Origin of the sequence: Lysinibacillus sp. FSL M8-0337 (assembly GCF_038593855.1) — a bacterium.
Classification (GTDB): Bacteria; Bacillota; Bacilli; order Bacillales_A; family Planococcaceae; genus Lysinibacillus; species Lysinibacillus sphaericus_D.
The window spans coordinates 3,170,695-3,286,037 of the sequence record NZ_CP151996.1; the positions used below are offsets into that span (position 1 = coordinate 3,170,695).

General features: G+C 36.2%; 122 protein-coding genes, 1 tRNA gene, 1 riboswitch and 1 other annotated feature (1 of these 125 running past the window's edge). Of the genes, 25 read left to right on the plus strand and 98 right to left on the minus strand.

Translation table 11 applies throughout. From position 1 onward, the window contains the following. The 29 genes from MKY08_RS15305 to MKY08_RS15445 all read right to left on the minus strand — a co-directional run. Positions 1-1,405: the 5' portion of a terminase TerL endonuclease subunit gene (locus tag MKY08_RS15305; RefSeq protein ID WP_069508554.1), read on the minus strand. 314 nt of this gene lie to the left of the window's left edge; only the first 1,405 of its 1,719 coding nucleotides appear in the window; its start codon is at positions 1,403-1,405; its stop codon lies beyond the left edge, outside the window. Beyond that, complete coding sequence (locus MKY08_RS15310) at positions 1,402-1,935, minus strand: phage terminase small subunit-related protein (protein ID WP_081327848.1); 534 nt, start codon at positions 1,933-1,935, stop codon at positions 1,402-1,404. Before MKY08_RS15310 ends, MKY08_RS15305 begins: the two co-directional genes overlap by 4 nt. Before the next feature lie 121 nt (positions 1,936-2,056). Further along, a complete protein-coding gene (locus MKY08_RS15315) occupies positions 2,057-2,404 on the minus strand; it encodes an HNH endonuclease (protein WP_025218454.1) in 348 nt (115 codons plus the stop codon). Next, complete coding sequence (locus tag MKY08_RS15320; protein WP_069508556.1) at positions 2,401-2,703, minus strand: hypothetical protein; 303 nt, start codon at positions 2,701-2,703, stop codon at positions 2,401-2,403. Before MKY08_RS15320 ends, MKY08_RS15315 begins: the two co-directional genes overlap by 4 nt. A 380-nt stretch (positions 2,704-3,083) precedes the next feature. Further along, entirely contained in the window at positions 3,084-3,524 is a 441-nt protein-coding gene (locus tag MKY08_RS15325) for an ArpU family phage packaging/lysis transcriptional regulator (protein WP_069508558.1), read from the minus strand. A 59-nt stretch (positions 3,525-3,583) separates the two neighbouring features. After that, positions 3,584-4,024: a hypothetical protein gene (locus tag MKY08_RS15330; protein WP_069508560.1), complete on the minus strand. Its 441-nt coding sequence runs from the start codon at positions 4,022-4,024 to the stop codon at positions 3,584-3,586. Beyond that, the gene (locus MKY08_RS15335; RefSeq protein WP_069508562.1) at positions 4,017-4,595 is read right to left on the minus strand and encodes a hypothetical protein; all 579 of its coding nucleotides are present in this window, start codon (positions 4,593-4,595) and stop codon (positions 4,017-4,019) included. The genes MKY08_RS15330 and MKY08_RS15335 overlap by 8 nt, the downstream gene beginning before the upstream one ends. Before the next feature lie 49 nt (positions 4,596-4,644). Next, on the minus strand, positions 4,645-5,547 hold the full coding sequence (locus tag MKY08_RS15340; RefSeq protein WP_081327850.1) for a phosphoadenosine phosphosulfate reductase family protein: 903 nt from the start codon (positions 5,545-5,547) through the stop codon (positions 4,645-4,647). Between the two features lie 50 nt (positions 5,548-5,597). Next, complete coding sequence (locus tag MKY08_RS15345; RefSeq protein ID WP_069508564.1) at positions 5,598-6,104, minus strand: hypothetical protein; 507 nt, start codon at positions 6,102-6,104, stop codon at positions 5,598-5,600. Between the two features lie 15 nt (positions 6,105-6,119). Further along, positions 6,120-7,403, minus strand: coding sequence for a DnaB-like helicase C-terminal domain-containing protein (locus MKY08_RS15350; RefSeq protein ID WP_069508566.1), 1,284 nt, complete (start codon positions 7,401-7,403; stop codon positions 6,120-6,122). Beyond that, complete coding sequence (locus MKY08_RS15355) at positions 7,381-8,157, minus strand: replication protein (RefSeq protein ID WP_081327851.1); 777 nt, start codon at positions 8,155-8,157, stop codon at positions 7,381-7,383. The genes MKY08_RS15350 and MKY08_RS15355 overlap by 23 nt, the downstream gene beginning before the upstream one ends. Positions 8,158-8,172: 15 nt before the next feature. After that, positions 8,173-8,397 (minus strand): hypothetical protein, encoded by a 225-nt coding sequence (locus MKY08_RS15360; RefSeq protein WP_069508568.1) that lies wholly within the window; start codon positions 8,395-8,397, stop codon positions 8,173-8,175. After that, complete coding sequence (locus tag MKY08_RS15365) at positions 8,397-9,140, minus strand: MBL fold metallo-hydrolase (RefSeq protein ID WP_069508570.1); 744 nt, start codon at positions 9,138-9,140, stop codon at positions 8,397-8,399. Before MKY08_RS15365 ends, MKY08_RS15360 begins: the two co-directional genes overlap by 1 nt. After that, on the minus strand, positions 9,137-9,568 hold the full coding sequence (locus tag MKY08_RS15370) for a YopX family protein (protein WP_069508571.1): 432 nt from the start codon (positions 9,566-9,568) through the stop codon (positions 9,137-9,139). The genes MKY08_RS15365 and MKY08_RS15370 overlap by 4 nt, the downstream gene beginning before the upstream one ends. Next, positions 9,565-10,044: a YopX family protein gene (locus MKY08_RS15375; RefSeq protein WP_069508573.1), complete on the minus strand. Its 480-nt coding sequence runs from the start codon at positions 10,042-10,044 to the stop codon at positions 9,565-9,567. Before MKY08_RS15375 ends, MKY08_RS15370 begins: the two co-directional genes overlap by 4 nt. A gap of 142 nt (positions 10,045-10,186) precedes the next feature. Beyond that, entirely contained in the window at positions 10,187-11,065 is an 879-nt protein-coding gene (locus tag MKY08_RS15380) for a RecT family recombinase (RefSeq protein ID WP_069508575.1), read from the minus strand. A gap of 2 nt (positions 11,066-11,067) precedes the next feature. Further along, positions 11,068-11,262 carry a hypothetical protein gene (locus MKY08_RS15385; RefSeq protein WP_069508577.1) on the minus strand — a complete coding sequence of 65 codons (195 nt, stop codon included), beginning with the start codon at positions 11,260-11,262 and terminating at the stop codon, positions 11,068-11,070. 20 nt (positions 11,263-11,282) lie between these two features. Beyond that, on the minus strand, positions 11,283-11,618 hold the full coding sequence (locus MKY08_RS15390) for a hypothetical protein (protein WP_069508578.1): 336 nt from the start codon (positions 11,616-11,618) through the stop codon (positions 11,283-11,285). Further along, the gene (locus tag MKY08_RS15395) at positions 11,619-13,133 is read right to left on the minus strand and encodes an ATPase (protein ID WP_069508580.1); all 1,515 of its coding nucleotides are present in this window, start codon (positions 13,131-13,133) and stop codon (positions 11,619-11,621) included. 84 nt (positions 13,134-13,217) lie between these two features. Further along, the gene (locus MKY08_RS15400) at positions 13,218-13,376 is read right to left on the minus strand and encodes a hypothetical protein (protein WP_141705562.1); all 159 of its coding nucleotides are present in this window, start codon (positions 13,374-13,376) and stop codon (positions 13,218-13,220) included. A gap of 9 nt (positions 13,377-13,385) precedes the next feature. After that, positions 13,386-13,637 carry a hypothetical protein gene (locus MKY08_RS15405; RefSeq protein WP_069508582.1) on the minus strand — a complete coding sequence of 84 codons (252 nt, stop codon included), beginning with the start codon at positions 13,635-13,637 and terminating at the stop codon, positions 13,386-13,388. Between the two features lie 15 nt (positions 13,638-13,652). After that, complete coding sequence (locus MKY08_RS15410; protein ID WP_069508585.1) at positions 13,653-13,859, minus strand: IDEAL domain-containing protein; 207 nt, start codon at positions 13,857-13,859, stop codon at positions 13,653-13,655. Between the two features lie 11 nt (positions 13,860-13,870). Beyond that, positions 13,871-14,131, minus strand: coding sequence for a hypothetical protein (locus MKY08_RS15415; protein WP_069508586.1), 261 nt, complete (start codon positions 14,129-14,131; stop codon positions 13,871-13,873). After that, positions 14,128-14,286 carry a hypothetical protein gene (locus MKY08_RS15420; protein WP_176723126.1) on the minus strand — a complete coding sequence of 53 codons (159 nt, stop codon included), beginning with the start codon at positions 14,284-14,286 and terminating at the stop codon, positions 14,128-14,130. The genes MKY08_RS15415 and MKY08_RS15420 overlap by 4 nt, the downstream gene beginning before the upstream one ends. After that, positions 14,287-14,493 (minus strand): helix-turn-helix transcriptional regulator, encoded by a 207-nt coding sequence (locus MKY08_RS15425; protein WP_069508588.1) that lies wholly within the window; start codon positions 14,491-14,493, stop codon positions 14,287-14,289. Then, complete coding sequence (locus MKY08_RS15430) at positions 14,483-14,791, minus strand: hypothetical protein (protein ID WP_069508590.1); 309 nt, start codon at positions 14,789-14,791, stop codon at positions 14,483-14,485. The genes MKY08_RS15425 and MKY08_RS15430 overlap by 11 nt, the downstream gene beginning before the upstream one ends. Then, on the minus strand, positions 14,788-15,024 hold the full coding sequence (locus tag MKY08_RS15435) for a DUF6877 family protein (RefSeq protein ID WP_069508592.1): 237 nt from the start codon (positions 15,022-15,024) through the stop codon (positions 14,788-14,790). The genes MKY08_RS15430 and MKY08_RS15435 overlap by 4 nt, the downstream gene beginning before the upstream one ends. An 84-nt stretch (positions 15,025-15,108) precedes the next feature. Continuing rightward, on the minus strand, positions 15,109-15,312 hold the full coding sequence (locus MKY08_RS15440) for a helix-turn-helix transcriptional regulator (RefSeq protein WP_069508594.1): 204 nt from the start codon (positions 15,310-15,312) through the stop codon (positions 15,109-15,111). 230 nt (positions 15,313-15,542) lie between these two features. Next, positions 15,543-15,761, minus strand: coding sequence for a helix-turn-helix transcriptional regulator (locus MKY08_RS15445; protein WP_025220176.1), 219 nt, complete (start codon positions 15,759-15,761; stop codon positions 15,543-15,545). A 220-nt stretch (positions 15,762-15,981) separates the two neighbouring features. On the opposite strand from MKY08_RS15445, the gene MKY08_RS15450 reads away from it, so the two are divergent. Beyond that, the gene (locus tag MKY08_RS15450; protein WP_081327852.1) at positions 15,982-16,620 is read left to right on the plus strand and encodes a S24 family peptidase; all 639 of its coding nucleotides are present in this window, start codon (positions 15,982-15,984) and stop codon (positions 16,618-16,620) included. Positions 16,621-16,708: 88 nt separating this feature from the next. Then, positions 16,709-17,794 carry a site-specific integrase gene (locus tag MKY08_RS15455; RefSeq protein ID WP_069508597.1) on the plus strand — a complete coding sequence of 362 codons (1,086 nt, stop codon included), beginning with the start codon at positions 16,709-16,711 and terminating at the stop codon, positions 17,792-17,794. 327 nt (positions 17,795-18,121) lie between these two features. Here MKY08_RS15455 and MKY08_RS15460 read toward each other — a convergent pair whose 3' ends face one another. The 21 genes from MKY08_RS15460 to MKY08_RS15560 form a co-directional block, all read right to left on the minus strand. Next, the gene (locus MKY08_RS15460; protein ID WP_069508599.1) at positions 18,122-19,384 is read right to left on the minus strand and encodes a folylpolyglutamate synthase/dihydrofolate synthase family protein; all 1,263 of its coding nucleotides are present in this window, start codon (positions 19,382-19,384) and stop codon (positions 18,122-18,124) included. Then, entirely contained in the window at positions 19,381-20,673 is a 1,293-nt protein-coding gene (locus tag MKY08_RS15465) for a folylpolyglutamate synthase/dihydrofolate synthase family protein (RefSeq protein WP_069508601.1), read from the minus strand. Before MKY08_RS15465 ends, MKY08_RS15460 begins: the two co-directional genes overlap by 4 nt. A gap of 141 nt (positions 20,674-20,814) precedes the next feature. Further along, entirely contained in the window at positions 20,815-21,216 is a 402-nt protein-coding gene (locus MKY08_RS15470) for a hypothetical protein (RefSeq protein ID WP_069508603.1), read from the minus strand. An 87-nt stretch (positions 21,217-21,303) separates the two neighbouring features. Further along, a riboswitch (cyclic di-GMP riboswitch) is annotated at positions 21,304-21,405 on the minus strand. A 124-nt stretch (positions 21,406-21,529) separates the two neighbouring features. Further along, positions 21,530-24,175: a valine--tRNA ligase gene (locus tag MKY08_RS15475; protein WP_069508605.1), complete on the minus strand. Its 2,646-nt coding sequence runs from the start codon at positions 24,173-24,175 to the stop codon at positions 21,530-21,532. Positions 24,176-24,354: 179 nt separating this feature from the next. Beyond that, positions 24,355-24,678, minus strand: a binding site (T-box leader). 282 nt (positions 24,679-24,960) lie between these two features. After that, positions 24,961-25,644, minus strand: a complete 684-nt coding sequence (locus MKY08_RS15480) for a valyl-tRNA synthetase (protein ID WP_069508606.1) — start codon at positions 25,642-25,644, stop codon at positions 24,961-24,963. Between the two features lie 141 nt (positions 25,645-25,785). Further along, positions 25,786-26,232: an SRPBCC family protein gene (locus tag MKY08_RS15485; protein WP_069508608.1), complete on the minus strand. Its 447-nt coding sequence runs from the start codon at positions 26,230-26,232 to the stop codon at positions 25,786-25,788. 123 nt (positions 26,233-26,355) lie between these two features. Then, on the minus strand, positions 26,356-27,648 hold the full coding sequence (hemL, locus tag MKY08_RS15490) for a glutamate-1-semialdehyde 2,1-aminomutase (RefSeq protein ID WP_069508610.1): 1,293 nt from the start codon (positions 27,646-27,648) through the stop codon (positions 26,356-26,358). Next, positions 27,648-28,628 (minus strand): porphobilinogen synthase, encoded by a 981-nt coding sequence (gene hemB / locus MKY08_RS15495; RefSeq protein WP_069508612.1) that lies wholly within the window; start codon positions 28,626-28,628, stop codon positions 27,648-27,650. Before hemB ends, hemL begins: the two co-directional genes overlap by 1 nt. Continuing rightward, positions 28,625-29,386: a uroporphyrinogen-III synthase gene (locus tag MKY08_RS15500; protein WP_069508614.1), complete on the minus strand. Its 762-nt coding sequence runs from the start codon at positions 29,384-29,386 to the stop codon at positions 28,625-28,627. The genes hemB and MKY08_RS15500 overlap by 4 nt, the downstream gene beginning before the upstream one ends. After that, positions 29,376-30,308, minus strand: a complete 933-nt coding sequence (gene hemC / locus MKY08_RS15505; RefSeq protein ID WP_069508616.1) for a hydroxymethylbilane synthase — start codon at positions 30,306-30,308, stop codon at positions 29,376-29,378. Before hemC ends, MKY08_RS15500 begins: the two co-directional genes overlap by 11 nt. Before the next feature lie 18 nt (positions 30,309-30,326). Then, positions 30,327-31,154: a cytochrome c biogenesis protein CcsA gene (gene ccsA, locus MKY08_RS15510; RefSeq protein ID WP_024363203.1), complete on the minus strand. Its 828-nt coding sequence runs from the start codon at positions 31,152-31,154 to the stop codon at positions 30,327-30,329. Positions 31,155-31,376: 222 nt separating this feature from the next. Next, entirely contained in the window at positions 31,377-32,741 is a 1,365-nt protein-coding gene (gene hemA, locus MKY08_RS15515; protein ID WP_069508618.1) for a glutamyl-tRNA reductase, read from the minus strand. 339 nt (positions 32,742-33,080) lie between these two features. After that, positions 33,081-36,011 carry a VWA domain-containing protein gene (locus tag MKY08_RS15520; protein ID WP_069508620.1) on the minus strand — a complete coding sequence of 977 codons (2,931 nt, stop codon included), beginning with the start codon at positions 36,009-36,011 and terminating at the stop codon, positions 33,081-33,083. Positions 36,012-36,028: 17 nt separating this feature from the next. Next, positions 36,029-37,477, minus strand: coding sequence for an S-layer homology domain-containing protein (locus MKY08_RS15525; protein ID WP_069508622.1), 1,449 nt, complete (start codon positions 37,475-37,477; stop codon positions 36,029-36,031). Positions 37,478-37,554: 77 nt separating this feature from the next. Next, on the minus strand, positions 37,555-39,207 hold the full coding sequence (locus MKY08_RS15530) for a hypothetical protein (protein WP_069508624.1): 1,653 nt from the start codon (positions 39,205-39,207) through the stop codon (positions 37,555-37,557). 165 nt (positions 39,208-39,372) lie between these two features. Then, positions 39,373-39,546 (minus strand): YjfB family protein, encoded by a 174-nt coding sequence (locus MKY08_RS15535; protein WP_080653334.1) that lies wholly within the window; start codon positions 39,544-39,546, stop codon positions 39,373-39,375. Positions 39,547-39,744: 198 nt separating this feature from the next. Next, positions 39,745-40,326, minus strand: a complete 582-nt coding sequence (yihA, locus tag MKY08_RS15540; protein WP_024363208.1) for a ribosome biogenesis GTP-binding protein YihA/YsxC — start codon at positions 40,324-40,326, stop codon at positions 39,745-39,747. Positions 40,327-40,330: 4 nt separating this feature from the next. Next, entirely contained in the window at positions 40,331-42,655 is a 2,325-nt protein-coding gene (lon, locus tag MKY08_RS15545; protein ID WP_024363209.1) for an endopeptidase La, read from the minus strand. 233 nt (positions 42,656-42,888) lie between these two features. Next, positions 42,889-44,160, minus strand: coding sequence for an ATP-dependent protease ATP-binding subunit ClpX (gene clpX / locus MKY08_RS15550; protein ID WP_024363210.1), 1,272 nt, complete (start codon positions 44,158-44,160; stop codon positions 42,889-42,891). 602 nt (positions 44,161-44,762) lie between these two features. Then, positions 44,763-46,052 (minus strand): trigger factor, encoded by a 1,290-nt coding sequence (tig, locus tag MKY08_RS15555; protein WP_069508626.1) that lies wholly within the window; start codon positions 46,050-46,052, stop codon positions 44,763-44,765. 275 nt (positions 46,053-46,327) lie between these two features. Further along, entirely contained in the window at positions 46,328-47,317 is a 990-nt protein-coding gene (locus tag MKY08_RS15560; RefSeq protein WP_069508628.1) for a DUF3196 family protein, read from the minus strand. A 182-nt stretch (positions 47,318-47,499) separates the two neighbouring features. On the opposite strand from MKY08_RS15560, the gene MKY08_RS15565 reads away from it, so the two are divergent. The 6 genes from MKY08_RS15565 (at position 47,500) to qoxD (ending at position 53,612) form a co-directional block, all read left to right on the plus strand. Beyond that, positions 47,500-47,967 (plus strand): hypothetical protein, encoded by a 468-nt coding sequence (locus tag MKY08_RS15565; RefSeq protein ID WP_069508631.1) that lies wholly within the window; start codon positions 47,500-47,502, stop codon positions 47,965-47,967. 243 nt (positions 47,968-48,210) lie between these two features. After that, a complete protein-coding gene (locus tag MKY08_RS15570) occupies positions 48,211-49,053 on the plus strand; it encodes a DUF2785 domain-containing protein (protein ID WP_069508633.1) in 843 nt (280 codons plus the stop codon). A gap of 767 nt (positions 49,054-49,820) precedes the next feature. Next, positions 49,821-50,759 (plus strand): cytochrome aa3 quinol oxidase subunit II, encoded by a 939-nt coding sequence (gene qoxA / locus MKY08_RS15575; RefSeq protein ID WP_069508635.1) that lies wholly within the window; start codon positions 49,821-49,823, stop codon positions 50,757-50,759. Between the two features lie 27 nt (positions 50,760-50,786). Then, complete coding sequence (gene qoxB, locus MKY08_RS15580) at positions 50,787-52,730, plus strand: cytochrome aa3 quinol oxidase subunit I (RefSeq protein WP_069508637.1); 1,944 nt, start codon at positions 50,787-50,789, stop codon at positions 52,728-52,730. Between the two features lies 1 nt (position 52,731). Continuing rightward, a complete protein-coding gene (qoxC, locus tag MKY08_RS15585) occupies positions 52,732-53,331 on the plus strand; it encodes a cytochrome aa3 quinol oxidase subunit III (protein ID WP_069508638.1) in 600 nt (199 codons plus the stop codon). After that, on the plus strand, positions 53,331-53,612 hold the full coding sequence (qoxD, locus tag MKY08_RS15590) for a cytochrome aa3 quinol oxidase subunit IV (RefSeq protein WP_069508640.1): 282 nt from the start codon (positions 53,331-53,333) through the stop codon (positions 53,610-53,612). Before qoxC ends, qoxD begins: the two co-directional genes overlap by 1 nt. Before the next feature lie 143 nt (positions 53,613-53,755). Here the strand turns inward: qoxD and MKY08_RS15595 are convergent, their stop codons facing one another. Beyond that, positions 53,756-54,178 carry a universal stress protein gene (locus MKY08_RS15595; RefSeq protein WP_069508642.1) on the minus strand — a complete coding sequence of 141 codons (423 nt, stop codon included), beginning with the start codon at positions 54,176-54,178 and terminating at the stop codon, positions 53,756-53,758. A gap of 242 nt (positions 54,179-54,420) precedes the next feature. Between MKY08_RS15595 and MKY08_RS15600 the strand changes: the two genes are divergently transcribed. After that, positions 54,421-54,834 carry an NUDIX hydrolase gene (locus MKY08_RS15600; protein ID WP_069508644.1) on the plus strand — a complete coding sequence of 138 codons (414 nt, stop codon included), beginning with the start codon at positions 54,421-54,423 and terminating at the stop codon, positions 54,832-54,834. A 125-nt stretch (positions 54,835-54,959) separates the two neighbouring features. Here MKY08_RS15600 and MKY08_RS15605 read toward each other — a convergent pair whose 3' ends face one another. From MKY08_RS15605 to MKY08_RS15655, 11 genes are all read right to left on the minus strand, one after another. After that, positions 54,960-55,373, minus strand: a complete 414-nt coding sequence (locus MKY08_RS15605; protein ID WP_069508646.1) for a YugN family protein — start codon at positions 55,371-55,373, stop codon at positions 54,960-54,962. Between the two features lie 380 nt (positions 55,374-55,753). Next, positions 55,754-55,957, minus strand: coding sequence for a cold-shock protein (locus MKY08_RS15610; protein ID WP_024363221.1), 204 nt, complete (start codon positions 55,955-55,957; stop codon positions 55,754-55,756). Positions 55,958-56,525: 568 nt separating this feature from the next. After that, a complete protein-coding gene (locus MKY08_RS15615) occupies positions 56,526-56,903 on the minus strand; it encodes an SET domain-containing protein (protein ID WP_069508648.1) in 378 nt (125 codons plus the stop codon). Between the two features lie 466 nt (positions 56,904-57,369). Next, entirely contained in the window at positions 57,370-58,575 is a 1,206-nt protein-coding gene (locus tag MKY08_RS15620) for a hypothetical protein (RefSeq protein ID WP_069508650.1), read from the minus strand. Positions 58,576-58,730: 155 nt separating this feature from the next. Next, on the minus strand, positions 58,731-61,121 hold the full coding sequence (locus MKY08_RS15625; protein ID WP_069508652.1) for an EAL domain-containing protein: 2,391 nt from the start codon (positions 61,119-61,121) through the stop codon (positions 58,731-58,733). Between the two features lie 12 nt (positions 61,122-61,133). Next, the gene (locus MKY08_RS15630; protein WP_069508654.1) at positions 61,134-62,312 is read right to left on the minus strand and encodes a beta-ketoacyl synthase N-terminal-like domain-containing protein; all 1,179 of its coding nucleotides are present in this window, start codon (positions 62,310-62,312) and stop codon (positions 61,134-61,136) included. 208 nt (positions 62,313-62,520) lie between these two features. Then, positions 62,521-62,721 carry a hypothetical protein gene (locus MKY08_RS15635; protein ID WP_080653336.1) on the minus strand — a complete coding sequence of 67 codons (201 nt, stop codon included), beginning with the start codon at positions 62,719-62,721 and terminating at the stop codon, positions 62,521-62,523. A 195-nt stretch (positions 62,722-62,916) separates the two neighbouring features. Further along, a complete protein-coding gene (locus tag MKY08_RS15640) occupies positions 62,917-63,255 on the minus strand; it encodes a hypothetical protein (protein WP_069508656.1) in 339 nt (112 codons plus the stop codon). Positions 63,256-63,406: 151 nt separating this feature from the next. Continuing rightward, positions 63,407-65,218: an ABC transporter substrate-binding protein gene (locus tag MKY08_RS15645; protein WP_069508658.1), complete on the minus strand. Its 1,812-nt coding sequence runs from the start codon at positions 65,216-65,218 to the stop codon at positions 63,407-63,409. A 25-nt stretch (positions 65,219-65,243) separates the two neighbouring features. Beyond that, entirely contained in the window at positions 65,244-66,740 is a 1,497-nt protein-coding gene (locus MKY08_RS15650; protein ID WP_069508660.1) for an ABC transporter permease, read from the minus strand. Positions 66,741-66,756: 16 nt separating this feature from the next. Then, entirely contained in the window at positions 66,757-68,187 is a 1,431-nt protein-coding gene (locus MKY08_RS15655; protein WP_069508662.1) for an ABC transporter permease, read from the minus strand. Positions 68,188-68,355: 168 nt separating this feature from the next. On the opposite strand from MKY08_RS15655, the gene MKY08_RS15660 reads away from it, so the two are divergent. After that, the gene (locus MKY08_RS15660; RefSeq protein ID WP_069508664.1) at positions 68,356-70,092 is read left to right on the plus strand and encodes an ABC transporter ATP-binding protein; all 1,737 of its coding nucleotides are present in this window, start codon (positions 68,356-68,358) and stop codon (positions 70,090-70,092) included. A gap of 127 nt (positions 70,093-70,219) precedes the next feature. After that, positions 70,220-70,390 (plus strand): YjcZ family sporulation protein, encoded by a 171-nt coding sequence (locus tag MKY08_RS15665; protein WP_081327855.1) that lies wholly within the window; start codon positions 70,220-70,222, stop codon positions 70,388-70,390. A gap of 363 nt (positions 70,391-70,753) precedes the next feature. Here MKY08_RS15665 and MKY08_RS15670 read toward each other — a convergent pair whose 3' ends face one another. The 6 genes from MKY08_RS15670 to MKY08_RS15695 all read right to left on the minus strand — a co-directional run bounded on the left by MKY08_RS15670 (position 70,754) and on the right by MKY08_RS15695 (position 75,948). Continuing rightward, a complete protein-coding gene (locus MKY08_RS15670; protein WP_081327856.1) occupies positions 70,754-71,407 on the minus strand; it encodes an NUDIX domain-containing protein in 654 nt (217 codons plus the stop codon). Then, positions 71,370-71,936, minus strand: coding sequence for a DUF4256 domain-containing protein (locus MKY08_RS15675; RefSeq protein WP_069508667.1), 567 nt, complete (start codon positions 71,934-71,936; stop codon positions 71,370-71,372). The genes MKY08_RS15670 and MKY08_RS15675 overlap by 38 nt, the downstream gene beginning before the upstream one ends. 58 nt (positions 71,937-71,994) lie before the next feature. Further along, positions 71,995-72,819 carry a hypothetical protein gene (locus MKY08_RS15680; protein ID WP_069508669.1) on the minus strand — a complete coding sequence of 275 codons (825 nt, stop codon included), beginning with the start codon at positions 72,817-72,819 and terminating at the stop codon, positions 71,995-71,997. Beyond that, positions 72,816-74,105 carry a DNA methyltransferase gene (locus MKY08_RS15685; RefSeq protein ID WP_069508673.1) on the minus strand — a complete coding sequence of 430 codons (1,290 nt, stop codon included), beginning with the start codon at positions 74,103-74,105 and terminating at the stop codon, positions 72,816-72,818. The genes MKY08_RS15680 and MKY08_RS15685 overlap by 4 nt, the downstream gene beginning before the upstream one ends. A 688-nt stretch (positions 74,106-74,793) precedes the next feature. Next, on the minus strand, positions 74,794-75,234 hold the full coding sequence (locus MKY08_RS15690; protein ID WP_069508675.1) for a YfmQ family protein: 441 nt from the start codon (positions 75,232-75,234) through the stop codon (positions 74,794-74,796). A 339-nt stretch (positions 75,235-75,573) separates the two neighbouring features. Next, complete coding sequence (locus MKY08_RS15695; RefSeq protein ID WP_069508677.1) at positions 75,574-75,948, minus strand: HsmA family protein; 375 nt, start codon at positions 75,946-75,948, stop codon at positions 75,574-75,576. A 200-nt stretch (positions 75,949-76,148) separates the two neighbouring features. Here MKY08_RS15695 and MKY08_RS15700 point away from each other — a divergent pair, with 200 nt between their 5' ends. After that, positions 76,149-76,373, plus strand: a complete 225-nt coding sequence (locus tag MKY08_RS15700; RefSeq protein ID WP_069508680.1) for a phosphoglycerate mutase — start codon at positions 76,149-76,151, stop codon at positions 76,371-76,373. A gap of 129 nt (positions 76,374-76,502) precedes the next feature. Here the strand turns inward: MKY08_RS15700 and MKY08_RS15705 are convergent, their stop codons facing one another. After that, positions 76,503-77,687, minus strand: coding sequence for an MFS transporter (locus MKY08_RS15705; RefSeq protein ID WP_069508682.1), 1,185 nt, complete (start codon positions 77,685-77,687; stop codon positions 76,503-76,505). Between the two features lie 108 nt (positions 77,688-77,795). Here MKY08_RS15705 and MKY08_RS15710 point away from each other — a divergent pair, with 108 nt between their 5' ends. Beyond that, positions 77,796-78,179 (plus strand): helix-turn-helix domain-containing protein, encoded by a 384-nt coding sequence (locus MKY08_RS15710; RefSeq protein ID WP_069508689.1) that lies wholly within the window; start codon positions 77,796-77,798, stop codon positions 78,177-78,179. Between the two features lie 54 nt (positions 78,180-78,233). Here the strand turns inward: MKY08_RS15710 and MKY08_RS15715 are convergent, their stop codons facing one another. The 4 genes from MKY08_RS15715 to MKY08_RS15730 form a co-directional block, all read right to left on the minus strand. After that, positions 78,234-79,079 carry an aldo/keto reductase gene (locus MKY08_RS15715; protein WP_069508691.1) on the minus strand — a complete coding sequence of 282 codons (846 nt, stop codon included), beginning with the start codon at positions 79,077-79,079 and terminating at the stop codon, positions 78,234-78,236. Positions 79,080-79,369: 290 nt separating this feature from the next. Beyond that, a complete protein-coding gene (locus MKY08_RS15720; protein WP_069508693.1) occupies positions 79,370-80,737 on the minus strand; it encodes a nuclease-related domain-containing protein in 1,368 nt (455 codons plus the stop codon). A gap of 115 nt (positions 80,738-80,852) precedes the next feature. Beyond that, complete coding sequence (locus MKY08_RS15725; RefSeq protein ID WP_069508694.1) at positions 80,853-81,080, minus strand: hypothetical protein; 228 nt, start codon at positions 81,078-81,080, stop codon at positions 80,853-80,855. Positions 81,081-81,343: 263 nt separating this feature from the next. After that, entirely contained in the window at positions 81,344-81,916 is a 573-nt protein-coding gene (locus tag MKY08_RS15730; RefSeq protein WP_069508696.1) for a hypothetical protein, read from the minus strand. A 266-nt stretch (positions 81,917-82,182) separates the two neighbouring features. Here MKY08_RS15730 and MKY08_RS15735 point away from each other — a divergent pair, with 266 nt between their 5' ends. Next, a complete protein-coding gene (locus tag MKY08_RS15735; RefSeq protein ID WP_069508698.1) occupies positions 82,183-83,565 on the plus strand; it encodes an SMI1/KNR4 family protein in 1,383 nt (460 codons plus the stop codon). Between the two features lie 41 nt (positions 83,566-83,606). On the opposite strand, the gene MKY08_RS15740 is transcribed toward MKY08_RS15735, so the two are convergent. From MKY08_RS15740 to MKY08_RS15765, 6 genes are all read right to left on the minus strand, one after another. Next, positions 83,607-83,933 carry a DUF4274 domain-containing protein gene (locus tag MKY08_RS15740; protein ID WP_256093110.1) on the minus strand — a complete coding sequence of 109 codons (327 nt, stop codon included), beginning with the start codon at positions 83,931-83,933 and terminating at the stop codon, positions 83,607-83,609. After that, the gene (locus MKY08_RS15745; RefSeq protein WP_256093107.1) at positions 83,911-84,315 is read right to left on the minus strand and encodes an ankyrin repeat domain-containing protein; all 405 of its coding nucleotides are present in this window, start codon (positions 84,313-84,315) and stop codon (positions 83,911-83,913) included. Before MKY08_RS15745 ends, MKY08_RS15740 begins: the two co-directional genes overlap by 23 nt. A 31-nt stretch (positions 84,316-84,346) precedes the next feature. Continuing rightward, positions 84,347-84,709, minus strand: a complete 363-nt coding sequence (locus MKY08_RS15750) for a hypothetical protein (RefSeq protein ID WP_342533816.1) — start codon at positions 84,707-84,709, stop codon at positions 84,347-84,349. Positions 84,710-84,747: 38 nt separating this feature from the next. Further along, positions 84,748-85,632 carry a hypothetical protein gene (locus MKY08_RS15755; protein WP_256093109.1) on the minus strand — a complete coding sequence of 295 codons (885 nt, stop codon included), beginning with the start codon at positions 85,630-85,632 and terminating at the stop codon, positions 84,748-84,750. A 39-nt stretch (positions 85,633-85,671) separates the two neighbouring features. Next, positions 85,672-86,700 (minus strand): DUF4303 domain-containing protein, encoded by a 1,029-nt coding sequence (locus MKY08_RS15760; RefSeq protein WP_069508700.1) that lies wholly within the window; start codon positions 86,698-86,700, stop codon positions 85,672-85,674. A 142-nt stretch (positions 86,701-86,842) separates the two neighbouring features. Further along, complete coding sequence (locus tag MKY08_RS15765) at positions 86,843-87,898, minus strand: ankyrin repeat domain-containing protein (RefSeq protein ID WP_069508702.1); 1,056 nt, start codon at positions 87,896-87,898, stop codon at positions 86,843-86,845. A gap of 196 nt (positions 87,899-88,094) precedes the next feature. Here MKY08_RS15765 and MKY08_RS15770 point away from each other — a divergent pair, with 196 nt between their 5' ends. Beyond that, positions 88,095-88,499, plus strand: a complete 405-nt coding sequence (locus tag MKY08_RS15770) for a hypothetical protein (RefSeq protein ID WP_069508704.1) — start codon at positions 88,095-88,097, stop codon at positions 88,497-88,499. Positions 88,500-88,840: 341 nt separating this feature from the next. Here MKY08_RS15770 and MKY08_RS15775 read toward each other — a convergent pair whose 3' ends face one another. Further along, positions 88,841-91,708: a tetratricopeptide repeat protein gene (locus MKY08_RS15775; protein WP_342533820.1), complete on the minus strand. Its 2,868-nt coding sequence runs from the start codon at positions 91,706-91,708 to the stop codon at positions 88,841-88,843. 567 nt (positions 91,709-92,275) lie between these two features. Between MKY08_RS15775 and MKY08_RS15780 the strand changes: the two genes are divergently transcribed. The 4 genes from MKY08_RS15780 to MKY08_RS15795 all read left to right on the plus strand — a co-directional run bounded on the left by MKY08_RS15780 (position 92,276) and on the right by MKY08_RS15795 (position 95,460). Then, positions 92,276-92,440, plus strand: a complete 165-nt coding sequence (locus MKY08_RS15780; protein WP_176723179.1) for a hypothetical protein — start codon at positions 92,276-92,278, stop codon at positions 92,438-92,440. 430 nt (positions 92,441-92,870) lie between these two features. After that, positions 92,871-93,455, plus strand: coding sequence for a hypothetical protein (locus MKY08_RS15785; protein WP_069511249.1), 585 nt, complete (start codon positions 92,871-92,873; stop codon positions 93,453-93,455). Beyond that, positions 93,452-94,036 carry a hypothetical protein gene (locus MKY08_RS15790; protein WP_069511251.1) on the plus strand — a complete coding sequence of 195 codons (585 nt, stop codon included), beginning with the start codon at positions 93,452-93,454 and terminating at the stop codon, positions 94,034-94,036. Before MKY08_RS15785 ends, MKY08_RS15790 begins: the two co-directional genes overlap by 4 nt. A gap of 329 nt (positions 94,037-94,365) precedes the next feature. Beyond that, positions 94,366-95,460, plus strand: coding sequence for an NADH-dependent flavin oxidoreductase (locus MKY08_RS15795; RefSeq protein ID WP_069511253.1), 1,095 nt, complete (start codon positions 94,366-94,368; stop codon positions 95,458-95,460). A gap of 296 nt (positions 95,461-95,756) precedes the next feature. On the opposite strand, the gene MKY08_RS15800 is transcribed toward MKY08_RS15795, so the two are convergent. The 5 genes from MKY08_RS15800 to MKY08_RS15820 form a co-directional block, all read right to left on the minus strand. Continuing rightward, positions 95,757-96,353, minus strand: a complete 597-nt coding sequence (locus MKY08_RS15800) for a hypothetical protein (RefSeq protein ID WP_069511255.1) — start codon at positions 96,351-96,353, stop codon at positions 95,757-95,759. 366 nt (positions 96,354-96,719) lie between these two features. Beyond that, positions 96,720-97,031: a DUF2834 domain-containing protein gene (locus MKY08_RS15805; RefSeq protein WP_024363249.1), complete on the minus strand. Its 312-nt coding sequence runs from the start codon at positions 97,029-97,031 to the stop codon at positions 96,720-96,722. Between the two features lie 465 nt (positions 97,032-97,496). Further along, positions 97,497-97,652 carry a hypothetical protein gene (locus tag MKY08_RS15810; RefSeq protein ID WP_176723180.1) on the minus strand — a complete coding sequence of 52 codons (156 nt, stop codon included), beginning with the start codon at positions 97,650-97,652 and terminating at the stop codon, positions 97,497-97,499. 249 nt (positions 97,653-97,901) lie between these two features. Then, on the minus strand, positions 97,902-98,828 hold the full coding sequence (locus MKY08_RS15815; RefSeq protein ID WP_069511258.1) for an alpha/beta hydrolase: 927 nt from the start codon (positions 98,826-98,828) through the stop codon (positions 97,902-97,904). A gap of 1,005 nt (positions 98,829-99,833) precedes the next feature. Next, a complete protein-coding gene (locus MKY08_RS15820; protein WP_256093262.1) occupies positions 99,834-100,658 on the minus strand; it encodes a sulfite exporter TauE/SafE family protein in 825 nt (274 codons plus the stop codon). A 106-nt stretch (positions 100,659-100,764) separates the two neighbouring features. Here MKY08_RS15820 and MKY08_RS15825 point away from each other — a divergent pair, with 106 nt between their 5' ends. After that, positions 100,765-101,649, plus strand: a complete 885-nt coding sequence (locus tag MKY08_RS15825; protein WP_069513641.1) for a LysR family transcriptional regulator — start codon at positions 100,765-100,767, stop codon at positions 101,647-101,649. A 277-nt stretch (positions 101,650-101,926) separates the two neighbouring features. Here the strand turns inward: MKY08_RS15825 and MKY08_RS15830 are convergent, their stop codons facing one another. Beyond that, positions 101,927-102,307: a DUF1801 domain-containing protein gene (locus MKY08_RS15830; protein WP_069513643.1), complete on the minus strand. Its 381-nt coding sequence runs from the start codon at positions 102,305-102,307 to the stop codon at positions 101,927-101,929. Positions 102,308-102,618: 311 nt separating this feature from the next. After that, positions 102,619-102,855 (minus strand): hypothetical protein, encoded by a 237-nt coding sequence (locus MKY08_RS15835; RefSeq protein WP_025220224.1) that lies wholly within the window; start codon positions 102,853-102,855, stop codon positions 102,619-102,621. Between the two features lie 188 nt (positions 102,856-103,043). Between MKY08_RS15835 and MKY08_RS15840 the strand changes: the two genes are divergently transcribed. Further along, a complete protein-coding gene (locus MKY08_RS15840; protein WP_069513646.1) occupies positions 103,044-104,006 on the plus strand; it encodes a S8 family peptidase in 963 nt (320 codons plus the stop codon). Further along, a complete protein-coding gene (locus MKY08_RS15845) occupies positions 104,006-104,815 on the plus strand; it encodes an endonuclease (protein ID WP_069513647.1) in 810 nt (269 codons plus the stop codon). Before MKY08_RS15840 ends, MKY08_RS15845 begins: the two co-directional genes overlap by 1 nt. Positions 104,816-105,243: 428 nt before the next feature. On the opposite strand, the gene MKY08_RS15850 is transcribed toward MKY08_RS15845, so the two are convergent. The 3 genes from MKY08_RS15850 to MKY08_RS15860 form a co-directional block, all read right to left on the minus strand. After that, positions 105,244-105,741, minus strand: coding sequence for an ATP-binding protein (locus tag MKY08_RS15850; RefSeq protein WP_069513648.1), 498 nt, complete (start codon positions 105,739-105,741; stop codon positions 105,244-105,246). A 240-nt stretch (positions 105,742-105,981) separates the two neighbouring features. After that, positions 105,982-106,473, minus strand: a complete 492-nt coding sequence (locus MKY08_RS15855) for a hypothetical protein (RefSeq protein ID WP_069513652.1) — start codon at positions 106,471-106,473, stop codon at positions 105,982-105,984. A gap of 603 nt (positions 106,474-107,076) precedes the next feature. After that, a tRNA-Arg gene (locus tag MKY08_RS15860) sits at positions 107,077-107,150 on the minus strand. Between the two features lie 218 nt (positions 107,151-107,368). Between MKY08_RS15860 and MKY08_RS15865 the strand changes: the two genes are divergently transcribed. Together MKY08_RS15865 and MKY08_RS15870 are read left to right on the plus strand one after the other, a co-directional pair. Beyond that, entirely contained in the window at positions 107,369-108,115 is a 747-nt protein-coding gene (locus MKY08_RS15865; protein ID WP_069513654.1) for a glucose 1-dehydrogenase, read from the plus strand. Positions 108,116-108,200: 85 nt separating this feature from the next. Next, entirely contained in the window at positions 108,201-108,869 is a 669-nt protein-coding gene (locus tag MKY08_RS15870) for a hypothetical protein (protein ID WP_069513656.1), read from the plus strand. Between the two features lie 72 nt (positions 108,870-108,941). Here MKY08_RS15870 and MKY08_RS15875 read toward each other — a convergent pair whose 3' ends face one another. The 5 genes from MKY08_RS15875 to rph all read right to left on the minus strand — a co-directional run bounded on the left by MKY08_RS15875 (position 108,942) and on the right by rph (position 112,707). Continuing rightward, positions 108,942-109,106 carry a DUF2639 domain-containing protein gene (locus MKY08_RS15875; protein WP_081328050.1) on the minus strand — a complete coding sequence of 55 codons (165 nt, stop codon included), beginning with the start codon at positions 109,104-109,106 and terminating at the stop codon, positions 108,942-108,944. Between the two features lie 127 nt (positions 109,107-109,233). Further along, on the minus strand, positions 109,234-110,700 hold the full coding sequence (locus MKY08_RS15880; protein ID WP_069513657.1) for a YdiU family protein: 1,467 nt from the start codon (positions 110,698-110,700) through the stop codon (positions 109,234-109,236). Between the two features lie 146 nt (positions 110,701-110,846). Then, on the minus strand, positions 110,847-111,350 hold the full coding sequence (locus tag MKY08_RS15885; RefSeq protein ID WP_069513658.1) for a metallophosphoesterase: 504 nt from the start codon (positions 111,348-111,350) through the stop codon (positions 110,847-110,849). A gap of 12 nt (positions 111,351-111,362) precedes the next feature. After that, complete coding sequence (locus tag MKY08_RS15890) at positions 111,363-111,956, minus strand: XTP/dITP diphosphatase (protein ID WP_069513659.1); 594 nt, start codon at positions 111,954-111,956, stop codon at positions 111,363-111,365. Position 111,957: 1 nt separating this feature from the next. Next, positions 111,958-112,707, minus strand: coding sequence for a ribonuclease PH (gene rph / locus MKY08_RS15895; protein ID WP_069513962.1), 750 nt, complete (start codon positions 112,705-112,707; stop codon positions 111,958-111,960). A gap of 175 nt (positions 112,708-112,882) precedes the next feature. Between rph and MKY08_RS15900 the strand changes: the two genes are divergently transcribed. Beyond that, positions 112,883-113,524, plus strand: coding sequence for a hemolysin III family protein (locus MKY08_RS15900; RefSeq protein WP_069513660.1), 642 nt, complete (start codon positions 112,883-112,885; stop codon positions 113,522-113,524). Between the two features lie 63 nt (positions 113,525-113,587). On the opposite strand, the gene racE is transcribed toward MKY08_RS15900, so the two are convergent. From racE to MKY08_RS15915, 3 genes are all read right to left on the minus strand, one after another. After that, complete coding sequence (gene racE / locus MKY08_RS15905; protein ID WP_024363268.1) at positions 113,588-114,385, minus strand: glutamate racemase; 798 nt, start codon at positions 114,383-114,385, stop codon at positions 113,588-113,590. A gap of 10 nt (positions 114,386-114,395) precedes the next feature. After that, entirely contained in the window at positions 114,396-114,848 is a 453-nt protein-coding gene (locus MKY08_RS15910; RefSeq protein ID WP_024363269.1) for a MarR family transcriptional regulator, read from the minus strand. Between the two features lie 74 nt (positions 114,849-114,922). After that, entirely contained in the window at positions 114,923-115,144 is a 222-nt protein-coding gene (locus MKY08_RS15915; RefSeq protein WP_004226437.1) for a LuxR C-terminal-related transcriptional regulator, read from the minus strand. Positions 115,145-115,343 lie beyond the last annotated feature (199 nt).

Sequence of the window (115,343 nt, forward strand, 5' to 3'; positions counted from 1 at the left end):
CAACAAGTTTTTCAGCCAACGCTGGATCATAATTTATTTGTCGTAAATCAAAGTTTTCAAATACCCATTCAACATATTCATTTACAATTTCTTCATCAACTGTTTTTCCTGGACATAATGTAACAAATCCTTTTTCTGCAAGCTCTTTATAGGGAACATTTCGCTGCAGCTCTTTTTCCTCTATCCCAAATTCAGGAATGAAGTACCTCTGTTTTACTTTTAATATTGATTCTCCATCATCAGTAGATGTAGGGACGTTTATACTCACGCATGTTAAATCAGTGCGTCTCGATAAGTCGACACCAACAACACATGTTAAACCTTCAATCTCTCCAAGATCTTCAACAAGCATTTTTTCTAATTGCTCAAGATCGAAATATGTCTCTGCATAGTTTACGAATACATTGAGGTGCTTAGATAAAAATTCAGCACGATTGAAGCTATTATTTTGAGCTTCTTTAAATGCATTCTCTAAAAACTCCATGCTCACTGATACACCGATATTCGGATTTACCATTCGCCACACTTCGCGGTCTTCCCAATCATAGCCCTTGTTTGGTTCATAAATCATTACAAACCAAGAATCATCATTGTCATTCTTCATTGCTTCTTTGGCATAAGCATGAATTTGAGCACCTAATGCTCCTGTTTGTTTACCAGCTGTTGTTGTGATGATGTTTAAAGGTTCTTCCTGGGCAATTTGAGCAGAACGCAAGTTATCATATTGCTCACGATCCATTTGGGCGTGGACTTCATCGAAATAGTTACAATATGGATTTTTACCCTCGTTCCCTGCATTATCCTTCGTTAAAACTTTTAACGTGTTGGCGTATTTTATACCGTCTTCTACAAAGGTGTACTTGATAGAACGGACTGAATCCTCTTTACCCTTGTAAATTCGTGTTCCTGGACGCAAATCCGGACTATTTTCAATCGTTAGGCCGATAGGAATAGCAGCGTTTTGGCATTGTTCAAATGTATTTGCTGATATATAGAAATCAGCGCCTTTAACACCCTCGCCATACATACCATAAATTACAGGACTACCACCCATAATTGTTTTACCGTTTTTCTTTGGCACCTGCAGGTATGCATTTCGAACAACTCGCACAGCTTTTCCAAATTCATTTTCTCGCTGCCAGCCGTAAATGTTAGCAAAGTAAAACTTCTGCCATGATTCTAAGATTAATGGTTGGCCAGCCCATTTCCCTTTTGCATGTTTCAAGAATGTTTCGGTGAAATATAACATGTCATTGGCTTTATCATTATCAAACCAAATGTCTTTACGCTTCTTCCATCGTTTATATCGCTTCACCATTAATTTAATACTGTGTGGATAAGCTTTTGGATTAGAATCGAACTCTTTTACAAATTCATCAGCATAATTTACATCAAAATCTATCATGGTCGCATTTTCCTCTGCCTAAATTGAACAAGCTTACTACTTTCATTCACATCAGGATCCGGTTCTTTTTTCTTTTCCTCGTCTCCTTTAGCAAGTAATGTTCCTGATTTTTTAATGAGGTCTTTGTTTTTGCCATCTAATCCAAGTTGGCCAAGTAATCTAGCTAATTCTTTTCTTAGCTTCTCAGTATTTTCACCAACGTCTTTTGCTTGTTCATATTCTTCGAAACAATCCAGGTACACTTCAATTAACAAATCCAAAGCAGGTGAATAGGTTCCGGCCTCCACCAATGAATCAATTATTCGTTTATGCTGCAGTTCACGATTAGAAGGTTTACTTTTCGTCACACTTTCTTTTTCCTCAACTGTGACATTCTGAACTACGCCCAATTGTTCAAGCCATTTATAGCGACTTTTCCACTTTCTAACTGTAGACTCTGCAGCACCAACAGACGTTGCTATTTCTGCATTTGAAAGACTTCCTTCGCTCTCTTTAAAAAGCTCAAATGCCTGTTCATGTTTTTTGGTCAATACCTATTCACCTGCCTTTGTCACACTTAAATTTTTTCAAAAAATCAATTTGAGGCGCGCGTTTCCATGCTCATACGGTCTACCGTAAAATGGCCAAAATATTAATTTGGTAGGGGGGCTATCACCATTTGAAATTATGTTTTGGCTTCGGCTTTGTCTCATGTTCAACTATCATGTGACACGTTGGACATAAGGTTGTGACGTTGCCTGGATCAAGCTTTAAGTCTGGCCTCTTATTGATTGGTATGATGTGATGATGCTGTGCTGTCTTACCAAAGACAAACTTATTACATCGTGTACATCTTCCTTTATCTCGCCGATAACAATCAGCCTTTAAATCCCTCCATGCCTCCGTGCTATAGAACGGCTTATTGCTGGCACCTACATTCCTTTTCTTTCTTCTATGATTATCACAATACCGACCTTTACTAACTAACTGTCGGCATCCTTGTTCACTACAATATTTCATTCTGCATCAACTGCTAATTGTTCCTCAATGTACTCACGTATTGTATCAGGCTTCTTTAAATTACCTGGTACATCGATATTGTTTTCTTCGGCATACTCTCTCAGTTGTGTAGCAGTCATGCCCTGTAAATTAATTACTGGTGCTTCTGTTAATGGTTTAACTTCTACATATATCATTGACTCAGGATTATCGGTTACTTCAAAAGATGGTCTCATACCTGCAGGTGCAAATAATATCTTCTTTGCTTCACTATCCCAATACTCAGTGCCATTAGCTGTTGTTCTAATTGGTACTTTCATTTATTGATTGCTCCTTTCAATTTTAAATAGATTTCTTCCTAGCAAAATGTATTTGCTAGTTAGTTTTCTTTATTGTTTTCTTTATTGTTTTCTTTAGAGATTTTGCATTATATGAAGGAACTCGTTTCACTAGACGCTAATTAGCGACATTACTAGACGCTAATCCGCGACATAAGTGACGCTAATTAGCGACATTATAGGTGACGCTAATCCGCGACAGTTAATACCTATGAAAATGAAAAAGGAATTAACTAAGGTCTCCCTTAATCAATTCCCGATGATATTAATTTAACATGTATAAAAGCAAATGCTTCATTTTAAATTGCTAATATTTTCATTTTATTTTTCTACTTTTTTTCTATTATTTTTCTACTTTTTTTCTACATAGTGCGAGCTATATTTAAATCCAAGGCTAGTTTGTAGAAAGCTTTCCAACGAATTTTATCGTAAGTAGTTGCAGAAATAGGCGGTTGAAATTTGAAACAATAGACTTTCATATCTGTTAAGTATTCGGCATCATCAGCCATGTATCTTGTTTCGATCAAGAATCTTTCCATTGGTGGCAGCCTCTTAACTGCACGTTCTACACGCTCGCAATATTTACGTCTTATACTCTTTTCATCAACGTTGTATATAGCTATTGAGCCTGTTTGGTCACTCGTCAAGTTAGCCTTTCCTCCACCAATGTCATTAATATGTGATGTGGTAGCAGCCTCCCTTTCTTCAAAGGTTAAATGTTTAAAAATGCGGTATTTCTCTAATTCTCGCTCGACAGCTGCTTGTGTGGCTTTTCTATCTAATTCGGGCAATTCAAAGTCCAAGTTTGTTTCCTCCTTCTATAACAAGAAAGATACCCTGGCATCAACCAGGGCAATTGGTATCAATCTAGTAAATCATCATTATCTAGTTTATCGACTTCATCCATACTCATCTGACCAGGTGGTACCGACACACTTCCATCCCCATCAACCTTATACTCAACGCCCTCGTGCCCTTCCTCAAATTCTTCAATGCTCATTTGGCTTTGTTCAAGCGTTAATTTGATGTTAAAGCCTGCTTTTGGATAAAGTTGAATAGTTTTTTCTTCACTATCGCCTTTAGCTTCAAATTTGAGTACAACTTTCTTGCTATCGCGCTGAATAGATTTCATCTCTGCAGATAATTTAACATCTGCAATTTCAACAATTACAATGCTGCCTGCCATACCGATTAATTCTGATTTATACTTAACATCGTCACCAAGGATATGAAACTCTAAAACTTCTTTTTTATCATCTTTTTGTATCTTTTTAAAAAGAACATCTACTTCAACTTTAGCCATTCTTCACACTCTCCATTTCAATACTTTTATTTCCTAAGATTGATTTAACTACTTCCGCTTGATAGACAGGACAACCAATAAAATCAGGTCTATAAAACTGGTACATGATTCTCGCAATTTGAGCTAAAATATATGCATCAACAACGTTGTCACTTTTATGTGAAAATCTATAATGATCTTTTACTGCTTTCATAACTTCTTTTTTCTTTTCTGCACCAGCAAGACGCTTTTTGTTTCCAACTTCACCAGTAAAGCCAGTAACATTTACGAACTTCTTAACAGCATTAGGAGCAACTTCGTAGTATTTAAACCCCCGTCTAGTTAGAGACATTCGCATACCCCAACCGATTCCGCCAAGCTGTATACCTTGCTGTGTTGCAAATCCAAATCCCTCAATTGTAATTATGTCGCCCTTTTGCATGTGGGCCATAACTTCGTCAATAAGGGTAATCATTCGATAAGGATCTTTATCACCTATGCCAGTTAATTCTTTGGCTCTAAGTACTTGGCCACTTTCATCAAGTGCGACAAATCCTGTTTTAGTTGATGGATCTATACCAATGAATCTCATAATGATCCTCCAAATCTTTTATTGTATTTATTTCTCAAATTGTTCAGTATCACTCACATAACCCATACTGGCTTGAACACATAGGTACTTCCTCCATCAGTTTTAAAAGGTCGTATTGTACTCCGCCATAAGTTGTTTTTGACCATTCAACTACATCATGGATTCCGTGTCCTCTGTCATCACTAGTAAAGAATGTTGATGATCCACGTTTAGAGGCTTTTGACACAATTTCTTCCCAGCATGCAACTCTCTCAATTTCTTCCGGGAATCGTCTAGCAATCTCGTACAATTCTTCTTTTTTGCTATTAATACATGGCATACAACCGACACGCCCCATACCTTGCTTATACAGTGGGTTTGGTTTTATTCCGTGCTTATCATGTTGCTTAAAAACGTCGTAGACATCCCAATTTAGTATTGGTCGATAGATTGTATAACCTTCTGGCGTTTCTTCCGTTTCGGTCATCTTCGAACGTTTTAAACTTTCGTTTGCTCTGATTCCTTGCCAGCTAACAACATGGTTGCCCGCCTCAAAGATTGGTACGTATATTTGGTCAAACATCGGTCTAACTTTTAATTCAACAGTGCAAAACCGGGACATTGTTGAAGGGAAACGACCTTTCCATATACATAAATCTAAAAATGGATTACCTGTAGGATGCAGCACTTCTAAAGCTTGCTTAATAATCGTTTCTGATACGCCTTCTTTGCGCCATTTAGTGTCTACTACTTCACGTTTACGCATGATCTGTTGGCTAAAGTCAGGTTTAATTCTTGTAATAGGTCCTAACTCTTTTTCAAGATAATCAATATATTTATAGGTTTCTGGATGTTCATGTCCAACATCACTAAAAACCACTTTTAAGTTTGGTGTATCTCGTTCGAGTGCCAGGAGCCACATTGCTGTACTGTCTTTGCCACCGCTGATTGATATTACGTTTATTTGTTTCAAGTCCTCACTCCCTCCTGTACAATATCTTTCATATATTCATCACGGTTATCTCAAAATAAGCTCAACTGCTCATATTCTTGTTTTTTCAAAGGTGTGTTCACCATTACTGTCATATCGTGCGCCGTTTCCACCTTTTTCTGCACCATTTTGGGTGTTTCGTTCACCAAATTTACTTCTATATCCTCAAAAGTTTCAATGATTTCAAAGCAACGATTATTTTTAAACGATCCAACAGGTGCAACACTAGGTCGATTTTTTGAAAATACACTGTAATAGCCATTTGCTCCTGGTTCAGTGATAATGTATTCCTCGCCAATCAAGTAAGAATGTGATGGAGGTTTTACAACGCGAGCTAGATATTTTTTTGGTGCTTTCACAGTCTCATCACTAGCAACGTCTACAAGCTCAAATCTACTCTTTTGATAGGTACCAAAATGAGCACCTGGATGCGGAAATCTGCTTACGTTATAAGCTAATCCCCCATGTGGAAACAGATAGTATATTTCACCTTCCACAAGGTTTGATTTATCTGGAGCTTGTATACAGCGTCCTCGCATTATCGCACCTTCTTTCTACTGATTGTCTAGCTCAACAAATTTCTGTTTCCATCCCATAAATAACAACTTAAACTCATTCATCCCAACGTCTCGTCCTTTTGCAAAGAACTGTTGAATGACCTTGCCGTGTTGCGCTTTATCAGCTGGATCATGCCATAAAAATTCCACAACGTCAGCGTCTTGCTCAATGGATGATGATTCTTTTAAATGTGATAACTGCGGCTTTTTAACATTGTCGCTTTCTCTGGTCATTTGCGATAACATCATAAAGCAACAATTCATGTCACGGGCTATTTGCTTGGCAGTAGTTGTTACATTACCTATAGCCTGTGCCCTTGTTTCATTTTTTCGCTGTGGAATCTTCATAATTTGTAGATAGTCGACGGCAATCATTGCAATTTGTCCGTATCGCTTCTTAAAACGCCTTGCTGTAGCCCTTACTTCCTCGATTGTTACACCTGATGAATCCTGGACAAAGATTGGTAACTTTTCTAGCTCTTTATAGGCAAATTCAATGACTCCTAATTCCTCAGGCTTTAAGTCCTTATTTTTAATGCGGCCATATTGAATGCCTGTTGAATTTGAAATCATCCGATCAAACAATTGGTACTTGTCCATTTCTTGTGACCAAATTAATACAGGTCCACTTTTGGCCACACCCATAATTCTTTGAAGCAGCATTGCTGTTTTACCAACACTAGGACGTCCAGCACTAACGAACAGCCAACCTCTCCAAAGACCATGCGCCCATTTGTCATAGTGTTTAAATCCAGTAGGTATAAATTCAGCTCGTTTTAAAAGATGTTCGAAATAACCTTGCCGTGAATCTCTCAAACTTTGCATCTTTCCATCATCTTCTGGTCGTACTTCTGATGCTAATTTTTCAATTTCAGCAAAATAATCATCGTCTGTTTCAAAATCCTCATGTAAGAGATTCATGATTTTTTGTCCTATTTCTGTGCCACGTCTTCTTATCGCCCTAGAACGAACGATATTGGCATAGGATACAATATTTGAAGCAGTAGGACAGGAAACGGCTAATTCTGCTAAATAAGAAATACTTAATTCATCCATTTTGTTATGTTGCATGTACAGTTCTGTAACGGTTGTAATGTCAATCGGTTGATTCTTAGCATCCAGCCATTTCATTACTCTATATATTTGCTGATGTCTTGGACTAATGAAGTCTCGTGCTTCAAGAAATATAATGTCATCAATCACACTTGGTTCAAGAAATATTGCACCTAACACCGATTGCTCGGCTTCAATTTCATATTCAGTTGCTCCAATCAAAGCCATTTGGATCATTCCCATCTTGTACCCATCGCTGGAACGCTATTTCTTTATCTCTTGGATCATATTGCGGCTTTTGCTTTGGTTGAACAGGTTTCTTTTCAGCATTCATCTTTATTGCTAGTTCCATAAACTTATCTCTAAGTTTTTTCGCTGATAAAATATTGGTGCACCAAAATGAATCCTGTGTTACCCAATCCATAACTTGTTTGGCCAAGTGCTTATCAACTTTGTCTATTTCAATTAGCTTTCGCATATCATCAGCCCAAGTTTGCATGTTGGATTTCTTAATTAAGTGAGATATTCCAGCCTCGTTTGCAACTGCAGCAACTTTTTCATGAAAATAGACTGCCATTTTGTAATAAGTATTTTCTTCATCATATTTTAATTTTTTTGCTTGTTTAGTTGGAGCAGGGATTTCAGAATCTATCTCATTAGACGGCAACTGTTCATCCCACTCTTTATAATTTTTATTAAATCCCATGATTTTCGCTCCTTTTGCACCAATCCCAATAACCGAGATTATGTTTCTATCAATCAATGTTGTTAGTTCTCTGTTTACTTGAGTTCTGTTGGCGTTAATAGCTTTTGTTAAAAAGCTTGTGGACATTTCATTTGTTTTTCGCTGAAAACCATACGTGTATCTCCAAATGGCCAATACCAAACGGAATTGTGTGCCATTGAGATTGGTCTTCATGATATGATCGAAGATTTCATTGGCAATCCGTGTATGCCCATTTTTGAGTTGTGGACTTGCCATGATCACTCACCCTATTCATGCTTTCAATTGGCTGCTCATGTATTCAATGAGTTCCTCTGAAAATTCCTCAATATCTTTGCGACTACTACCTGTGTATGGTCTGTTTAACCAATCATCAATGCGATCCGCAACTGATCCAGTAATGCTTTTAGATTGAATGGACTCTAATTGCCTTTTAAGCTCTATGTTTTCAATTTGTAATTTCAACATAGCAGTTAAAATTAATTCATAAGGATGCATTAAATGACCTTCAATTCGTAGTGATTGCCTGCTTGGTATCCCTTTTTTAATAACTCCCTTTTAACGGTCATTTCCGCAAGCGTAGGGAGGTTGTTCTTGCTACTTAAATGTGTAAGATAGATCCGTTCACCTTTGCCTATTACAAGCTCTCTGAGGGCTTGTGCCGTTTGTTCATTTGATAAGTGGCCAACGTGACTCAATATCCTTGCCTTAACGCTGTTAGGGTAATCAGATGCTTCAACCATTCGTGGTTCATGGTTGGCTTCGATGATGTAAATGTCACTATGCCTCATGGCGTTCAACATGCTTTTATCAACCAGGCCAGTGTCTAAACAAATAGATACTTTAAAATTATCTAAAGTCCATACAACGTATCCCCTCGGATCGATTGCGTCGTGATGAACATTAAAATGGCTTACTATAAAGTGGTCACAACCGAAAATACCTCCAACGCCAATCGGCCTAATTAATTCATCTTCAACTGTAGTGATGTTTTTCCATTCACGCTCACCAGCATAAACAGGAATTTTATATTTATTGGCCAGTGGCAGACCTTTAATATGGTCACTATGAGCGTGTGTGACAAAGATTGCTTTTACGCTATTTGGTGTAATGCCCACTTCCAATAGCCGTTTCTCTATTTTGGTTTTAGCAATACCTGCATCGATTAGGATGGTAGATTCATTGGTTGTTAATGCTATGCAGTTTCCACTTGAACCACTTGCTAGGATGTCAACTTTCATAAGTATTCCTCCAGTAGTTCGGGGTTTTCGTAAATGTTTCCAACAATAAAAGGTATATTGATTTCCGACCATAAAGGAATTGCGACTTCGTTATCGTCTACCCAGAAAGCACCTTCGTAGAATTTCACCGTACCAAAAAAGTCAGTGACTTCTGAACCGATTATTGGAATATGAATATGAACAAAATCACCTTCATAAATTTCATTGCCATTCTTGTCCTTTAAGCCTGTGTATTCCAACAATTCATAACGAGGAGCGTTAGCATACTTCATGAAGTGACCACCATGTACGTTCCACACATCTTTCTCATCGTGCGTGTAACCTTTTATTGTGGTCGGTGCTCCGTCAAACCTATTGAACACTAACTCATGCACAGGAAACATTTCTTTTAATTTCTTGTCCCAAGCTCTGTACTTAGTTTCTCTCATTGACTGTCACCACCTAGCAATTTAGGATTTTCGTAAATGTTGCCGATTACCTCATACCAATAGATAACTAATGCTGATACATCACATAACAAATTTGTTTCTCCTCTGTATTTTGTTAAATGACCATGTTTAATTTTCAATACACCATCAACTTTTTCTAACCAATAGTCCCGATATAGTTCTTTCATTTTGAAATTTACGCCGTCATTATAAATTTGCATGAATCTAGTATTGATATCATTGCCATCTCTAAATGAATATTTAATAATATCCCCTTCATAAATCTCCTTGCCGTTTTTGTCCTTTAATCCTGTAAACTGGATAAGCTTTAAATTATCGAAATCAAAGAAACTAATTAATTCTCCATCTATGTCTACCTGGCATGTAAAGGGATAAAAGTTAATACTTCCAACCGGATAAACCCCTACGCCGTGTATCCGGTTGTTAACAAAAGCCTTAAACTTAATCTCTCTCACTTCCGTTTCAACTCCTCATGGCACCGTGGGCATATTTCTAACCCACGGTATAAGTTGTATTCATTTGCGTTCATTTCTTGTCCACATAGCTCACAGTCTTTATTCCTCTCATAAACTATTGTTTGTGGTAGTTTCATAGTTTTTACTCGAGTAAATCATCATTGTTTGACTGTGAAGCAAGCATTTCGATATTCATATTTAGTAGCTCAATCAAACCAATCATTTCAGCCTCTGTTGCTGTCTCAGGATCGATATTTGGAGCATTTTTATCCAGGTATTCTTTCAATGCCTTTTTCGTTTTAATGCCAAGCTGTTTCAACTTAGCGTTAATTTCCTCGCGTAATTCTTCTGCACGAGTTAGTGCAGGCTGTTCAACTGGCGGCTCTAACTGTTCCTGATTAGGTGTAATGTCTCTGCGTTGTTGCGTAACAGGTTGCGGTACATCATTTTGTGTAATCGTTACATCTTCAAATGACAATCCATACTGTTTTTTCAATGCACGTTGCTGAACATGTTTACCGAACATGTCACTTGTCCATTTGTTCCAGTTATCTTTGTTTTGACCGGTGAACATATGAGATACTTCATCAACGTCCATAATGACCGTGACAGGTGGGTATCCTTCGCGATAAGCAACTGAATAGGCACCAATAATCTTTCCACGTGGGAAGCCAATTTCATGTTGTACAACTTCCATTTGCTTTGATTCTTTATTCATGGCAATTTTAAATTCATCGTTCTCATGCACCATTTGTGTATCCGGTGGAATAAAGCCTTCTTGTTCGCGCGCTTTTGAAAGGTAAGCCTCGGCTGCAAATTGAATACGTGCTTGATTGCCATACTTGATGAAGAAAATTTCATTTTTGAATGGATCTAAGCCGTATGAAGCAGCCTTGTGAGCGAATAGTAGAAATTCCTGATCATTAGCTGTAGGTGCAATAGAGTTACGAATAACCTCTAATACTGCAGGTGCAAATGCTTCTGAAATTTCAGGTGTTAAAGTTGGTAAATTTCCATTCATAATTAAAATCCTCCCTGGGCTACGTTTAAGCCTTTTTTGATTTGTTTTTTCATGCTTTCAAAAGCTTTGCTGTAGAGTTCATCTGCATCTTGCCCTGGTTCTACAGAAATAGTTACAGCTGCATCAACTTTCACGTTTTCAAAGTTTCCAAGATTTTTGGTATATGTGTAGCCGACTGTGATTTCTTTAACATGCATTCAAATGACCTCCCATTTAATCAATCTTCACTTACTCGCAATTGATTACTCGTTATTTTGCTGCCACCAAAACATAAATTTCCGCCATCACAAATTAATAGCAATTCATCTGTAGTAAGATTTGGGCCATTTTTAATGACATTGTACTTAGAGTGTGCATAACCTGGCTCTCTACCAATGACAACGTCATACTTTTCCAAATCGACATCAGGAGTAAACCTAAGATCATGTCTATAAATCTTGTACTTTTTCATTAGTTCATCATGGATTTCGCGGTTTATTTTTGCCTTTTCTCTTTCATTAGCTGTAAATGCCCAGCCATTATAAATTCGTTTTTCCACATGATTTTCACTCATTTATTTATCCTCACTTTCAATTGTTAGGTCTTTTCCAGCAACAACGCGGCTTATTATTAGTTGTCCATTCGGTTCCTTGAACTTAGTAATGGTTTCTGCGTTATCTACAAAGCAAGGTACAATAAGATCACTTTGCTCTGACAAGACATCTCGAATTTCAAGCCCTGCTCTAGTTTGTTCGCTAAATGAAAGTTTCATATAGTCTTTACCATCCATTTGAACAACGAAAGTTGGTTTGTTTTCGCCAGTTGTTTTCACTTCTTCAAACAGTTTTATCGATAAATTATCGAACAAGTCTTGAACCTTTTTGACTTGCAATTCAGCTTCTTTGGCTTTGAAATCCTTTATAGCATCTAGGATAAAAATGGACTCATTAAGTGATTCAAGCGTTTCTTTTTCATTGGCTTCTGCAGCAATAACTTGTTCCTCTAAAAACTTATACTCTCTATACTTAGAGATTTCATATTCTATTGGATTAATCTTTTCTTGAAGTAAGCGTGCTTTTTCCAATTGCTCTGATACATCCACATATTCAAGTGTTTTAAGTTCTTCTTCCAAAGCTTTTCGTTTATCTACAGCTTGTTGGAACTTCGATTTAACCTGTTGAATACGTTGCTCTTTTTCAGCTTCAACAGCTTTGATAGCTTCATCTTGCAATGTTTGATTACAAACACGGCATGTATCTTGTATTTGTTCGCTTTTGAGCTGATTAAATCGGTCTTTAATTTCGTCACGTTCTTGCGTCAGAACGTTAATTTGGTTATTTAGAATATTGATTCTTCCATTTACCGTTTGAGCTTTATCAGTCACGGCTTCAATGCTGTTTCGTTCTTTAACAAGGTGTTTCAATTCCACATTTAGCGAATCTAATGGAACTGTTGGAGCATTTTGTTCTAACTGCTCTCTTAACGTCTTGGCGCGGCTCTGAGCAGCTATATATTGTTTGTCCAACTTAGTTTTATTGGATCGATGTATTTTATCTAAATCCTCTAAAGAATGTTTTTTAACTAAAGTGGCCAACTTGTCCGATTGTGGTTTAGGTAACTCTTTTAAAACTTCTTTATTAGCAGGTGCAGTTGTATATTTTAAAATCATTTGACGCTGCTTTTCCCAATGTAATGTGAAAAAGTAGCTTGGGTTAAATAGCGATAAGAATAAATCCTTATCAAAAAGCTTTTCTACTACCTCATTAAATTCAGTTGCTTTGGAAGGTACCTCATTTACATAGAACTTATTACGCCCTTTCGCGATTTCACGGCCTAAAAGAAGCTCCCCATCATCAACAATTAAACGTAGAGTTACAAGTGTGTTATCAGCTTGGTATGTTATTGGCGAAGGGTCTAATTTGCTACCCAATAAGTCGTTACCGTATAATAGGAATGTAATTGCTTCACCAATGGAGCTTTTACCTTTTGCATTATCCGCAAGGATCTTAGTCATGTCGCCAAACTTAACTACAAGATCCTTGTGGCTTTTAAAATTCTGCAAGGTTAATTGATTGAATTTAATTTCCACAATTTTTTACCTCATTTCGTGTTATAATTGCGTAGAAAATATTTGTATGTGAGCCTATGACCGGTGCAACGGTTTAGGCTCTTTTTATTTAGCAAGAAACATTTCACCTTTTAGATGTTCTGTAATGTAATCATCTAAATTACTTTCTAAGACGACCGATTCACCAAAAATATAATAAATATCCCCTTTTTGAATTTCAGTACCGTACATATCTTCGCTTGGATAATCTTCAACTGTTTTCAAACAATCCACCTACCAATGCTTATTAAGATTTTTATAATGATTGAATAGTCCTTTTTTTCTTAGAGAGTCTACTTTTGATCGAATAGTGTGTTCTGTCCTTCCAATTGCAAATGAAATCATTCTAGTGTGGTCCACCTCATAAAACTTACAAATGTATTCAAGTTCCGATTCACTAAAAGGTTTACCATGAGAAAAATGAAACTCTGAATGGTACTGCATACGTCCATATTTGTCATAAGTAATATCATCCTTATCATTCATTAGTCTCAGCCCCTTTTAACTAGTTAATTGCATGAACAGCTCACGATCATTATTAGCTAAAGCCTTATCAATCAAATGTTGGCGGTTCATTTCTTCGATTTCATTCACTAAATTAATAGTTTTTGGATTTAAGTAAGTACTATCTTCCTTAATCAAATGTCCTTCCTTTACCGCCATTTCAATAGCTTTAGCTACAGCTGTTTTGAAAAAGTCCTCAAACAACTAAATCACCCCTACCATTTAATAGTTAGACCTAAACCTGAAAGATGCCTACTAGCTTTGTAGCCATTCTCTAGTAGTACCGATTGAAAAATGGATACAATTTGTTTGTCTGTATTGTGGTAATATGTGTACTCACAAAGACCTTTTTCAGCTTGCGTTTCAATCCCTTTAATAAGTTTTTTAAATTCATCGCTTTCCAATGCATTTGCCTTCAATTTACTAAAATTACTTCCAGAAATTTTTTTCATTTCATCTGCAGATTGAAGTTTCATCCCTTTTCACCTTCCTTGTATACTGCATTGTCATCGGTTATAGCCTTTGACAAGCTTTTCTGTGCCTCTATTTGGGCATTCTGTGCTTCTTCAATGTCTTGCCAGTAATCCGTTTCACGGTCATAAACATCAGCATGGGTGTTGCCTATACGCAATCAATCACCGTCTTTCATAATGACAATCAAATCATTAGGCGTACATTCAAAATAATTACAAAGCGAAGTAAGTGTTTTAATATTTATTTGAGTAGTTTTTTCATAATAGATGCTAGTGAGTGTATTCCTTGATATACCTATTGCTTTTGAAAGCTGTGTAATATTTACGTAATTTTGAGCCATTAATACTCGTAAATTATTTTTCATCTGATTCACCTGCCAAAGCTTGACGTGCAATGTACCCTCCGTCTTCTGTTATGTCACAAGGAATAGGTTCACCAATGCAATAAAGCTCATAATGTTTTTCGTCAGCATAATAAGACAATGCTTTACGTAATTGCTTATTTTCCTCGTCTTTATCAACAACTAATTTCATTGTCTGTATTTCTAATCGAGCTAAATGTTTAAGTAATAGCTCAATCTCACTAGTTACGATTTGGACTAAAACTTCGTCTACTAGTTCACCTTTTGCTTTGTACTCATTCAAAGCATCGACGGCTTTCATTTGGTTTCACCTCCTCTCAATGCTTGGTAAACTTTCTTTGCATAAGCAACTTGTTGCTTAATGTATGGATCAGTTTCTTTGCCACCACTTGCTAGCCAGTCACCTATTCGCTGTTTAACATCTGATAGAACGTTTAAAGGTAGCTCGCAAGCAATTTGGTGTAGCTCATACAATGGTGTAACACTTGTTAAGGCTTCACCGACTAATGCAACTGGTACTGGTTTAATGTTCATTTGTTTTCACCATCTTCACTCGCTTATTTAAAGCAGCCTGTTTTTCCTTATCTGACATCGCTAACCATTGTTTGTTGGTTGTGTTCATTTGGTTTCACCTCCGAAAAGCTTATCCACAGTAGTATCGAACATTTCGGCAAGCTTGAATGCTTCGGACAATGTAAACTCTTTTTCGCCAGTCTCTTTACGACTGTAAGTGCAAACGTGAATGCCTATATACTTAGCAACATCTTTTTGTTTCAATCTGTTTTCTTTACGAGCTACATATAGTTTGTAATGTACTGCCAATTAGTTCACCTCAATCAAAAGCAATTTGACTGTTATAACCATCAATTTCCATCTGTAATGATGTAGAAGGTCGCCATAATTGTATAAATCGTAACGCTTCATCTTGTTTAACTTTAGGGATATCTCCATTAACGTTGCTACCGTCACATAAGCTATAAATTTGAATATATATACCGTCATTGGCTTGGTATCACAGCGCATTAACATTCATTACCGATTGATTTTGAATTTCATGCGACTACTGCTTCTCTGCTGAACAAGTAATCCAGCATACAATTTGGGAAAAACGCTTTTTTTATAGCGTAAGCTTCATCAATATCGAATTTTGATTTTCCATTCATCTTTTCTGAAATAGTCGCAGTTCGTTTTTTAAGCAACCCAGCGATATCTTTTTGTTTAATTCCGCATCTTGCCATTTCAGCTTCTAAATTCGGATAAGGCTTGTTCATTCTGTTTCACCTCACTCTTTAGAATATATATTTAATAGAATTACGATGTGTCGTAACCCTTGAATTAAATATATACGATGCATCGTAATGCGTCAACGATAAATACAACAAAAACTACGATTAGTCGCATTTAAATGTTTACTTTCAGTATTTTAAATGATACTATTTATACATAAGTTACGATATTCCGTAACACAATATAAGAAAGGTGGTGAGATAATTGCAAAGAGGTGAGAAATTAACCAATTTTATGAGGGAGAGAGGATTTAATGTTTCCTCTATTTCAAGACAATCCGGAGTGCCATATACGACAGTACGATCTATGATTGAAAATAATCTAGTGAATTCTTCAATTGATAATGTAATTAAATTATGTCGTACTCTAGGTATTACCGTTGAAAATTTGTTAGAAGAAGATACAACAGAATTAAAAGAGGGCAATGATTATACTTACCGTTTTTTACCTACTGTAAAAATATCTGCTGGATTACCAATAGATGTTGAGTGTGTAGATGAAATCGAGACCATTACAGTACCAGATGAACTTCTTGGTAAATACGCTGGTTGTGAAGATATTTTCTTTATGAGAGTAAACGGTGAATCAATGAACAAAACTATCCCGCATGATTCATTAATAGCAGTGAAGAGTTGTTCTGTAGGAGATTTAAAAAACGGAGATATAGTTGTTTACAGTAATGGCTATGATTATTCAGTCAAGTTTTTTTATGAATCTGACGATAAATTCATATTTAGACCAAATTCTACAGACCCAATATTTACAGACCACACTGTAGAAAAAGTTAATGAAGACTTAAGACTACATGGTAAAGTGGTCACTTATATTGTTAATTTAGATTAATACTTAAACGTTTAAGCATTACAGAAATAAGAGCAGGCTCATCCGTCTTGCTCTTTTCTTATAGCAAATTTTTGAAAGGAAAATTATCATGACAGTATACAAAGATGAAGCAAGGGATACGTGGTACTTTATCACAAGAATTGAACAACCTGACGGTTCAAAAAAACAAGTGAAACGAAGAGGTTTTAAAACAGAAAAGGCGGCATTACTTGCTGAGGCAAAACTAGAAGCTGAGGACATCGTAGAAGAAGTAGTAACTTTTGAATTTGTAGCAAATAAATATATGGAATGGTACAAAAAACGCAGAAAAGTTTCATCATACAAGAAAATTGAAAGTGTAGTTCGAGTACATTTGATTCCGTATTTTAAACGCAAGCAAATTAAAAACATTCGCGCTCGTGATGTAGTGGATTTTCAAGACACCCTAATTGGTGAAAAATCTCCTGCACACATTAAAAAGATACACAGTATTTTATCAGCTATTTTTAATTATGCAAAGCGTCAAGAATACGTTCGTGATAATCCGGCTACAATTGCTGGTAATGTTGATTTAGAAGAGCGAAAGCATATTAACTTTTGGACGTTAGAGGAGTTCAAAGCTTTCATAAAATGTGTGGATGACGACCTTTATTACGCATTATTCATGACACTTTATTACAGTGGCATGAGGAAAGGGGAATTACTCGCTTTAACATGGGCTGACTTAGATTTTGAAAGTAACGTAATCAATATAGATAAAAATAATTATTATGGACAGATTACAACAACAAAAACAACGTCGTCCACAAGGAAAATATTGATGCCTAAAAATGTTATGAATTTATTAAAAGCTATAAAATTGGAGAAAAGTCCTAAAATGAGTTATGTAGTATTTGGTGAAATTAAAGACAGCATTTCAGTTACCGCATTAAGCGTACGATTCGAAAAGTATGTAAATTTGTCAGGCGTAAAGAAAATACGCATACATGATTTTCGACATTCTCATGCTTCATATTTAATAAATAAAGGAACAATTGTATCTGTTGTCGCAAAACGATTAGGTCATTCTAATGTTGCCACAACACTTAATACCTATTCGCACTTATATCCATCAACAGAACAAGAAGCCGTCATCCAAATGGAAAACGACTTCAAGCCTGCCCAAGTAATTGAATTTAAGCAAAAAGAAAATTAATTGTTACCAATATTGTTACCACATTTTTATAACCCTTGTCATATCAACGTTCTCCTTCCTAATTAACGAGACTGCTGTCGTCTCGCCTAAAAAATTTATCGCTATGAACTAGCAAATATCGCCTTTATTTTTAAAGAACTGCCTATCGAGTTGTTTAACCTGTCATCTTATACAAAAGTTAATTACACTAGTCAAAACGAAATGTACAGTGCGCATTGTATTGTCTATCTAACACTATGTCCATACACATTGCAGTTAATAGCTATACGTAATATTACGTAGCTTTCGGTAGAAGTATGCCGAATGGGATGGAAAAGATGTCGGTCACTAATTTTCGTTTACACCAAGCAGGCTACCGCGCACTTCTGTTAATAAATATAAAGAGCCGGTTACGATTGTTCTACACTTCTTCTCTGATTGTTGTTGTAAAAATGGAATTGTATTATGCAAAATTGCTTTTTGCGGCGCATGACATAATGCCAACATATCTTCTGCTGACATCGCACGTGGATTATCAAAATCAACAAAATAAAATGTCTCACTAATTTGCTCTAAGTACTGTAAAACGCCTTTTACATCCTTATCACCTAATATGCCAATCACAAAGGTAATCGACTCATTAGGAAATGCTTGGCGAACTGTTTCTACCAATTTTTCTGCACTAGCTGGATTATGCGCACCATCAAAAATAATATATGGCAACACCTCTTCAAATCGTCCTAAAATGCTTGCCATTTCAATACCATGGCGTATACTCGCCACATTGATTGCTACATTTAGCGCAGCAGCGACTTCCAAAAAAGCAGTCATGGCTAATGCCATATTATTTCCTTGATGAGGTCCTTTCATATGACGTGTAAGATTTGTGATATGTAAGTCCAAATTATCATTTTTATAGTTCTCATAGTCATGCATCCGCACAATATGAAATTGCTTGTTCAGCTCTAGAACAGGTGCTTGCTTTGCATTAGCTTCTCTCTCAATAATGTTCTTTGCTTCCCAAGGTAAATCCCCGATGACAACTGGTCGATGCTGTTTAATAATCCCTGCTTTATGCTGTGCAATACTTTCAATGGTCGGACCTAAAAATTTGGTATGCTCTAGCGCTATACTCGGAATAATCGAGACAATAGGTAACACTACATTCGTACTATCTAGTAAGCCCCCCATACCCGCTTCGATTAATGCAATATCGACATCACAATGGACAAAATGCAAAAATGCAGCGACTGTTAAAAGTTCGAAATCCGTTAGTTTACCGCTAAGCCCCGCATTTTTCATTTGTTGAAAAACGCGATCCATCTCTAGTGCTGAAATAGGTTGTTGCATTACTTGAATTTGGTCGTGCACATTCAAAATGCATGGAGACATGAACTTGCCTACTTTTAAGCCATGTTCCTGCGCAATTGACTCTAAAAATGTTAATGTTGAGCCTTTGCCATTCGTGCCTGCAAGGTGCACAATTTGCAATGTTCTTTCTGGATTCCCTACAAGTGCCAATGCTTCTTCAATCGCTGTAAGCCCTGGCTTAATTACATCATCACTCGTTAAAGCCCATTTTTCCTTATAGTCATCTAACTGTGGAATCATTGTGCTCCCTCCTGTATCCATTGGCGAACTTCAGCTATAAAATACAGTGAACCTGTAATCACGACAATATCTTGTTGGTCCTTATGTTGTATAACTTCACTCACTATCACTTGCCAATTTTCGTTATATTGTTTGTCTTGATGCGTTGACAGCATCGCTAACTGTTCAGCTGGCATGGCATTGGGCAGTCCGATTTGGGTAAAAGCTATAGAAGTTGCGACTGCATCCATTAACGCAATACTATTGGCATGGTCTTTATCAGAAAGTGCTGCATAAATAAATCGATAGCGTTGATTTGGATAGACCTTCTGTAATGTTTGAATCAATGCGGCTGTTCCTTCAGAGTTATGAGCACCATCTAATACAATATTATTAGGGAATTGTTCAAAGCGACCTGCCCACTGTGCATGTTGTAGCGCTTGCCGCATCGACTCTTCGGATAAATGAATGAGCCCTTGTTCACGTAATATATCCATCGCTGTAATAGCTAGACTCGCATTAGCGATTTGATGCGCTCCTGCCATTTTTAATTGAATATTTGTTAGATCAAGATATGCATTGTGATAATGGAATGATTGCATGCCCATCTCCTGCTCCTGTGCAACAATGTTAAAATCATCCCCTAGAACCAGACATCTAGCATGACGTTCTTGTGCAACCTTTTGAATCGTAGCAAGTGCTTCTTTATTTTGCACACCAACTACTACGGGTACACCTTCTTTAATAATACCTGCCTTCTCAAAAGCAATCTTCGCATATGTATCGCCTAAAAAGGCCGTATGCTCTAAAGAAATCGTTGTGATGATGGATACAAGTGGTGTTATGACATTCGTCGCATCTAGTCGTCCACCAAGCCCCGTTTCAATTAGCGCAAAATCCACTTCTTCATCTGCGAAATATTGGAACATAATAAGTGTGACGACCTCAAAAAAGCTTGGATAGTCCCCATTATAATTTGCCTCAATAATTGAAGCTACGTTATTCATATACTGTAAAAATTGCTCGTCCGGAATTTGTTTTCCATTGATGGTCATACGTTCATTGACACGTGTTAAATGTGGTGAAGTAAAAGCACCAACCCGATATCCTGCATTCTCTAGCATTTCTCTCAGTACATTTACGGTGGACCCCTTGCCATTGGAACCTGCTAAATGGATAGCGCGCAGCTTGTTATGCGGGTCCCCTAAACGCGCCAATACTTCACGCATCATGACTAAAGGTTCACGTTTATGATCAACCGCCTTTAATGTAAAAATAAAATCTGTACATGCTTTTATCGTAGTAAACAAAAGAAACACTCCCTTTCACTCCAGTATAAAGGGTGACTGGCACACAAACAATTCTGATACAAATTTAAAAACACACAGAAAACCACTGTAGGAGTGATCATATGTGTGTTTTTAACTAGTTTTTTTCAAATAAACAACAAATTATTGTAATTGATGGATGCCTAATAGCGCTCCCATATCATCTAAAATTATTTTTGCATCATTATTTAAAAGTGGCAGAACATCGGATCTTTGCACTAGTTCTAACGAATTTTTTAATGTTCTTTTCAGCATCGAAATATCAAAATTTGAACAATACTCATTAATCTTATTTATCACTAGTAAATCTGTACGTGTTAATGAAATCTTCGTATCTTTTTGCCCCTTATTATCCGCTAGAATATGCTTAATAAGAACACGTCCACTTGCATTTAATAGTCGATAATATTTTGCCTCAGATAACTTTAAAAGATTTGCTTCTATAATGCCCCTAGCGCTCACAAAATCTAAATCATCACAAGCTTTGTTTACTTTCACTACAATTGTTCCAATATTTCCTGACATAATAAACCCCCGTTATTCTTGCATTCAAAGTAAAAGACCATTCTACTCGACATAGAATGGCCATAAAATTAAATAAAAATTTCATTTAATGGTAACCAGGCGATCATAGTTTGAAAAATACTCATTTCTCTTCACCTTAGACCCTAGGCTTTGCGTCCTACCCTTTCGGATAGTTTGCCTTTATCTATTATACTAACTAAAATAGATAATACTATATATTTTTTCCTAACTCAATACATAACTTTTGATTCATAAAAAGAAAAACAGCAAATGACTATTTCGCCATCTGCTGTTTCTTCAAATCACTATGCTATTACATGTTTTTTAATTCTTCTAAACGTTTTAATACCACTGCATGTTTCTCTTCATAATCCGCTAATTTTTCGCGTTCTGCATTTACTAATGCTTCTGGAGCCTTTGAAACAAATTTTTCATTGGACAGCTTACCAGTAACAAGCTTCACTTCTTTCGCCCACTTTTCTAGTTCTTTTTCTAGACGTGCGATTTCTTCTTCTAGATTGATAAGACCTACAAGCGGTAAGAATAGCTCTGCTCCTGTTACGACTGCCGTCATTGATTGACTCGGAGCCTCTAAGCCTTCACCAATTGTTAACGTCTCAGGATTACAGAATTTTTCTAAGTAGGCTTTATTCGCTTCCAAAGTAGCAACTGTTGCACTATCTTTAGCAGAAATGAACAATGGTACTTTTTTGCTCATAGGTGTGTTAACTTCCGCACGAATATTACGCACCGAACGTATAATATCCATAAGGAGCTTCATATTGTCTGCTTCTTCAGCAAAGTGAAGATCCGTACGCACAGTAGGCCATGCTGCCACTGTAATTGACTCACCTTCATGAGGTAAATGTTGCCAAATTTCTTCTGTGATGAATGGCATAAACGGATGTAATAGACGCATTGTTTGGTCTAATACGTAAGCTAATATAGATCGAGTTGTTTTCTTAGCAGCCTCATCTTCACCATTCAGCGGTAGTTTCGCCATTTCAATATACCAAGAACAGAAATCATCCCAAATGAAATTATATAGTTCACGACCTACTTCACCAAACTCATAACGTTCTGCTAATGAAGTCACACGTTCAATTGTTTCATTCAAGCGCGTTAAAATCCATTTATCGGCTACTGATTTTTCACCAGTTAAGTCGATTTCATCATATGTCATTCCATCCATGTTCATAAGTGCGAAACGGGAAGCATTCCAAATTTTATTAGCAAAGTTCCAAACAGATTCTACTTTTTCCGTTGTATATCGTAAATCTTGACCTGGAGATGAACCTGTTGCTAAGAAATAACGCAGTGAATCCGCTCCGTATTTCTCAATAACATCCATTGGGTCCACACCATTACCAAGTGATTTACTCATCTTACGTCCTTCGCCATCACGTACTAATCCGTGGATTAATACATCTTTGAATGGGCGTTGTCCAGTAAATTCAATACCTTGGAAAATCATTCGAGATACCCAGAAGAAAATAATATCGTATCCTGTTACAAGCGTACTTGTTGGATAGTAACGTTGATATTCTTCATTTGCCTCGTCAGGCCAACCCATTGTAGAAAATGGCCATAGTGCTGATGAGAACCATGTATCTAACACATCTTCATCCTGTGTCCAATTTTCTGCGTCTGCAGGCGCTTCTTTACCTACGTAAATTTCACCTGTTTCATTGTGATACCATGCAGGAATTTGGTGTCCCCACCATAATTGGCGAGAGATACACCAGTCACGGATATTTTCCATCCAACGAGAATATGTGTTTTCAAAACGTGATGGAACGAAGTGAACTTTACCTTCCTCGTCTTTTTGCAGTTCTAAAGAGGCATCTGCAAGTGGTTGCATTTTAACGAACCATTGTGCTGAAAGATAAGGTTCTACAACTGCACCAGAACGTTCAGAATGTCCTACAGAGTGCATATGCTCTTCAATATTGATTAGGACACCTGCTTCTTGTAAATCGGCAACAATTTGCTTACGGCATTCAAAACGATCCATACCATTGTATTTACCCGCAAGTTCATTCATTGTGCCATCTTCGTTCATTACCAGAATACGTTCTAAGTTATGACGATTACCAACTTCAAAGTCGTTCGGATCATGAGCTGGTGTCATTTTTACTACACCTGTACCGAATTCCATATCAACATAATCATCTGCTACGATAGGAATTTCACGGCCCACGATTGGTAAAATAACCGTTTTACCGATTAAATGTTGGTAACGCTCATCTTTCGGGTGAACTGCTACGCCAGAGTCCCCAAGCATTGTTTCAGGACGTGTCGTTGCAACTTCCACATAGCCAGAACCATCTGCTAATGGGTACTTCATATGATAGAATGCACCTTGTACATCCTGATAGATAACTTCAATATCCGATAAGGCTGTTTTCGCTGCTGGGTCCCAGTTAATGATACGCTCCCCACGATAAATTAAGCCTTTTTCATATAATTGCACGAAAACCGTTTTAACGGCATCCGATAAACCTTTATCGAGTGTGAAACGTTCACGAGAGTAGTCTAATGCAAGGCCAAGCTTCGCCCATTGCGCGCGAATATGCCCAGCGTACTCCTCTTTCCATTTCCAAGTTTTTTCTAGGAATTTTTCACGTCCTAAATCATAACGTGTAATATTATCTTCACGTAGTTTTGCCTCTACTTTTGCTTGTGTAGCGATACCTGCATGGTCCATTCCTGGTAACCAAAGTGCATCATAACCTTGCATACGCTTCATACGAATTAATATATCTTGTAATGTTGTATCCCATGCATGACCAAGATGCAATTTCCCTGTTACGTTCGGTGGTGGAATAACGATTGAATAAGGTTCCTTCCCGCTTTCAGGTTGCGCTTCAAAAAATTTACCTTGTAGCCACCATTCATAGCGACCCGTTTCAATAGACTGCGGATCGTATTTCGTTGGCATTGAAATGTTTTCTGTCATATTGACTCCTCCTGTTGTGAAATAATTTTTGACATTTATGCGCTTAGGCAAGCTTCATAATTACCCGTCTTGATTTACCAGTGTATTCACATCAAATAAATCAGTGACAAATGCCTTTGGATTATTCGCTAATAAAATGCAGACATCTTTTTAGCAAATAAAAAAACTCCTATCGTCAACAAAAGGACGAAGGAGTTTAAGTTCGCGGTACCACCTTTAATTCCAGCAGAGTAAGATAAGCAACACTCGCACATCACTACTTCTCCTATTAGCGCACTTTAAATGCCCTTATACATTAAGAAGGAAGAATTCATGCTGGATGTCTTAAGCTTATTACAGCTGGCTCTCAATTCGTTAACGGTGTTTAACCGGCTTTAACTACTATTAGTTCACTAAAGCTGCTCGAGGGCTACGTTCGATTACGCACAAATAGAAACTTTTCAGCTACCGTTTCCTCTCTATAAATGCACAAATAATTTACTCTTCCCTGTCATAGCATCCATATTCAGCTTTCCACATTGTACCGCAAATTCATCTATTTTTTCAAGTGATTTAGTTAATTTCAGCTAGTCTTAAAAAAGTAAATAGAAAAGGAAGTGACTATTCATATGCGACGACGTAAGTATAACCCTTGGCTTTTACCACCTTGGCTACGACAATTCCGATTTTATTGTAGAACAATTATTGTACCGATTTGTGGTTTTCAGTTTATCCGTGTTATCATCATCCCAACTTCTGGCGATCTTATCATCTTATTACTTTTACTACTTCTATGCTATTTACTTTTAAAAGATATCATTTGATACACGAACTTTGAGCGGAGTATAGTCTTCTGTTAAATCCCAAATCATTGTTTCTACTTCATTCCAGGAACTTGATTCACGCACAGCAGAGTGACTGGAAGATTCTCTAAGGACAATTCTTTGTTGTTCGGCTGGTACCGATTGTTTAGCTTTTGCGGATGCTTCTACAGGTGTCGTTTTCATTACTTGGACAGTTTGCTCAATAAACGTAGACTCCTCTATAGGAAGTTGCGTCTTGGCTACAACAACCTGTTCCTCGACAACATCGACTTTTTCTACTACTGGCATTGGTATTGCGTCACTTCGAAATGTACTCGTCACTGTCCATTCAAGCTGACACATTTGATTGGACAGTATTGGACGAATGTCTTTCACCATTAAATCTTCAATCGCTGCCTCTTTTGGTAAATCAACATTTAATGGGACTGCATATTCAAAATAGCCAGTATCTCCTTGAATATCGAGTGCATCAATACTGATTAAATCTTCGGCATCCATGAACGTTTGCATGTCTTGAAAATCGAAGCGTACATGCGCTGTGATATGATAAATCCCATTTAATCTTAACGAGTCTTCTAATTGCATCGATTGCCATTGCGGCTTTATTTGCACAGCCGCAATTTCTGTTGGGCAACCATATCCCGGAAAACAAAATGTTTCACGCATACTCCAAGTTTTCTGTTCGATAATAATCCCTCCCTTAGCATCATATGAATTGCAATCAGAATGTATGCTAGCCAACGTTTGTTACAAGATTTTTACCAATAAAAAAGCATGCCTGATTTTAATTCAGGCATGCCTTTACGCTTATACGTTTACCATTTTAATTTTATTTGCTACGCGATCTGTCAACATTTGGGTAGCTTTTGGAACGATTGGCTTGAAGATTGGATTTAATACAGGACCAGCTAAGCCTCCTGCTGTAACTTCTAAAAAGCCTGTCATTTTTGTATTGTTTGCATCAATGCTTTCCGCTAAGAAATAGCCATTTCCTGTGAAATTATCTGATAGACCTTTTAATTCAAAAGTTACTTTTGAAGGTGCTGTCCACTCTAAAATTGTAATCTCTACTTCTACCGTTTTTTTCAGTACACCAACATTACCTTTAAATGTCCACGTAGAGTGTTTATCATCTATCATCGTATGTGCATTATAACCTGGGACAAGCTTTGCCCATTTTTCCATGTCACTCACGAATTCCCAAACATGTTCAATTGCTACGGGTACTTCTACTGTATGTGTGCCTGTTGCCATTTCAAAACCACTACTTTCTTTTCTGAATAGCTCTATTATAAACTAAAACGCCCACTATTTGGCTATGCTGAAAGTTTTAATTTTGACAAAAAAAAGCCACCCCAATGGATGGCTTTAGATCACTTATTTTGCTAATTGGGCAAACACTTTATGGAAAGCATCGACCGTTTTCGCGATATGTTCCTCTGTATGTGCAGTAGAAATAAATAATCCTTCAAATTGTGAAGGCGGTAAGAAAATACCTTCTTCTGCCATTAAACGGAAGTATTCCGCAAATAATTGTAAATCAGACGTTTTCGCTGAAGCAAAATCGATTACATCTTCGTTTGTAAAGAAGAAACCAATCATGGAGCCAGCGCGATTCACCGTATGTGGAATATTATACTTTGTAGCTGCAGCTCTAAATCCTGCTTCTAGTTGGTCTCCTAACTTTTTGAAATACTCATAGGCGTTTTCATCAAGTCGGGATAACGTTTCATAGCCTGCTGTCATTGCTAATGGATTACCTGATAATGTACCAGCTTGATAAATTGGACCTGCTGGTGCTACTTGCTCCATCACTTCCTTCTTACCCGCGAAAGCACCTACAGGTAGACCGCCGCCAATTACTTTCCCTAGCGTTGTCATATCTGGTGTTACAGCAAAGTAACCTTGCGCACAGCCATAGTCAACACGGAAGCCTGTCATAACCTCATCAAAGATTAGCAGCGCACCATGCTCTGTTGTTAATTCACGTAAGCCTTCTAGGAAACCTGGCTGTGGTGGGACAACGCCCATATTCCCTGCCACTGGCTCAACAATCACTGCCGCAAGCTCTGCACCAAATTTTTCAAATACTTGTTTAGCACCTTCTAAATCATTGTAAGCTACCGTTAATGTATTACGTGCAATATCTGCAGGTACACCAGGGCTATCAGGTAGGCCTAATGTCGCCACACCTGAACCAGCTTTTATCAATAATGAATCGCCATGACCATGATAAGAGCCTTCAAATTTTAAAATTTTGTCGCGACCAGTTACACCACGTGCTACACGTAATGCAGACATTGTTGCCTCTGTCCCTGACGATACAAAGCGAATCATCTCCATGCCAGGTAAACGTTCTAATACTAGCTTAGCTAAACGATTTTCTGTATAGCTAGGAGCTCCAAAAGAAGAACCTTTCGCTGCAGTTTCTGCAATGGCTTTTACAACTTCCGGATGAGTATGCCCTAAAATTAAAGGGCCCCATGATAGCACATAGTCAATATATTCATTGCCATCAATGTCTGTAATTATTGCACCATGACCAGATTCCATAAATATTGGATCCATATTTACTGATTTAAATGCACGTACGGGACTACTAACCCCACCTGGCATTAAGTTGATAGCTTCTGCATATGCTTGTTTTGATTTTTCGTAAGAACGCGCCATTATTTCTCCTCCAACCAACGTGCTACATCTTTAGCATGATAAGTGATAATTAAATCCGAGCCTGCTCGTTTCATACCTAGCAATGTTTCAAGCACTACTTTTTTCTCTTCAATCCAACCATTGATAGCTGCAGCTTTAATCATTGCATATTCACCAGAAACGTTATAAGCAACAATCGGTAATGTGTAGTTATTTTTCATATCTCGAATAATATCTAAATAGCTTAGGGCAGGTTTCACGATTAAGAAATCCGCACCTTCTTCAATATCAGATTCTGCTTCACGGAAAGCTTCCATGCGATTTGATGGGTCCATTTGGTATGATTTACGATCACCAAATTGTGGTGCTCCATCAGCCGCATCACGGAAAGGGCCGTAATAGCTCGATGCATATTTTACGGCATAGGACATAATTGGTACATTTTCAAAGCCCGCTGCGTCAAGACCAGTACGTATGGCAGTAACAAAGCCATCCATCATATTTGACGGTGCAATAATATCTGCACCAGCTTTTGCTTGTGATACGGCAGTACGTGCTAAAACATCTAAAGAAGCGTCATTTAAAATTTGATCGCCCTCAATCAAGCCGCAATGACCATGGTCTGTAAACTCACACAGACATGTATCAGCAATCACTAACAGCTCTGGATGACGCTCTTTAATAAGGCGTGTCGCTTCTTGAACAATTCCATGATCGTGGAAAGCACCTGTCCCCACTTCATCTTTTTCAGCTGGTAAACCAAATAAAATAACTGCTGGAATACCTAAAGCAACCACTTCATCCACTTCAGCACCAAGATTATCTAATGAGAATTGAAAAACACCTGGCATTGACTGAACTTCATTCTTAATATCTTCGCCTTCCATCACGAAAATAGGATAAATTAAGTCCTCTTTGTGTAAGTAAGTTTCTTTTACCATAGATCGTATCATTGCATTTGCGCGTAAACGACGATGTCTTTGAAATTGTAAATTTGTCATGTTCTTTCCTCTACTTTCGTTAATTCCTCGATGACTGCTTGCATTGTATAAATACTCGGCATAATGTCTACAGTTGCACCGTGGTTTACAATAGCTGCTTCTGTAATGTGTCCGATTGCCGCCACACGTACCGCTTTCCATCCAACGACTGACGCTACATCCATTGCATAGACATCTACAGCCGAAGGACTTGCAAAAATGACGGTAACATCTGAATGTTGCTGGATACAGTCGATAATTACTTGTTTTTGGTCGTGGCGCTCAATCGTTTCATAAACCGTCCATTCATTTAATTTGAAGGGCAACCCTTCCTTTAATGTCTTTTTCGCTTTTTCCCCACGAATAAATAAACATGTTGGATTGTGCCCTGCAACAATAGGAAACTCTTTAACAAATACATCGGCACTAAATATAGAAGGCATAAAGCTAACTTGAAAGCCTAACTTTTCTAATGCCGCAGTCGTTTTCGTTCCAATCGATGCAATGTTCCCTTGAAAATGGCTTGCACTTAAATGACAACGATTCATCTTACTAGCAAAAGCATCTACCGCATTTTGACTCGTAAAGATTAACCAGTTAAATTGACGTGCAAATTCTAATTGCACATCATCATTTCGATCAATTATTTCGCAAGTTTCTATTAATGGGGCAAAAACTGCCTGACCACCTAAAGCGGAAATATCGTCTCCAACTGTTGCTGTTTTAGACGTTCCAGTTAAAATAATTGTTTTACCCTGCAAAGGTAAATTATTTAGCATCTTGCTCTGCCTTAACACGTTGAATTAAATCATAGGCACCTTGTTTCGTTAACATGTCAGCTAGTTCATGACCAATTGCTTCGGCATCAGTACCTACTACAGTCTCTTTATAAATAACTGCTGCATCTGGTGCGGCAACTAGCCCTGTTAGTGTAATCTCTTCCCCATTATACTTGGCATAACCTGCGATAGGCACTTGACAACCACCGTCCATAGCAGCTAAGAAAGCACGTTCTGCATGTGCTTCTTTCCATGTAGCACTGTCAGTTAATTTTGCTAGTTCAGCTAATAATTCCGCATCGTCTTGTCGACATTCAATCCCTAAAGACCCTTGTGCTACAGCTGGAAGACAGTCCTCCACTGATAAAAACTCTGTTACGACATCATCGCTCCAGCCCAGTCTCTTTAAACCTGCCGCAGCTAAAATAATGGCATCATATTCATCTGTTTCAAGTTTTGCTAAACGTGTATCGACATTTCCGCGAATCCATTTTATTTCAATATCAGGACGCAATGTTAAGAGTTGAGCGCTTCGTCGTAGAGAGCTTGTCCCCACTACTGCTCCTGCAGGAAGATCTGCAAATTTCACATGACCTTTAGAAATAAATGCATCGCGCGCATCCTCACGAGGTGGAATACAACCAATAACTAAACCTTCTGGTAGTATGGCAGGCATGTCCTTCATCGAATGAACAGCAAAATCAATTTCCTTGTCAAAAAGCGCCTGTTCAATTTCTTTTACAAAAAGCCCTTTACCACCAACTTTAGAAAGTTGAACATCTAAAATTTGATCGCCTTTAGTTACAATTTCTTTTACTTCAAATTCAAACGGCGCACCTGCTGCCTTTAGCTCATTGATGAACCAATTTGTTTGCGTTAATGCTAATTTACTTCTCCTAGAACCTACAATAATTTTTCTCAACAGTCTCCAACCTTTCTTCTAATACCATAAATGGAATCGAGATAAGCTACTTCCTAAAAAGAAATTTACGACAACTAATAAGTAAGCATAAATATGAACCCATGCATAATTAGTACCCGTCAGCTTACTTTTGCGATTCACATATAAAATACAGCAATATAATACTAAAATAATAAAGGACCCTATTATCTTCGCATCAAAGATAGATAAACTCTCTAGTCTTAATAATGCCCATTCAAAGCCTAATATTAAACTTATGAATAACATTGGAATCCCTATAAAAAATGATACGTTCATCCAATTGCTCGTTTGCTGTAATGATGGCAAACGTGTCCATAATTGTGACCATTTTTTCTTTTTTAATAAGCGATATAAAACTAAATATAATATCGCAAACACAAAAGTTAACGTGAAAGCAGCATACGATAATATCGCAAATGAAATATGAATAAAGAGCATTTCCGAAATTAATGTATCGCCTACTGCTCCCGTTGGCCTTTTCGGCATAAATGTAAAAATACTAGCAAATAAAAATCCTAGTATATTGATAATAAATACTGGTAAATCGACTCTCGCTATACAATGGAGAATAATCGATAATGTTACTAGCAACCAAGAATAGAACAGAATTCCTTCATATAAGGATAATATCGGGAAACGCTTTGTTTCGATAAAAGTTAGTATAATAATGGCACTTTGAATTACCCATACAAATGAAACAAGCCAAAAAGCAATACGCCTTGCACGTACTTGTTTATAAAAGTAATCAGTAAAGTAAAACACTAGACTGATCGCATACAAGACGATCATCACTTCATAGAGCCTTGTCATTGTCAAATCAGCCAATGGACATCCCTTCTTTATTTCAAAAAGTGCTAAAGCTACTATAAACAGTATCCCAGCCTAAAAAAGACGTTTTCGTATCTTTAGTTTACCATACAGATACGAAAACGCCTCATGTAATTTCAAGTTCGCACACGTCAGCAAAACCATGCAATAAGCAAAAAATTGCTACATGACTCAAATCGTGAGCCTCAAGCGATTGTGGAGCTCGAATGTCTAGACATCTTAGAAAGAGTACTTTGGTTCAGTAGGTGTTTGCGATGATCGTAAACGTTCTTTACGCTCAAGCTCTTGCTTGCTCATCATATCCACTTCATCTTCCACAGCATCCTCTATGCCAAAAATTTGTTGGAATAAACGTAACTGTTCATTTGCTTTTGGTGAATTTGCCATTTCCTTAGCTTGTAAAATTGGCTCTTTTAACAATTGATTTATGATTGATTTTGTATGCTTACTTAAAATCTTACGTTCTCGATCCGTTAACTCTGGCATTTTATTTTCAATACTGACCATTGTTTCTTGTTGAATTTGGTTTGCTTTTTTACGTAAAGCTGAAATGACTGGCACGACACCAAGCGTTGCAAACCAATCTTTAAATTGAACAACCTCTTTATCAATCATTTGTGTAATTTCCGCTGCCGCACGTTCGCGCTCTGCCAAGTTAGCTTCAACAATACCTTGTAAATCATCGATATCATATAAGAATACGTTTGGCAGATCACCAACACGTGGATCAATATCACGGGGTACCGCAATGTCGACCATAAACAGTGGTTTACCTTTACGCAGACGTTCAACAAGTTGCATTAGCTCATAATCAATGACAAAATCTGTAGCACCTGTGGACGTAATTAAAATATCCGCTTCAAGTAGTGAGCATTGTAATTCCCTCATTGACTTCGCTTCACCTTGGAACTTGGCTGCTAAACTTTCAGCTTTTTCAAAAGTACGATTAATAACCGTCACTTTTCCTACGCCGTTACCATACAAGTTCTCGATAGCAAGTTCACCCATTTTACCTGCCCCTAAAATAGCGACGTGCTTGCGTTGTAAAGATCCAAAAATTTTCTTTGCTAATTCTACTGCTGCATAAGAAACAGATACCGCATTCTCCCCAATAGCTGTTTCACTATGTGCTCGCTTCGCAAATGTAACTGCTTGTTTAAATAACTGATTGTAGACCGTACCTGTCGTCCCAATCTCTTGTCCATTTAAGAAGCTTTTTTTCACTTGTCCTAAAATTTGTGTTTCACCAAGCACCATTGAATCAATTCCAGCTGTTACTTTAAATAAATGTTCTAATGCCTCATCTTCTTCTCGAATTGTTAAGTAAGAAGAAAAAGTCTCCACAGGCAAGTTGAACCAATTTGCTAAAAATTGCTTCACAAAGTGACGTCCAGTATGCAATTGATCGACGACTGCATATATTTCTGTTCGATTACAAGTTGAAACGATAACATTTTCCAATATGCTTTTTTGTTTTTGCAGCGCTTCCATTGCTTGCGGTAACTCGCTTTCTACGAAAGATAGCTTTTCCCTAATTTCAACTGGCGCTGATTTATAATTCAAGCCTACTACGATGGTATGCATGAATAACACCTCACACGTTCTAATTCACAAATCTCATTATAGCACAGTTCGACAATAGTTCATCTATTATTTGTGAACATGTCATGAAGAACTATAATTCATTTTCTACTTTAGAATTATTATAAACTAAGTTTAACAAATTATACGTATTGTATCAAATTTAAAAACTGCACACTAGCTAATGCCGTTCCACTATGTCAAGGAAATTTCAAAAATAGAATGTTCTGCTAGATAGCTTTCTCTAAAAATGGCACTTACCTCTTTTACATAATAGAAAAAGACTGTAGACAAACTAAGCATATTGTCGTCTACAGTCGAATAGCTCTACATTGAGAGCTTTTATGAATTTGTAATTTTAACGGTTTTCTGCGAAATTATTTTTCCGTCTTTATCATAAGCTAAAAACTCGATGTCGCCATTGACTTTAAAATCAACCATAGTTTGGACATTTTTTGTCAACATAAACACACTATCGCTTCGCTTTTTAAGATCAAATTGAACATCACCGCTGACAGAGGAATAACGAACAACGACATTTGCAACATTTGAACAATTACTATCAATTCTTGCATTCATTGTAATATAGCCTTTTCGTATGGATACTGCTGCTTCCTCAAATAAATCATCAGGGTTGATACAGCTCGATGGCGCAGTTTTACATAGAATCGCATCAATTATTTTTTGAGCGACCTGATGGAACTGGTAATTATCAATTGCATGATAGTAAGTGCCACCTGTTTCTGTAGCCATTTGTGTAAGTATTGCCTCATTAATTTGGTTTTTCTTACCCATACTTACAGTGTAAATTTTAATGCCTTTCTTTTTCGCATCGTTAATAACTTTCGTCATCTTCGATTTACTAGTTTTTCCATCAGATACAACAATAATGGATTTCGAAGTTTTAGTATCATTCGAGAACTTAGTAAGAGCCAATTCTATACCCGTAAAGATATCTGTAGCTCCCTTATCCGTCGATGTACGATACAGGTCTTTCTTTAGGACATTTTCTGTACTGCCTTCACCTAATACTGTTGCGCTTGTATTCGTTTCAATGACAATATTATTTTTTGCCTGAATTTGATTGATTAATTCCATCATTTTTGTGCCGCGATAATTCGTTTGGTCGATACGTTTCATAGAAGAAGAATAATCCACTACATATGCGACTTCAGTTGCTAAACTACAAGCATTTTTACTAAAGTAAGGATTTGTAAAGATTTCTTTCGTAATCGTTTTATCCGTAATAGACTTCAATATTGTTGCATAACGAGGGTCAACTTTATTGACAAGTGTAGCTTCTATTTTAGATTTCCCATAAATGATCGAGTCAAAGTAAGCTACCGCAGTCCCTGGACCACCTGTATTATTCAAATAATCCGAAGTATTTGTGACAAAGGATGCCGTTTTTTCTACACCATCAAATTTGATTTTTACAGTTCCTTGATAGTCCGTAATTGGTTCCCCACCTGGACGCACTAACGTTACCATAACTTGTGTATATCGGTCCTTACCAGATGGTCTTGCCGCAGCATCTGCACTTTCTTTTAACGCCTCAACACGTTTTTTATAAGCTTCTACTTGTCCTAGCAATTTACCGCCTTGGTATTTTAATAATACTGTACGTTCATAGTTACTTAAGCCCGTTAATATAGCATAAATTTTCATCACACTATCATAATGCTCTAATGTTAAATTCTTTTCTTCCGGCATATATTTCGGACTCATTAACTGAATAATCGTACCGACTGGATTAATATTTTCCACTTGTGAAGCAATATTATCATCAATTCCTTGGATGCGATAAATCGGGCGACCATCCTCTGAAATCATATACATAATCTCAGTCTTCGCTGGTGTTGTCACAGAATCTTTTAGACGATCGTTCAATATTTTTTCAAATAAATATACAGAGATATTATAGTTTTCGAATTGTAAAATCGCATTCTCATAACCGAGAGCGGGATACTTCGGATCCGCGCCACCATATTGTAAATACATATTTTGTACAACGCCTAGAGAATTGGTAACATTCGTTTGTTGTCCGATACTAAAACGTTTTTCATCTGCATCAGGATTTAATGGCACGGGACCATAAACATCAATGACATTTTCAGTGAAAAACTCAGGTGGCTTTTCGTATTGTACATAAGGTGGTGTTACAGTACCGTTGTCATCTGTATTCGTTGGGTCATATACTTTAAAATCAATGCGCAATTCTGGCTGCGGCGCGTAACGCACGTGTGCATTTAATTTTTCTCCAACAAGACACTTCATGCTAGGGTCTGTGTTGTTAATAAGTTCAAAACTTATCGTATCACGTACTGATTTTGTTAGCTTTTTCGCTTTCACAAATGCTGTTACAGTTGAACCGTCCGATTGAACGTTGCGAACAGCTTCTCCAGCTGAATTGACAATATCTGCTCCCTCTGAAGACGTCACTCGGAACGTATAGGACTTATCATCAGCAATTGGGTCACCGTTACATGCCTTTAAAGATACTGTAATCGGCGTCATATCCTCACCGTTTGCAATTAAATCTGGTTTTTCAACTTCAATACTTTGCAGGGCATTATTAACGTAGTCAGGACCTGTAAAATCACTATCATTATCCTTGGGTTCTTCAAACTCTCCGCTATTTGAACCCATAAAGCCTGCTGGTAACGTTATTTTATCATTATCACGACCTGCCGCAGATTTTTTTAAACCTAGGACAGCAAAGGAACCATTTTGTACACTACGATATAAAAACTCGGCTGCATCACCACGAGATAGTTTCGTAGAGGGATTAAAATCAGCAAATGTTTTTTTGCCTGTACTGCCAGTTGAAATATCATTTGTATATAAATATTGGACTGCCTGCGGTTCATCTAAATCTAATCCTTTAAATGCAGCATATATACGTGCAAAGTGACCGCGTGTAATGGCTTTTGAACGATTTGCCATTACATGTGTTCCCTCGAATGGCAAATATAAATCACTATAAAAATTATAGGCAACACTTTCGTTATAGGATAACGCATAGTTTTTATCAAGCTTTGCAAACATTGTGACAAGCTCTCGCTCTGTTACTTGTTCGTTTGGCAAAAAGTTATTCGCACTATTTAATGCTAGTAAATCATTATCGACTGCCCAAGAAATAGCTTTGTATTTACTATCCGTTGTTGGCACATCTTGGATTGTAGTAGCAGCTAGTGAGACCATTGGTGTTACAGTCATAAAGGCTAGTACAAAGCAGGCCAATAATAGCAATGCCTTTTTCGCATATTGCATTCATTTCAGTCCTTTCATTAGTTAAAGAATAATATATCGTCTCGGTAGTTTTGTTTTAAATCATTCTCTAAATAGTTTAAGAAACGCTCAAGCACAGCCGATGCTTGGGCACGAGTTAATGGTTGGTTTGGATTAAATCGACCTGTTACAGGGTCGCCTGTCATAAGACCAAGCTCATTGACGATATAAATACCATCTCTTGAATAGTTAGGAATTTGTGCATCGTCTTTAAATTTTGTAACATAACCAGGATCTGGCGCTTTGTTTTCAAGCCCTAATGCACGGACAAATATTGCCGCAGCTTGCGCACGTGTAATTGGATTATCTGGTTTGAAATAATCTGGTGTCACACCATTAATAATGCCTTTATTGACTGCCGATTCAATATAGGCGTAATCTTTAATCGTACGTTTAACATCTTTAAAGACACTTGTAGATGTTTTTTTCGTATTCTTTTCTTCCATAACACGAAGATCGACTGCTTTACCAATTGCGATAGTAAAGTCAATTCGTTTCATCGGCGTATTTGGTGAAAAGAAATTACTTGTATCGGAATAGATACCTAATGAGTATAGTTTTTCAATAGCAGCTTTTGCATAATGATTCGATAAATCACGGAATTTCGGAATGATCAGACGTTCGATAGTCGGCGTAAATTCTGTATTTAAATCCACTTTACCTTTTTGTCCAGAAGCTAAATCATACGTATATTCTGAAATTACGTCCTTTTCGCTAACGACCGCATAGCCTCCATCAAAGCTAGCTAAACTGCCTGGATTTTCCTCATAATTGAGCACACGTGATTTGCTTGTTGATAGGCGATTTTTCACATGGCTTGTTGTACCATCACTGTACGAATAAACAGATTCTGTAATTTGAGTTTCTGTAGCTCCCCAGAAATTTTCGTACCCTGCATGACGACTATCTGTTTCTATTGTTACAGTATTTGTTTTTGCGTTGTTGCCTGAGCCTGTCTGATAGGTATATGTTTTTCTTGAAATAACATTTCCTGAGTAGTAATCAGATGCTGCGCGGTTATCTGTTACAGTTCCTTGTGAAAACTGGTAGTCTGCTAATGTATACGTTATTCTGCCGACGACAATTTTCTCAGCGTACTTTTTCACAACTCCATTCGATGTCTTTTGCCCAATCGTAGCATAGTTAACAACATCTGATTCATATGCAATATTTCTTGTTAATGTCGCGCCATTACTTGCTTTTAATTTTAAATTATACGTTTCTGTTAATTTCCCTTTTGATTCTTTTTGAGTAATTTTAATATCTTTACTCGTACCTTTAAAAATAATTGGTGTTCCAGTAATGAACACGGCTTCTTCATATGTATATTCATTTTTCACGGCACCAGTCGTTTCCACCGATGTGGCAGAAGCATCTGCTAGTATACTAGTCCCCATAACGAACACCATCATAAAGGCTAACAGCACTTTCAATACATGTTTTCGCATCTGTTTTTCCCTCTCTTTCTTCCCATGCATATGCACAGATGAAGCTATCCCTACATAGAGAGATAGCTTCTATCTTATTAATCTACTAGAATAAAATGTGCCTTTACAAAACGGTCAGATAGCACGACTAAACGATCGGAAGGTTTCAAATCAGATGGTTGAATAACTTTCCCTGCTTTAATGAGCGTCGCTTGATCAATATTCATATCAACCATTTGGCCCGCCTCATACCAACGACCATTTTGCCATTGACTCACACTTTTCACATTAATAGTAGCTGGATATGTCGATTTTACTGACTGAAGTTTACCTACTAGCATTAATGGAGCAACTGGTTTTGCATTATCTAACATGTGAAGAGCTTGTACATGCCCATTGTTCACATAGAAGTAACCATAATCCCCTTCTGATAAATACAGTTCAATATCTGGCATGACACTGTATGTTTTATTGCCATCATCAACCATTGCCTTTGTCGTATTACTCACAGATAGTACAGTCTTATCTGTTTTCTTGAAAACATTTGATTCGATTTTCATTGCATCATCAATTTCAATTAAATAGCCATCTGCTTGAATTAAACGACCATAATACAATTCATGTGATGCTAAGTTTGGTGACATAAAGCTATCGCTTGTTACATCCACCACTTGTGCATAATGATCACGAGCAGTACCGTCAGTAATAACAAAGGCAGTACCATATGCTAATAATCCAGTTGGTTGAACAAAACGGCCATTCCGAATTAAAATCGATCCATCGTGGAAGTACAGCGTACCCGCATTTTTCAGCTTTAATAATTGGTAATCTGTATCGACTGCAATCATTGGCTCATAGTACGTACGTTCATTATTTTTCAATACAACAATCTTCTCAATAACCTCTTTACCAAATTGCTTCACTGTCGCGTAATATGCTTCGCTACCAATATAATTTTTCAACTGGCCCTTTTCTATTTTCGTATTTCCAACGTAAATAGGCACCTTTGTAGAAAAACTCATTGTAGATAGTGCAGTTGTTGACGCTGTACCAAATTGCCAGTTCACAAAGGCATTTTGATTTTTAAGCGTTAATTTGTTTGCATTGATATTAACCGATTGTATTTCACCTTTGTACAGGTTTTCAACTAATGTTCCCGTCTCACTAATATCTACTTTTGTCACAATCGAAGTACTAGTATTTTTCAGATGAAGCTTTACACGATCTCCTACATACAGCCCACTAATATCAACTGATGAGGAAGCTTTTTGAAACGCTGTGTCCTTATTCAAATAATATGTAGTTTCTTTACCGACATCTGGCTTTACCATAATGAACATACCATTTGGATCAATGCTTGTGATTACGCCGGCTATCGTTTTAGGATTTTGTGCGACTGTTGTCGTTTCCTCAGTAGTGTTGGAAGTACCACGAAGCTCCACTACACTACGCAGGGAGATTTCAGCTTCTACTTTCATACCCAGTTTAAAACCTTCAATCGTTGTTTCCGTATTATTAATGTACAGGCGGGCACTATTGCTAATATTGTACGTTACTTGGCGACCACTCGCATTTTCTAAAGTGATTTTACTTAGCTGTTTTTCTACTTGCCCGCTTGCATTCGTATATTCTGAATACGTTACATCTACGAAGGTTCCTGTTACTAACTGTGCGGCCTGAACAGTTGGTATTGATGGTAAACTAAATACCATTAAACATAGAACAATCAATATGTATGGAATCTTCTTCAACAATTCCCGCCTCCTTATAAAATTGTTATTTATAAATAGTATATCGTATTATTGGTAGTTTTTCTTATTCAAAAAGTTACATTTTCACATGTTTTTCTATTTTTTCGAATCTACCATAGACAAAAAGGTAGAGGTAGCTTCCAATTTCAAGCTACCCTGTAAACATCATACTTGGATATCAATTGTATGTCCGGCTGTTGGATGTGGAGCATCTAACATTTCAACTAACTGTTCAGTATTTTGCTGTTGCATCTCCATCGCTTGCTTTGTAACAGCTAAAGAGACATTTTGCATAAGATTTGATTGATTCATTGCGATTGATAAAGCTGCAATATCCATTCTAGTCCACCTCCTATTTCATTTATCGGCTAATTTTAGCGTTCATCAAGCAATTTTCTTATATTTGTCCATAACTTTCATGCTAGTAATAAAAAAGTTTCAAAGCGCTTTTCATGAAAAATAATTGCTACGATATGCTTCTTCAAAATGCAAAAAAACATCTACTGTGCTACATAAGATGCAATAGATGTTTTTAGTTTACATTTTATTTTCAATTGTACGCCAAGCTTCTTCAAAACCGATGCCTTTTTCAGAAGAGAACACAATGAGCGGATCATTTTTATCCATATCTAATGTTTCCTTGACAACTTTTTTGTGCTTATCCCACTTACCTTTTGGAATTTTATCTGCCTTCGTTGCAATTACGATACAAGGGATACTGTAATGTTTTAAAAAATCATACATCATACGATCATCAGCAGTTGGAGGATGACGTAAGTCTACAATTTGAACGACCGCTTTTAATTCTTCACGGCCCGTAATGTAACGTTCAATCATTTTCCCCCAAGCTTCACGCTCTGTTTTTGAGACTTTGGCATAACCATATCCCGGAACATCGACGAAAAACAGTTGTTCTTCGATTTTGTAAAAATTTAGCGTTTGGGTCTTCCCAGGTTTAGAAGAAATACGCGCTAACGCTTTACGTCCAATCATTCTGTTAATAAAAGATGATTTCCCAACATTTGAGCGACCTGCTAATGCAAATTCTGGCAGTCCATCTTCTGGGTATTGGTCCGGTCTTACTGCACTTATGACCATTTCGACATTATGGACTTTCATTTCCTTAAAAACCTCCGTCTAGTGCAATTGCTAATACTTCATCAGCAGATGACACTAGTTTAAATGTTAAATTTTCGCGTACACTTTCAGGAATATCTTCAATATCACGTTCATTATCTTTTGGGCAAATGATCGTTGTTAAACCTGCTCTGTGTGCACTTAATGTTTTTTCTTTCAAACCGCCAATCGGTAGAACGCGACCACGTAATGTAATTTCACCTGTCATGCCTACTTCACGACGAATCGGGCGATGTAAAATCGCAGAAACAATTGCTGTTGCCATCGTAATACCTGCTGAAGGGCCATCCTTTGGTACTGCGCCTTCTGGTACATGGATGTGGATATCATGCGTCTCGAAATATTCCGAATCCACATGAAGTTCTTCTATTTTTGTACGCACATAGGACAATGCCGTTTGTGCCGATTCCTTCATAACATCTCCGAGTTTCCCCGTTAACTGTATTTTTCCTTTACCAGGAGTTAAAGAAACCTCAATTTGCAACGTGTCACCGCCAACGGTTGTATACGCTAGCCCAGTTGCGACACCAATCTGATTTTCCTCTTCCGCTTGTCCATAGCGGAAACGGTGTTTTCCAAGGTATTCGATAACCGATTTGGAACTTACTGTAACACGTTTCTTTTCGCCAGACACAATAACTTTAGCGATTTTACGGCACAGCGTTGCAATTTGGCGCTCTAAACCACGGACACCTGCCTCACGCGTATAATAGCGTATGATATCCAGCACCGCTTCGTCTTTAATAACAACTTGTGTTTTCTTCAAGCCATGTTCTTTTAATTGCTTTGGTATTAAATGATTTTTTGTTATTTGCGCTTTTTCAATTTCTGTATAGCCTGCAATCGAGATGACTTCCATACGGTCCAATAAAGGGCCAGGAATTGTACTTAAATCATTGGCTGTTGCAATAAATAAAACGTTAGATAAATCATATGGTTCTTCAATGTAATGATCACTAAATGTGTTGTTTTGCGCAGGGTCCAACACTTCTAGCATTGCTGCTGCAGGATCTCCTCGGAAATCATTAGACATTTTATCAATTTCATCAAGTAAAAATACCGGATTAATCGTACCAGCTTTTTTCATCCCTTGAATAATACGACCTGGCATTGCACCAACATACGTACGACGATGGCCTCGAATTTCAGATTCATCGCGCACGCCACCTAAAGAAATTCGAATAAATTTGCGATCTAAACTTTCCGCAATTGAACGTGCTAATGAGGTTTTACCCACACCTGGAGGGCCAGCTAAACAAAGAATTGGACCACGTAATGAATTTTTCAACTGACGCACAGCTAAATATTCTAGCACACGTTCCTTTACTTTATCTAACCCATCATGATCGCGGTTTAAAATTTCCTCAGCATGCGTAATATTCATTCGATCCTCGGTTGCCTTTGTCCAAGGTAAGGAGACTAACCAGTCAATGTAATTGCGAATAACGCCACTTTCCGCGCTAGCACTCGGTAATTTTTCATATCGATCAAGCTCTTTTAGTGCCGCTTCTTTTGTCGAGTCAGGCATGCCCGTTTCATCGATTTGTTTACGCAATTCCGCAACTTCACCAGTTTTTCCTTCTCGATCCCCTAGCTCTGTTTGAATAGCTTTCATTTGTTCGCGTAAGTAATATTCTTTTTGTGTACGCTCCATTGATTGCTTTACTTTTGTATTAATTTTCTTTTCAAGGTCCAGCACCTCTTGTTCATCATGCAAGCGAATAATTAAATGATCTAAACGTTTTTTAACATTTAACATTTCTAAAACTTCTTGTTTATCCGCAATTTTGATTGGTAAATGCGAGGCTATAATATCAGCAAGGCGGCTTGGTTCTTCAATATCAGCCACTGTATTAATCGTTTCTGTCGTGATTTTGTTGGAGGATTTAGCGTATCTTTCAAAATACGTTAGCAATGTACGCATTAAGGCCTGCGTTTCTACATCTTTCTCAACTTTATCCTCTTTTACATCAATATCAACAACTGTAAATTTCTCTAATGCTTGATAATTAGACCAAGTTGCACGCGCAACACCTTCAACTAAAATACGTAGTGTGCCGTTTGGCAATTTAAGCATTTGCTTTACATACGCCATCGTACCGACTTGATATAAATCCTGTTCTTCTGGCTGTTCATCGTGCATTTCTTTTTGTGTCACCAATAAAATCAATTGGTCCTCTAACATTGCTTGTTCAAGCGCCGCTACAGAACGATTTCTACCCACATCAATATGTAACACCATCGACGGGTATACTAAAAGTCCACGTAAAGGCAATAATGGTACATTTGTTGTTTTTTGAATTGTTACCATGCGGGTATTCACCTCCGTCAAAAATTTTCTTGTTCACAATCCCGCGCTTCTAGTATGTGTTTAAAAAACCGATTCACACTATCTATTCAAACGAGCCAAAAATTTCATTTATTTACAGTCGCCGGCTTTATGTATGAATAAAAAGCTGACTCTCGATATGTGCGAACATTGCACAATCGAAGTCAGCTAAGTTACTCTTTTTCTCATAACAATAGACAGCTTTTGTCTGTTTATTATGCTGAAGTTTTTGTGTCGCTACCTTCATCGAGTTCAGTGCCATCTTCAAGAAGCAATTTCGGTTTCTCTTTATCCGTAATTGTTTTTGCCGTAATGATACATTTTTTCACGTCATCACGTGAAGGTAATTCGTACATTACTTCAAGCATTGTTGACTCAATAATTGAACGAAGACCACGTGCACCTGTTTTACGCTCAATTGCTTCCTTTGCAATTTCAGAAAGGGCACCTTCATCAAACTCAAGCTCAACACCATCTAGTTCAAGCATTTTTTGATATTGCTTCGCTAGCGCATTTTTTGGTTCCGTCAAAATTTGTACAAGTGCAGCCTCATTCAATTGTTCTAGGCTTGCAAGTACTGGCAAACGACCGATGAATTCTGGAATAAGACCAAATTTCAACAAATCTTCAGGAATTAATTTCGACATTAATGAACCTTCGTCCACTTCAACTTTATTAGGATCTGAACCGAAACCAATCACTTTTTCACCTTGACGACGTTTAATGATGGATTCAATACCATCAAATGCTCCGCCTACGATAAATAAAATATTTGTTGTATCAATTTGTAAAAACTCTTGGTGTGGATGCTTACGTCCGCCCTGTGGAGGCACACTTGCAACTGTACCTTCTAAAATTTTTAGCAATGCCTGTTGGACACCTTCTCCAGAAACATCACGTGTAATCGATGGATTTTCTGATTTACGTGCAACTTTATCGATTTCATCAATATAGATGATCCCTTTTTCTGCACGTTCGATATCATAATCTGCTGATTGGATTAATTTTAATAAGATATTTTCAACGTCTTCACCTACATAACCAGCTTCTGTCAAAGAAGTAGCATCTGCAATTGCGAATGGAACGTTTAATATACGTGCTAATGTTTGAGCTAATAATGTTTTACCGCTACCAGTTGGGCCGATTAACACAATGTTCGATTTTGCTAATTCCACATCATCAATTTTACTGTTTGTATTGATGCGTTTGTAGTGATTGTAAACCGCAACCGCTAAGGCTTTTTTAGCACGCTCTTGTCCAATAACATACTCATTTAAAATCGATAAGATTTCTTTTGGTTTCGGAATATCTTGGAAATCAATTTCTTCCTCAACACCTAGTTCTTCTACAACGATTTCTGAACAAAGTTCGATACATTCATCACAAATATAAACACCAGGACCTGCAACTAATTTACGTACTTGTTCCTGTGGCTTCCCACAGAATGAGCATTTTAAATTGCCTTTTTCATCATTAAATTTGAACAATATGTTTCACCCCTATTCAAGCTACAATCTTACAAGATTATTGAATCATTATCAAATAAATTGATTGCAACATTTACGTCATGGCGCAAATGCATCTAAATTTTGAATTATTTTCAAGTCTATTCAAACGATCGACCAGTTAGCTAAGTAATTGCAGCATTTGCGCAAAAACATTAATGGCTGTCTACTTGCTTTTATGCAAATAATTCGTGTTGATGCGAGCTTTCAGACGAACCCATGACCACTGTCTGATTTTTCAGCTTCATTTTTGAGGTTTTAGCTCCCTCAGTCGTAAAACCTAAGTGCGTTCTTCTTCCATTTTAACGGAGACACTATACTACTGCTACTTGTCGGCTTTACTACAATGAAGTTAAAGTTTAGCATCGTGTGAAAAATTAAACAACAATACTATGTATAAGATATTAACTAAAGTTGCCTCCAAAAGCATAACAGTTAGTAAAAATTGGATTTTTTCATTCCTCGACCTTGAGAGGTTGGGGCCCCTTTAGTCTAAACTAAAAAGCTATGTGTGATAAAACAAGGCACGGTTTAGCGCCGTACCTTGTTTTCTTAATTTTTCTATCTAGTTACGTTAAAAAATCTTATTCAGTAATTTTAGCGTTTTCTACTAAAAATTCAACTGTTTTTTGGATTTTGATATCATTTTCAAGAACAGCAGTACCGCCTAACGCACCAGTAATTTGTTCTTTCGTCATATTGAATTGAGCTGCCATTTTTTCTAATTCAGCTTCGATGTCAGCTTCAGTAGCTTCGATTTTTTCAGCGTCAGCGATTGCTTCAAGTGTTAATGAAACACGTACACGGCTTTCAGCTTCTTCTTTCATTTGACCACGTAGATCTTCTTCTGATTGACCAGAGAATTGGTGGTAAAGCTCTAGGTTCATACCTTGCATTTGTAAACGTTGACCGAACTCTTGTAACATGCGATCTGTTTCAGAGTTAACCATTCCAGCTGGTACTTCAAACTCTGCATTGTCAGCAGCTTTTTCTACTAATTCATCACGAAGTGTAGCATCTGATTCTGCTTGTTTTTGTGTCGCTGTTTGTTCTTTAATTTTTGCACGTAATGCTTCTACGCCTTCAACTTCTGGATCTAATTCTTTTGCAAACTCATCGTTTAGCTCTGGAAGTACTTTTGTTTTCACTTCTTTTACAGTAACTTTGAAAGTAGCTTCTTTACCAGCTAATTCAGCAGCGTGGTATTCTTCTGGGAAAGTTACAACAACGTCTTTTGCTTCGCCAGCTTTTACACCTACTAATTGCTCTTCAAATCCTGGAATAAATGAACCTGAACCGATTTCTAATGGGTAATCTTCGCCTTTTCCGCCTTCGAATGCTTCTTCACCTACAAAGCCTTCAAAGTCAATTACCGCTGTGTCGCCTTCTACGATTGCTTCATCTTCTTTGATCTCAAGTTCTGCTTTACGCGCTAATTGCTCTTGGATTTGAGCTTCAACTTCTTCGTCTGTTACTTCAACTGGAAGTTTCGTAACTTCTAAGCCTTTGTAGTCGCCAAGTTTTGGTTCTGGTTTCACTGTTACTTGTGCAGTGAATGAGAAATCTTGACCATGTACGAAGTTTTCTGTACCAGAAATTTCTGGGTAATCAACTGGCATAATACCAGCTTCGTCGATTGCTTTTGCATAAGAATCTGGAACGATGATTTCTAAAGCATCTTGGTATAAAGATTCAATACCAAAACGTTGTTCAAACATTTTACGAGGCATTTTACCTTTACGGAAACCTGGTACGTTAATTTGTTTTACAACTTTTTTGAATGCTTGGTCCATCGCTGCGTCTACTTCTGCAGCTGGTACTTCAATTGTTAGAGTACCGATATTACCTTCTTGTTTTTCCCATTTTGCTGACATGTATAAATACCTCCAAAATAATCTAAATTTCAATCACGCTTGACGTAATTGCGTCCGGATTTGTTAAAAAAATCCGCAACATATGCCAGCGACTTAACATTTAGCTCAAGTTTTCATACCCTACTAGAAAGTTAAAGCCATTGACATTAAATCCGCCTACTTAATGTGAAGTAAAGGATTTGGTTGATCAATTTTTAATGTTAGACAATTTATTCGTAACTACGATTTTGACAACCATTTTAGTATATCATAGATGCGTATAGTTTCAACTTATTTCATACTTCATGGAGTTCTGTTAGTTTTTCTAACATTTGTAAAAAGTCAATGATTTCATAGTCCATTTCCTGAACCTTACCAAGCATCGATTGTACAAAATCTATATAGCTATATGCAATATCATCGGCTTCAAAAGGAAACCATTCAAATGGATAAGTAACAATAGCATGCTTAGCCATTAAATATTGTACCATTTCCAACGTTGATGGGTCTTGCTCTAATTTAGATTCTATCATTTTTTTTATGTCATTATATTGTTTTAATTGATTCGGCAATGCCAGATGTATTGGATTAACCGTTTTAGTTTGTTTAAATTTAGAAACGATAATATCAATCGAAACTTCTTGCTCAACAAGTAAAATTAATGCAAGACTTTGCACAAATGGGTGGATATCAGCACATTCGATAATAGCCTTTAATGCATTTTTTAATTGCCGAACATTGGTATCCATTAAACGATGCAGTCGCAACGATTGCTCATTTGGTGTTAAAGCGATGAACTTCTCCAAATCATATTCTTGTTCTTCAATAAGTTCTTGTACGGCTTCTCTTTGTTGAAGCTTTTTAGCCACTTCACTATTTATACTTTTTAAGCGTTCGAATTTTTCTAGTTGAGCTTCTGGAAGTACATTTTCTTCTATCAAAGTAGTTATTATCGACTCCACTTGATGGTATTCCTTCAACTGCATACATATTGTAATGTATAGTTCCATTACTTCCACATACATTGAGGTGCCCAGAGCTAGCAGTTGTTCACACACTTCCTTTGCCTCCACATAGCGCTTCAGCTCATATAAAGCATATGCATAGGTGCATAAGGCTTTTTCATCACCACTTTCATATAAAAACGCCTTTTCAAAGCATGCCACTGCATCTTCATATTGGTATTTTTCCGCCAACATATGGCCCTCTCGAATTAATGTTTGGATGGCACCAGGAAAAACAACAATATTGTCATGTTTCATAACATGTCGCTTATGCTTTGTCATTTTCTCACCTCTTTAGATTTACTAATTGTTTATTTTTAACAAAAACTATTGAATTTCTATTCATAATTTGTAATTAATTGAATTATAATTAATAATACCCATTTTATTTTTCCTTCATAACAGACATCATTATATTCATTGTCAGCAAGACCAATACAAGTTGTTCATAAGGAGTGTAATACATGCCATTAATGGATACAATCATGGAATTTGATAGTCGCATCTCCCCCGTTTTTGAGGAATTATCTATTAAAGTTATATCGATTACGACAGCACACGGTCCGCTACAAGATTATTCAATTGACTTTGAATTATTTACACAGACAAAATTAAATACGTTTACAAAAGAAGCAACGACACATATTACAAGTATGCATGGCAATATTCCCGGTTCCATCTCGATTGGCCATCAACATCAAGCGTCACTTTTTATTATTCCCCAAAGCGTTCATATTGAATGCAACTATAAACTTTTGCAAATTGACATAAATGATATGAAACGTATTTTACAGCATCCTCATCCCACTCTCTATTATAGTGAGTGGCTTTTAGATGCCATCAAAAATGCTAGTATCCTTATGGAATTAAAAACAAATCAAAATACAATGATTGAATGGCCACTCGGCATCAAATCTGCCGTTATTTTATAGGAAGCAAAATAAAACACGTTTATGTAAAACTACATTTAACCGCAGCCTTGGACATACTAAAAGTATGTCTTTTTGTCGTGAATCAGGCTATGAATTGATCAGCCTTTGCGCTATTATCATATCAGCTTTCTATAGTTTCCGGTATTCCTATTGTGAAAGTAAGCATTAAATAATTCACTACAGACAAATTTCTTGAGTAAAAATGTATAATGAATGAGAGATTTATTTTTGGAGGCATTCAGCATGGAGATTAAAGAAACATTACAAACATTTTCATCTATGACACTTTCCGAACGGCAAGCTTTTTTTAATAAAGAGGGCGAATGGTTGCTAAAGGAAATGGTAGCGCATATCGGTTCAACAGACGGCGAACTACGCGATCACCTGATATATAGACTATTTATCGACTTATTGAGCGATAATTTCCTAAGTGCTCAGCAATTACAAGGTTTATTTGACACAGCAACCAGCGAAGATTTCCTATACGCTAACATTGGCGAACAAATGACGGATAGTGTTTTCACTCGCTCTTTTTCAGCTTTACTTGTAGCAGGCATTTTGGCAAAAGATAGTGAACTCCTTATTTTAAATGACACAAGCTTACAATCTTTCTTTAAAAAAATAGGGCGCTATTTGTTACTTGAAAATGATACAAGAGGATTTGTAGAAGGTAAAGGCTGGGCACATAGTGTTGCACACGGGGCAGATTTAGCGGCAATGACAATTAAACATCCGAAGTTTGATTTGCAACATGCTCCTTCTATCTTACATGCACTTAAACTAGTAACTTGGAAAGATGTTGTTTTTATCAACGACGAGGAAGAGCGCCTTGTAAATATTATTGAAGCATTATTAGCAAGGAATTATTCCGAGGAAGCACTATCTGAATGGGTAGAGCAAGTTTTTGATAAATTCGAAATGCATTTAGTAACACAAGGTTACAATCAAAGCTTTTTTAGTGGGCGTACTTGCACATTGAACGCAATGAAAACTTTGTATTTCGCTTTAAAAATGAATAACCTAGCACCAAAACTTCAAAACACACTGTATTTGCAAATCGCAAAGTGGTTGAAGCTCGGTTCTTAAATGCAAACCAGAACATCCAACGCATTTGGATGTTCTTTTTGCGAAAACCAATATTAATATACTAATATTTGTTAATTTTTCAAATCGTTTAATTATGTTAACATAATTTCAACAATGTACCAATATCCCCCTTTATAATCATCCCTTACATAGAAAATTTATCCTTTCAAGCACTTAAAACCGACTTTTCTCATACTCCTTTTTTAGATAAAACGCAACAAAAAAGTACCGAAAACATAGTTGCATCATGGACTTTATTACAAAACATCGTCTAAAATGTGAAATGATAATTTTCACAAAAAAATTATTTACTTAGTTAAATACGACAAACGCAGTATTTTCAACGTTTATACAGTGTTAATTTAACAAAACCTTAAAATACCAATAGTAAAATAGCTTTTTTTGTTCAAAAAATGTTCATAATCACCCCCTATTCATTATCAGTTCTATAATTAAATATTTTTTTTTCTAGTGAAGCGGGCGTATAATCCTATATGCAAACAAAGACATGGTGCGACCATCTACATTGAAAAATTGTCCAATTTATGGTGCATACATCATCATGTTTGTGAACGCTTGCAAAAGACCAATCATTTACTAGACTTTATGCTTCATATTGAACCATGCCATTGTCATTGTTAATGCAAACGTATTTGATTGGTACATCAGATAAAAGAGGTGACCTCAATACCCACTATTTATAAATGTGAATCAATACTACTACACATGAAATTTATGAATAGCCGTTTTATAGAAAGGAGTCAAACATGAATAAAAAATTTAGCTTAATGTTACTAGCATTTGGCGCTATCGCAATCCTGTCTGGTTGTGAACCATTAACTGTTTTCAATCCAAAAGGACCAAATGCTCAAACATTATCAAACACAATTATTTTATCCATTATTACAATGGCAGTTATTTTACTAGTCGTGTATGTGCTTTTTGCATTTATGCTAACAAAATACCGTGCATCAAAAGCTTCTGCCGATTATGAGCCACCTCATGAAGAAGGTAGTCATGTACTTGAAATTACATGGACAGTTATTCCTATTATTATCGTAGCATTCCTAGCAATTGTTACTGTAAAAACTACTAGTACGGTAGAAACAACACCAGAAGGTTATGACAATAAAGAACCACTTGTTATTTATGCAGCATCTTCAAACTGGAAATGGCACTTCAGCTATCCTGAACAAGGTATTGAAACTGTGAACTATGTAAACATTCCAACAGATCGTCCTATTGAATTCAAACTGTATTCATTCGGTCCAATTACAAGTTTCTGGATTCCACAGTTAGCTGGTCAAAAATATGCGATGAGTGACATGTTAACAACTATTCACCTTGCAGCTGATGAAGTTGGCTCATTCATGGGGCGTAACTCAAACTTTAATGGTCGCGGATTCGCGGAAATGGAATTTGAAGCACAATCTATGACACAAGCAGACTTCGATCAATGGGTTAAAGACGTAAAAGCGAACGAAAAACCATTAACTGAAGAAAAATTCAAAGAATTATTAGCAGCTGAACATGTAGGTCGTTCAAGCTACTCTTCTACTCACTTAGATTTCAGCCCTGCACCAATGGCACATGGTGACATGGATATGGAAGGTATGGACCATGGGAACATGGACATGTCTGACGAAGATATGAACCATGAAGATATGGATCATTCCAAAACAGATGCCGAAACACATTCACACTAATTTTCAAATTTGAAAGGAGCGCATCCTATGAGTATGGAAGAATTATTCCATCCACTGCAAGAACCGATGATTTTAGCAGCAGCTATTAGTATCGTAGTTGGAGCAGTAGTTGTCGTAGCAGGCCTTACGTATTTTAAAAAATGGGGCTACTTCTATAAAAACTGGCTATCAACAGTCGATCATAAAAAAATCGGTATTATGTATATCGCCGTTGCACTTTTAATGCTTTTCCGCGGTGGTATCGACGCACTTTTAATGCGTGCACAAACAGCAGTTCCTGATAACGGACTACTTGATGCACAACACTATAATGAGATTTTCACTACGCACGGTTTAATCATGATTTTATTCATGGCAATGCCATTTGTTATCGGTTTAATGAACATCGTTATTCCATTACAAATCGGTGCTCGTGACGTTGCGTTCCCACGTCTAAACGCTGTCAGCTTCTGGGCATTCGCAGCAGGTTGTGGTTTACTGAACCTATCATTCATTATTGGTGGTTCACCAGATTCAGGTTGGACAGCCTACTTCCCATTAGCAGGTACAGAATTTAGTCCAACTGTTGGGAACAACTATTATTCTTTAGCACTACAATTATCAGGGATCGGTACGTTATTGACTGGTGTTAACTTCATCACGACAATCTTTAAAATGCGTGCTCCTGGTATGACTTTAATGAAAATGCCAATGTTTACTTGGTCAATTTTAATCACAAACGTTATTATCGTATTTGCTTTCCCAGTATTAACTGTAGCACTTGCATTAATGATGTTAGACCGTCAATTCGGTACAAAATTCTTTGCGATGACAGACGGCGGTATGGACATGCTTTGGGCCAACCTATTCTGGGTTTGGGGACATCCTGAAGTTTACATCGTTATTCTTCCTGCCTTCGGTATCTTCTCTGAAGTTATTGCAACATTTGCTCGTAAAAACTTATACGGTTACAAATCAATGGTAATGAGTATGGTTGTTATTTCATTACTATCATTCTTAGTATGGGCCCACCACTTCTATACAATGGGTCACGGCGTTATGGTAAACAGTGTATTCTCTATTACAACAATGGCGATTGCTGTTCCAACAGGGGTTAAGATGTTCAACTGGTTGCTCACTATGAGGCACGGTAAGATTCAATTTACTACCCCAATGCTTTATGCACTTGGCTTTATCCCGATTTTCACAATCGGTGGGGTTACAGGTGTAATGCTCGCGATGGCAAGTGCCGACTATCAATATCATAATACGATGTTCTTAGTTGCCCACTTCCACTATGTATTAATTCCAGGTACAGTATTTGGTGTACTTGCAGGTTACCACTTCTGGTGGCCAAAAATGTTCGGTTTCCGTTTAAATGAGAAATTAGGGAAAGCTGGTTTCTGGTTTATCGCTATCAGCTTCAACGTAGCGTTCTTCCCTCTATTTATTTTAGGTTTAGATGGTTACGCTCGTCGTATGTACACTTACTCTGAATCTACTGGTTATGGTCCACTTAACCTGCTATCGTTCATCGGTGCACTTGGACTTGCAGTCGGCTTTGCGTTAATTTGCTATAACATTTACTACAGCTGGAAACATATGCCTCGTAACGAGAAAGCAGATGTGTGGGATGGTCGTTCATTAGAATGGGCTACTCATTCTCCAGTTCCTGAATACAACTTTGCAGTAGTACCAACAATTACACGTTTAGATGAGTTCTGGTTTGCGAAAAAAGAAGGTCGCGATATTACTGCAGGTAAAATCGAGAAAATCCACATGCCTAACAACACAGGTACGCCTTTCTGGACAAGTGGTTTCTTATTCCTAGCAGCATTCTTTGCAGTATTTAATCTATGGATTCCAGCCATCATCAGCATGCTTGTTGTATTTGGCTTCATGGCTCATCGTTCATTTGAAGATGATCATGGTCGTTACATTTCAGTTGAAGAAATTATGGAAACTGAAAAAAGTTTGAGAGGTGATAAATAATATGAAAATCGATTCTTCACTTCCATTAGAATATAGTACAGAAGAAAACCGCTTAAAGATTTTTGGATTCTGGGTTTTCCTTGGCGCCGAAATCATGTTATTCGCTACACTCTTTGCTGTTTACTTTGTGCTTCACAATCGCACAGGCAGTGGCCCGAATGGTGCTGAGATTTTCGAGTTAACACCAGTATTACTAGAAACATTCCTACTTCTAGCAAGTAGTTTTACAATCGGTCTTGGCGTTCATGCTATGCGTCTTGGCAACAAAAAAGCAATGATGACATTCTTCATCATTACCCTTATCTTAGGTCTTGGCTTCTTAGCTATTGAGATTGACGAGTTCGTCACTTATGTTCATGAAGGTGCAACAATTACAACAAGTGCATTTTTATCTTCATTAATGACTTTACTTGGTACGCACGGTGCCCACGTAACATTCGGTTTCTTCTGGGGCGTTGCAATTTTAATCCAAGTAGCAAAACGTGGCTTAAACCCACAAACGGCTAACAAAGCGTTTATCTTCTCACTGTACTGGCACTTCCTAGACGTAGTTTGGATTTTCATCTTCAGCTTCGTCTACTTGAAAGGACTGATTAGCTGATGAAGGAACTATTCCCAAAACAACATGTGATGGGCTTCGGCTTCTCACTATTATTAACAATTATCGCTTTAGCAGTTGTGAAATTTGATATGTCTTACAATATGGCATTTGCGATCCTGTTAGTGACTGCACTTGCGCAAGCAACTGTTCAATTAGTATTATTCATGCACATCGGGGAATCTGAAGATAAGAAAACGTTATATACAACAATTTTATATTCAGTATTCGTAGCTGTTGTAACAATCCTTGGTACATTATTCGCAATGATCTGGGGTTACTAATAAAAAGAGCCGAGAAAATGTCCTCATTTTCTCGGCTTTTAAAATACAACAAAAAAGCCAGTCTCGAAAATATCGAAACTAGCTTTAGATTGTAAAAAAATAGTGAACTTGCTCTAGGCTGTTATTCGTTCATTAAATTCGTATTAGCGAACGATTAGCACATCACATGTAGCTAAACGGACAATACGCTCCGCTACTGAACCGATTACCATTTTTTCTAACTGATTTAAGCCCGTTGCACCACATACAATTAAGTCTACAGCAGGCAGTTGCGTAAGAATGCTTTTTGGTGAACCTGTTTCTACAACAGCCAATACCTCTGTTACGCCAGCTGTTTGAGCCTCTAATCTTAACTTTTCGATTTTAGTAAGATGGTCCTCTTTCAATTTCTCTGCATACTTTAAGTCATATGCAGTAATAGCACCAAACGATTTCGTATCGATCACATTCACTAATTGTAATGTTGCGCCATATTCTTTTGCCAATTTTACCGCGCGCTCACACGCTTTCAACGACTGTTCAGAAAAATCTATTGCGACAGCGATTTTTTTATAATTCGTAGCCATCATTAATCCCCCTCATCTTTTCTTACGCATTCAAAGTTTTCTCAATCATTATATCATAAAAGGAATGGATTCCCCCGTCTATCTGTAGGATGACTAGTAAAATAAAGATATTGACCGTCTACTACCATATTTTCAATTCAACTAAGACTAGAGAGTACCTATTCACAATATTCCCTTTCCAAATAAGTTCCAATACGCTATTATGTATGTATTTAACAAAAAAGAAAGCTAAGGAGAGGCTAATGGAAGAAGTGAAAGTCGTCTATGCATTAATCAAAAATACCGATCATCATCTATTAATGGTTCATAATCACGAAGGACATTGGTCACTTCCTGGTGGAAAAGTAGAACTAGATGAAACGCTGATAGAAGCTACAATCCGTGAAGTCCATGAAGAAACAGGCTATCTTGTGGAAGTAGGTAAATTACTCGCAGTAAATGAATCAAAATTAACAAGCAGGAATCATCACGCTTTATTTTTCACTTTTGAAGCGCACATCATAGGTGGGGTAGAAGAAATAGCATTGCCCGATGAAATAAACAACATTGAATGGGTTCCTATCGATATAGCTAATGGTAGAATGCCTTATTATAGTGAAGGAATTGACAAACTTTATGAAAGTCACGCGCTCTACTATGACCAAGGTACAATATAACAAGCTGGCATAACGATACATGACCACTATAAATTAAGAAACTATTTTAAGAAGATTTGTCACTAAGTTTATAGGCATAATAAAAGCCACTACTTTTTAAAAGTGTGACTAGCGTAAAACAATTACTAGTGAAAATAAGGGAGAACTTTATCAGCCACTACCTTTTCACCAATCTCTATCCATTTACTTTTATCATGTATATAGCCATCTTTATCAAGCGGTGTTTGGAATTGGCTCGCTCCCGTTGCATCTAGCAAAGAGCCCTCATCATAATCCAATCCGACGTTTGTTACATGTTTAATAACAAATGGGTTCTGAAAACGAATTTGTGCATCATAAAAATCTAGTTCACCTTGCGTTACAATAAAAGGCACTCGCAAATAGATGGTTTCTCCACCCTCACTCGATAAAATCGTATCAAAACTTCCTTTGTGATACTCCCAATTTCCTCCAATTGTAAACCCATGTCTTTCTATATGATCACGTAAGTAACCAAAGCTTATTTCTTTTCCGACAATATTAGATTCAATTTGTAACAATTCGATACCCTCCTTTGCTGTTGATTGCAGTCTATCCTAAAGACACGAAATACAAACAAGTTTATTCATAGTGTTTTTTATTTCTTTATTTAAGCAAAGTTAAGTTCTCTGTTTGCATAAAACCATTTACAGAAGTACAGATACGTTTTAAGCGCTTCTCTACGCTCCCTATTACCTTTTCTCTTCATATAAAGGGAAAGAATCATTCAATGTTTAAAAGAGCGTACACATGCTGTTAGAAAGCTTCAATGAATGGGCTTATTGTCAGTTATCTCAATAGCATGGAAATTAAAAAAGACTGTAGACAAATCTCAAATTGCTTTGAGTTTGCCTACAGTCTAAAGCATCAATGAAGATGCCTATCGTCAGTTTAATAAAAATTAAAGTTTAACGATGTTTGTAGCTTGAGGTCCGCGTTGGCCTTCTTCTACAGAGAATTCCACTTTTTGACCTTCGTCAAGTGATTTGAAACCGTCACCTTGGATAGCTGAGAAGTGAGCGAATACATCGTTTCCGCCTTCAACTTCGATGAAACCAAAACCTTTTTCTGCGTTAAACCATTTTACTGTACCTTGTTGTGTCATTTAAATGACCTCCATTAATTGTATTTAATAATATCCGATTTCCTCAAAAGAAAAAAATTCACATATTACAAAAAGTACCGAACAAATAACACGATTACTCTTTGTAACATGTGAATTCATTGTTTCTTCGCAAACGATCTTATTAATTTTATTATATACTACAAAATTTCCTTTGTCTAGTGCTAGTATAAACAACTTTCAATTTCTTTATTCATATTCTTTTAAATCTTTTCAAAAGAGGCTGGGACATAACTAAAAAAATTTAAGGAACAGAGGAAAGATGTTCGTAAATTTTTCTATATGGAGAACTTAGCTATTCTTGCTTTTGCAATAAATAAAACATTAGAAGTGTTCACTAGTTGTTGGTAGCGGAGGTGGTGACTCCTGCTCAGAACAGCACACAATGTAAGACGCTGGCATTCCACGCGTTAGCGAGGGTTGCGGCTTACTGTGATGAGCGGAAAGCACCGCTGTAGCGAACAACAATGGCGCAGCAAAAAAGGTGTTAGATTGACTGCAATCAATCTAACACCTTTTCTCTTTTGTCCTAGCTTCTGTTCACTCTTTATTATTTCTCATTAAACCATAATTGGTCTTGATTATCTACATCACCGTTATAATTAATACATATTTCTTCCCCAGCCTTAATGTCTTTGAAAGCAAAGAAATCAAATGTCTGGTTTCTAAAATTAATCTCATAGGTTGCATTTGGTTCATAAGAATGGTTAAACAACATCCCATAGCCAAGAAGAATTGCAGATTGACCTATTCCATATTCAAAAGCATAATCTCCAAGCAATGTTTGCTCGATATATTGATGCTGTTCATTTGGATAAGAAATGACTGGTGCTTCATGCAACAGCTCTCCTTTTTGGATATCGCACGTAGCAAATACCCCTCTATTGAATTCTCCATCACTTAATGGAGATGTTTTAATTTCTATCATATTCGTTCTCCTACTCACTATTAAAATATACTTACAACTGTACCATTAATTTAGTCCATGAGCTCATTTTTTTAATCTTTTGGGCAATTTTTTTCAATTTAAATCCATTTACGGTCTTTTAAAAGACAAAAAGATTAGGTAATCTAATGCATCTGGTTATCTAATTTTATTTCAAAAAAATCGTGTAGCACATCGCCATTCAAATGCGCTACACGAAATATATTTTGTAAAATCAATTTTTAGCATTGTTTTTTAATAGATGATTAAGTATAACCACTATGATTATTAAGCCAATAAAAGTACCTGTATTATCTGACTCAATGGCAAAAAATGTAGGAAGAACAAATAAATTGAGTATAAAGATGAATGTCGCCATTATCAATAAAAATCGATATATCATTTTATTAATCGCTCCTTACTGTCCCAAAGCATAGTTATCAGCGCTTTAACAAGGTCTAGCTTAGACTTATTGAACCCAATAATCGTAACGACCCTTCACTAATCCTTTAGCAATAATATAATCTCCTGCGATTACTACATTGTTAAATGTTTCATAACCACCTGTTATATTTAAAGATAAGTGCTCATATATTTTGGTCACTTTTTGCTCATTTCCATTGATATAAATTGTATCATTTACTTTTAGCGGGAACTGAATCGTTATTTTATGATCGTGTAATTCACTTGCTAAATGATAAGTTAGCTTATTATTTACAAGTGCATAGCTAAGAACTCCTGCTAGTTGTTTGCCTCCACTAATTTCATCATCATTTACTAGTTGCATATAGCCTTGCCAGCGATTACTAGCAGTCGGTGAAAACTCGGCTAAATAGTAATCTGGGGCTGTTTGTGATAAGGAAATCTTTTTCGTTGCATCAAATAAAATGTTCGACGGTTCAGCTAAACTTAGTAGCTCCTTGTCCATGATTGGCGTTTTAGATAAAGCACTTGCAGGGAGGTATCCATATATTTTATTTGAAGACACGTAGGCACGACCATCTGCTGTTGTGAAATAGACTGCAACAGATGTGCCCGTCTTTAATGATTGACTTTGCCAGCCAGGACGAACGGATACATCAACATTTTCTTTTACATATTGAATAGTTCCTTCAGGTAAATTGGAAACATAGTCTTGCGGTATATATCCCCATACATAATCAATTGTCGAATCCGTTCTTGGATTGTATTCTACTTTTACATAATCTCCACTTAGCTCGACTACTTTAAAGACAGTTCCATATGGCGTATGCATAATAGTTTTTGCTGAACTATTCGGGGCTTCTTTAATAGAAACGCCTTTTGCTGAGCTTGCAAATATAGGTGTGCCAACCGTAAACTTTTCACCTGCTACTTGTTGTTGAATAGCTAACGGAACATCCTTGTAAATCACTAAATTGGTTGCTTGTACACGATAGCCGCCACTCATCTTGTATACTTTGCCAACAGTTGAATACTCGTGGCCGTACACACGATAAAATTCCCCTTTCTTGACAACGAGTGAGGTGAACGTGCCATCAGCATTTTTTTTATATATTTTCACATCTTTTGAAAAGGTTAATTTACCTGTTTGCCCTTTTGTAATTTCCGCACCATCCCAAATAACCTTTGCTTCTGTATTTGATTGAAAGCTTAAGCATATTATTAGCGTAAAGAATACTATCCATTTTTTCATAAACACCATTCGCTCCTTTTAATCTATTTGTCTATCTCCATTGTTTTGTTCAACCGTATAGTCGCCATACAATTATAGTAATTGTTACAGCAAAGGCTTCCTCAAAAGAGAAAGCCTAGCTAACAAATTTTAACCGTTAATGAATAGGGCGTACATCAGTTAATGGTAAGCCATTGCGCTTTAAATGCTGCGACAGGCAGTGGTCGGCTAAACAAATAACCTTGCGCATAGTCACAGCCAATTTCGGCTAAGAATTCGTATTCTTCCTCCCCTTCTACTCCTTCCGCTATTACTTTCAAATCGAGCTGCTTGGCTATCGCTATAATGGTTTTGACAAGCGCTTTGTTTTCATCATCTTGGTTCATCCCAATAACAAATGATTTATCAATTTTTAAGGAATCCAATGGATATTTATTTAAATAGCTAAGCGATGAATAGCCTGTGCCGAAATCATCCATTGATAGACTGATTCCTAGTTTTTTCAATGCATATAATTTTTCAATCATTGACTCAGCGTACATCGCAATACTCTCCGTAATCTCCAACACAACATAGGATGCATCGAATGATGTATCCTCTATTGCTTGCTTTACACTTTCTACAAATGTTGATTCAAGTAGCTGCTTCACCGATACATTAATACTTATTTTTAAAGGCTTATTTGTTTCATTGTGCCAGCGGGCAGTTTGTGCAATGGCTGTCGTCAATATCCATTTACCTATCGGAATAATCATCCCTGTTTCTTCCATAACTGAAATAAATTCATCTGGGGTAACTTGACCAAGCACCTCATTATTCCATCTAATGAGTGATTCCATAGCAATAATTTCATTCGTTTTCACATCAATAATAGGCTGGTAATAAAGCTCAAACTCCTCATTATCTAATGCCGTTCGTAATTGCTTTTCAATCATCATCTTGCGGTAGAAGTGTTGTTGCATTTCTGAAGTAAATAATTGATAGTTATTTTTCCCTCGTTCTTTTACGTAGTACATGGCTGTATCTGCATGCTTAATCAATGTATTCGCATCATACCCATCATTAGGGAAAGTGCTAATACCAATACTCGGTGTAATGAAATACTCACTTCCATCAATCCAAAACGCTGTATTAAATTGACATAACAAATCTTTAGCAAATCTCTCACTTTCACAAGCATCATAATAAGGCAGTAAAATGGTAAATTCATCTCCACCGAGTCGATAGATCGTTGCCTTGCTATGTTTTTCTTTTAGCAATATTTCAATACGCCTTGATACTTCAATCAATAAGAGATCACCCACATCGTGCCCAAGTGAATCATTAATATATTTAAAACGATCGAGATCAAAGAATAATATGGCATTTTGACTTCCTTCAAGTTTTGCTTGTTCTAAAAGCGCTATTAAATCTTCATTGAACATCCTTCTATTTGGTAACCCTGTTAATGCATCATGATTAGCTTGAAACTTGATTTCATCTTCATAGCGCTTGCGTTCCGTAATATCAGTGGAAACTGCCAGTAATGTAGCACTATCATTGATATGAATCGGAACTTTGACCGTTTGTACCCATACAACTTCCCCGGAAGCAGATGTAATAGCTTCTTCTTTTATAAAATACTTTTCTGGCAACTTAAACATATTGTCTGGATTGTTGCAATCTTCTCCATCAGTGAAGTCAGCTAGTAAATCTCCGTCCGTTTTCCCAATCATATCTTGAAAGCTCATGCCCATTAACTGTGCATAAGATTTGTTCATTAACGTATAACGACCACTTTCATCTTGCGCATAAATATAATTCGGATTTAAATCAATGACCCTGAATAAAAACTGCTTTTGCTCGTATAGCTTTTTATTCATATTTTTGACGATTTCAAGGTGCATTCTACTCGAAAGAATCAAGATAGAAATCGCAAAGACTAAAATAGCAATCGAGCTTGGGTACAATCTGGAAGTTGGAAACATATTTAAATAACCAATAGCAAAGCCGATGGACGTGAAAATAGTAAAATAAAATAAAAAAGAACGTTCACTTTTATGTTGTACATCTAAACTAATCAACAAACAAATAATAATTGTGACGATAAATAGAAATACATTAAAATTAAAAATCCATGATAACTCTCCATCAACAGGAAAGTAAAAAACACTTGTATCCATTTGAATAAGTTCTAATCCACGAATACTTTTAGAGCTCCATCCTATTATGTAAACAAATAAAGCAAACGCATAAGAGATGAACACAGTAGTCCGATTAACAATAGACCCCCACTTTTTTTGATACTCCGATGGGAGCATTTCTTGAACAATCGTATATCCAACATAAAAAATGGTTGGTGTTAACATAATTGACCCAAATCGAAAAAGCTTGAAAAAGAACATAATGGTCTCTTGGCTAAACATTTGAACAGCATATAAAAATGAAACATCTATGTGCCAAAAAGACGCCAAAAGAAGAAATAGAAAAATAATTTTGGATAGTTTATTTTTTTTGAATAACACTAAAATCGTAATTCCAACACAAATGGGAATACAAGATAACAAAAGTAAAAAAATAAAAAACATATAAAGAGCCTCCTAAGTATGTGTCAGTAATAAACAAGCATTATTCCCGCTACTTCCATGAGTAGTAATACATACAGACTCTACCGCTTGATGCCTCGTTTCATAAACAATCGGTATATCTTCAAATCCATGCCCTAATGTTTTAATCGTTGGCGGGATAAACCCATATTCCATTGACAACAAAGCGGATATGATTTGCATTGCCCCCATTGCGCCAAACGTGTGACCGATCATTCCTTTAATAGAAGTAATGGGCACATTTGATCCAAATGTTTCTTTTAAAATAAATCGTTCAATTTGATCATTCAATGCTATGCCTAATGCCTGACTATTTATATAACTTGGTCGTGTATCCCCAACCGTCTCTTGAAAAACCTCTAACATATGTCTACCAGTACTATCAGAATTTAATAGTTTCTGCCCTTCATTTCTTGAAATAACCCGTTCAACCTTCCCGTAAATGCTCTGTCCTCGTGCATTTGCGGTTTGTTTACGTTCTAAAATCATAACGCCAGCTCCTTCGGATAAAACAAAGCCTTGATGCAGCGTTGAAAAGGGAACACCCGCTTTTTCGATTGAGCTCTCCGTTGAAAGAGACCTCAATTTTTTAAAGCCATTAATTGTCCATTGGCCTAAAGGAGCCTCTGTTCCTCCTACAATGCAAGCATCGACACTTCCAGACTGTAATAATTGTTTCCCTATTAAAATAGCATCTAAACTAGCACTGCAACCAGTTGTGACGGTAAATGCCGAACCACACGATCCGATAGCTTCTGCAACAGAGCTCGAAAGCGTATGGGTATCAACAAGTGCAACTCCATGAATCGGGAATTTTCTTAAATCAAAACCATCCGCGGCATATTTTTCAATTTCCAAAATCGCTCCAGCGGATGTCCCCATAATGACAGCAATTCGATGTGGTTGAACATCTTTTAAATTTGCCATTTCGATTGCATCCAATGTCGCGGCAATTGCCATTCTTACAGAACGTGGATGTCGGCGATAATTTACGCCATTAATCTCCTGAAAGTTCTGATCAATTACGCCCGCAACGATATTGGCTTGAGGCTGATGCGCATTGTTTAAAACACGCTGTGTACAAATACCTTTTTCTAATACATTTAAAAAACTATGTTTATCTAAAATTCCAGGAGCTTTAATGCCATACCCTGTTATGACTATGTCGTCCAATACTATCACCTTCACGAATTAACTTTATTTTATTATATACAACTAAATCAGACATAGCCATATTGGCAAGCCTTAAGTTCTAAATAGGTGATTGAAATGGATATTTTGTATCACATTTAAGCAAAATCTCGTAATATTTTAAGCAAGGTTTTTCTTTTCATCTAATATTTTACAAGGAAGAATAACATTATTTGTGGAAGTACTAGTATTAATTGACGATTTTGTGGTTATATTCAACCCACTTTTCCATTTCTCGCTCAACGGCTCGATTTTGCCATTCAAACCAAATGCCACTACATTCACTGCAATGACTTTCTACTCCGCTTTTATTGTGTCGATCTTTACATGTAAAGACCGTCTTTTTACGACAGCTATAGCAGTAAATTTCTTTATCTTGATTAAATATCACAACGATCAACTCCGACTTTTTCTTAAAGTACTTTCCAATTACTATGCGAATTATTCGTTACGTTGATTTACAACTGACACTAGAATGTCCTCTATTTTGTTTTATCATGTCAACAGCAAAAGCCATTCTAACCGTCGGATAATGGTTAGAATGGCTTTTTAAATATAGGTATAAAAGCTGCATAACTTTTCTATATTACTTTGCACTAGGTGGAATAATCTCTGCAATTAGTAGGAGAAAAAACACCAGTCCAATTAAGCAAAATAATACCGAAGCCAAAAATATCGGACCTTTCTTGGTAGTAAATCGCTCGCTTTTGTGAATGATTCCTGTTTGCGCAGTAACTTGAACTTCATTGTATCTAGCCATTGGTCCACCACTACTCAAAAAGTAAAAAATTCCGCCAGCAATGGCAAAGCCAACAAAAAACATAATTTCGATAAATCGAATAGAGAAAAACGATGCAATCAAATAAGTAATGATTCCTTCTACAATCAAAGTGACTAGCATAATAAGTACATCTTTCTTTCGCATATGCCTAACTCCCCTTCTTTATCTTTTTCTCCATATACGATTAAAACACAGAAAAGTTCCAATTTTAAACAAATAATGTAGCTTTGTACTAAAAAAGCACTTCATCCATAAAAAATGGCTTTGAAGTGCTTTACATAAAGTGGCAGATACTTTATTTACTAGCTTTATAAGCACTTAGGAATTCTTTTACCTTTGTGCTATCTGCTGTTAGTGTTAGACCTGTATCAACAAGTGGGGAAACTGTTGAAACGGCTGGTTTTTTATTACTTTGATAGAAACTAATAAATTCATCTTGGTTAATCGAGTAAAGGATGGCTTTACGCAAGTCTGCAGATTTCGAAACTTCACGGCCTTTTGGATTGATTAGTAAATAGGATACGGCATTACTATCCGCTGTTTTTAACGCTAAGTTTGCATCACCTTTTACAACATCAATTTTCGTTTCAGGCACAGATTGTAATACGTCAATTTCACCATTACGTAGAGCAGAAAGTGCTGAGTCATTATCTTCAATGAATCGAACGTTAATATGATTGATTTTCGGCTCGTTTTCAGTCCCTACTTGGTAAGCTGGGTTTTTGACAAACGTTGCTTCATAATCATTTTTTTGAACTAAAATGTAAGGTCCAGATGCCGCTAAATGATTGGCATATGTTGCCCCTTCCGTTACAGTAGCTTGGTCACCGTATGCCACATTTACATTTGGGTCATAACTTGCTACGTCAAATGTATTGACTGCTTTAACTGCCGCTTCAGAGACAATTCCGCCCGATTGGTGAGCTAAATAGTTTAGCACTTGTGGGAAAGGATTCGGTGTTGTTATTTTCACAACTTGATATTTACCTGCTGCATTGTCTACACTCGCTTCGTCCGTTACAACTTGTGCAATCGCTGCAGGAAGTTTAGCCGATAATTCCTCTAAAACTGATTGACCGTCAGCTGTTTTCACTGCTTCAAGTGCAGTCAAATCTGAAACAATTTCTACAGAATCAATATTCTCATGAATAGAGTATGTGCGGTGATCTGGTACTGAATTTTGATCTTTTGCGCGTTGTAAAGAGAATACAACGTCTTCAGCCGATACTAAATCGCCAGTATCTACCGCTTTGCCATTTTCCACCTTAGCAAAATTGATATCATCGCGTAAGACGAAATAGTATTCTTTGTTATTTTCGGAAATTGCGTGATTATAAGATAGTGAACCATTAGAAACGACCTCATCTGTATCAGATAAATTCACTAATCGTACATACATATTTGTATTTAATGTATTAATGGAACCGTCATTTCCTTTTACCGGGTCAAGAGAAGTTAAGGAAGCAATCCCTTGATGTAAAACTAATGTATCTGTTGCATTTTTAGCGGTATCATTAAATGAAATTGTTTCCCATGCTTGTGCACGTGATTTTGGTAAACGGACAGTGTCTGGATTTACTTCTTTTGCATAAATTCCTTGGAACTTTTGAGAAATATATAATGGTGCAATATACGCATTATCAAACACTAGTGCTTGCTCTAGCTCTTTATACTTCTCTTTTGCAGCATCCCCCGTTAACGTACTTGCTTCATCTATTAATTTATCGACAGTGGCATCGGCAGTCTCACTGTAATCTCCACCTGTTTTAAATAATCCTCTTACTGCATAGTCTGGATTGCCGGTTACAGTTGTCCAGCTAGATATCGCTACATCATAGTTGCCAGCATCTTTTTGTGCCGAGTAAGAACCAAAGTCTGGTTGAATATTTAACTTCACTTCAAAACCATTTTTCACTAATTGGTCTCGTACAATATTCATATCTTGTTCTTGTGAAGCCATCCCTAGCACTTCAAGAACTGGTTTAGTACTAGCTGTTTCTGATTGATTATCTTTATTTTCTACATTTGATTTTGTTTCTACACAACCAGCTAACGCCACCGCAGCAACAGTTGCTGATGTAGCCAATGTAAATAATTTTTTGTTCATCTGTCTTTTCCTCCAATATAATAAGTTAATTTGTTTTCGGATCAAGGGCATCGCGTAATCCATCGCCGAAAAAGTTAAACGATAAGACGAGTAACATAATGCATAACCCTGGGAAAATAGCCACATAAGAATTGGTTTCTAAATACGTACTACCAACTTTTAAAATATTGCCCCATTCTGGTATATGCGGCTCTATACCGAGTCCAAGGAAGCTTAAACTACTAGTCGATATGACCGCTCCGCCAATTGTTAAAGTCGCTTTTACTATCATCGGCGCAAGAGCGTTCGGTACGATATGTTTAAAAATAATGGCGGCATCTGATACCCCTAACGCCTTTGCTGATTCAACAAATTCAAAATTGGCAATTTGCATCACATTGGCGCGCATCGTTCTTGCATAGGTTGGAATAGCCCCCACGCTCAATGCAATAATTAAGTTCACTGTATTTGCGCCAAATGCTGCAATAATTGCAATAGCTAGTAAAATCCCTGGGACAGCATATAAAATATCTAGCAAACGCATGATAATATTATCTGTATTTTTTCCGTAATAGCCTGAAAATGCACCGAATGAGCCTCCTATTACAGCTGGTATAATCGTAGAAAAGAAACCAACGATTAATGAAATTTGAGCACCAAATACGATTCTAGAAAATAAATCTCGACCAAAATTATCAGTTCCGAGCGGATATTCTAAAGAAGGTGTTTGCAGCAAGGCACTATAATTATTTTGCACTGCAAAGTCGTAATCAAATGTCCATGAACTCACGACTGACAGCGAGAACATAAAAATAATGAAGAACATGCCGAATACAGCCATCGTATTGCGCAAGATTTTACTCCATATTTTTTGCCATTTTTCTACTGCCGATGGATCTGTATTGCGCGCTTTTTTAATTAATGTCAAGCCAAGCAGTAATGAAAATAAATTGCCAGTTAGTGTAGGTAAAAGTAACACCACACCAAGTGGTATCATCCATTTTGGCGCATTACTAGCCGTAACGTAACGTGCGACAAGTACAGCCATCACGGCATAAAAGACAGCGAGTGCTAAAAACGCACCCATTGCGAATAAAAATGTATCGACTACATAGGGTTTAAATAAATTCAATGCTGAAATAACGATTATAAAAATTTGTGTAATTAAGGCGTAAATAGCAAAAGTATATTCTGCCGTTTTATTTTTCGTTGCGAGCATAAAACCAAAACCTGCCGCAAAGACATTGCCCACAACGACTGTTAGCATTAATGGGTAACCAAACAGTCGTGTTCGCTTTTGAATTTCCCGTTGTTTTGCTAAATCCTTTTTTATTTGCCACGTTGCGACCCATATATACAAAGTTGTCGTAACGTAAATTATAAAAAACCCAAGGACATAGGGACGCCATACACCGTCAGCAAAATTAAAACTATTTAGTAAAAACAACACTGAAAAAATAGCAGAAAAGACAATGGTAAACTGTGCATTGACATATTCTTGCGTTATTTTCATTAGCAGCTTTACATTCGAGATGAATTTCACACTATCCCCTCTCCTCCTAAGATTTCTTCATTTTTGAACGAATACGTGGATCAAAGAATGCATATAACACATCAATCACCATGTTGACAATCGAAATCGTAATCGCAATATAGACAACCCCTCCAAGGAGTGCCGGTATATCCGGAATAAATTGTTTATCAACGATATAGCTCCCAATACCACTGATGTTAAATACTTTTTCCGTAACAGAAGCACCGCCAAGCATACCACCAAATAACAGACCGATTACCGTAACAATAGGAATCATTGCATTGCGAATCGCATGCTTTGTGATAACCTTGCGCTCACTTAATCCTTTCGCTTTGGCTGTAATAATATAATCCTCATGAATCACTTCAAGCATGCTCGACCTTGTCATGCGAGCAATCGATGCTGTAATAGAAGTACCTAATACAACAACTGGCATAACAATGGATAACCAATTATTCGGATTATACGTAGCCGGGAACCATTGTAATTTTAATGAAAACGTTAAAATAAAAATCAAACCTTGCCAGAAGCTCGGTATGGATAAACCAATAAGTGCAATCAACATAAATGCATAATCTGCAAAGGAATTCGGTCTTACTGCTGAGATAATCCCAACAGGAATGGCAATTGCCACCGCCATTAGTAATGACAATAGGGCAATTTCCAATGTCACAGGAAATTTATTCATAATACTTTGCGTAATATTTTCCTTACCTTCAAACGAATTGCCTAAATCAAACGTAAACAGCCCAGATAATGAATGCCATAGTTGCACTAAGTAAGGTTGATCGAGTCCATATATTTTATTAAAATTTGCAACTTGTTCAGGTGTAGCCTCAATACCTAACAAATTACGAGCAGGATCAAATGGCGATAAATATAAAATCGTAAAGACTAATGTGGCAACACCAACGATGACAAAGGCACTTTGAACTAAACGTTCAACGATAAACCGACTAAATGCGTTACTACATAAAATAAGGAAAATATACATAAAAACGCCTGGAATAAATGACAAAACTAAAAACAGTGGATTTCCAAGCAGTTCGCTAAAATAACTCTTATAGGAAGGCTTTGCTAAACCATCCTTTGTTAATATTTTTTCTATTTCTCTATGTAGCTTTTGTTCTGTTAATTGATTAACAACTGCATCCAGTTGACGTTCATTCAGCAATTCATTAAAAAATGCAGCCTTTGTTTGTTCCTGTTGCTTATATTCCGCTGCCCAAGCATGTACTTTTCCCTCTGAAATAAATTGTTGTTTCATTTGTGCAAACAACGGCACATATAAATTTTCATTCTTTTTTAACAAATATAAAAAATATGTAACAACATGAACTGGGAATCCTAGTAAAAATAGCGCAATTGAATAACTATGTTTCCTCGTTATCTCACTAAAAATCCGTTTGAAATAATAATTCTCCTCAAACTTTTTAATATTCTGAAAATTAATCATGTATTTCCTCCTTTCTGCGTTTACTATAGTAGTAAGGTATGAAAATCAAACGAAATAATTTACATGACAGGTTATATTGTACAATCCCTACCTGTATAGTATAGTATGTATGAACGACTACATTTCGTCAACAAGAATATTTAAAATTTATAAAAGGATGAGCATAAGATGAGTGAAAAAATTCTTGAAATACAAGATTTACGCGTTTCTTTTATTACGGGAGAGAGTGAATTTGAAGCAGTAAAAGGTGTTAACTTTTATGTCAATAAAGGAGAAACAGTGGGCATTGTAGGCGAATCGGGTAGCGGTAAAAGTGTAACGGCTCGCTCCATTATGCGTCTTCTTCCTTCCCCCCCTTCTTTTTTAAAGTCTGGAACAATTCTTTTCCAAGGGGACAATCTAGTGACACAATCGGAAAAGCAAATGGAAGCGATTCGGGGAAAAGATATTAGTATGATTTTCCAAGACCCGATGACATCCACTAATCCAACCATTCGTGTTGGTGAACAAATTGCTGAAGGTTTAATGAAGCATCAAAAACTGTCTAAAAAGCAAGCATACGAAAAGACGATTGAATTATTAAAATCTGTTGGTATAAAAAATAGTGAGGAGCGTTATCATCAGTACCCGCATGAATTTAGTGGTGGTATGCGTCAACGTGTCATGATAACCATGGCCCTTGCCTGTAACCCTGCCCTGTTAATTGCTGACGAACCAACAACAGCTCTGGATGTCACTATCCAAGCACAAATTTTAAGCATTATGAAACAAATGCAAGAGCGTCTAGGGACATCTATCATCTTAATTACGCATGATTTAGGTGTAGTTGCCGGTATGTGTGATCGTGTCATTGTCATGAAAGAGGGAGAAATCGTTGAGGAAGGCACTACAGAAGAAATATTTGCTAATCCACAGCACCCCTATACAAAGCGTCTGTTACACGCTCTGCCAAAGCTTCATGAAAAAAAAGAACCGAAACAGCCACCCCATCTAGCACAAGATATAGATTTAACTGTACCGCTTATTGAAGTTCGCAATTTATCAAAGCATTTCGATTTAAAGAAAGGTGAGCTTTTAAAGGCAGTCGATGATTTATCATTCCGTATTTTCCCTGGCGAGACATTGGGGCTCGTTGGTGAATCTGGTTCAGGCAAATCAACAACCGGGCGTACGATTTTACAGCTCCATGAACCAACAGACGGTGAAGTGTTGTATAAAGGGGTACCTGTTACACGCTTATCTAAAAATGAGTTAAAAAGTATGCGACGTCATATGCAAATTATTTTCCAAGACCCCTATTCATCACTAAACCCTCGTAAAAAGGTGCTGGATATTATCGGGGAAGCGCTTGATGTACATAAATTAACGACATCAACAGAACAACGTCGTGCACGAGTTGAAGAATTACTCGAACTAGTAGGCTTAAAAAAGGAACATGCTTTACGCTACCCTCATGAATTTAGTGGCGGGCAACGTCAACGTATTGGCATTGCACGTGCTTTAGCTGTCGAGCCAAATTTTATAGTATGTGATGAACCACTGTCTGCTCTAGATGTTTCCATTCAAAAGCAAGTAGTGGATTTACTGAAAGACTTACAACAACGTTTAGGTTTAACCTATTTATTTATCGCCCACGATTTGTCGATGGTCAAACATATTAGCGATCGCGTTGCCGTTATGTATGGAGGAAAAATTGTAGAATTAGCAGAGAGCGAAGAGCTGTATGCCAATCCACAACATCCTTATACAAAGATGTTACTACAGTCTATTCCGATTCCAGACCCAGCCATTGAAAAACAAAAGAAACGCCAAGTCATGACCGAGGAAGAGTTGATGGTGAACCGTTTTAACTTAGACAATACACAACTTGTGGAAATTTCTAAAAATCACTGGGTCGCAATGTAACCAGTAACGAACCGAAGAACAAATGGTTTTTGTGGCGATTTCATTATTTTTCTTACCCCAATGGATAAACACCCCTCCACTTCTTTATAGTTTACATACTATATATTGAAGAAAGGAGGGATTTTCCATGGGATACTTCGGCGGAAATGTAGGGGGCAGTTGGAACAACAATTATTGTGGTAACTATGAATACGGTAATAACAATGGCTATGGTTCAACATTCGCTCTAATCGTTGTATTATTTATTCTTTTAATTATTGTTGGCGCTACTTTCATAAATAGCAAAGAAGACTGCTAATTCTAACATACAGATTGATCGCACCTCTCTTTAAAAAGGGTTATGCCCAGCCTAGTGACCCTTTTCATTGTTTTTCAAAATAGACGAGCTGGTTGAAATACTATCTTTACATTTCTCACTAGCTCCCGCTTTCATATGAAAGAAACAGTCACCCTGCTAATTTGCATGGATGACTGTTTTCGTTATTATGATAGCTTTAATACTGTTACCCTTCATTTGGGCTCTCCTTTGGTGATTAGCCCTCAAACGCTCGTAAAAAGAAATTTTAGTTTTAACCATGTTATATGAATGATTGGATATAAAAAATCGCATGCTTCATCCGTTTCAATCTATTAGGAGCATACGATAGTACGCTATGATTTTTTATGAAATCCTGACGCTACGTATCTTTTCAGCTCTTTTTAAAACAAAGGTTTCACGCTGTAGCCATCGGTTGTTCTCTAATGTATTCCCCAAGTTTTCATTTTGTTTAATTGCTTCATCAATTAATACCCATTTCGGAGTAAATTGCAGTTCAGATTCGTATGCTTCTAGTTGCTGTGCTATCATCCTTGTACCATTTAATTCACAAAGATAATAATGGGATGTCATTTGGAATAATGTGTTGTCGTCATCATCATCCACTTTCTTTTCATAAATCAAGCCCAGCTTGTTATAAACATAGCAATTCACATAACCTGTTTCTTCCCTTACTTCCCGTACTAACCCTTGTAAATGAGTTTCATTGTCCTCTAGTCCCCCTCCTGGAAATTTGTAATCTCCCTTATTTGAATGAACTAGCAAAACTTTATTTTGATTTAAAATGATGGCTCTAACAGCTTCCCTAAAAATTGTATTTGTGCAATGTGTACTATTTGGTTCCTCCTCAAATACTTTGCTGAAAATCACATAACCACTCCCCTTGATACTAAATTGTAATAAATAAAAGCTTTCTAAACAGCATAAACGCTCTAGAAAGCTCTCCGAAGTTTTTTTATATTTATACTTTAAGCGCACCACGGAAGCCTCTTGCAGCATAGTAGGAATCCGCTCCATTGTGGTACATAAAGACTGTATCGTAGCGACGATCACAGAAAATGGCCCCGCCCAGTTTTCGAATATTTGCAGGTGTTTGTACCCAGCTCGACGTTTTTAAATCGAAAGCACCTAGTTCCTGCAATGCTCGGTATTGTTCTTCTGTTAAAAGTTCAATGCCCATAGCCGTTGCCATATCTATCGCAGTATTTTCTGGTTGGTGCTTCTTCCTTGACTCCAATGCTTCACGATCGTAACAAACACTTCTGCGACCTTTCGGGCTCTCCGTTGCACAATCATAAAAAATAAACTCCCCCGTATTTTCGTCATAACCTACGACATCAGGCTCACCGCCAGTGCTTTCCATTTCATTGAGTGACCATAGTTTTTCAGCTTTCGTCTCGAGCTTTGCTTGTACTGAAGTCCAATCAAGACCTTGATGGCGATTCATATTTTTCTCAAATCGCTCTTGCAAAGTTTGAAGTAATTCCTCACATTGTTCGAGTGATAACGCTTTATTTTTCTTTGACATAGTTGTTTCCTCCTTATTATTTCTAACTTTGCTTCATAACCTATTATTTATTCATTATCTAATAAATCTCGTCCTTCAGTAAACCTTCTGAACTTAAAATATACTTTGTCTGCTGTTCAATGCTTGAAAATGATTCGGTAGCAAAAAAAACACCATTAATATGTTCATCTTTTAATCTGGTTTGTAAATTAATATGTTCACTCGTAAATGGGTAATAGATTATTGCGTAAAAGCTAGCATTTGGACAAATTTTTTTAAATTTTCTCGCCTTATTGATGATTTCATCTGCCCTTTTATGGATATCTTGTTTTGCCTCAATTCTTCTGACATCGATACCAACCTTATAGGGCGCATTGGATGGATGTACTGCATCTAATTGAAAGTTTTCCCCATCCCATTCAAACTTAACTTTTTTAAAATCATCTGTTACGGCATTCTTTTTTAAAATAGTAAGAATCGCTTTTTCCCAACTACCTTTAAATTTTCTTATTTCTTTATCTACATAAAACCATCTATCCAATTCACATATTGCAGGAATTGCAAGTTCATTGGGCAACATCGGTTTAATATAACCTGCTAAAATTGCCGCTTTTTCTTTCGGTAACTTATCACTATATGTATCAATAGATATATCTAAATCTCGCTTAATCGCCCTTCCTGCAACATTTACCGTCGCTAAAATGGATTTGACCACGATAGGGTAAGCGCGAAATGCATTCGCTAATTCACCAGCAGTCATATTACCAAAATTAATAAATGGTACTTCTTTTATAAAAATAAAAGGTTCGAATGCGTGTAATAAAGCATTTTCGACAATATTTTGTCTATCTGACACACCATGAACTTGTGCTACTTGTTCTCTATGGCTACTATACTCCGTCAATTTTTCCCCTTCTTTCTTATAAGAACAGCATCCTCATAGTAAATTTTATTTTTCACATATTTCGAAGATTTCGTATTAACATTGGCTAAATGATGTTTCACAACATCTCGTTTAATAATTTGTGCTTCTAAATTAAGGGATTGAGCCATTTCCACATACATTTCTCCTAGTTTAGCTTCTACATCTTTATAATAAGAAGATTGCACCACAAGACAAGCTTTTCCATTTGGTTTTAACACTCGTTTGATTTCATATAATGACTCAAATGCATCTCTAAAATACTGTAGAAATATAGGTAGGTAATAACTTTGGGAGGCTTTTGCATGATGTTCTTTCACCTGTTTTAAAAAGGAACAAATACAACTACCCCATTTTTCGTTTATGTCTATATTTTTATCAGCAATAACAGGAGCTCCCATAGTTGCTCTTCTCACTCTATCAAAATCCGTATCTTGTTTATAGCCTAAAAACAATAGTTCTGGCTTTGTAGAAACAGCGTAATCAATGCGTGTTAAATACGGAGGAGAAGTAATGATATTATCTGCGGTACAATCAGAAAAAATCATTTTTTTACTATCCCCTTCATACAAAGAGGGATAGGAATAGTCACAATTTAAAATATTCGTATAGTATGTTTCTAAGTCTTTTATCATGGCCTTTACATAATGATAAAATAAATGATATGTATCTACTTCGTCAGTTCTCGCTTTACGTATTTCATTCACTAACCATGTTGGATTTTTACCTATCTTGAATTTCCCTACGTACCTTAAACATCTAAATAGAACTGCAAAGTAAAAAGCTCGTATTGTATCTGATAATGGGGCATCCGAAATATCGCTGTGATGCTTACAAACATCGTCGATAGCTAGTTGAATTTTATTTAACACATTTAGATGTTTATCACTTACAAATTCTAATGTGTCTTCATTATTTAAAAATTCATCTTCTGCAAGTTTCACATGACTAGCAGTTTCCTTAATAGCATTTCCGATACTATCCAAATTCAATTCAATTAAATTTCTAGTTTTAGCTTTCGAAAAAATGACCATCACTGGGTTGATATCTATACCAAAAGATTTGATTCCTCTCTTTTGGCACACTAAAGCCGTTGTCCCACTACCCATCCAAGGATCGAGTACAATCGAGCTCTCATTAGCTCCTAAATAATCTAGCATATCCTCCACAAAGTATTCAGAGTAACTAGCATAATAGGGATGCCAATTGTGAATACCATTCCGTTCATTTTTTCCTCTTTTAGCTGACCTTATATTTTCTGTTAACATTTACTGACACCATCCATTCAAACGCCATGTATTATTAATAATTTTAACTAACCTCTAACCATTAGTAAGAAAATCACGTGTAATTCATGTATTTGCTAATTCTTATAGAAGGCAAATGCTGCTAACTTAAAGCTATTTTGTGCTGTAAAAACCATTAACTTACTAAACACAGTACACAAATTTTATAAACAAAATCCATCCTAGTCAATTTCAAATAAATACGACGTAAAAATTTTATGATCTTTCGTAAATGAATTGCAAATGCTATTCTTTATAATTGCAGCATTTTGCAATAATTTTATAAAAAAAAGGATAAAGAGAGGTCTATATGAAAAACAAAGATATATTTACAGAAATAAAAACTTATAGAATCTTTTAAAAATGCCAAATTTGAAAAAGCATCAGCATCCTTGCTTAATTATGATTACCGAATCAACTTCACATTAAATACAGGTTATGCGATGTTCCTTGATTCACATAATAAATCACTGACTGTCATCAGTACAAAAGAGGACTATACAATCTCAAACGATAGCAATTTTTTTACTATTTTAAAAAAGACGACGCAATAAAAGGCACTTACAATTTAGTAAGTGCCTTTATCATTAATTCTGTATTGCAATTTCTCCACTAGGTGTTCGCCGCTATAATAGCGACAACTGGTTGAATCATTTGCTATGAAAGCTTTTTATACTAAACCTTTGGACGTTGAAAAGTTTTGTAAACAATCAGAACTTACACTGTATGAAACGATATTTTCCTTGTATTTCTTCACGATATCAACGTGATTATCATAATTAAAAACAAAGAAATGTATATCCTTTTTGCCTTTTTTCAAATTGATAACAAATGGTGTGACATTTGATTCAGGTTCTAAAAATAACTTTTCATTACCTGGGAAAATATAATGCTTTTTTAAAAATGAAGCTTCATTAAAATAGTTAGTAAATCTACTTTTTTCTTCTTCTTCTAATTTCTTTCCGTTATAGGTTACGGTAACATCTTTTGCATCCAGTTTTTTGTGCAGTTCAAATTTACTGACAGTCCATCCTACAACGATGCTTGGAGGACTCATTACCAATTTAACAATAGATCCAATCACTATTGTCATAACTAAACCCCATGTCATATCTTATCAGCTCTTTCATAATTTATTAATGTAGTAGCAAGTAATTTATTTGTATCACCTTCATTGCTCAGTGTCTCAAGAGGGATGTTTCATCCACTACTCAATTAAAAGGGATTTACATTAATTGTAACCATCTAATTGGATGTTATTTTGCTCGTACATTTATTTTTTAGAGCTAAAATATAATGTTGATTTAGATAGCGCCTATTGAAAATTGGAATTCAGTAAATGCCCCATTCAACACAATACCATATATGATTTGAATATCAAATGAAAGTATTGTGACATAATAATAAAAGTGTAATTTTTATAACTGATTCAACCTTTTCAAAGTACCAACTAAAATTTATTAATCATCCCAAATATCATTCCGGATATATAAGGAATCAACCAGATAAACCATACGACCATGCTTAACTTATGAAACTTATGCTTCATTTTCGAGTCATTTTTCACCAATACAACGGAAGCCCAAATGGCATGAAATAACATTAAGACAATAGCTAATAAACCTGTTACACCATGAAAACTAAATAAAAATCCTTCTGTAGCCATTTTTTCCATCAAGGTCGTTCCAAGCGTATCGCATATGAAGCCTATCCAAAAAATGATCACATGCCACAATTTTAATGTTTTTTGAAATTTTTCTGACCAAACGCCTACTGAATAAAAAATTAATGCTGCTGTAATAAATATTGTAGCCACTATTAGCATTTCAATCACCCGATTCATAGCACAAATTTAAATGTACCGTTATAAGAATGCATACACTTATTGCCCAGATTTATTTTACAAAGGCAAGATGAACAACAGATGAACTGGTTACTATATAGTTCCTTAGTTTTTTAAAGACAGCGCTGTGCATTGGTTAATTATTACTGATATTGTATTATTTATAGTGGGGGTGAATATTAATGGATGAAATAGACATTTTAAATAAAGAAGCAATCAAAACAGATTTAGCGTTAATTAAATCTTGTTTGCGGTTAATCAATCAAACAGTCACGTTAAGCAAACGAAGAGGAGAAACGTTTAACGCTTCAGAAAATGAAGAAATACATATGTTAATTTCAAAAATTGATAGGGACTTGCACAAAATCAAAGTAAACATCCAGTATGAAACGAAACATACGAACTGATCGCCCTCTTCTATAGCGCGACAATAAGGTTCGATTTGCATTTATATATTTTAGCTAAAATAATATCAACAAAAAGGAAGCCTTTTTTGAGCTTCCTTTTTCAATATCGTTACTTATGAAACTGACAATCTATTTTCTCTTTCTATCGAAAAGTATCCATAATAGTGTAACAATTGCTGCAAGCAGAACCATGAAAAATCCATAAAGCGGTGTATATGCTAACGATTGATGGCGAATAATAAAGCCCCCAATATAAGATCCTAGAAATATACCAATGTTAAAAGCAGAAATATTCAATGCGGAAGCCATCGAAATAGCTGTTGGTACATATTTTTCAGACAAAATCACTGCATATAGTTGCAACCCTGGGACATTCATGAACATAAATAGTCCCATTAACAGTACCATCATTAAACCGATAATTGGTGAGTTCAATGTAAAGTTAATGCCAAGTAATGCAAAGGCAAGTCCAAGAAAAATGATAAAGATTGAACGAAGTGGATTTCGATTAGCAAAGTGGCCTCCTAATGTATTACCAATTGCAACACATATACCATAAACAGCTAAAATTACAACAACAGCATAGGGTGAATACCCCATGTATTGCTCTAAAATAGGTGAAATATAGGTGTAAGCAACAAAGGCACCACCATAGCCAATTGCAGTAATGAAAAGTATGAGTAACATGCGAATATTACCTAGTACTTGGCCGATATCACGCAAAGAGATTGGATTGCCTTTTGATAAATGATTAGGTACTAACATTGCGTTACTAATTAAACCTAAGACACCAATTACCACAATAAAGAGAAAAGACATGCGCCAGTCCATTACTTGACCAATAAAGGTACCAAGTGGAACCCCTGTTACAGTCGCTAATGTTAAACCTGTAAACATAAAAGCGATGGCACTTGCTCGTTTATGTGGTTCAACTACATCTGCCGCAATAACAGAAGCGATGGACATAAAAACACCGTGTGCTAACGCTGAAATAATACGTCCAATAATTAAAATAGAGAAAATAGGTGCTAACGCTGCTATTAAATTACCAATTATAAAAATGACCATTACAAGCAATAAAACCGTTTTGCGACGAAGGCTAGATGTTAAGGCTGTTAGTAATGGCGCACCAATAGTTACACCTATTGCATATATCGAAACAGTTAATCCGGCTGTGCTTAACGATATATCAAAATCATCTTTTATTAATGGTAGTAGCCCTACACTGATAAATTCAGTGGACCCTATACCAAAAGCACTAATTGCAAGTGCTAACAAAGTTAATTTAGCATTTGGCTTTTTTAAATGTGACATACAATAACGATCTCCTTTGATTTTTCCTTTTAAGTGTAGTAATATCCATACATATCTAAAATGTCTATAGAGTACTTTTAGTTACTATTGAATATTACGGGGGTTACCATGCAAAAAATTTATAATATTGGTGTTGAAGCAACGCTTGAAGTGATAGGTGGAAAATGGAAACCAATCATTCTATGTCATTTAAACCACCATGGTAAAATTCGCACAAATGAATTTCGACGATTGATTCCAAAAATTTCGCAAAAAATGCTTACTAGTCAATTAAGAGAACTAGAGCAAGCTGGATTAATTAATCGCATGGTCTTCAATCAAGTTCCGCCGAAAGTTGAATATTCCTTAACGCCTTATGGAGAAGAAATGGAACCTATTTTGAATATGCTTTGCACATGGGGCGAAAAGCATGTTGAAGTATTACAAAATAAAGGTGAAGACGTCGTTTTAAAACAGCGTGATGAAGATATCGCGATGCAGCATACATCGTAATAAGAGAAGAAAGAGACTGTCACATACTAGACAGTCTCTTTTCCTTTTGAATGCTTATAGTGCAAAGTCGAATTCATCTGGGTTTGGTCCAACACGTTGTTCAAGGTTCATCAAATTGATAATAGCCATTTCTTCGTCTGTTAAATGAAAGTCAAAAATATCAGCATTTTGCAGCATGCGTTCTCTACGTACAGATTTTGGAATTGTAATAACACCATTTTGCACATCCCAACGTAAAATAACTTGAGCAATAGATTTTCCATATTTAGTTGCAATTTGTGCAATCGTGTCATCTTCAAGCAGTCCACCTTGCATTAATGGTGCCCATGCTTCTAGGTGAATTTGGTGCTTATCACAAAATGTGCGAAGCTCCACTTGCTGTAAATGTGGGTGAAATTCTACCTGATTGACAACAGGTTTGATACGAGCAAATGATAATAGGTTTTCTAAGTGCGCTATTGTGAAATTACATACGCCAATTGCTTTGATTTTGCCTTGTTCATATAAATCTTCAAGTGCTCTCCAACTTTCTGCATACTTGTCTTTACCTGGCCAATGAATAAGGTAAAGATCTAAATATTCTAATCCTAGTTTTTGTAGGCTTTCTTCATATGCCGCAATGGTATCGTCATAGCTTAATCCGTCATTCCATACTTTTGATGTAATAAATAAGTCTTCACGACGCAAGTTAGTAGATGCAAGCGCTAAGTTAATACCTTCACCTACGCCCACTTCATTGCCGTAAATAGCAGCAGTATCAATACTTCGATAGCCAACCTCTATGGCGTTTTTCACCATCTCAGCAGTAGCATCATTTTCTACTTGAAAAACACCTAACCCCATTCCAGGCATTTGTAAACCGTTATTTAATGTGATTGTATCTTGTAAATGTTGAATCATTTTTATTCCTCCATTTGTCTGTTTGCTTGATTGCTTGATTGCTTGATTGCTTGATTGCTTGATTGCTTGATTGCTTGATTGCTTTCTCATTATGAAGTCCAGCAAGAGGAAATAAAAGTACGCACATTTTCGTTTCATAGTAACGTCGAGGTAACATTTGTGAATTGACAATGCTTCGGAGGAAAAATATTTTTAATAGTTTCTTGGAAAAAGAGCTCTTACAGCATAAAATAATGAAAAGACACATGCCTAAGTGGTATGTGTCTTTTCAAAGTTTGTTCTAAACTGACTTATTTTTTTGTACCTTTACTTGCCTCATTTTTGTATTCATGAATCAAATGGAATATGTCTGCCCCATAGCCTTCTACAAGATTAATCATTTTTCGGGCGTCACGCAATTGATGGTTATAATTTTCAATTGGATAGACCTTTGGCGGAAGACGATTGGATTGTATAATGCTTTTCACTTTGTTTAAAGTATCTTGAGATAGATTATCATTAAATTTTTGAATTTGGTGATAAATTTGTGATATTCGAATAACTTGGATATCTGATTCATTTTCTATCATAACTTTATCATTGGCAATGACAATTAAGGTACGAAGTTGAATTTTTGGAGCAGCTTCTCCATAAAGTAATGTCCATTGTTCTCGGATCAGTCGTTCTTTTAAGAAAATATGGCGGTTGTTTTGTGCTGTGACATCCTTCATCGGTTGAACACTATTAGCATATACTCGTTGCCATTGTCCATCCTTTGCAATTTTTAAGCTGTATGAACCACTCTCAGAGAAGTTTTTAACCTCTAATATAAAGATACCATTTGGTGAAAAAATTATATTATCCGTTTCTACCGATTGTCCATCTACTTCTATCCGAACATTTGATAAGTATGAACAATATTCAGAAAGCATCTTTAACTCATTTTCTACACGCTCTTCGCCTCGATTACCAGCACTAGCAATCCCCTCATTTTTTTCATATGTATGATACGCCTTTGCCCATTCATCATTGTATGCTCTAATCAGCATTTGTTGATTAGTAAGTAATTCAATATCAATTGTTCCCTTTTGAATGAATGAGTCAAGTATTAAAGAGACATAAGTCGGATAGCCAAAATCGAGACTTTTAATCGTTTCAAAAACCTTCGTGGCATTATCACTATATAACTTTAAGCCATCTAATTCATTTATTTGTTGTTTTATGTATTCGGGTTGTTCATTATTCGGAACATTTACCAGTTGAGGTTGGAGAGGAAAAATAGTCGGGTTTATGAAACCTTTGTTTGCCTGCACATCATTCCAAGAAGTGAACGGAAAATATTTTTCTTTTAAGATTTGAAGGATCGACTCTAACTGCTCTACCTTTTTCATTTCTTGCTTATATGTCCTTATTCTAAATAACCAAAGAATAAGAGCAGCTAATATAAATAACAAAATCGTTGGCATAATCAGTTCTATTGATATTCTTAACATCACTTCACTAGCAGTCTCATTCAGACCTGCTCTTGTATTAAATCCTTTATAAAGCCACGCAATTACGTAAAAAATAATCACTTTAGGTAAAATTTTTGATAACAAAGTTACCTTGTAATTTTCTACGATTATATTTTTCCGATTCTTCAAATAAGTTGTAAGGTCTGGTTCTTTATATCCAAACATGGTGTATACTCCCCTCATTGCTTTGTATTTCTATTTTAGCATACCTTTTTTCACAAACATATGCGGGACATAAGAAAAAGCCACCCCACAATTGGATGTGACTTAATGCATTGGATTAATCAAATGTGACAACATTTTGCACGACCGATACCTTATACACTTCTTTCGTACTAATTAATATCGTTTTAAAATGTTCAGTTTCGGTAAATGAATACCAAGGCTTTTCATTGAATCCATTAGACAGTTCTTCTACAAATGTTTCTTGTCCAATATTCTGTTTAATTTTATATTCTTCTTCACGGCTTTCATTAAAGTAAAACTTCACGGTATATTCATAATCCATTAGCCAGCACCCCCCATCTATCTATAGCATGGGATAAATGGGAATGAAGTAATCAATGAGATGTTGAAGAATAATAAAAAGACATTTCATGGTTGAAGTAAGCAATTTAATTACTTATCAAGGCAATATTAAAAATAAGTCCAATACCAAACTCATAAACCTTACAACTGTTGTGGATTTTAGGCTTACAATAATGTCCTAGGGGGAAATTTCCACGCATACTGACAGCTAATTAGCTGTTACTCTATCCAGTTATTATATATTTATTCTTTAATCAAACTTAAATCAAATTCATAGCTATCATCAATAATTGTACTTTTGTGCAGTTCTAACTGTTGTTTAAACAGCTCAGGTTCAATTTGAGTAAAGTTCTGCAAAGCACTGTTTTTAACTTCCCATTCCAAATAATCTCGCGCATAACCGCCCATTTTATTCATTGCTGAGTAATCTATATAAATTTCATAATCCTCATCATCCATTGAAAATTTTTCAATAAAAACTTTATGTAACTGTAAACTTTCTGGATTGAATAACGCCTCATCTAAATGTTCTTTTATTTCATTTACAATACGTATATCATTTTTATAACCTTTCTCTTTTGCAATTAATTCTTCTATATCTTCATCATAATTATTGCTCGTTAAATCCCCTAATTCTTCATAAATTTCAACTGCTTTTGTATACTCTTTATTAATCACATAGTTATTTATCTCTTTTACCAAAGAACCTATACTTTTTTCTTTTTGTTCACTGTTTGTTTGATCACCAACTTTTTCATTAGAGCATGCTACTAAAAATAAACTTAAACACAAAATAAAAATCCAACTTTTCTTCAATACAATTTCTCCTCTATACATTTATAAAATAACTAAAATGTTAATATAATTATATATTTTACTATTTTACCCTAAATTTACATACTTTTATTTTTTACACTCATAATGTATTGATTTAATAAATACCATGAACAAAATTTCATTTCGTCTTAATTGTAACATACAGGAAAATTCTAGAATCCTTCATTTATAGATGTTACTATTTAAAGGTAGAGATTTATCAGATACATATGTAGTATTTATTGAGAAATCATTTGGAGGTAGAAATGGAACAAAAGCTTATAAATCAATTGAACGAGTGGCATGAAGTAGATGAGCATCAGCGAATTGTCGATACACTTTTAGCGATTCCTGAAGAAGAACGAGACGATGAATTGATTAGCATTTTGGCTAGAGCCTATAACAATTTGGGTCTCTACGAAGAAGCGCTCAATCATTTTAGTAAAATTTCTGAGGCAGGTAAACAAGATGCGCTATGGCATTATCGGGTAGGCTTTGCTTTCTATTATTTAAACCGCTATGAGGAAGCAGCTCAAGCTTTCAGCATATCTGACCAATTAGATTCCGGAGATCGCAGCACCGAGTATTTTTTAAGACAGAGTACCCTTAAAGCTAAGAAGCAAAAAAGTGAAGCACTTCGGCTTGCCCAGAAGAAGGCTTACTCCGAGCGTGGCGGTTCCGTAGAAAAGAGGATTCCTTTTTCAAATATGTCTCTAAGTTCATTTTGGGAAGATAGCGAGTATGCAAGAACATCCTATCAATCTGAACCACCGTCAGATGAACTAATTGCCTCTATAGAGAAAGAACTTGGTTATAAACTCCCCGCTTCGTATATTTATTTAATGAAGCAACACAATGGCGGAGTACCGAGGAATACTTGCTTTCCAACAGAGATGGCAACTTCCTGGGCGGAAGATCATATTGCCATTACAGGTATTATGGGTATTGGACGTGAGAAAAGCTATTCCCTATGCGGAGATTTGGGTAGTCCGTTTATGATAGAGGAATGGGGATATCCAGACATTGGAGTAGTTATTTGTGATTGTCCTTCAGCCGGGCATGATGTCGTGATGTTAGACTATCGAGCATGTGGTCGAGATGGTGAACCTGAAGTGATTCATGTCGATCAAGAAGATGATTATGAGATTACGTTCCTTGCCGATAATTTTGAAGCGTTTATTAAAGGCTTAGTGAATGAAGAACAATATGATACTTCTGAAGAAGACAAAGAAGAAGCCCTGGCTAAAGTAGCAAACGGGAAGTTTTCCCCTCTGCTGGAGGAGCTGTGCTCTCGTGTAACAGAGGTGGAACAAGTGGAACAGAAAATCCGTAGCATATGTACACTGATTGTCGAAGAGAAAGGCCATTTTAGTTTTCATGCAGATCCATTATCCTATACCATGTATGATGTGCAATTTTGGTTATATACGAAGTCGTATCCTGAAACTAGTTACGACCAATATATAGAAGCTTATCAAAACATCATCGCATTTGGCAGTGAGTTCGGTCTAGGTGGGTATGCGCCTTCCTTTATTACAGATTGGCTCGATCATCGCCTCAACGAAGGGCTGATTATACAAGAACATGGAATTATTCGCTCTAGCAATGTGTTTGCAAAGAAAGTCATCAATAAATTACATGCTTACTAATAATACAAAGAGCTCGCTTGCAAAGCGGGCTCTTCTTATCATTAGTGACGGCACTGCTCTAATCTTTTATACAGTGCAACAGCAAGCTCCGTAAAGCGCTTCTCCTCTTCTGTGTTTAGTAAATCATGTGAATCCCTCTTGTCCATCCAGTAATCCCCATCTAACAAATCATACATATCAAGAAGTGTAATTTCAGGCGTTGCTGGATTATGAAAAACGGACAGCATCGGTTCCGGACCATCATCCCAGTTATATCCGTTCACAATGGCGTGTAATATTTCTGGCGAATTAATGTGTGCTATCTTCTCGCATAGTTTGTTCTGTGACTCTTCATACAACAGCTCCTCAACAAAGCTTTGCTCTTCCATTGTCAACGAAAGGCGAACCGCTCCTTTTGTTGCAAGTAGAAAAATCAGCAAGCTTTTTATCTGTACGAGCTGCATTCCAAGCCGTCGCTAAAATACCCAGTGGCGAATCCAGTTCGGCTCCCGCTTCAATCAGCATCAATATAGCATCCACTTGCTTGAACTTTACAGCTTTTTTAAGTGGCGTTTCACCCAGTTTATCTTGTGCTTCAAGTTCTGCTCCGTGCTCAATTAATATTTCAATCGCTTGTACAGGCATACGATTAGTTAAAAAAAGCATCAGCGGTGTCCTCCCCCGCTCGTCCCGTTCATTCACATCCAGTTCCATCGCTGCCTTGTGGACAAGTGGCAGATTATCTGCCTTGCTCACTTCCTTCCAATGCAAGGTTATTCCCCCTTTGACACAGTAACGTTATTTAGCTTTGCTGATAGATAGTTGCTGTAATATTGTCTTTTGGACAGACAAACATATAAAAAATACCTTCAGCATATTCATCAAAATCAGCATAATCAATCTGCCCTATAAAACGCATTCTTTGCTCACAGCAAGGGCAAAGCGGATATGTTGGATCCTGCACCCAGCTTGGATAACCACCAATCTGCGAATTTAATTGTGACATCGTGCAAAGCGCAGCATAGTATGGTGATTGTGGCTCATGTGCAAGGGCTAACCTAGGTATGATTTCAATAGAGCTGTTTAATTCTTCAATCTCTGGAAGATACGCTGGTTTTTGATTATAACGGCTCCAAACAGGCACACCATCATTGTCCAACTCCATGTAGATTGTGCTAAAGCTTCCACATAAATCACAGGTTATTACCTGCAAGTTCTTGTGCATGTTGAGATAGTCAAGGATGGATGAGAGGTAGCCACGTCCATTAATTTCGTTAACTTCCTATGACACCACGGACAGGTTGAATGACTTGTCTCAAGAAAATGCGCATACTGCTCTTCATTGAAATCTTCAATTTGTTGATCTGTTTGCCTAATTGCATAGCAGACATGGTTAATTAGGTCACGCCTCTTTCCTTCACGGCTAAGCTCCCATCCGCCTTCAAGAGCGTAGGTTTCTGGCGTTACATACAACTGCTCTGTCCATATTGGCGGCTGTTTTCGCCATTGCCGAAACTGCTCTATGACCATGGCATTACCAATCCAACCGAGCACAAGGAGAAGATGGTTTCGGTTATCTTGATCCCATTTAACACGCTCTAAAAGGAGCTGTTGTATATCTGGTGGTGCATCTTTAAAAACAAGTGGATAATGAAACAAGCTACGCTCCATCAGTTCAGGTAAAGCATTGGCGATATTTTTATTTCGATAGCATACTAGCGACAATAGAATTTCCTCTGCTTCACTTTCATTGTTTATAGCGAGTAATTCCATGGCATATTTCAGCATATTGTCCGCTTCTTGTTCTGATAACGCTGTGTATATCTTCTCCTTGCTTAACGGATAAGGAATGTATTGGATAAGTGGGTCATACGTTCTCGGCGCATGCATTACTTTAAGAATGTCCACATAATTCGTAAGTCCTTCATAGGGATTAACCGTTTTGCGGTGCTGCTCAATATACGCTTGTTGCTTTTTTCGTGCATGCTCCTGATGGCATGGCATACAAATACCACCTGTTTTGGCTGCTGTAGTCGGCAGTATTGTTGCGCTACAACCTTCCGTCTTACATGGTATCCGGTCCGTCATACTGGATTCCCCCTTCGCCTTATGCGATTTTTATAAAAATTATAAGCGAGCACCTTGTTTTTCCATATCTTCTAACACCACCATTAGAATGCGCCTAGTCTCATCTTTAAGTTCACTGTTCAGATGCTCCTGAATATGTGGGATGGCGTGACCTCCAAGTTCCACTAGTTGTTCATAAGCCTCATAATCTGTTCGCCAGAAGCTTCGCATGCTTCCTTTACCAAACTCTCCTCTTTCGATCACATCTACCCAATGTTTTACCTGTTCAACAAGGGGGCGTTGCTGTATAGCTTCGACAGCAGAACGGAATTCCATATCTTTCTTCATTAAGTCAGGCATTGATTGATACAATTGATCTTCGGGTACAGTTTTTCTTATAAGCTGACTTAATGTCAAATAGTCACCACCAACGCCATCCGCGGCTGACACGTAAGCAATAAAGTCCTTGGTACGATTCAATTGCTTTAGGTCGTTTTGCAATCGATGAATAACTTGGATGGCAATTAAAAAGAGTTCTGAATCTATAATGGTCTTTTCAAATATGTAGTTTTCCTCATTGCTTAAATACTCGGGTGTTTCTTGGCTAATACAGGTGAACATTTCAAGATAGGTTTCAAGGCCATTCGGCAACTCGTCGTACATAAAGGGATAATCGCCTTCACTAAATTTACAGGAACTATAGATTTGCTCTAGGGTTTGATTGTAAAACTTGCTACCAGTTCTTAAGTAACTTTCTTGATATTGGGCGTAGTATTGAGCAACCGTTTGCTCTAAAGAATCCCGATTATTAATGTACACTATATAGCTTCCATTATAGCTATCCGTATAGAGCGAGAAAGTATACACATCTTTATTTCCTCCTTCTTCTATATAGTTAGCAATGGCAGATTGGCAGAAGTCGTAAAGGGCATTCTCCAAATCACGTGTACTAATGAATATCCCATCTTCGGAACCAAATGTCGTTATTTCTTGAATCGTTTGATTGGCCGTACAAAGTAGATAACTTCCCTTACCTTCTAATTCTCTTCTCCCACTAATTAACTTCCCGATATGAACATCATAACTCATAGTGAAATAATCCCTCCAAATATGTTTAATGATTTAATAACATTGTTCTGTCATTTTATCTGCCCGATTCTCCTTTTCAGCTGGTAAAGCAAGAGGATTGCTAGTGCATTAGATGCTTATGGGCTGAACAAGTCATACGTAGTTATCGCTTATAATCTGGCTGTTCCAATGTCATTGGATTCGGATTGCTAAGTACCCAATGCACAGCTAGTTCGCACAGTCTTGCAGGTTCATCATTACCATTGCCGTTATGAAGTTTTTTCACTAATGTTTCAGCCTCCTGCAAGGTAGCAGGGTTGAATGGTGTGCCCATACGAAAATAATGGCTCAAACTATGGAGCATCTTACGATATTGATTATCCCAGTTGATACCGCCGTTATCTAAAATTTCATAAGCTACTTTACCAGTAATACGAATCACCTCACCCTGTACGGTTTTCGCATGACCTTGTGAAGGAATAAGTAAACTCCATAGTTCATTATGCTGCGCCTGCCAACCTTTTGTGGATACCGTTATTGGAGAGCTGCCATCATGCGTTTTTCGTTTTCCGACTGGGGGAACAGCAAATAGCTGATATAGACGGTAAAGAGCCTCATCCGTTTGATTCAAATATTCCTTATTAAAGTTATCTCGGTGAAATTCAAAATCGTTGCCAATTCGCTTAATAGCGTTTTGCATATCCTGCGTTACAGTTGCTCCAGCGTTTAGCAAAATTTCAGCAACCTTTGCCATATTGACGATATCTATGTTTCGACACGTTTCCAAAGCTTTTTCTAAGGGTGTTTGCTTCATCTTGTTTTCTGCACTAAGATTTGCGCCTTTGCCAACTAATGTGTAAACTGCATTTGGATTAAATGACCCTGCCGCTGCAAATAAAGGTGTCTCATTTTGATAATCCAGTGCTTCTATCGCTGCACCCAACTCAAGCAGCAATTCTATATTTCCGCACCAACTCATTGCCTGTTTATGTAGAGCCGTTCTTCCGTAACTATCACGCGCATTAATATCAGCCCCCTGCTCCACAAGCCAGCGAACCAAATCATTCGGTACTTTAAAAAAACTCAAAGCTGTTGATTTACTGTAACCACCACGGGCATCTAATTCACATTGTGAAAATACCTCTTTTAATGCTGATATATCGCCTACTTCAATGAGTTCCTCGAAATTTTTCGGTAAGGTTTTTCGCTTCCTGCCCATTTATGTTCTCTCCTTAAGTGTTTTTTAAAATCACTCCATTCCTATATTTTACTACTTATTCATTTCTTGTTGTATGCATTCTCCATAAATATCGTGTTAATCGTCTGCTTCTAACGAAAAGTTTAATAATGCATATTTAAAGTATTAAACGAAGCAATAGTTCATAGGCTATTGTAAAATGCAATGGAGGATGGCTATGAGCATTGAAGTTATTACATTATCACCGACATTATTTCATGTGTTTAGAGCAGGCGAGTCCAATCCTAAAAAGGAAATGCGTATTATCTATGGGCAAGCTACATCAGATGCTAATGGTGTAGCGACGTTTTATTTTACAGATAATGCATTAGCTACGGGCAATACATTGTTATCCACAATCGACTACGCAGTGTCAAGCGTCTATTCCACCAATTCATCGATTAATGCCAGACCGAGGGTACAAATGAGAGAAAAGAACATCGCTGCAAAATATGTCTCTGCTAATGTTACAAATATAAGTGGTGTAACAGTTTTAGGCATTAACGTTTTAGGTTCAGAAAACCCCGTAAGTGGCGTAGTGGTCGATTTCATGGTATTAGGCAGCTTTAATACTCAAACTTAAATCAAGGATGTTCTATTCCTAAATTATTTCCTTCTACATAACAGGATTAACACGATTTTTCACGTTTCTTCCAACGTTCTTTTAGCAAATTTACCCAGTAGCGCAGTAGCTTAATTCCTCAGCTAGTCAAACTAAAAAACGTCCAAAACCCTGTGTTCATAGGGTTTTAAACGTTTTTCTTTTTTGATCAATTGACGTCCTATAAAGGCCTCTAATTTCGCCCGAATCCTTGGTATTTCTGAGTTTTTGCTTAATGTTTGCTGTAGGGTGGTGCCCACATTTACTTTATTTAAGCTCTGATTGAATAAAGCTTAGAGATTGCATTTCTATATTTTACCGTTTTATCCTATAAGACTTAATAAACTTTCTCGGTTATTGTATGCTAATGTATAATTTGGATTCAGTTCTATGGCTTTATCGTAATCATCTAGAGCTTCTTTATACTTCCCTATATCTTTATATAAGTTTCCTCGATTATTGTACGCGTCTGCATAATTTGGGTTTAGTTCTATTGCTTTACTGTAATCTAATAAGGCCTCTTTATTTTTCTCTAATTTTTTATTTAAGATCCCTCGGTTATTGTACACTAGTGCATGGTTTGGGTTTATTTCTATCGCTTTACTATAGTCTGATAAAGCCTCTTCATTTCTCTCTAATTTTTTATTTAAGACTCCTCGGTTATTGTACGCGTCTACATAATTTGGATTTAGTTCTATTGCTTTACTGTAATCTAATAAGGCCTCTTTATTTTTCTCTAATTTTTTATTTAAGATTCCTCGGTTATTGTACGCGTCTGCATAATTTGGATTTATTTCTATCGCTTTACTGTAATCTAATAAAGCCTCTTTATTTTTCTCTAATTTTTTATTTAAAATTCCTCGATTATTGTACGCTTCTGCATAATTTGGATTTAGTTCTATCGCTTTACTGTAATCTAATAAAGCTTCTTCATTTTTCTCTAATTGTTTATTTAAAATCCCTCGGTTATTATACGCGGTTGCATAGTTTGGATTTATTTTTATGGCTTTACTGTAATCTGCTAATGCTTCTTTGTACTTTCCTATATCTTTATATAAGTTCCCTCGGTTATTATACGCGTCTGCATGATTTGGATTTATTTCTATCGCTTTACTGTAGTCTGATAAGGCCTCTCCATTTTTCTCTAATTGTTTATTTAAGATTCCTCGGTTATTGTACGCGGTTGCATAGTTTGGATTTATTTTTATGGCTTTACTGTAATCCGCTAATGCTTCCTTATACTTCGAATTATCATAATATAAGATTCCTCGGTTATTGTACGCTTCTGCATAATTTGGATTTAGTTCTATCGCCTTACTGTAATCTAATAAAGCCTCTTTATTTTTCTCTATTTTTTTATTTAAGATTCCTCGATTATAGTACCCGACTGCATAGTTTGGATTTATTTTTATGGCTTTATTGTAATCCGCTAATGCTTCCTCATACTTCGAATTATCATAATACAAAATTCCTCGGTTATTGTACGCAGTTGTATAGTTTGGATTTATTTTTATGGCTTTACTGTAATCTAATAAGGCTTCTTTAATTTCCCCTAATTTTCTTTTAAGAATCCCACGACTAACATATGTTTGACTATCAAATGAATTGATTCTTATAGCATTATCATAGTCGATTACTGCTTCAGCAATTTTGTCTAATTTAGTATAAGCTTTTGCCCGTATTAAATAATATTCTATAATAGATTCATTTTCTCCTATATATTGAGAAGCTTTTTGTATTACTTCATTAAAACTACTTTTATCAAATAATAGATTTAGTTCGTTTTTATTGGATTCGTAATTTTTAATACTATTACCAACAATATCTACCATTCCATCTTCAGAAAGCACTACTACTACACAGTCATTATTTACAATTTTCTTTTTTTGATATTTTTCCATTTTTTGATATCTGATAGCTGAATTATATCTTGCCCCCCTCGAACTATCTGCTTCATCAGTGGCAAGTCCATCTAATATCACTCCAATGGCATGGAATTTACTTTCAATATCGATATAGAGTGCCCCATCTATACTAGTTAATTGATTGATAAGTGTTTTAGAAATAGTAGGATTACCTAAATTAAATATATCAATCTCATCTACTCTAAAACATTGACTATTAAGTCTATTAATTTCGCTTTCAGCTAATTTCGGTGTAGTAATCACCACCATAGTTCCACTTTTTTGATGGGAGGCATGTCTAATTATTTTGCATACTGAAGAAACTTTTTCACTTATTTGAAGAGCATCGTAATTTTTACCATGGAAATAATTTTTAAAGGTTTCATTAATTTCACCTTTCAGTTTATCAGTTGGAAATTCAAATTTATTTAAAATGATGGACTTATCTTTAAAGCCTATTATTAATTTTTCTCTAAAATCTTTGGTATTACTTGAAGAATCATTAAACTCAATTAAATTAATTTTATAATCCAGTTTACCCTCAAAATTAATCACTACTATCCTATCTTCTAATTTACTTCCTTTTGAAAAACTAGCATCTTTAAATTTCCCGAGACCAAAAATTCTGTATGTATCACCTATTACAAATATATTTTCAGAAGACATTTCAAAAATTTTTCTTATTTTTTTTGTTTCTTTATATTCGATTGGTTGTTTAAAATTTACCACCATATCTATATTATTTTTTCTGTCATCTTCGTTTATTATTAATAATTTTGCAGAAACACTAATTCCCTCGTAATTAAGCATTGATATTTTTTCAATATAATTTAAAAAATTATTTTTTAATTCCTTATTTCTTTCAATTTTTAGAACTGAATTTGTAAATTCTATTGCAGTATTTAATAATTTAAAATTTATATTCTCATTTAACATTTTATCTAAGGAACTACCTATATCATTTTCATCCATTTCTAATAAAATTGAATCCAATAGAAATCGAATAAAGGAGAATTGTTCTTTATTCCAAAATAAATATGAATTGTCTGAGGTAAATCCTTCTATTAAAATAGTAAATAGTTGTTTATCTACTTTATATCTAATTCTCTCCACTTTATTAAAATCTTCATCTTCAAACAATTGCCCCTCATTCAATTTAGATGAAATTGTTTCCTCTTCAATTCTATCCTCTTCTCCAAATTTAATACCAATTTTTACATACTCGCTGATTTCTGATAAATATTTCTCAACTAATTTTTTCAATTTTTCAGTTTCATTAATATTCAATTTCATTCTCCCTTTAATTATATGACAACAGATTTTTGAAATTTTAGAATTAAAAAATGATTCTTTTTAATTCTGCTAAACCGAGAACTTTTCCCTATTTATACAGATGTTCTATAGATTAAGTCAAAATGTTGATTCAATATTCTATCATCTCACTTCCAAATTGACCAACATCTAATAAATATCAAATTACCTATTATTATACTATATATTACAAATAAATAATAAAATCTCTTCATTCTTAAAATATTAAGGACTTCGGCTAATTGTATATAAATTACACTTAACTTTCAGAGGATTTGTGCAACAACCTAGAAGTAGTTTCTTCAGCCACTGAAAATGGTAGAAACTTTTCATTTCTGTCCCTTTCTAACATATTCCCCAAAAAGGAAAGCACTTCAAACCCTTTGATTCTAAAGGATTTGAAGCGCTTTTCTGTTGTTTACCTCACTTTTTTAGACACCCATCATAGATTGGTGGGAATGAAAAATTTTGTAAGTGTGAAGTTGAAATAAACAAGGATATTTTATTGGGATAAGTTAAATACTATTTTTAGGAGGTGTCGAAATGAAAAGGGATAAAAAAGATACAGAATTTGCAACAGACGAGTCAACAAAACCATCCAATATTAAAAAACCTAATGCGCGTGTCGGGCATACTGAACCCCCTCGCCCAAAACATGAAGAAGACCTAATTATGGATGAGAAAAAAAGTAAGTCGACTTCATTATAAAATAAGACCATTTTGCCTATTATCTATTTTGACCACTTCATTTGGGGTGGTCTTTTTCTTTTCAGAGAATCTGTTTTATGTTAGAAGTACGACAACAAATAAATCATTTTCTCTGATGAGAATACATTTTAGCCATGATTTATAGATGACATGCGGGATATCCCTTTTCATTTGGCGTCTATTTACCTTACGCTGCCCTTCAAATGCCTCTTTTCACCAACATGTTTAGTCATATAAATAGTCGAGTTTATAGATACATACAATACAAAAAGAGAGTACAAACCTTGATTGTTTTTAAAACATCTGTATAAAAAACAAATAAACGTTTATGTAAAAAATTTGAAAATTAAGAAAAGGTACTATATAATTTCACTAACCTAATTATTGGAAAATTTTAGGTTAAAATTTGTATGTTGAATGGAGGATGTTTATGAAGAAAACCTTATTAGCAACATCAATGTTATGTTTACTTTCTTTACATGCTGTTAGTGGTGCTAGTGCTGAAGAATCTGTAGAGCTTACAAACTCAGTAGACTTTACAAACTCGGAGGACTATACAGAATACGATAACGCCCCGCTTGAAACTTTGCCAAGTGTTGCGCCATATGCCAGTGATATGTCAGGGTATGAATATGTGCATTCTAGTTCCTCTAGAAACAATCAACTAGAATTTCAACATTTAGCTAAAAATCCTAGTTCAGTCACGGATTCTGTTAGTTATTCAGTAGCTGTTACGCAATCTTCTTCAGCTAATGTTGCTACTAGTGCTACTTTTAAGTCAATGGTGGCTGAAGTTGGGGTTTCAACTCAAGTAGAACTAGGTACATCCACTACAAAAACACTTTCAATCACATGGTCTATTCCCGCCAATTCAAATTATTTGTTAAGAGCAGGAAGCAGTTGGGTTCAAGCAAGTGGAACTGAAAAACTATGGAGTGCAGGCAAAGTAATAAGTTCTAAGACTGTGACAGGAAAATGGACGTATACTAGTTGGAGCGATAAGGTTAAACAATGATAAAAATTAAGCGTAAATATTTTATTTTTATTCTAGTTATTTTAACATCTATTTTTGTTCTTGTAGCATGCGATAATAATGTACAAATTGAAGATAAACAAAGTAACAATCAGCAATTAGAGGAAAAACAAAATAATCATCAACAACAAATGGAAGAAGTCAGTAGTACCGTTTCTTTAGAAAAGCAATTTATTCCACCAAATTTTGGAGTTGATGAATTTAAAGTAAACGCTAATGATAAATTAGTGGAATTTAAAATTTCATACAGAATCAGTCCCCAGCTTTATGATGTGTTAAGACAAATTGATAGTAAATATTATTTTGAATTGAAGATACCCGAAAATATTTCTTCAATAATAAACAAAGATAGTACAGGGTTAGTTCCTGGAGCTATTATGGAATTTAATGCACTAAAATATATTGTTACTCTTAATATAGAAGTAGAAAAACCGATGACTACTAGTGAAATAAAAGAGCTAGTACAAAATAAAAATGGTTATGGACTATATATTTATGACCAAGATAAAGATGCGATTCATTACTTTGATGATGTTGAGTTGTTTTCTACGATACCTAAGTAATGGGCTAGTTTAAAAGGTTACACGATATTGGAAGCTAATGACATGGAAAAAAGCGACTCTTTGGACGCTTTTTTTCTATGTTTTATTAGAATACGTAAGTGTCCTTCGTGCCGCTAACGTGAAGTAAGATGTATCTTGCGCATTGTGTAAGAGTGAAATAACGAATAGTCGTTTTCAAAGGCTCCAATTATGACAGTATGCTGTGGATCAATATTTTAAGCCATTTCTGATTTTTTCATTATGATGTAGTAAATAGAAGATAGCCGTAAGCATGATCTTTGACTTTTAAATCCTATAAATTTACTCTTGTTTTAGAAGGAGTGAATAACATGACAACTTTTTTAACACCATTTACTTTTCATAACGGCGTCAAAATTCGTAATCGTTACTTAATGGCACCAATGACCACTTACTCAGCAAATGCGGATGATACGGTATCAGATGCGGAGATTACATATTACCGTGAACGCTCATATGGCGTCGGTGCGGTGATTACAGCATGTGCTTACGTACTTCCTAATGGGAAAGGCTTCCCAGGTCAAATTTCGGCACATAGCGATGAATATATTTTGAGCTTAAAACGTATTGCTGATGCGATTCACGACGGTGGCGCAAAAGCAATTTTACAAATATATCACGGCGGTCGCCAAGCAGTACGCGACCTTGTGCCAAATGGCGATATCGTAAGCGCAAGTGAAACCGTTGCAGCAGATGGCGGGGTGGCACGTGCATTAACGGTAGAAGAAATTGAGGAAATCGTCGTAGCATTTGGTGAAACGACACGTCGCGCTATTGAAGCAGGATTTGACGGTGTGGAGATTCACGGTGCAAATACGTATCTATTACAACAATTCTTCTCAGGCTTTACAAATAAACGGACAGACCGTTATGGTGGCTCTGTTGAAAAACGTATGACATTCTTATTAGAAATTATCGAAAGTGTAAACCGTGCTAAAGCGCAATATGCGAATGATCAATTTATCATTGGTTATCGTTTTAGCCCAGAAGAGCCTGAAGAAGACGGTATCACGCTAGATGAAACGGTTCAACTTGTCAATCGTTTAGCAGATGAAAAGCTCGATTACTTGCACATTTCATTAGGTGATTTCCGCTCTAAAGCACATCGTTATAGCGGTGAAAAAGAAAACCGTATTAAAATTTTAAAACGCATCATTGACGGACGAATACCATTTATCGGTGTTGGTTCCATTTATTCACCAGAAGATGCGAAAGAAGCGATGGAAACAGGTGCTGATTTACTTGCACTTGGTCGTGAGCTATTAATTGAAGCTCACTGGGTGGAAAAAGTAGCCGCTGGTGAACCCGTTATTACTGAAATGGATATGAGCCGTGATAACAATATTCCAGAGCCCCTAATGAACATGATGAAACGTAATGTAGGTTGGGTCCCTGGCGTAAAGTAATTGTAAAAACGAACCACCATAACGAACTAAACTCAAACAAATGGCACAACATAAAGAACAAATTATATACGATGATCCGTTTTTGGTAGCAACAGGTTTACCAATGCTAGCGATGGTCAAAAAAATCATTTATAACTAAGCGTGTAACAACCGCGCAAGACTTCCCTGCACAGTTCATTTTCTTATGTATTCTAATAAAGAAAAAGCGTCTCAAACCTTTGATGTAAAAAGGTTAAGGCGCTGCAGGGTTCCAAAATAAAATAGCCTTACAAAACTTGTTGTAAGGCTTTACTTTTTTAAATACTTGTTCCATCCGTAAAGATTATGGATTTAATTTTGTATTTAAATTTCATATTCTCAAATGGCAAATTATAAAAACGCATATCTTCATCTTTGAATTGATTTAAATCAACAGCAGTATTGAAATTTGAAGAACCATTTGCAGGAATAACATCCCACTCATATTTGCAATCTAATGTGTATACTAATTCACCAAACATATCATAAAAATATGTTTCTGCTATAAATCCTTTTATGTCTTTATCTGTATGGTTCATATATTTCATAATAAAATTTAATTCATATCCATAGACATTATCATCAATACTTGGGTCCCTAGGAATAACATCTTCTAAAACTAATGTCAAAGATGTATTTAAATGATTGTCTTCAGCAATCTCTTCATTTTTGGAAATTTTCTCGACACTTTCAACTAAACCATCTTGATTTGATGTATTTACTTTTTCTTTTTCCTCTTGATTTAAAGTTTCTACTTTTTCTTGTTCATTCTCACCTGATTTATCAACACTTTCTTCTTTCTGATTACATGCTGATAAAATTAAAACATAAAATAAACTTAGTAATAATAATAACTTTATCTTACTATTTTCCATAATTATTCCTCCAAATATGTATTAATCTATATGGTATCATAATTAAAATTTCACTCAATACAAAATAAACATTTTGAGTGCCTCATAGTACAATTAATTTCAAAAAATCCCTTCGAAATAAGGCCAAATAATTATAAGAAAAAGAAAATTTCACACCTAAATTTCGTTTAACAATATTCCTAAACACATCTACTATTTCTAGTAAATTGAAAATAAATCCAATAACAATATAAAATTCTAATTCAAGCACCTCTAGGACACCAATTAGTGAATAAATGCGTAATTTATTAACTTATCTATTAGAACGTATTGTTAAAGATCACCTATCACGGAGTATTTAATTAAAGCCTATATTAGTTAACACCCTTATTTCTTTATATATGGCTGTCTGAAAAACAAAAATAATGGTAATGCCAATGATAAACCAACTGTAAACAAAGTTAATAGACATATCCACTTTTCTTTAATGTTATACTTTCTCGACTCATTAAACATAAAGATGATAAAAACAAAACATGAAATAAAAAAGTCAACAGCGAAGAAGGTCGATATCGAGTTTGCAAATAATAAATCTATTAATAACCCTAAATCAAATCCATTTTCGTTCAAGAATTGCACCAAAAAATAATATGGAAATACTGTGCCAATAATAGCAAATAACAAGTAAACTTTTCTCATTTAAAATAAACTTCCCCCTCTATGCTTTTCACAAATAATATAGTTTAATAATACCTCATAAAAAATTAATTTGAATAAATATTTCCATTTATCATTCTAACGATGGTTCACCATGCACCATTAATAGTTGAAGGCTATCACCTTCATTTAACCAATTGTAAAAATGTACTGGACGTTTTTTATATGGAGTTTCTTTTATAGAAGATGATTTATATAGATTCATATTTAAACGCTCTAAAGCCTTGCTATACGCTCGTATAAATACAGCGCTTAAAGTGCATAAAACAACCCATAAAACAATGTTCATACAAAAAGCCACGAACGTGTTGATTTCACAACATTCTTGGCTTTTAAAGTGTGTCACCAAACTTGCGTTTTGGAACGTTATTAGGTTTGTTAATGTATACGTTATAAATCGTTGTTGCAATAAAACACAGGTTAATTTATTGACTCTAATTTTTATATCTATTCTTTACAAAAATCTACAAATTTTTTTGCCTGTATTAAGGACATACCTGTTTGCTCTCTTAAAAACTTCACCGCTTTAATTTCACCGACTGACTTTATTTTCTCTTTTACTGAGGCAATCAGTTCCTCATTATAAATTTTAGTATAATCCATTTTTTCGCCCCCTCGTGTATTAACGTTTAACGTCCCCAAAGTGGGATTTAGGTATATTTCGAAATAATGATTGAATAAAGATTATATAACTTAACGGAATAATTTCATCGTATCCCCACTAGACGCACTCCTTATAAAAGAAATGCGCCCGATTGCCTAATATCAAGTTTGTGATTTCTACCTATTGCCTGCTAACCTGCCTACATTTCCATATAAAACAACTGTTCCATAAGACTTAAAAGAAAACACTTAGTTACTAATTATATTAATTATTTTCTGTTGAGCATCTTTGGCTTCAGGAATTGGCATAACAACAAACACATGGATCATTTGAGGATAAACAAAGGTATTGATTTCAATTCCTTGTTCTGTTAGTTTTTCATCAAGTTTCATAGCATCTGGATATAAAGCTTCATGTGTTCCAATAAAATGAGTGATCTTCCCAAGTCCTTTAAATTCACCATAAATTGGACTAATCAAAGGATCCGTTACACTTTTATCAGCTGCCCATATCTTTGTAATTTCTTCCATTCCTTCACGAGCTAACAGAGGATCTTTTTCATCATATTCAGGTATAAGAGGATTGCTCAAACTCATATCAACACATGCAGATAATAAAATAATATCTTTCGGTTGAGGCAGATCTTCCATCTTTAAAAGATGGGCCAGTCCAAGTGAAATATTTCCGCCAGCCGAATCTCCCATGATAGTCAATTGATTTATACTTTCAACAGTTCCAAGAATTTCTTTATATAGGTTTAGGATTTTCGGATAGGTATCCTTATAGTTAAAATGAGGTACTTTAGGATAAATAGGAACAATAATTTTCGCATCTAAAGATTGTGCCATATTATCCATAAACAACCAGTGTAAATCTAAAGGTTGACTCGTCCAAGCACCACCGTGTATATAAAGAATAACTTTTTGATTCGAGGACTTTAGGTCATTTAATGTGAAGACTTGCATGCCCTCGAATGTCAACTCCTGAATATCACTTGAAAATTTAACATTTTCCTCAATAACATAAGGCTTAGTATTTTCAGTTCCCCTTTGCTTAAGGAAGCTTTTGGTGTTTTCAATACTAGAAAAACTCTTTTTATTACCTTGGGAAGTTATCCATTTTTCAAATTGAATACTTTCTTCAGATCGTTCTTCAGTATAAATTTCTACACTCATTTTGATTTCTCTCCTTTAAACTTTTTATTCATCTTGTTCCTTCACACGAATGATTTGAGTTAGCAAAGTATTTCTTTATCAGAATCCATCATAGCTATCTCCCGTCTAAATAAGTACATTATTTTTAATCCAATTTTTTCGGTTTTACTTCCCTAATGATTTAAGATAACTAACGAGTTACAGAAAATATATTAGAACTCACTTGTAAATAATAACACAAAAAATCCAATTTATGTTTCTAAGCTATATTCAATCAAATGGCCCGTTTGTTGATAAATACACTTATGATTTTGCAAACGACTAATCAAACTTTTTTAAAATCCTTCATTAAAAAATATTTATTGTGAAACTGCCCTTTCTCCACACACTATTTAAATGATTAAAAAAGAATTGATTGATTAATAAAATAAATGAAATATAGGTTACCTTGAAGTCTGCTCGGCTATTTATAGTTACCCTAAACCTTTTTGCAGCATAGTTCATAACAGTCACGAAGCAACTTAGCAACACTTTTTTTGTAGAGAAAATGTGGAGAAACTTTTCATGTTCTATCCTTTTCTAACTTAAAAAGCGCCCCAAACCCTGATATTAAAGGATTTGAAGCGCTTTTCAGTTGGTTCAAACTTGTTCCTAAATTTTTAATATTTCTTAAAGTTCTCTGATTGCACAATCCTTTGACGTTTCATTCTTTTCTCATTGTCCTGCTGGCAATTCCCATTGCTTTCTCCAAGTGTTATAACCTAAAAGATATTTGTCGTGGCACTTGAATACTGCATATGAGCCAGCTAATCGTAGATAATCATGTATTTTATCTTCTCTTACAATAAGAAAATCAAAACCATTGTTCTTAGTATCTTTCTATTAATTACCTCCTAGTTATTGAAACATTACTTATTCAACTAAACTGCACCGTTAGTTGAATAAGAAAAAAGAGCTGCCTATACAACTCATTAATCTTCAAGAAAAGCGCCCGATTGCTGAAGATCGTGATTTAGTACTGCATATCTACTTAAATTGCCATGCTACTTGAACGATTAATAAAATTAGGATGGTAGTTACTAACCCTTTAGCAATTTTTAAAGGTATTTTTGATACGATTTTTAATGCAACTTGTGTACCAATGATAGATCCCGTAGCCAAAGCAATAGCATAATCCCATTGTAAATAACCCGTTTGATAAAAAATGATAAATGCCCCAAAACAGCTACCGAAATTTAACACTCTGCTCATTTGTGTTGCCTTTACATAAGTATTTTTAGATTTTATAAAGTATAAAATACTGAATGTTGATGACCCAGGACCAAATCCTCCATCATACATCCCAATAAAGAATGACATCACTTTAGAAGAATGATTATTATTAAGGTTTGTATTATTTGCTTGTAGTTCGCTATACCATTTCTTACTTTTAATAGATACAAAAAATGTAAATATGAGCAAACAAACTGCAATTAGATTTAGCCATTTCTCTGGAAGAATTGACGTAACTAGCGCACCAATGCCTCCTCCGATAATCGAAGAAATAATGTAGGATTTCATTATTTTCATATTCAACTCTTTTGTCTTTAGAAGAACAAATAAACTAGATAATGATGCGATTCCTGAAGAAAATTTATTTGTTGCGATACTAAAATGAATAGGAATTCCAAGTAGTAGCATTGCAGGTAACGTAATTAAGCCCCCGCCTCCTGCAAGTGTCCCTATAAATGAACCTAACATGCCAATGCAAATAATGATACTGAGAAACGGGATGTTTGTTGTAGAATTAATTTGTAATAATAGAAAAATCCCACCTGCAAATATCATTGAAAGATTAATCAATGTTCTCATTATTTTTCCCTCAACTTTTTATACAAACCATACAACGCTATTATCAATAAATCTAATATATAATTAAGTAATATTCATAAATAATATTTATACAAGGGGGATTTTCATGAATCTACACGCTTTAAGAATATTTAAAACGGTAGCTGAATTTGAAAATGTAACAAAGGCCTCAGAGTATCTATGTTTGAGTCAGCCAGCTGTAACGATACAAATTCGCCATTTAGAAAAAGAGCTTGATGTGACATTGATCCAATCGAAAGGTAGAGGAATTCAATTAACGAAAGTAGGACGCATTCTTGCAAAAGAGGCGGAAAACCTTTTTTCATTAGAAACCTCGATAGAAACAAAAATCGCGAATATAAAAAAACAAGCAGCTGAAACAATTGTCATTGCGTCGACCTATTTACCAGCTACGGCTATACTTCCACCATTCATTTCGAAGTATAAAGATGAAAATGAGCATATTCAATTCGTACTTCAATCAGGAAACACGAAAGACATGATTCATAATTTGCTAAATTATAAGGCAGATATAGGAATTATTGTTACTGAAAATATAGATGAGTCTAATATAGTAAGTAAACATTGGAAAGATATTGAGTTTTATTTTGTTACTCACCCAAAGCATAAATTAGCAAATAAAGAGGTCACTTTAGATGAACTTGTTCAATACTCATTTGTTATGCGAGAAGAAGGGAGTTCAACAAGAAAACTTTTTCAATCCATTTGTCATACTCAAGGTGTGCCATTTCCTAAAATAGGTTTAGTTTTTAATGGATTAACGGAATCGGTTCAAGCAGTTCTTTCAGGTTATGGTATTACTTTATCTCCATCTATTGCTGTTGAAAGGTATTTAGATACTAAACAACTGCAGAGGATTTATGTAAAAAACATAGAAATTATACGCCCTGTACATGTATGCACACGATTAAACATGCAGCCAAATACTAGTTCTGAATTGTTTTTAGATTTTCTTTTAAATAATAACTAATAAGTTATCAAACCGCCGTTTGGTAACTTTCCATAAAAGAATGTTATTCAACAATATGGCTCGATTGTGGAATGAAACAAATGTGTACGACCTTGGTATAAATAGTGGAACAGAAAAATTGGTTATCCATACTCTGTCCCCTCTTTTACATTCAATAATCTAACCCTCTAATGAAAACGAGCGCTGATCCATATTATAGAATCGCGCCGATTGTTGAAAAATCCTGTTATTATGATGTCTGTTACAGTTCATAAACAAAAGGAAATTTGCCATCAAATTATTTCTTTTTTATTTTCCCTTCCACTTTACTTTGGTTTTCAGCAACTCTAAATTTTACTATTTGACTAATTAATCCATAAGGGATGGGTTTTCCAATTGGGAATTGAACTGCACCTTTAGAGGTTTTATATCCCGATAATTCATGCTGAAAATTATTAATCCCGCTTGAAGTTGGGTAGAAGCCTATATGGTTTTTGTATGCAGCAAAATGTACCAGATTTCCGTTTAATACAAAAGTAGGCATTCGGTAACTTATTTTTTCCTCGGCATTTGGTGCTGATTCCTTTATAACCTTTCTTATTGTTTTTAATATTTCTTGAATCTCTTGAGGATATTGTAAAATATATTCATCAATTGATTCAGGAATGTTTTGATCCATAATATGCCTCCTTGTAAATTTAAGTATTTAAAGGATTTTAAAACACTTTAATATTAAAGTAAATATTCTTTATCTATTTCTCACTCTCTCCAAATATTTCAAATTTAATATTGATGAATTGATTTAAATATTTTTGGTCCATTTTGTTTAAATGAAAATCCTCACATTTTCTTTTGCCCTTAACAATATTCTTTAAAATATGTTGCTCAATTTAATGGCCCTTTAATGAAAACGAACGCTAATACTTATTCCAAATCGCGCCCGTTTGTTGAAAACTTTAAATTCCATTTTCCCCCTCAATCGTGTCCTTCTTATACAATTTCACCATTTTCTTTTTTTGCTCGAATTGTAATTTTACCCACGCATTGTTTTGGATTTTTATAGCCCTTTTCACCTTTGTGAAATAGCATAGAGAATAGATTTTCTACTTCAGCTAATGTTGTATTTTTAGAAAGTTTATGTACACGTATTAATTCGATACCTTTATAAGCATCTTCTGTTCCATGAAATTCAACTTCTCCAATGCAGTTTATTTTAAGTACAAACATCCACAATCTTTAAGATGTTATCATGCGATATTGACTAATAGATACCAATACTATTTTCACTATTAAAAATCTGATATTTTAGATAAAAACACATCTATTGTAACTGTTAATCTTAATTCTGAATTGTTAGAATATTATTAATTACCAATATTACACTTAAAACCTAATTTCTTTCAGGAGGGATACAAATGAAGCAAAAGTTACATTTAATTCCGTTTCAAGTGAATGAAGTGGTCGAAGTGGTCGAAGTGGTGCCAGAAGGTATTGAACTTATTGCAGCTCCAAAAGTTTGGGAGGATTCTAAAGGGAAGGGGATTACTGTAGCGATATTGGACACAGGCTGCGACATCACCCATCCTGATTTGAGTGGGCGTATTATCGGTGGGTGGAATTTCACTCATGATGATGATGGACAACCTGATCAATACATCGATTATAATGGCCATGGAACCCATGTGGCTGGCACAATCGCTGCAATCAATAATGGCACCGGAGTAGTTGGTGTTGCACCTGAAGCAAGTTTATTAATTTTAAAAGTGCTTGATAAATATGGATCAGGGCAATATGACTGGATCATAAAGGGTATTAACTATGCAGTTGAACAAAGGGTGGATATCATCTCCATGAGCCTCGGAGGTTCTGTCGATGTACCTGAGTTACACCAAGCTATTCAAAACGCAATCACTAATCAAATTCTAGTAGTTTGTGCTGCTGGTAATGAGGGAGATGGACAGAGTTCTTCAAATGAACTGGCCTATCCTGGATGCTACAATGAAGTCATCAGCGTCGGATCGATTAACCTCCAACGCAGATCTTCTAATTTTTCAAATTCGAATAATGAAGTCGACTTAGTAGCCCCTGGTGAAGAAATCCTTTCCACGTATTTAAACGGAACTTATGCAAAACTAAGCGGAACTTCGATGGCAACACCGCATATATCTGGTGCACTTGCACTCATAAAAGAGAATGCCAACAGAAACTTTGAGCGAAATCTGACAGAGGCTGAGCTGTATGCACAATTAATAAAAAGAACGATTCCTTTAGGAAACTCGCCAAAACTCGAAGGCAACGGAATGCTGTACTTAACAACAGAGAAATACTTATCGGATGTATTCACCCAAAAATTATCTGGACAGGCGTTGAAAATATAATGGACAAACTAGATTTGCTATACTGTGAATTGGAAACGGCCAAGTCAGACTTTTTAAACTATAAGGAAAATCGACCCTATTATGACGAAAAGAAAGATAAGGAAGTCAGAAATCAATACTATCATAGCATTTCATTCACGGATGCTAATCTTTTGGACAACCTTCACACATTGCTTGAAAAAACACATACAGATCAGTTAAACTACAGCCCGCACCGTTATGTGTACCCTTGGGTTGATTTACAGGAAAACGGTTCATTAAAAAGCCTTTATTCTGGAAAAAGGATGGATCCACTTTCTGTTATAGAGGAGGACGTTCTGCTCCACGAAATGCAGGCAAAAGGGTTAATAAGCATCTTATCGGATAATTTATTTAACTGTGAACATGTAGTGCCTCAATCATGGTTCGATAAAAAAGAACCTATGAGAGGAGACTTGCATCATTTATTCGCCTGCAATCCTACCTGCAATAGCAGTCGCAGCAACTACCCTTATTACGATTTCCATGATTATATCCCTGAAGGATTAATTTTAGGAATCAAAGATGGCTGCGGCAAAGCTGAAGAAAGTAAATTCGAACCAGAATACGGCAAAGGAATCGTTGCTAGAGCAACACTCTATTTCCTAATTCGCTATCCAAACATAATAAAAAAAGAACTAGAGAATGTCTCTTTATTGTTAAAATGGCATCAATCTTTTCCAGTATCTACCTATGAAAAGCATCGCAACCTAGCTATCCATGAACTTCAAGGCAATCGGAATCCATTTATTGATTTTCCAGAGATTGCAGAATGTATCGTAACAAATTAAAAAACACTAATTCCCTTATAATCGTACAAAAGAATTAGTGTTCGCTTTTTTAATATTAAACGCCAATAAAGGTATAATTTCTACATGTAGTTGGTCGAGATATTAAGGGTGATTGGTCATCTTTTATTCCAAAAATTCGTTTCAAACGAAAATAAAGGAGATGGTTCCAATGACAGTTTATGAGTCTATAACGCTCATGTTTAGTTTCGCTACACTTATTGTAACGATTCTTGCGTTGTCATTTACTTTTTCAAAAAAAAAGTAAATCACCCTCTATACCTTACAGGGTAGGGTGAATTACTAGAATGCCAATCGCCTTTAATGTAATCATCTAAATCCGAACAATACCTTTAATAGAAACTATCGCTGATCTCTTTCGGTATTTTTTACATACTTTATAAATCTTCAAGGATATGTTGCAAACCTTATTATTCTTCCCCACTAAACTCTAAAATATTTAATCCCTCGGATACTTCTGGTTCTTCAAAAAAATTAGTAACATGAATAAACGTCTCTTCTGTGTCAAAAGTTGCTCTTTCGGGTTGTTCGATACACCTTTGTGCAATTTGACGTAAGCATTGCTCATTATTTAAATTAAGGAAAATTAGTTGATGGTTCGCATTTATCTCTGATGCAATATCCAAAAACCATTTTCGCTGTTGTTGAGTATTACCTGGAAAATCCATGACTACATCTGTACCAACACTTAATATGTTTTGGACATGCTTTTTCATCATCGGCTTGAGTTGCGCTGAGAATTTAAGGTAGTCTTCAAATGTTGTAATCTGATTAGGGTAAAGAGATGCAAGCCATTCATCCTCAGATAACAATACTGCTTGCTTCTCTAAAGCCACTTGTTTTGATTTAGTCGTTTTTCCAGCTCCCATTTTTCCGCAAAAAAAGTATAGAGTCCCTAGTTTTTTCATATTTTTTATACGCTCTTCCCTTAAAATAGATTCACCCCGTTAAATATGTTCGCGATTTTCATAATGTACCGCCTCCTTCTAATTATAATTATTTAAATTTTATCAAATTTTCCCAAAATATACACTGACAAAATGACAGTTTTCATACACTATAAAATAACCCCCAAAAAAGAAATAGCGCAATTTTTGCTACAGAATTGCGCCCGATTGTTGAAGATTGTTATTGAACTAAAGCCCTCGTTAGTTGAATAAACCCCTTATAGTAAAGGTATCCCAATATTCAAACCTTTCAATACAAATTCCATAATTAAAGGTCGGTTCAACAACAACAAAATCAAAAGCACCGTTTGAATATCCACTAAAATTAACTATCCAATTTATATCTCTAAAAATATCTTCCAATCTTAAAATAATCGCACCTGTTTCACGATAATTTAAATGAAACAAAATAACTTCCTTTTCTTGAAGTTGCTTTGGAATTTTCTTGTATAGCAACCTTAGTTCTTTAGCTGCTTTATCTTTACAATGTCCAAACTTAAATTCCTCTTTATTTTCAACGGGCTTATCTATTTTATTAAATAAATCATCAAGTAAATCATAGGAATGTTGAGGTTCTAAGAAAGAATCAAGAGTTAAGTGAATATCTTTGATTTTCATTTCTTTAATAATGGTATTTCTTTTACTTTTCATTTGAAGTAAATTAATCTTTTCCTTTCGTTCGTTTATTTCCACTTAACAAACTCCTCTAAAGAACATATTTATTAGTTTTATTATAAACAAAAAAACGGATTTCTTATTGAACTAAACTGCCTCATTAGCTTAAGTACATTGTTTCACAAACTCACATCAAAATTAACATAAAACCCTATTTTTAATTTAGAAGTGTTATTCAATTAAATGGCCCGTTTGTTGAATAACTCAATTACATTTATAAACACAAATTTATTATTTTTCAAACGACTAATCAAACTTAATGATCAAACTTTTTTAAAACCCTACATTAATAAATATTTATCGGGAAACTGCACTTTCTAAGGGCACTATTTAAATGATTAAAAAAGAATTGATTGATTAATAAAAATTAATGGAATATCAGTTGTCTTGAAGTTTGCTCGGCAATTTGTATGCAATTAACCTTATTGCGGCTTAGTTCTATAACAGTCACCAAACGATTTAGTAATACCTTATTTTGTGTAGAAAATGTGTAGAATCTTTTCATTTTCTATCCTTTTCTAACGGATTCTCAAAAAAAGGAAAATCGCCCCAAACCCTTGATATTAAAGGATTTGAAGCGCTTTTCAGTTGGTTCAAACTTGTTCTATCTGAACCTTTAGACGTCCCAGGAGGGATTCGAACCCCCGACCGACGGCTTAGAAGGCCGTTGCTCTATCCTGCTGAGCTACTGAGACATGGTGTGTGTTCCTAAAAACCTCTTAGGAAAGACAATATTTATTATATGTCCTTTATTACATAATGTCAACATGAATTTTACTATGGAGGCAAGGTTTGCCTTGAAAATATTATATACCTATTTATTGTATGAAGCTATAGCTTTCTTTATGTTATTTCACTGCATTACATTGTCTTATTTTTTGTTAAAATAATAAGCAAAAATGGAGGTATGTGTATGTTTGAAAAGTCGGTGGTTGTGGTGACTGGTGGTGCGCAAGGAATTGGAGAAGGGATTGTACGTGCATATGCACAGCGTGGTGCCAAGGTTGTAATTGCAGATGTGAATGTAGAACTGGGTCATCAATTAGCGCAAGAGTGTAATGAGCAAGGGTATTCGGCATTGTTTGTGGAGGCGGATGTGACAAAGGAACAAGATATTGTTGCGTTAATGCAGCAAACGGTCCAACATTTTGGGACGATTACGATTTTAATTAATAATGCGGGTAAGTTTGAGCATGTGTCACCTTATGATATTACGGTTGCGCAATGGCATAATCTTTTACAAACGAATTTAACGAGTGTTTTATTTTGTTCTAGAGAAGCGGCTAAAATCATGCGGACAAATGAGCTTGGTGGTTCGATTGTTTCTTTAGCCTCTACAAGGGCTTTTATGTCTGAGCCTTATAGTGAAGCGTATGCCGCTTCCAAGGGCGGTATTGTAGCGTTAACGCATGCATTAGCCCGCTCTTTCGGTCCAGATAACATTACGGTCAATTGTATATCACCTGGTTGGATTGAAACAGGTGATTATGAACAGCTACGTGCTATCGATCATGAACAACATCTAGTTGGGCGTGTTGGTGTGCCGGAAGATATTGCGCAAGCATGTTTGTACTTAACAAATCCAGCTAATCGATTTGTCACAGGGATTAATATTACGGTCGATGGAGGCATGACAAAGAAAATGATCTATGAGGAATAATGAAACGTGCCTTGATTTTTGCACATTCAAGGATCGTGTAGAGTATTCTACACTAGAATGAATTTTTTAAGGGAGTGAATGTGCATTGTTTCCATATTCAAACAGCTATTACGGGAATTCTTTAAGCGCCATCTATACGGCTCCATCCAACCAATATACTGCGCCTATTCGGCACTTTTTACAGCCACAACAGGATCATCGCAGGTGCATTAGTAAAGCAGAGTCTGATTTTATGGCGATGAATCGACTGTTGTGGATGGAGCATGTTAATTGGACGAGGATGACCATTATAAGTATTGTCTTTAATTTGCCGGATTTACCATTTGTGCAAGCACGTCTTTTACGCAATGCGACGGATTTAGGCAATTGTCTGCGCCCATTTTATGGCGATCAAATAGCAGATCGCTATGCAGAGTTGATAAAAGAGCATTTACTTATTGCAGCGCAGCTTGTCACAGCGGCGAATAAAGGAGATGCGGCAACAGCAGCGGCAAAAGAACAAGAATGGTATCGTAATGCAGATGACATTGCCATATTTTTAAGTTCCATTAATCCATATTTAACTAAAGAAGCTGTGCAGCAAATGTTTTATCGCCATTTAGCTTTAACGAAAAAAGAAGCCGTGACGATGATTCAAAAAGACTATCAATCAGACGTGCAAGTGTTTGATGATATAGAGGCAGAGGCACTTGCTATGTCGGACATGATTGCAAATGCGATCGTCATGCAGTTTTGCTACCGCTTTTATTCATAATAAATAAAAAACCAGATTCATCGACAATGTGCATTTGTCCATCAATCTGGTTTTTCGTATTGGTGAAAAAGACTATGATTGCTCCGTATCGGTTTGTTGTAGTTCCACGTAGCGGTAATATAAATTTCGTAATTCAGATTCTTTAAACTTGCCTAGATGTGTTTTTAATTGAGGATGCACTAAAATTCCTTTTGCGCGTAGCTCTTTGACAAACCAACCTTTTGAATATTGATGCACGTTGCACCGTCTCCTTTTCTATTAGTCATCCATAGCGTATGCGCAAAGGTTTTGTGCTGTTACCGCTCCCTCGTGTTACGACAAAATAAAAACAAAGGACAAGAAATAATCCTTTGTTTTCAGTCAATTATGTGCCACAAAACGTTTGGTATGGACAGTTGGATGGTTCTGGTAGTGTGGCATATGCTTCTTGTTCCGCTAAATGCGCGTATGGTTGAGATAGCGCCTGTAATAGCTTATCCATAACACGGTAATCACCGCGTGTAACAGCCGCTTCTAACGCTTCTTCTACCCGATGGTTTCGCGGAATAACTGCAGGGTTCGTGTCTCGCATTAACTGCTGTGATTGTGCTTTGGATGGTTCTTGCCTTTGTCTTCTTGCTTGCCACTGTTCGTACCACTTTTTAAATTCCTTACTATCAAAAAGTGCCGTTCCTTCACATCTTTGAAACGTTAGTGAACGGAATGTATTTGTATAATCAGCTTCATGCTTTTCCATTAACGTTAAAAGTTCATCTACCAGTGTGGCATCTTGCTGTTCTTCATTAAAGAGACCAAGCTTTGCTCGCATTCCCGCTAACCAGTTTGTATAATACAACTGCGGATATTGTTCAATTACTTGCTGAGCTAATGCTACAGCATCTTCAGGGTCGTCATGGATAAGTGGAAGGAGCGTTTCAGCAAAACGCGTAATATTCCATCCTCCAATAGGCGGCTGATTGCCATAGGCATAGCGTCCTTGTCGGTCGATGGAGCTAAAAACTGTTGCTGGATTATAACGATCCATAAAAGCACAAGGACCATAATCAATCGTTTCACCGCTAATCGTCATATTATCTGTGTTCATTACACCATGGATAAAGCCGACTAGTTGCCATTTGGCAATAAGAGCTGCCTGTCTTTTCATAACTTCTTGAAGCAAGCTCAAATAGCGATTTTGCGTCTGTTCAATCATTGGGAAATGGCGTTGGATTGCATAATCAGCTAACTTCTGAAGCTCTTCATCGCTACCCCATTGTGCCGCATATTGAAATGTCCCTACACGTAAATGACTACTTGCAACACGCGTCAAAATCGCACCAGGTAGTTCTGTTTCACGAAGTACTGTTTCTCCTGTTGTCACTACTGCCAAACTACGGGAAGTTGGGATGCCTAACGCAAACATTGCTTCGCTAATAATATATTCACGAAGCATCGGACCAAGTGCTGCGCGGCCGTCTCCTCCTCTAGAGTAAGGTGTTCGTCCTGAACCTTTGAGTCCGATGTCATAGCGCTCCCCTAAAGGTGTTATTTGTTCGCCTAGAAGGAGTGCTCTACCGTCCCCTAACATATTAAAATGCCCAAATTGATGTCCTGCATATGCCTGTGCAAGCGGCAATGCTCCCTTTGGTATCTCGTTACCTGCAAGAACCTCAATACCATCTTCTTGTTGAAGCGCACTATAATCTAATCCAAGGGACTTTGCCACTGCTTCATTTAGAATCGCCAATTTGGGCGCATGCACGCGATTTAATTGAAGTTGGCTATAGAATGAACTTGGTAGACGAGCATAGCTATTATCAAAATTCCAACCAATATTGTTTGCCTTAGTCATTTTATCACCCTTGTTCTTTTCATTTAGTCTTTCTACTAACATGCAATTCATTCGTGGACGTATTTTCCAAGCCTTTGTAATCCATAAATAGAAAAACGCTTAAACTCTCTTTTCATAGAATCTTAAGCGTTTTTAATAAGTTTGAGTTATTTCCGAATAAACGTATGCGTTGACATACATTCATTGTTCTCTGTGAAGAAATCCACCTGAAAATAGCTAGCTTGAATATCTATAACTGCAAAGCTTTTTTCATTGCCACCTCTTGGCTTTAATAAACTTCCTGGATTGATAAATAAGACATCATCAATCATCTCGGAACCTAATAGATGTGAATGTCCGAAGCACACAATATGTGCAGCGACTTCCTTTGCTCGATACGATAATGCCAACATGGATGATTTGACATTAAATAAATGACCATGTGTCACAAAAAGGGCAGCATCTCCTGCTTGCACAATTATTTCCTCTGGAAAAGCTTTATCAAGATCACAATTTCCCCTTACTTTTTTCATGCCATCTAATGCAGCATGGGAAAAGGGCAGTTCGCTATCCCCACAATGAATCATTATTTCGACCTGCGGATAAAAGCCACGTACTCGGTCAATAACATGGCTATCTCCATGTGTATCACTCATGACCACTATTTGCATGGATATCACCTCTTACTTAATAAGATTTGGCAATTGTTCCTTTAACTTGCGAATGGCATTTCCTCGGTGAGAAATAGCCCCTTTTTCTTCTGGTGTTAATTCAGCCATCATACGATTTAAACTTGGTACAAAAAAGACAGGGTCATAGCCAAAGCCATTAGTTCCACGTTTTTCATGTGCAATGACACCTTCGCACGTGCCGAACACTGTTGTCGTTTCAAAATCAGGACCTGCAATCGCAATACAGCAGCAAAAGCGAGCTGTACGCTTGTCATCTTCTACACCTTGTAAATTATGCAATAGTTTTACCATATTCGCCGCATCATCATGATCACCAGCATAGCGTGCCGAATAAACACCTGGCTCCCCATTAAGCGCATCTACAGCTAAACCACTATCATCCGCAATAACAATCGTTGCAAGCTCTTTTGCTAAAGCCTCTGCTTTTAACACGGCATTTTCTTCAAATGTTGTGCCTGTTTCTTCAATTTCCATGTCCGGTGCGACCTCAAACATTGTCACCACTTCATAACCGAGCGGCCCAAACAATGCTTCGAAATCTTTTGCTTTGCCTTTGTTTTTTGTAGCAATTACAACTTGTTTCATATTAGCAGTTTCCTCCTACTTTATGAGCTATTTCTCCAAGCGCCTGTTTTTGTAAGTCAATAAGCTCGCGAATGCCCTTTTCGCCTAATGCAAGCAAGTTATTTAACTCCTCACGTGAAAAGGTCGCTTCTTCACCAGTCCCTTGTAATTCTACAAAACGGCCTGCTCCGGTCATGACGATATTCATATCTACCGCTGCATCTACATCTTCTATATAATTTAAGTCTAAAACGGCACCTTGCTCTTCAACAATGCCAACACTTGTAGCCGCTAAAAAATCGGTAACAGGGAATTTTTCTAGTTGTTTTTCTTCCGCAAGCTTGGCAATCGCCTGTGTCATCGCGACAAATGCCCCTGTAATGGAAGCAGTTCGTGTTCCGCCGTCTGCTTGAATCACATCACAGTCAATCCATACTGTACGTTCTCCTAACGCTTCTAAATCGACGATAGCACGCAATGCACGACCAATCAGACGTTGAATTTCCATTGTACGTCCGTTCACTTTCCCGCGTGACGATTCACGTGGTGTTCGTTGTGCTGTGGCACGAGGTAACATCGAATACTCAGCTGTAATCCAACCTTTTCCCTGTCCGCGTAAAAAACCCGGTACTTTATCTTCAACTGTTGCTGTACAAATTACTTTCGTATTTCCAACTTGGATCAATACTGAGCCTTCTGGATGCAATAAATACTCGCTATCCATTTTTACAGGACGCAATGCATCTGCATCTCTACCATCAAATCTTGTCATCATTCATCGTGCCTCCTAAAATCTTTCGCGCCCTTATTTTATCATATTTTCCACTGATGCGACGATTTACTACATGCAATATATGATATTTATCATATCAATTGCATTACATTTTCATCTACAATGAAAAATCTTAAGCTGTTATAGTAATATAATAAAGAAAGAGGTGATGGTCATGTCTCAATCAACAGTTGAGCATAGTAGTTATACCATAAAGGAAGAATTTTGGAATGCGCTAACACATGGGATTGGTGCATTTTTAACAGTTCCTGCTACCCTTCTATTAGTGCATAAAGCTTTAACAACCGGTACAAACACCGAGCTTATTAGTTACATTATTTTTGGTATTTCGATGTTTTGTTTATACATAGCATCGACCTTATATCATGCACTGCCCACACATAAAGTGCTTTTGAAAAAATTAGATCATAGCTCCATCTTCTTATTAATCGCAGGAACATATACACCTGTAGCGCTCATTGCCGTAGGTGGAAAATTAGGAATGAGCATATTTATCATCGAATGGGTTCTTGCCTTTATCGGCATCGTCTTAAAACAATTTTTCGTCCATCGTTTCAAAAGAATCTCGTTGATTGTTTACATTGGCATGGGATGGCTGATTGTCTTTGCCTATAAACCATTGGTTGCCTATATCTCATTCGACGGGTTTATGACACTTTTAATCGGCGGTATTTTTTACACTGCTGGCACATTTTTTTATAAAAACAAAAAAATAAAGTACAACCACGCAATATGGCATGTCTTTGTAATGGCAGGAAGTGCAGCGATGTTCGTTGCGATTTATTTGTTTATGTAAAATTGTCTATTCCAATATAATGACGCATAAAAAAATCAGCCTAGCTCGTAAGCTAAGCTGATTTTATTTTAATGTAATACGGTGTATGTCAAGCGTACCTTGTTCTAACCAATTTTCTGCAATGGAACGGAAAATGGGCACAGAACCCGTTGCATAAAATTTATGTGCAGGCTTAGCATTTGTATCTGCTAAAGTACCATTATACGCAAGCATTTCCTCGACATCCTTTGCTGTTTCTTCCGCAGAAGATAGCACGAAAACATCTTCTCCGACGACAGCTTCAATTTGTTTTTGCAAAATCGGGTAATGCGTACATCCTAAAATGACCGTATCAAATTGTTCGTTTTTTAACGGTTTTAAGCCTTCTGCAATTAAATTATTTGCAAATTGTCCTTTATATTCGCCGCTTTCTACTAGTGGTACGAACGTTGGACAAGCCAATGGAATAATGTGGGTAGACGTATTCAAAGACAATAAGGCTTCTTCATACGCCCCACTTTTAATTGTACCTTCTGTTGCAAGCACAACGACTTCATGTCGCTTCGTTTTCTTTACAGCTGCACGTGCGCCAGCATTAATAACGCCTAGTACCGGAAAAGGCATATTACGTTGTAAACTTTCGAGTGCTACTGCAGTCGCTGTATTACAAGCTATGACGAGCATCTTAATATTCATTTTTTCGAGTGCTTTGGCCATTTGCCAAGTAAAATTCCGTACTTCCTGTCGAGTTCGTGGACCATACGGACATCTTGCTGTATCACCGATATAATAAATCGTTTCGTTTGGTAATCGTTTTATTATTTCCTTTGCTACGGTTAGACCGCCTACTCCTGAATCAATAACGCCTATCGGGGCATTCATACTTTCCGCCTCAATCCTGTTTCATGTGTACATGTAGTTTTTGTAAATAGCTCGATAATTGCGCGACTTCTTGTTCGTTAAATCCTACAAGCATTTCTTGTAAATATTGCTGTCTTTTTTCAATAACCTCTTGAATAATTCGTTCGCCTTTTTCGAGAAGATGAACGACAACGACCCGGCGATCATTTTCATCACGCACTCGCTTGACTAATTCATTTTTCTCCATTCGATCCACTAAATCTGTTGTCGTACTAAAAGCTAAGTATAAACGGTTTGATAAATCGCCAATTGTAATATCACCGAGCTCTTCTAACCACTGTAATGCAACAAATTGTGGCGGCGTAATTGTATATTGTGAAACAATTTCTCTTCCTTTTTGCTTCACAATGGCCGCAATATAGCGTAGTTCCTTTTCAACCGTTGCAACGGTTTCAGGTGAGTGCTTTGTTACTTCATCCGACATATAACTATTCCACTCCTAAACATGCGTTGAATAGTTCTATTTTGTCGTTTTTTTCACGAAATAGCAAGTGTCCATTAGTCTAATTTGAATTCTTCTAAGCGTAACAGCTCAATTAACGCTTGAGATCGATTTGTTACACCTAGCTTTTGAATTGTATTGGAAATGTGATTTCGCACTGTTTTTTCACTAATACCAAGCTGCTCTGCAATATCCCTCGTTGTTTTTTCAGCTAATAAAAGCGCAAATATTTCACGTTCTCGGTTTGTTAAAAGAGAACGATGATGAGAGCCATTCATTTTCAGTCACACCCTCCTCCCCCGCACGTATTGTAACTTATGTTAAGGAGTGTTGAGCGGTGACGGCTATTTTCATGAATACACCGAGTTTCCACAAAAATTTCGGAAGTTCTTCTTTTATAGCGCATAAAAATGGGTAAAATTGTAAATAAAAACACTTTGACTTATTTTTTCGAGCATGCTCTAAACAATCTGTGAT

Coding starts and splice junctions, on each gene's coding strand:
- MKY08_RS15315 (WP_025218454.1), bottom strand. CDS start 2,404: ATGAAATATTGTAGTGAACAAGGATGCCGACAGTTAGTTAGTAAAGGT.
- MKY08_RS15320 (WP_069508556.1), bottom strand. CDS start 2,703: ATGAAAGTACCAATTAGAACAACAGCTAATGGCACTGAGTATTGGGAT.
- MKY08_RS15330 (WP_069508560.1), bottom strand. CDS start 4,024: ATGGCTAAAGTTGAAGTAGATGTTCTTTTTAAAAAGATACAAAAAGAT.
- MKY08_RS15335 (WP_069508562.1), bottom strand. CDS start 4,595: ATGAGATTCATTGGTATAGATCCATCAACTAAAACAGGATTTGTCGCA.
- MKY08_RS15345 (WP_069508564.1), bottom strand. CDS start 6,104: ATGCGAGGACGCTGTATACAAGCTCCAGATAAATCAAACCTTGTGGAA.
- MKY08_RS15350 (WP_069508566.1), bottom strand. CDS start 7,403: ATGGCTTTGATTGGAGCAACTGAATATGAAATTGAAGCCGAGCAATCG.
- MKY08_RS15355 (WP_081327851.1), bottom strand. CDS start 8,157: ATGGCAAGTCCACAACTCAAAAATGGGCATACACGGATTGCCAATGAA.
- MKY08_RS15360 (WP_069508568.1), bottom strand. CDS start 8,397: ATGCATCCTTATGAATTAATTTTAACTGCTATGTTGAAATTACAAATT.
- MKY08_RS15365 (WP_069508570.1), bottom strand. CDS start 9,140: ATGAAAGTTGACATCCTAGCAAGTGGTTCAAGTGGAAACTGCATAGCA.
- MKY08_RS15370 (WP_069508571.1), bottom strand. CDS start 9,568: ATGAGAGAAACTAAGTACAGAGCTTGGGACAAGAAATTAAAAGAAATG.
- MKY08_RS15380 (WP_069508575.1), bottom strand. CDS start 11,065: ATGAATGGAAATTTACCAACTTTAACACCTGAAATTTCAGAAGCATTT.
- MKY08_RS15385 (WP_069508577.1), bottom strand. CDS start 11,262: ATGCATGTTAAAGAAATCACAGTCGGCTACACATATACCAAAAATCTT.
- MKY08_RS15390 (WP_069508578.1), bottom strand. CDS start 11,618: ATGAGTGAAAATCATGTGGAAAAACGAATTTATAATGGCTGGGCATTT.
- MKY08_RS15405 (WP_069508582.1), bottom strand. CDS start 13,637: ATGAATGATAAGGATGATATTACTTATGACAAATATGGACGTATGCAG.
- MKY08_RS15415 (WP_069508586.1), bottom strand. CDS start 14,131: ATGAAACTTCAATCTGCAGATGAAATGAAAAAAATTTCTGGAAGTAAT.
- MKY08_RS15425 (WP_069508588.1), bottom strand. CDS start 14,493: ATGAAAAATAATTTACGAGTATTAATGGCTCAAAATTACGTAAATATT.
- MKY08_RS15430 (WP_069508590.1), bottom strand. CDS start 14,791: ATGAAAGCCGTCGATGCTTTGAATGAGTACAAAGCAAAAGGTGAACTA.
- MKY08_RS15435 (WP_069508592.1), bottom strand. CDS start 15,024: ATGAACATTAAACCAGTACCAGTTGCATTAGTCGGTGAAGCCTTAACA.
- MKY08_RS15445 (WP_025220176.1), bottom strand. CDS start 15,761: ATGAACAAGCCTTATCCGAATTTAGAAGCTGAAATGGCAAGATGCGGA.
- MKY08_RS15455 (WP_069508597.1), top strand. CDS start 16,709: ATGACAGTATACAAAGATGAAGCAAGGGATACGTGGTACTTTATCACA.
- MKY08_RS15460 (WP_069508599.1), bottom strand. CDS start 19,384: ATGATTCCACAGTTAGATGACTATAAGGAAAAATGGGCTTTAACGAGT.
- MKY08_RS15470 (WP_069508603.1), bottom strand. CDS start 21,216: ATGTCAGGAAATATTGGAACAATTGTAGTGAAAGTAAACAAAGCTTGT.
- MKY08_RS15475 (WP_069508605.1), bottom strand. CDS start 24,175: ATGACAGAAAACATTTCAATGCCAACGAAATACGATCCGCAGTCTATT.
- MKY08_RS15480 (WP_069508606.1), bottom strand. CDS start 25,644: ATGCGTGAAACATTTTGTTTTCCGGGATATGGTTGCCCAACAGAAATT.
- MKY08_RS15485 (WP_069508608.1), bottom strand. CDS start 26,232: ATGGCAACAGGCACACATACAGTAGAAGTACCCGTAGCAATTGAACAT.
- hemL (WP_069508610.1), bottom strand. CDS start 27,648: ATGGCGCGTTCTTACGAAAAATCAAAACAAGCATATGCAGAAGCTATC.
- hemB (WP_069508612.1), bottom strand. CDS start 28,628: ATGACAAATTTACAATTTCAAAGACATCGTCGTTTACGCGCAAATGCA.
- MKY08_RS15500 (WP_069508614.1), bottom strand. CDS start 29,386: ATGCTAAATAATTTACCTTTGCAGGGTAAAACAATTATTTTAACTGGA.
- hemA (WP_069508618.1), bottom strand. CDS start 32,741: ATGCATACCATCGTAGTAGGCTTGAATTATAAATCAGCGCCAGTTGAA.
- MKY08_RS15520 (WP_069508620.1), bottom strand. CDS start 36,011: ATGCAATATGCGAAAAAGGCATTGCTATTATTGGCCTGCTTTGTACTA.
- MKY08_RS15525 (WP_069508622.1), bottom strand. CDS start 37,477: ATGCGAAAACATGTATTGAAAGTGCTGTTAGCCTTTATGATGGTGTTC.
- MKY08_RS15535 (WP_080653334.1), bottom strand. CDS start 39,546: ATGGATATTGCAGCTTTATCAATCGCAATGAATCAATCAAATCTTATG.
- yihA (WP_024363208.1), bottom strand. CDS start 40,326: ATGAAAGTCCATAATGTCGAAATGGTCATAAGTGCAGTAAGACCGGAC.
- lon (WP_024363209.1), bottom strand. CDS start 42,655: ATGGTAACAATTCAAAAAACAACAAATGTACCATTATTGCCTTTACGT.
- tig (WP_069508626.1), bottom strand. CDS start 46,052: ATGTCAGCAAAATGGGAAAAACAAGAAGGTAATATCGGTACTCTAACA.
- MKY08_RS15560 (WP_069508628.1), bottom strand. CDS start 47,317: ATGACAAAGCATAAGCGACATGTTATGAAACATGACAATATTGTTGTT.
- MKY08_RS15565 (WP_069508631.1), top strand. CDS start 47,500: ATGCCATTAATGGATACAATCATGGAATTTGATAGTCGCATCTCCCCC.
- MKY08_RS15570 (WP_069508633.1), top strand. CDS start 48,211: ATGGAGATTAAAGAAACATTACAAACATTTTCATCTATGACACTTTCC.
- qoxA (WP_069508635.1), top strand. CDS start 49,821: ATGAATAAAAAATTTAGCTTAATGTTACTAGCATTTGGCGCTATCGCA.
- qoxB (WP_069508637.1), top strand. CDS start 50,787: ATGAGTATGGAAGAATTATTCCATCCACTGCAAGAACCGATGATTTTA.
- qoxC (WP_069508638.1), top strand. CDS start 52,732: ATGAAAATCGATTCTTCACTTCCATTAGAATATAGTACAGAAGAAAAC.
- qoxD (WP_069508640.1), top strand. CDS start 53,331: ATGAAGGAACTATTCCCAAAACAACATGTGATGGGCTTCGGCTTCTCA.
- MKY08_RS15595 (WP_069508642.1), bottom strand. CDS start 54,178: ATGGCTACGAATTATAAAAAAATCGCTGTCGCAATAGATTTTTCTGAA.
- MKY08_RS15600 (WP_069508644.1), top strand. CDS start 54,421: ATGGAAGAAGTGAAAGTCGTCTATGCATTAATCAAAAATACCGATCAT.
- MKY08_RS15610 (WP_024363221.1), bottom strand. CDS start 55,957: ATGACACAACAAGGTACAGTAAAATGGTTTAACGCAGAAAAAGGTTTT.
- MKY08_RS15615 (WP_069508648.1), bottom strand. CDS start 56,903: ATGATAGAAATTAAAACATCTCCATTAAGTGATGGAGAATTCAATAGA.
- MKY08_RS15620 (WP_069508650.1), bottom strand. CDS start 58,575: ATGAAAAAATGGATAGTATTCTTTACGCTAATAATATGCTTAAGCTTT.
- MKY08_RS15625 (WP_069508652.1), bottom strand. CDS start 61,121: ATGTTTTTTATTTTTTTACTTTTGTTATCTTGTATTCCCATTTGTGTT.
- MKY08_RS15640 (WP_069508656.1), bottom strand. CDS start 63,255: ATGCGAAAGAAAGATGTACTTATTATGCTAGTCACTTTGATTGTAGAA.
- MKY08_RS15645 (WP_069508658.1), bottom strand. CDS start 65,218: ATGAACAAAAAATTATTTACATTGGCTACATCAGCAACTGTTGCTGCG.
- MKY08_RS15655 (WP_069508662.1), bottom strand. CDS start 68,187: ATGATTAATTTTCAGAATATTAAAAAGTTTGAGGAGAATTATTATTTC.
- MKY08_RS15660 (WP_069508664.1), top strand. CDS start 68,356: ATGAGTGAAAAAATTCTTGAAATACAAGATTTACGCGTTTCTTTTATT.
- MKY08_RS15665 (WP_081327855.1), top strand. CDS start 70,220: ATGGGATACTTCGGCGGAAATGTAGGGGGCAGTTGGAACAACAATTAT.
- MKY08_RS15670 (WP_081327856.1), bottom strand. CDS start 71,407: ATGCTGCAAGAGGCTTCCGTGGTGCGCTTAAAGTATAAATATAAAAAA.
- MKY08_RS15675 (WP_069508667.1), bottom strand. CDS start 71,936: ATGTCAAAGAAAAATAAAGCGTTATCACTCGAACAATGTGAGGAATTA.
- MKY08_RS15685 (WP_069508673.1), bottom strand. CDS start 74,105: ATGTTAACAGAAAATATAAGGTCAGCTAAAAGAGGAAAAAATGAACGG.
- MKY08_RS15690 (WP_069508675.1), bottom strand. CDS start 75,234: ATGACATGGGGTTTAGTTATGACAATAGTGATTGGATCTATTGTTAAA.
- MKY08_RS15695 (WP_069508677.1), bottom strand. CDS start 75,948: ATGCTAATAGTGGCTACAATATTTATTACAGCAGCATTAATTTTTTAT.
- MKY08_RS15700 (WP_069508680.1), top strand. CDS start 76,149: ATGGATGAAATAGACATTTTAAATAAAGAAGCAATCAAAACAGATTTA.
- MKY08_RS15705 (WP_069508682.1), bottom strand. CDS start 77,687: ATGTCACATTTAAAAAAGCCAAATGCTAAATTAACTTTGTTAGCACTT.
- MKY08_RS15710 (WP_069508689.1), top strand. CDS start 77,796: ATGCAAAAAATTTATAATATTGGTGTTGAAGCAACGCTTGAAGTGATA.
- MKY08_RS15715 (WP_069508691.1), bottom strand. CDS start 79,079: ATGATTCAACATTTACAAGATACAATCACATTAAATAACGGTTTACAA.
- MKY08_RS15720 (WP_069508693.1), bottom strand. CDS start 80,737: ATGTTTGGATATAAAGAACCAGACCTTACAACTTATTTGAAGAATCGG.
- MKY08_RS15725 (WP_069508694.1), bottom strand. CDS start 81,080: ATGGATTATGAATATACCGTGAAGTTTTACTTTAATGAAAGCCGTGAA.
- MKY08_RS15735 (WP_069508698.1), top strand. CDS start 82,183: ATGGAACAAAAGCTTATAAATCAATTGAACGAGTGGCATGAAGTAGAT.
- MKY08_RS15740 (WP_256093110.1), bottom strand. CDS start 83,933: ATGGAAGAGCAAAGCTTTGTTGAGGAGCTGTTGTATGAAGAGTCACAG.
- MKY08_RS15750 (WP_342533816.1), bottom strand. CDS start 84,709: ATGGAGTTGGACAATGATGGTGTGCCTGTTTGGAGCCGTTATAATCAA.
- MKY08_RS15755 (WP_256093109.1), bottom strand. CDS start 85,632: ATGACGGACCGGATACCATGTAAGACGGAAGGTTGTAGCGCAACAATA.
- MKY08_RS15760 (WP_069508700.1), bottom strand. CDS start 86,700: ATGAGTTATGATGTTCATATCGGGAAGTTAATTAGTGGGAGAAGAGAA.
- MKY08_RS15765 (WP_069508702.1), bottom strand. CDS start 87,898: ATGGGCAGGAAGCGAAAAACCTTACCGAAAAATTTCGAGGAACTCATT.
- MKY08_RS15770 (WP_069508704.1), top strand. CDS start 88,095: ATGAGCATTGAAGTTATTACATTATCACCGACATTATTTCATGTGTTT.
- MKY08_RS15780 (WP_176723179.1), top strand. CDS start 92,276: ATGAAAAGGGATAAAAAAGATACAGAATTTGCAACAGACGAGTCAACA.
- MKY08_RS15785 (WP_069511249.1), top strand. CDS start 92,871: ATGAAGAAAACCTTATTAGCAACATCAATGTTATGTTTACTTTCTTTA.
- MKY08_RS15790 (WP_069511251.1), top strand. CDS start 93,452: ATGATAAAAATTAAGCGTAAATATTTTATTTTTATTCTAGTTATTTTA.
- MKY08_RS15795 (WP_069511253.1), top strand. CDS start 94,366: ATGACAACTTTTTTAACACCATTTACTTTTCATAACGGCGTCAAAATT.
- MKY08_RS15800 (WP_069511255.1), bottom strand. CDS start 96,353: ATGGAAAATAGTAAGATAAAGTTATTATTATTACTAAGTTTATTTTAT.
- MKY08_RS15805 (WP_024363249.1), bottom strand. CDS start 97,031: ATGAGAAAAGTTTACTTGTTATTTGCTATTATTGGCACAGTATTTCCA.
- MKY08_RS15810 (WP_176723180.1), bottom strand. CDS start 97,652: ATGGATTATACTAAAATTTATAATGAGGAACTGATTGCCTCAGTAAAA.
- MKY08_RS15815 (WP_069511258.1), bottom strand. CDS start 98,828: ATGAGTGTAGAAATTTATACTGAAGAACGATCTGAAGAAAGTATTCAA.
- MKY08_RS15820 (WP_256093262.1), bottom strand. CDS start 100,658: ATGAGAACATTGATTAATCTTTCAATGATATTTGCAGGTGGGATTTTT.
- MKY08_RS15825 (WP_069513641.1), top strand. CDS start 100,765: ATGAATCTACACGCTTTAAGAATATTTAAAACGGTAGCTGAATTTGAA.
- MKY08_RS15830 (WP_069513643.1), bottom strand. CDS start 102,307: ATGGATCAAAACATTCCTGAATCAATTGATGAATATATTTTACAATAT.
- MKY08_RS15835 (WP_025220224.1), bottom strand. CDS start 102,855: ATGTTTGTACTTAAAATAAACTGCATTGGAGAAGTTGAATTTCATGGA.
- MKY08_RS15840 (WP_069513646.1), top strand. CDS start 103,044: ATGAAGCAAAAGTTACATTTAATTCCGTTTCAAGTGAATGAAGTGGTC.
- MKY08_RS15845 (WP_069513647.1), top strand. CDS start 104,006: ATGGACAAACTAGATTTGCTATACTGTGAATTGGAAACGGCCAAGTCA.
- MKY08_RS15850 (WP_069513648.1), bottom strand. CDS start 105,741: ATGAAAAAACTAGGGACTCTATACTTTTTTTGCGGAAAAATGGGAGCT.
- MKY08_RS15865 (WP_069513654.1), top strand. CDS start 107,369: ATGTTTGAAAAGTCGGTGGTTGTGGTGACTGGTGGTGCGCAAGGAATT.
- MKY08_RS15880 (WP_069513657.1), bottom strand. CDS start 110,700: ATGACTAAGGCAAACAATATTGGTTGGAATTTTGATAATAGCTATGCT.
- MKY08_RS15885 (WP_069513658.1), bottom strand. CDS start 111,350: ATGCAAATAGTGGTCATGAGTGATACACATGGAGATAGCCATGTTATT.
- MKY08_RS15890 (WP_069513659.1), bottom strand. CDS start 111,956: ATGAAACAAGTTGTAATTGCTACAAAAAACAAAGGCAAAGCAAAAGAT.
- rph (WP_069513962.1), bottom strand. CDS start 112,707: ATGACAAGATTTGATGGTAGAGATGCAGATGCATTGCGTCCTGTAAAA.
- MKY08_RS15900 (WP_069513660.1), top strand. CDS start 112,883: ATGTCTCAATCAACAGTTGAGCATAGTAGTTATACCATAAAGGAAGAA.
- racE (WP_024363268.1), bottom strand. CDS start 114,385: ATGAATGCCCCGATAGGCGTTATTGATTCAGGAGTAGGCGGTCTAACC.
- MKY08_RS15910 (WP_024363269.1), bottom strand. CDS start 114,848: ATGTCGGATGAAGTAACAAAGCACTCACCTGAAACCGTTGCAACGGTT.
- MKY08_RS15915 (WP_004226437.1), bottom strand. CDS start 115,144: ATGAATGGCTCTCATCATCGTTCTCTTTTAACAAACCGAGAACGTGAA.